At 30.3% G+C, this 115,343-nt stretch carries 89 protein-coding genes, 4 tRNA genes, 3 rRNA genes and 11 pseudogenes (2 of these 107 only partly in view); 42 read left to right on the forward strand and 65 right to left on the reverse strand.

Going from position 1 to position 115,343, the window contains the following annotated elements:
* The 7 genes in view from ACWUD1_RS01705 to ACWUD1_RS01735 are tightly spaced (at most 14 nt apart) and all read right to left on the reverse strand, a layout consistent with a single transcriptional unit that may run on beyond the window.
* Positions 1-637, reverse strand: partial view of a hypothetical protein gene (locus ACWUD1_RS01705; protein ID WP_472756810.1) — the 5' portion only. 149 nt of this gene lie to the left of the window's left edge; the window shows 637 of its 786 coding nt (coding positions 1-637); the start codon lies at positions 635-637; the stop codon falls past the left edge of the window.
* Entirely contained in the window at positions 630-2,087 is a 1,458-nt protein-coding gene (gene gatB, locus ACWUD1_RS01710) for an Asp-tRNA(Asn)/Glu-tRNA(Gln) amidotransferase subunit GatB (protein WP_472756811.1), read from the reverse strand. The genes ACWUD1_RS01705 and gatB overlap by 8 nt, the downstream gene beginning before the upstream one ends.
* On the reverse strand, positions 2,077-3,522 hold the full coding sequence (gatA, locus tag ACWUD1_RS01715) for an Asp-tRNA(Asn)/Glu-tRNA(Gln) amidotransferase subunit GatA (protein WP_472756812.1): 1,446 nt from the start codon (positions 3,520-3,522) through the stop codon (positions 2,077-2,079). Before gatA ends, gatB begins: the two co-directional genes overlap by 11 nt.
* 11 nt (positions 3,523-3,533) lie before the next feature.
* Positions 3,534-3,809 (reverse strand): Asp-tRNA(Asn)/Glu-tRNA(Gln) amidotransferase subunit GatC, encoded by a 276-nt coding sequence (gene gatC / locus ACWUD1_RS01720; RefSeq protein ID WP_472756813.1) that lies wholly within the window; start codon positions 3,807-3,809, stop codon positions 3,534-3,536.
* Between the two features lie 14 nt (positions 3,810-3,823).
* Positions 3,824-5,926, reverse strand: a complete 2,103-nt coding sequence (locus ACWUD1_RS01725) for an ATP-dependent helicase (protein ID WP_472756814.1) — start codon at positions 5,924-5,926, stop codon at positions 3,824-3,826.
* On the reverse strand, positions 5,926-7,128 hold the full coding sequence (locus tag ACWUD1_RS01730) for a helix-turn-helix domain-containing protein (protein ID WP_472756815.1): 1,203 nt from the start codon (positions 7,126-7,128) through the stop codon (positions 5,926-5,928). The genes ACWUD1_RS01725 and ACWUD1_RS01730 overlap by 1 nt, the downstream gene beginning before the upstream one ends.
* A gap of 11 nt (positions 7,129-7,139) precedes the next feature.
* Positions 7,140-7,790, reverse strand: coding sequence for a LolA family protein (locus tag ACWUD1_RS01735; protein ID WP_472756816.1), 651 nt, complete (start codon positions 7,788-7,790; stop codon positions 7,140-7,142).
* 176 nt (positions 7,791-7,966) lie between these two features.
* Here ACWUD1_RS01735 and ACWUD1_RS01740 point away from each other — a divergent pair, with 176 nt between their 5' ends.
* The 3 genes from ACWUD1_RS01740 to amrB all read left to right on the forward strand — a co-directional run bounded on the left by ACWUD1_RS01740 (position 7,967) and on the right by amrB (position 11,714).
* Positions 7,967-9,385 (forward strand): NFACT RNA binding domain-containing protein, encoded by a 1,419-nt coding sequence (locus tag ACWUD1_RS01740; protein WP_472756818.1) that lies wholly within the window; start codon positions 7,967-7,969, stop codon positions 9,383-9,385.
* Positions 9,386-9,525: 140 nt separating this feature from the next.
* A complete protein-coding gene (gene pyk, locus ACWUD1_RS01745; protein ID WP_472756819.1) occupies positions 9,526-10,959 on the forward strand; it encodes a pyruvate kinase in 1,434 nt (477 codons plus the stop codon).
* Positions 10,960-10,964: 5 nt separating this feature from the next.
* Positions 10,965-11,714 (forward strand): AmmeMemoRadiSam system protein B, encoded by a 750-nt coding sequence (gene amrB / locus ACWUD1_RS01750; protein WP_472756914.1) that lies wholly within the window; start codon positions 10,965-10,967, stop codon positions 11,712-11,714.
* A 24-nt stretch (positions 11,715-11,738) separates the two neighbouring features.
* On the opposite strand, the gene rpmB is transcribed toward amrB, so the two are convergent.
* Positions 11,739-12,017 (reverse strand): 50S ribosomal protein L28, encoded by a 279-nt coding sequence (gene rpmB, locus ACWUD1_RS01755; RefSeq protein WP_472756820.1) that lies wholly within the window; start codon positions 12,015-12,017, stop codon positions 11,739-11,741.
* A gap of 9 nt (positions 12,018-12,026) precedes the next feature.
* Positions 12,027-13,586, reverse strand: coding sequence for a hypothetical protein (locus tag ACWUD1_RS01760; protein ID WP_472756821.1), 1,560 nt, complete (start codon positions 13,584-13,586; stop codon positions 12,027-12,029).
* 125 nt (positions 13,587-13,711) lie between these two features.
* On the opposite strand from ACWUD1_RS01760, the gene ACWUD1_RS01765 reads away from it, so the two are divergent.
* Positions 13,712-14,815 (forward strand): hypothetical protein, encoded by a 1,104-nt coding sequence (locus tag ACWUD1_RS01765; RefSeq protein WP_472756822.1) that lies wholly within the window; start codon positions 13,712-13,714, stop codon positions 14,813-14,815.
* Positions 14,816-14,818: 3 nt separating this feature from the next.
* Here the strand turns inward: ACWUD1_RS01765 and ACWUD1_RS01770 are convergent, their stop codons facing one another.
* The 6 genes and pseudogenes from ACWUD1_RS01770 to ACWUD1_RS01795 form a co-directional block, all read right to left on the reverse strand.
* Complete coding sequence (locus tag ACWUD1_RS01770) at positions 14,819-16,624, reverse strand: hypothetical protein (protein WP_472756823.1); 1,806 nt, start codon at positions 16,622-16,624, stop codon at positions 14,819-14,821.
* Positions 16,625-16,639: 15 nt separating this feature from the next.
* Positions 16,640-17,581, reverse strand: coding sequence for a hypothetical protein (locus ACWUD1_RS01775; RefSeq protein WP_472756824.1), 942 nt, complete (start codon positions 17,579-17,581; stop codon positions 16,640-16,642).
* 48 nt (positions 17,582-17,629) lie between these two features.
* Positions 17,630-18,114, reverse strand: a pseudogene (locus ACWUD1_RS01780) (CarD family transcriptional regulator).
* 58 nt (positions 18,115-18,172) lie between these two features.
* Complete coding sequence (locus tag ACWUD1_RS01785; RefSeq protein WP_472756825.1) at positions 18,173-18,766, reverse strand: hypothetical protein; 594 nt, start codon at positions 18,764-18,766, stop codon at positions 18,173-18,175.
* Positions 18,759-19,487, reverse strand: coding sequence for a 16S rRNA (uracil(1498)-N(3))-methyltransferase (locus ACWUD1_RS01790; protein ID WP_472756826.1), 729 nt, complete (start codon positions 19,485-19,487; stop codon positions 18,759-18,761). Before ACWUD1_RS01790 ends, ACWUD1_RS01785 begins: the two co-directional genes overlap by 8 nt.
* Positions 19,488-19,490: 3 nt before the next feature.
* The gene (locus ACWUD1_RS01795) at positions 19,491-20,915 is read right to left on the reverse strand and encodes a S41 family peptidase (RefSeq protein ID WP_472756827.1); all 1,425 of its coding nucleotides are present in this window, start codon (positions 20,913-20,915) and stop codon (positions 19,491-19,493) included.
* 511 nt (positions 20,916-21,426) lie between these two features.
* Here ACWUD1_RS01795 and ACWUD1_RS01800 point away from each other — a divergent pair.
* From ACWUD1_RS01800 to ACWUD1_RS01820, 5 genes and pseudogenes are all read left to right on the forward strand, one after another.
* A pseudogene (locus ACWUD1_RS01800) lies at positions 21,427-22,571 on the forward strand (P-loop NTPase).
* 1 nt (position 22,572) lies between these two features.
* Positions 22,573-23,532, forward strand: coding sequence for a prolipoprotein diacylglyceryl transferase (lgt, locus tag ACWUD1_RS01805; protein ID WP_472756828.1), 960 nt, complete (start codon positions 22,573-22,575; stop codon positions 23,530-23,532).
* A 63-nt stretch (positions 23,533-23,595) separates the two neighbouring features.
* Positions 23,596-25,593, forward strand: a complete 1,998-nt coding sequence (locus ACWUD1_RS01810) for an EAL domain-containing protein (protein ID WP_472756829.1) — start codon at positions 23,596-23,598, stop codon at positions 25,591-25,593.
* Between the two features lie 150 nt (positions 25,594-25,743).
* Positions 25,744-27,123 (forward strand): aminopeptidase, encoded by a 1,380-nt coding sequence (locus tag ACWUD1_RS01815; RefSeq protein ID WP_472756830.1) that lies wholly within the window; start codon positions 25,744-25,746, stop codon positions 27,121-27,123.
* Between the two features lie 2 nt (positions 27,124-27,125).
* On the forward strand, positions 27,126-27,392 hold the full coding sequence (locus ACWUD1_RS01820) for a PTS sugar transporter subunit IIB (protein ID WP_472756831.1): 267 nt from the start codon (positions 27,126-27,128) through the stop codon (positions 27,390-27,392).
* A 27-nt stretch (positions 27,393-27,419) separates the two neighbouring features.
* On the opposite strand, the gene ACWUD1_RS01825 is transcribed toward ACWUD1_RS01820, so the two are convergent.
* The 6 genes and pseudogenes from ACWUD1_RS01825 to ACWUD1_RS01850 all read right to left on the reverse strand — a co-directional run bounded on the left by ACWUD1_RS01825 (position 27,420) and on the right by ACWUD1_RS01850 (position 35,640).
* Positions 27,420-28,475 (reverse strand): NAD(P)H-dependent glycerol-3-phosphate dehydrogenase, encoded by a 1,056-nt coding sequence (locus ACWUD1_RS01825; protein WP_472756832.1) that lies wholly within the window; start codon positions 28,473-28,475, stop codon positions 27,420-27,422.
* Between the two features lie 26 nt (positions 28,476-28,501).
* Positions 28,502-30,786: pseudogene (locus ACWUD1_RS01830) on the reverse strand (AAA family ATPase).
* A 10-nt stretch (positions 30,787-30,796) separates the two neighbouring features.
* Positions 30,797-32,016 (reverse strand): annotated as a pseudogene (gene tyrS / locus ACWUD1_RS01835) (tyrosine--tRNA ligase).
* Positions 32,013-33,350, reverse strand: a complete 1,338-nt coding sequence (locus ACWUD1_RS01840) for a glycine--tRNA ligase (protein ID WP_472756833.1) — start codon at positions 33,348-33,350, stop codon at positions 32,013-32,015. Before ACWUD1_RS01840 ends, tyrS begins: the two are co-directional and overlap by 4 nt.
* Positions 33,351-33,368: 18 nt before the next feature.
* A pseudogene (gltX, locus tag ACWUD1_RS01845) lies at positions 33,369-34,892 on the reverse strand (glutamate--tRNA ligase).
* Positions 34,861-35,640 (reverse strand): hypothetical protein, encoded by a 780-nt coding sequence (locus ACWUD1_RS01850; protein ID WP_472756834.1) that lies wholly within the window; start codon positions 35,638-35,640, stop codon positions 34,861-34,863. The pseudogene gltX and the gene ACWUD1_RS01850 overlap by 32 nt, the downstream one beginning before the upstream one ends.
* A 145-nt stretch (positions 35,641-35,785) precedes the next feature.
* Here ACWUD1_RS01850 and ACWUD1_RS01855 point away from each other — a divergent pair, with 145 nt between their 5' ends.
* From ACWUD1_RS01855 to ACWUD1_RS01870, 4 genes are read left to right on the forward strand one after another with little or no spacing between them, the layout of a single operon-like run.
* Positions 35,786-36,925, forward strand: coding sequence for an HD-GYP domain-containing protein (locus ACWUD1_RS01855; RefSeq protein WP_472756835.1), 1,140 nt, complete (start codon positions 35,786-35,788; stop codon positions 36,923-36,925).
* A 14-nt stretch (positions 36,926-36,939) separates the two neighbouring features.
* Positions 36,940-37,653: a 5'-methylthioadenosine/adenosylhomocysteine nucleosidase gene (locus ACWUD1_RS01860; RefSeq protein ID WP_472756836.1), complete on the forward strand. Its 714-nt coding sequence runs from the start codon at positions 36,940-36,942 to the stop codon at positions 37,651-37,653.
* A gap of 16 nt (positions 37,654-37,669) precedes the next feature.
* Entirely contained in the window at positions 37,670-38,842 is a 1,173-nt protein-coding gene (gene metK, locus ACWUD1_RS01865) for a methionine adenosyltransferase (protein WP_472756837.1), read from the forward strand.
* Positions 38,835-39,308: an S-ribosylhomocysteine lyase gene (locus tag ACWUD1_RS01870; RefSeq protein WP_472756838.1), complete on the forward strand. Its 474-nt coding sequence runs from the start codon at positions 38,835-38,837 to the stop codon at positions 39,306-39,308. Before metK ends, ACWUD1_RS01870 begins: the two co-directional genes overlap by 8 nt.
* A gap of 67 nt (positions 39,309-39,375) precedes the next feature.
* Here ACWUD1_RS01870 and ACWUD1_RS01875 read toward each other — a convergent pair whose 3' ends face one another.
* The 22 genes and pseudogenes from ACWUD1_RS01875 to ACWUD1_RS01980 form a co-directional block, all read right to left on the reverse strand.
* Positions 39,376-39,807 carry an HIT family protein gene (locus ACWUD1_RS01875; protein WP_472756839.1) on the reverse strand — a complete coding sequence of 144 codons (432 nt, stop codon included), beginning with the start codon at positions 39,805-39,807 and terminating at the stop codon, positions 39,376-39,378.
* A gap of 60 nt (positions 39,808-39,867) precedes the next feature.
* A complete protein-coding gene (gene mgtE, locus ACWUD1_RS01880; protein ID WP_472756840.1) occupies positions 39,868-41,229 on the reverse strand; it encodes a magnesium transporter in 1,362 nt (453 codons plus the stop codon).
* A 57-nt stretch (positions 41,230-41,286) separates the two neighbouring features.
* Positions 41,287-42,711, reverse strand: coding sequence for an MGH1-like glycoside hydrolase domain-containing protein (locus tag ACWUD1_RS01885; RefSeq protein WP_472756841.1), 1,425 nt, complete (start codon positions 42,709-42,711; stop codon positions 41,287-41,289).
* Positions 42,712-42,950: 239 nt separating this feature from the next.
* Positions 42,951-43,964 (reverse strand): BMP family ABC transporter substrate-binding protein, encoded by a 1,014-nt coding sequence (locus ACWUD1_RS01890; RefSeq protein ID WP_472756842.1) that lies wholly within the window; start codon positions 43,962-43,964, stop codon positions 42,951-42,953.
* Between the two features lie 35 nt (positions 43,965-43,999).
* On the reverse strand, positions 44,000-45,166 hold the full coding sequence (locus tag ACWUD1_RS01895; protein WP_472756843.1) for a BMP family ABC transporter substrate-binding protein: 1,167 nt from the start codon (positions 45,164-45,166) through the stop codon (positions 44,000-44,002).
* A gap of 85 nt (positions 45,167-45,251) precedes the next feature.
* Complete coding sequence (locus ACWUD1_RS01900; protein ID WP_472756844.1) at positions 45,252-46,283, reverse strand: BMP family ABC transporter substrate-binding protein; 1,032 nt, start codon at positions 46,281-46,283, stop codon at positions 45,252-45,254.
* Positions 46,284-46,307: 24 nt separating this feature from the next.
* Positions 46,308-47,333: pseudogene (locus ACWUD1_RS01905) on the reverse strand (BMP family ABC transporter substrate-binding protein).
* A gap of 99 nt (positions 47,334-47,432) precedes the next feature.
* Positions 47,433-47,906 carry a 30S ribosomal protein S7 gene (gene rpsG / locus ACWUD1_RS01910; RefSeq protein WP_472756846.1) on the reverse strand — a complete coding sequence of 158 codons (474 nt, stop codon included), beginning with the start codon at positions 47,904-47,906 and terminating at the stop codon, positions 47,433-47,435.
* A gap of 14 nt (positions 47,907-47,920) precedes the next feature.
* Positions 47,921-48,295 carry a 30S ribosomal protein S12 gene (rpsL, locus tag ACWUD1_RS01915; protein ID WP_472756847.1) on the reverse strand — a complete coding sequence of 125 codons (375 nt, stop codon included), beginning with the start codon at positions 48,293-48,295 and terminating at the stop codon, positions 47,921-47,923.
* Positions 48,296-48,356: 61 nt separating this feature from the next.
* Positions 48,357-52,492: pseudogene (rpoC, locus tag ACWUD1_RS01920) on the reverse strand (DNA-directed RNA polymerase subunit beta').
* A 14-nt stretch (positions 52,493-52,506) separates the two neighbouring features.
* Positions 52,507-55,974: a DNA-directed RNA polymerase subunit beta gene (gene rpoB / locus ACWUD1_RS01925; RefSeq protein WP_472756848.1), complete on the reverse strand. Its 3,468-nt coding sequence runs from the start codon at positions 55,972-55,974 to the stop codon at positions 52,507-52,509.
* Between the two features lie 83 nt (positions 55,975-56,057).
* Positions 56,058-56,432: a 50S ribosomal protein L7/L12 gene (gene rplL / locus ACWUD1_RS01930; RefSeq protein ID WP_472756849.1), complete on the reverse strand. Its 375-nt coding sequence runs from the start codon at positions 56,430-56,432 to the stop codon at positions 56,058-56,060.
* A gap of 72 nt (positions 56,433-56,504) precedes the next feature.
* Entirely contained in the window at positions 56,505-56,993 is a 489-nt protein-coding gene (gene rplJ, locus ACWUD1_RS01935) for a 50S ribosomal protein L10 (RefSeq protein WP_472756850.1), read from the reverse strand.
* 10 nt (positions 56,994-57,003) lie between these two features.
* Entirely contained in the window at positions 57,004-57,678 is a 675-nt protein-coding gene (gene rplA / locus ACWUD1_RS01940) for a 50S ribosomal protein L1 (RefSeq protein WP_472756851.1), read from the reverse strand.
* Positions 57,678-58,118 carry a 50S ribosomal protein L11 gene (gene rplK, locus ACWUD1_RS01945; protein WP_472756852.1) on the reverse strand — a complete coding sequence of 147 codons (441 nt, stop codon included), beginning with the start codon at positions 58,116-58,118 and terminating at the stop codon, positions 57,678-57,680. The genes rplA and rplK overlap by 1 nt, the downstream gene beginning before the upstream one ends.
* A 55-nt stretch (positions 58,119-58,173) precedes the next feature.
* The gene (gene nusG / locus ACWUD1_RS01950; RefSeq protein ID WP_472756853.1) at positions 58,174-58,728 is read right to left on the reverse strand and encodes a transcription termination/antitermination protein NusG; all 555 of its coding nucleotides are present in this window, start codon (positions 58,726-58,728) and stop codon (positions 58,174-58,176) included.
* Positions 58,729-58,737: 9 nt separating this feature from the next.
* Positions 58,738-58,908 (reverse strand): preprotein translocase subunit SecE, encoded by a 171-nt coding sequence (gene secE, locus ACWUD1_RS01955; RefSeq protein WP_472756854.1) that lies wholly within the window; start codon positions 58,906-58,908, stop codon positions 58,738-58,740.
* A gap of 30 nt (positions 58,909-58,938) precedes the next feature.
* Positions 58,939-59,011 (reverse strand) — tRNA-Trp (locus ACWUD1_RS01960).
* A gap of 11 nt (positions 59,012-59,022) precedes the next feature.
* Positions 59,023-59,202 (reverse strand): 50S ribosomal protein L33, encoded by a 180-nt coding sequence (gene rpmG / locus ACWUD1_RS01965; protein ID WP_472756855.1) that lies wholly within the window; start codon positions 59,200-59,202, stop codon positions 59,023-59,025.
* 21 nt (positions 59,203-59,223) lie between these two features.
* A tRNA-Thr gene (locus ACWUD1_RS01970) sits at positions 59,224-59,295 on the reverse strand.
* A gap of 85 nt (positions 59,296-59,380) precedes the next feature.
* A pseudogene (locus ACWUD1_RS01975) lies at positions 59,381-60,233 on the reverse strand (hypothetical protein).
* A 20-nt stretch (positions 60,234-60,253) separates the two neighbouring features.
* On the reverse strand, positions 60,254-61,276 hold the full coding sequence (locus tag ACWUD1_RS01980; protein WP_472756856.1) for a hypothetical protein: 1,023 nt from the start codon (positions 61,274-61,276) through the stop codon (positions 60,254-60,256).
* Between the two features lie 75 nt (positions 61,277-61,351).
* Between ACWUD1_RS01980 and ACWUD1_RS01985 the strand changes: the two genes are divergently transcribed.
* Together ACWUD1_RS01985 and ACWUD1_RS01990 are read left to right on the forward strand one after the other, a co-directional pair.
* Entirely contained in the window at positions 61,352-62,668 is a 1,317-nt protein-coding gene (locus ACWUD1_RS01985) for a hypothetical protein (RefSeq protein ID WP_472756857.1), read from the forward strand.
* Positions 62,669-62,676: 8 nt separating this feature from the next.
* Positions 62,677-63,336: an ankyrin repeat domain-containing protein gene (locus ACWUD1_RS01990; RefSeq protein WP_472756858.1), complete on the forward strand. Its 660-nt coding sequence runs from the start codon at positions 62,677-62,679 to the stop codon at positions 63,334-63,336.
* Between the two features lie 16 nt (positions 63,337-63,352).
* Here ACWUD1_RS01990 and ACWUD1_RS01995 read toward each other — a convergent pair whose 3' ends face one another.
* Positions 63,353-64,882, reverse strand: a complete 1,530-nt coding sequence (locus ACWUD1_RS01995; RefSeq protein WP_472756859.1) for a hypothetical protein — start codon at positions 64,880-64,882, stop codon at positions 63,353-63,355.
* Positions 64,883-65,019: 137 nt separating this feature from the next.
* Here ACWUD1_RS01995 and ACWUD1_RS02000 point away from each other — a divergent pair, with 137 nt between their 5' ends.
* Complete coding sequence (locus ACWUD1_RS02000; RefSeq protein WP_472756860.1) at positions 65,020-66,216, forward strand: cation:dicarboxylate symporter family transporter; 1,197 nt, start codon at positions 65,020-65,022, stop codon at positions 66,214-66,216.
* 149 nt (positions 66,217-66,365) lie between these two features.
* Here the strand turns inward: ACWUD1_RS02000 and ACWUD1_RS02005 are convergent, their stop codons facing one another.
* Together ACWUD1_RS02005 and proS are read right to left on the reverse strand one after the other, a co-directional pair.
* Positions 66,366-66,512, reverse strand: coding sequence for a hypothetical protein (locus ACWUD1_RS02005; protein ID WP_472756861.1), 147 nt, complete (start codon positions 66,510-66,512; stop codon positions 66,366-66,368).
* Between the two features lie 328 nt (positions 66,513-66,840).
* Entirely contained in the window at positions 66,841-68,307 is a 1,467-nt protein-coding gene (gene proS, locus ACWUD1_RS02010; protein WP_472756862.1) for a proline--tRNA ligase, read from the reverse strand.
* Positions 68,308-68,827: 520 nt separating this feature from the next.
* Between proS and ACWUD1_RS02015 the strand changes: the two genes are divergently transcribed.
* The 3 genes from ACWUD1_RS02015 (at position 68,828) to ACWUD1_RS02025 (ending at position 70,619) form a co-directional block, all read left to right on the forward strand.
* Entirely contained in the window at positions 68,828-68,983 is a 156-nt protein-coding gene (locus ACWUD1_RS02015; protein ID WP_472756863.1) for a hypothetical protein, read from the forward strand.
* Positions 68,984-69,175: 192 nt separating this feature from the next.
* Positions 69,176-69,775: a BAPKO_0422 family outer member beta-barrel protein gene (locus tag ACWUD1_RS02020; protein ID WP_472756864.1), complete on the forward strand. Its 600-nt coding sequence runs from the start codon at positions 69,176-69,178 to the stop codon at positions 69,773-69,775.
* A gap of 40 nt (positions 69,776-69,815) precedes the next feature.
* Positions 69,816-70,619, forward strand: a complete 804-nt coding sequence (locus ACWUD1_RS02025) for a DUF3996 domain-containing protein (RefSeq protein WP_472756865.1) — start codon at positions 69,816-69,818, stop codon at positions 70,617-70,619.
* A gap of 38 nt (positions 70,620-70,657) precedes the next feature.
* Here ACWUD1_RS02025 and manA read toward each other — a convergent pair whose 3' ends face one another.
* Positions 70,658-71,773, reverse strand: a complete 1,116-nt coding sequence (gene manA, locus ACWUD1_RS02030; protein WP_472756866.1) for a mannose-6-phosphate isomerase, class I — start codon at positions 71,771-71,773, stop codon at positions 70,658-70,660.
* Positions 71,770-73,638, reverse strand: a complete 1,869-nt coding sequence (locus ACWUD1_RS02035) for a fructose-specific PTS transporter subunit EIIC (protein ID WP_472756867.1) — start codon at positions 73,636-73,638, stop codon at positions 71,770-71,772. The genes manA and ACWUD1_RS02035 overlap by 4 nt, the downstream gene beginning before the upstream one ends.
* Positions 73,639-73,749: 111 nt before the next feature.
* Between ACWUD1_RS02035 and ACWUD1_RS02040 the strand changes: the two genes are divergently transcribed.
* The 3 genes from ACWUD1_RS02040 to ACWUD1_RS02050 are packed head-to-tail and all read left to right on the forward strand — an operon-like array spanning position 73,750 to position 76,048.
* Positions 73,750-74,409, forward strand: coding sequence for a hypothetical protein (locus ACWUD1_RS02040; protein WP_472756868.1), 660 nt, complete (start codon positions 73,750-73,752; stop codon positions 74,407-74,409).
* A complete protein-coding gene (locus ACWUD1_RS02045; RefSeq protein WP_472756869.1) occupies positions 74,406-75,287 on the forward strand; it encodes a DNA/RNA non-specific endonuclease in 882 nt (293 codons plus the stop codon). Before ACWUD1_RS02040 ends, ACWUD1_RS02045 begins: the two co-directional genes overlap by 4 nt.
* A complete protein-coding gene (locus ACWUD1_RS02050) occupies positions 75,284-76,048 on the forward strand; it encodes a hypothetical protein (protein ID WP_472756870.1) in 765 nt (254 codons plus the stop codon). Before ACWUD1_RS02045 ends, ACWUD1_RS02050 begins: the two co-directional genes overlap by 4 nt.
* A gap of 29 nt (positions 76,049-76,077) precedes the next feature.
* Here the strand turns inward: ACWUD1_RS02050 and ACWUD1_RS02055 are convergent, their stop codons facing one another.
* Positions 76,078-76,674 (reverse strand): diacylglycerol/polyprenol kinase family protein, encoded by a 597-nt coding sequence (locus tag ACWUD1_RS02055; RefSeq protein ID WP_472756871.1) that lies wholly within the window; start codon positions 76,672-76,674, stop codon positions 76,078-76,080.
* Entirely contained in the window at positions 76,674-77,621 is a 948-nt protein-coding gene (locus tag ACWUD1_RS02060) for a peptidylprolyl isomerase (RefSeq protein WP_472756872.1), read from the reverse strand. The genes ACWUD1_RS02055 and ACWUD1_RS02060 overlap by 1 nt, the downstream gene beginning before the upstream one ends.
* Before the next feature lie 220 nt (positions 77,622-77,841).
* On the opposite strand from ACWUD1_RS02060, the gene ACWUD1_RS02065 reads away from it, so the two are divergent.
* From ACWUD1_RS02065 to ACWUD1_RS02085, 5 genes are all read left to right on the forward strand, one after another.
* The gene (locus tag ACWUD1_RS02065; RefSeq protein WP_472756874.1) at positions 77,842-78,702 is read left to right on the forward strand and encodes a CheR family methyltransferase; all 861 of its coding nucleotides are present in this window, start codon (positions 77,842-77,844) and stop codon (positions 78,700-78,702) included.
* A gap of 74 nt (positions 78,703-78,776) precedes the next feature.
* Positions 78,777-79,949 carry a chemotaxis protein CheB gene (locus tag ACWUD1_RS02070; protein WP_472756875.1) on the forward strand — a complete coding sequence of 391 codons (1,173 nt, stop codon included), beginning with the start codon at positions 78,777-78,779 and terminating at the stop codon, positions 79,947-79,949.
* 24 nt (positions 79,950-79,973) lie between these two features.
* A complete protein-coding gene (locus tag ACWUD1_RS02075; RefSeq protein ID WP_472756876.1) occupies positions 79,974-81,182 on the forward strand; it encodes a TraB/GumN family protein in 1,209 nt (402 codons plus the stop codon).
* A 49-nt stretch (positions 81,183-81,231) separates the two neighbouring features.
* A complete protein-coding gene (locus tag ACWUD1_RS02080; RefSeq protein ID WP_472756877.1) occupies positions 81,232-81,861 on the forward strand; it encodes an adenylate kinase in 630 nt (209 codons plus the stop codon).
* A 135-nt stretch (positions 81,862-81,996) separates the two neighbouring features.
* A complete protein-coding gene (locus ACWUD1_RS02085; RefSeq protein ID WP_472756878.1) occupies positions 81,997-83,064 on the forward strand; it encodes a hypothetical protein in 1,068 nt (355 codons plus the stop codon).
* Here the strand turns inward: ACWUD1_RS02085 and ACWUD1_RS02090 are convergent.
* The 5 genes and pseudogenes from ACWUD1_RS02090 to ACWUD1_RS02110 form a co-directional block, all read right to left on the reverse strand.
* Entirely contained in the window at positions 83,061-83,981 is a 921-nt protein-coding gene (locus ACWUD1_RS02090) for a diguanylate cyclase (protein WP_472756915.1), read from the reverse strand. The genes ACWUD1_RS02085 and ACWUD1_RS02090 overlap by 4 nt on opposite strands.
* An 8-nt stretch (positions 83,982-83,989) precedes the next feature.
* Positions 83,990-88,446: pseudogene (locus ACWUD1_RS02095) on the reverse strand (ATP-binding protein).
* A gap of 84 nt (positions 88,447-88,530) precedes the next feature.
* Positions 88,531-88,641 (reverse strand): 5S ribosomal RNA (rrf, locus tag ACWUD1_RS02100).
* Between the two features lie 25 nt (positions 88,642-88,666).
* Positions 88,667-91,599: ribosomal RNA gene (locus ACWUD1_RS02105) — 23S ribosomal RNA — on the reverse strand.
* Between the two features lie 284 nt (positions 91,600-91,883).
* Positions 91,884-92,723 carry a Cof-type HAD-IIB family hydrolase gene (locus ACWUD1_RS02110; RefSeq protein WP_472756879.1) on the reverse strand — a complete coding sequence of 280 codons (840 nt, stop codon included), beginning with the start codon at positions 92,721-92,723 and terminating at the stop codon, positions 91,884-91,886.
* A gap of 146 nt (positions 92,724-92,869) precedes the next feature.
* Here ACWUD1_RS02110 and hpt point away from each other — a divergent pair, with 146 nt between their 5' ends.
* From hpt to purB, 3 genes are read left to right on the forward strand one after another with little or no spacing between them, the layout of a single operon-like run.
* Positions 92,870-93,394 (forward strand): hypoxanthine phosphoribosyltransferase, encoded by a 525-nt coding sequence (gene hpt, locus ACWUD1_RS02115; protein WP_472756880.1) that lies wholly within the window; start codon positions 92,870-92,872, stop codon positions 93,392-93,394.
* A gap of 9 nt (positions 93,395-93,403) precedes the next feature.
* Positions 93,404-94,687 carry an adenylosuccinate synthase gene (locus ACWUD1_RS02120; protein WP_472756881.1) on the forward strand — a complete coding sequence of 428 codons (1,284 nt, stop codon included), beginning with the start codon at positions 93,404-93,406 and terminating at the stop codon, positions 94,685-94,687.
* Positions 94,672-96,075 (forward strand): adenylosuccinate lyase, encoded by a 1,404-nt coding sequence (purB, locus tag ACWUD1_RS02125; RefSeq protein WP_472756882.1) that lies wholly within the window; start codon positions 94,672-94,674, stop codon positions 96,073-96,075. Before ACWUD1_RS02120 ends, purB begins: the two co-directional genes overlap by 16 nt.
* Positions 96,076-96,085: 10 nt before the next feature.
* On the opposite strand, the gene ACWUD1_RS02130 is transcribed toward purB, so the two are convergent.
* Entirely contained in the window at positions 96,086-96,643 is a 558-nt protein-coding gene (locus ACWUD1_RS02130; protein ID WP_472756883.1) for a DNA-3-methyladenine glycosylase, read from the reverse strand.
* A gap of 190 nt (positions 96,644-96,833) precedes the next feature.
* On the opposite strand from ACWUD1_RS02130, the gene ACWUD1_RS02135 reads away from it, so the two are divergent.
* A tRNA-Ile gene (locus ACWUD1_RS02135) sits at positions 96,834-96,907 on the forward strand.
* Between the two features lie 245 nt (positions 96,908-97,152).
* Here ACWUD1_RS02135 and ACWUD1_RS02140 read toward each other — a convergent pair.
* The 5 genes from ACWUD1_RS02140 to rsmI form a co-directional block, all read right to left on the reverse strand.
* A tRNA-Ala gene (locus ACWUD1_RS02140) sits at positions 97,153-97,227 on the reverse strand.
* A 70-nt stretch (positions 97,228-97,297) separates the two neighbouring features.
* Positions 97,298-98,834, reverse strand: a 16S ribosomal RNA gene (locus ACWUD1_RS02145).
* A 143-nt stretch (positions 98,835-98,977) separates the two neighbouring features.
* Entirely contained in the window at positions 98,978-99,541 is a 564-nt protein-coding gene (locus tag ACWUD1_RS02150; RefSeq protein ID WP_472756884.1) for a magnesium chelatase domain-containing protein, read from the reverse strand.
* A complete protein-coding gene (locus ACWUD1_RS02155; RefSeq protein ID WP_472756885.1) occupies positions 99,451-100,377 on the reverse strand; it encodes an ATPase domain-containing protein in 927 nt (308 codons plus the stop codon). The genes ACWUD1_RS02150 and ACWUD1_RS02155 overlap by 91 nt, the downstream gene beginning before the upstream one ends.
* Before the next feature lie 104 nt (positions 100,378-100,481).
* A complete protein-coding gene (gene rsmI / locus ACWUD1_RS02160) occupies positions 100,482-101,165 on the reverse strand; it encodes a 16S rRNA (cytidine(1402)-2'-O)-methyltransferase (protein ID WP_472756886.1) in 684 nt (227 codons plus the stop codon).
* 292 nt (positions 101,166-101,457) lie between these two features.
* On the opposite strand from rsmI, the gene ACWUD1_RS02165 reads away from it, so the two are divergent.
* On the forward strand, positions 101,458-101,778 hold the full coding sequence (locus ACWUD1_RS02165) for a hypothetical protein (RefSeq protein ID WP_472756887.1): 321 nt from the start codon (positions 101,458-101,460) through the stop codon (positions 101,776-101,778).
* A 12-nt stretch (positions 101,779-101,790) separates the two neighbouring features.
* Here ACWUD1_RS02165 and ACWUD1_RS02170 read toward each other — a convergent pair whose 3' ends face one another.
* Complete coding sequence (locus ACWUD1_RS02170) at positions 101,791-102,177, reverse strand: DUF1893 domain-containing protein (RefSeq protein ID WP_472756888.1); 387 nt, start codon at positions 102,175-102,177, stop codon at positions 101,791-101,793.
* Between the two features lie 114 nt (positions 102,178-102,291).
* On the opposite strand from ACWUD1_RS02170, the gene ACWUD1_RS02175 reads away from it, so the two are divergent.
* The 3 genes from ACWUD1_RS02175 to ACWUD1_RS02185 all read left to right on the forward strand — a co-directional run bounded on the left by ACWUD1_RS02175 (position 102,292) and on the right by ACWUD1_RS02185 (position 104,529).
* On the forward strand, positions 102,292-102,870 hold the full coding sequence (locus tag ACWUD1_RS02175) for a YigZ family protein (protein WP_472756889.1): 579 nt from the start codon (positions 102,292-102,294) through the stop codon (positions 102,868-102,870).
* Between the two features lie 179 nt (positions 102,871-103,049).
* Complete coding sequence (locus tag ACWUD1_RS02180; RefSeq protein ID WP_472756890.1) at positions 103,050-103,802, forward strand: ParA family protein; 753 nt, start codon at positions 103,050-103,052, stop codon at positions 103,800-103,802.
* Between the two features lies 1 nt (position 103,803).
* A complete protein-coding gene (locus tag ACWUD1_RS02185; protein WP_472756891.1) occupies positions 103,804-104,529 on the forward strand; it encodes a hypothetical protein in 726 nt (241 codons plus the stop codon).
* On the opposite strand, the gene ACWUD1_RS02190 is transcribed toward ACWUD1_RS02185, so the two are convergent.
* From ACWUD1_RS02190 to gyrB, 3 genes are all read right to left on the reverse strand, one after another.
* A complete protein-coding gene (locus ACWUD1_RS02190; RefSeq protein WP_472756892.1) occupies positions 104,491-105,273 on the reverse strand; it encodes a ParB/RepB/Spo0J family partition protein in 783 nt (260 codons plus the stop codon). The genes ACWUD1_RS02185 and ACWUD1_RS02190 overlap by 39 nt on opposite strands.
* Positions 105,274-105,452: 179 nt before the next feature.
* Positions 105,453-107,885 carry a DNA topoisomerase (ATP-hydrolyzing) subunit A gene (gyrA, locus tag ACWUD1_RS02195; protein WP_472756893.1) on the reverse strand — a complete coding sequence of 811 codons (2,433 nt, stop codon included), beginning with the start codon at positions 107,883-107,885 and terminating at the stop codon, positions 105,453-105,455.
* An 11-nt stretch (positions 107,886-107,896) separates the two neighbouring features.
* Positions 107,897-109,801 (reverse strand): DNA topoisomerase (ATP-hydrolyzing) subunit B, encoded by a 1,905-nt coding sequence (gene gyrB / locus ACWUD1_RS02200; protein WP_472756894.1) that lies wholly within the window; start codon positions 109,799-109,801, stop codon positions 107,897-107,899.
* 250 nt (positions 109,802-110,051) lie between these two features.
* On the opposite strand from gyrB, the pseudogene dnaA reads away from it, so the two are divergent.
* From dnaA to yidC, 7 genes and pseudogenes are all read left to right on the forward strand, one after another.
* A pseudogene (gene dnaA / locus ACWUD1_RS02205) lies at positions 110,052-111,520 on the forward strand (chromosomal replication initiator protein DnaA).
* A 224-nt stretch (positions 111,521-111,744) separates the two neighbouring features.
* Positions 111,745-112,904, forward strand: a pseudogene (dnaN, locus tag ACWUD1_RS02210) (DNA polymerase III subunit beta).
* A gap of 20 nt (positions 112,905-112,924) precedes the next feature.
* A complete protein-coding gene (recF, locus tag ACWUD1_RS02215; protein ID WP_472756895.1) occupies positions 112,925-113,992 on the forward strand; it encodes a DNA replication/repair protein RecF in 1,068 nt (355 codons plus the stop codon).
* Positions 113,973-114,272 carry a hypothetical protein gene (locus ACWUD1_RS02220; RefSeq protein ID WP_472756231.1) on the forward strand — a complete coding sequence of 100 codons (300 nt, stop codon included), beginning with the start codon at positions 113,973-113,975 and terminating at the stop codon, positions 114,270-114,272. Before recF ends, ACWUD1_RS02220 begins: the two co-directional genes overlap by 20 nt.
* Before the next feature lie 91 nt (positions 114,273-114,363).
* Positions 114,364-114,519, forward strand: coding sequence for a 50S ribosomal protein L34 (rpmH, locus tag ACWUD1_RS02225; protein WP_472756232.1), 156 nt, complete (start codon positions 114,364-114,366; stop codon positions 114,517-114,519).
* The gene (gene rnpA, locus ACWUD1_RS02230; protein ID WP_472756233.1) at positions 114,500-114,856 is read left to right on the forward strand and encodes a ribonuclease P protein component; all 357 of its coding nucleotides are present in this window, start codon (positions 114,500-114,502) and stop codon (positions 114,854-114,856) included. The genes rpmH and rnpA overlap by 20 nt, the downstream gene beginning before the upstream one ends.
* Positions 114,843-115,343, forward strand: the 5' end (the start) of a protein-coding gene (gene yidC / locus ACWUD1_RS02235; RefSeq protein ID WP_472756234.1) for a membrane protein insertase YidC. 1,146 nt of this gene lie beyond the right edge of the window; 501 of the gene's 1,647 nt are visible here — the first part of the coding sequence; its start codon is at positions 114,843-114,845; its stop codon lies off the right edge, out of view. Before rnpA ends, yidC begins: the two co-directional genes overlap by 14 nt.

The following is a 115,343-nucleotide window of genomic DNA, read 5'->3' on the forward strand; positions in this document are numbered from 1 at the left end:
CATGATACTCAGCCTTATAAACAGGAAACATATATCTATTAATTAACTTAAACATAGGCGTAGCAAAAACATTAAAATTAATTTGCAAACCCTTTTCATAAGATAAAATCTTGATAAGCATATGTCTAGCTATTGCTAAAGTTAAAGCATCAAAAGCATCTCTAAACTCCATTTTTCTAGATAAATTATCCACTATGACAATACTGATAGAAAAACATCCGGGCATTGGAAGCTTGATAAACATAGGATACCTAAAATTACTAAATCCAACTTTAAATTCATATATACCCTGTTTTTCTTCCCAAGGCTTACTAAAACAGCGTTGACCTGTTAAGGACAATAAAAAATCCTTAGCATCCCTTTCACACTTAAAAATATAAACAGAACCTGCTTCTTTGAAAAAAGAAAAAAAGACATTTTCAAATTGTTTTCTAAAAATGGAAGGATAAGAAGCAGTAAGACCTCTTGAAAAAGTTTGCTTCAAGATTAAATTTAAACCTTGAACTCTATGCCCTAAAAAGCTTAGTCCACCATTTAAGTATAAATCTAAATACCTATTACCATTAACATCATAAAGATAAAAAAACCTTGCTCTTTTAATTATTGGTAAGCAACTCAATAAAGATTTACTATACATCCCTTAATTTGCTCATTAAAATTTCATTTGCAAGAATTGGATTCACCTTTCCAGAGGTTTTACGCATAATCTGACCCATCATAAACTTAATTGCATGATCTTTACCCTTTTTATAGAGTTCAATCGATTTGGGATTTTCATTTAATACCTCAAATACAACTGATTCAATTAAGGATTTATCATTTATCTGTTTTAAATTTTTTTCATTAATAATGATGTCAGAAGATACATTACGATCAATCATTTCTAAAAATATTTCTTTTGCAATTTTACCACTGATCTTACCACTCACAATACAATCAATTAGTCCACCAATATAGGATGGTGGCAATTTAAAATCAAGTATGCTTGTCTCTCTATCATTTAATACGCTTAATACTTCAGACAATATCCAATTCGCCACTCTCTTAGGATCACTTGACCCTATAATTGCTTCTTCAAAATATTTAACCAAATTCTTGTCAGACGTTAAAGTTATAACATCAAAATCACTAAGACCATACTGCTCTTTTAATCTAATACGAGTATCAAAAGGCAATTCTACCATTCTATCAGCCTTTATGCTTGCAATATAAGCATCATCAAGCTTGATCAAAGGTAAATCAGGATCTTTGATATAACGATAATCATCCGCTGTTTCCTTGCTCCTTTGAAGTATAGTAATGCCTTTCTTATCATCAAATCCCACTGTATGCTTACCCACACTATTTAAAGTCTTTCTATGTAAAATCCATTCCTCTTTTTGTCTTGACTCTTCATAATTAATTGCCAACTTTACTGATTTAAAAGAATTTAAATTTTTTATCTCAAAAATAGGAGTCTTATACTCATTGTCACTCTCATTAATAAGTAAATTAACATTAACATCACAACGAAACGATCCGTTTTCCATGTTACATTCAGACAACTCAAGATACCTAAAAATTTCTCTCAAAGCAGTCAAATAAGCTATGGCCTCTTCTCCACTATTAATATCTGGTTTTGAGACAATTTCTAGCAATGGTGCACCTGAACGATTAAAATCAATATAACTTGAGTTATCACTCTCGAGCAAATGTAAACTTTTGCCAGAATCTTCTTCCATATGTATCCTATCAATATTAATTCTCTTTAAACCCGAACTGGTTTCAATTAAGATGAATCCATTCTCACAAATTGGTTCATCATTTTGTGATATTTGATATCCCTTAGGTAAATCGGGATAAGCATAATGCTTTCTATCAAACTTAACAATATTACGAATCTTAGAATTAGTAGCATGCCCAGCTAAAATCGCACTACTAATAAGTTCCTTATTAACACTAGGTAGTGCCCCAGGCAATCCAAGACATGTTGGACACGTACGAGAATTTGGAATGCCTCCAAAGTCATTCTTACATCCGCAAAAAGCTTTACTTTTCAATCCCAATTGTACATGAACTTCCAAACCCACAAGCAATTTATATTCCATTTAATCCCAATTCCTCTATGATATTTTTTGAAAAACTTAAAAGCTCAAAATCTCTTCTCGCCTGCCCAATGATTTGCATACCAATAGGCAATCCCATATTATCCTTAGCAAAGGGAATAGAAATTGCAGGGGCTCCAATAAGATTGGCAATTACAGTACATAAATCAGAATAATACATTTTTGTAGGGTCATCAAAATTTTCACCAATTTTGAAAGGTTTCATAAAACTTGTAGGCATAATAATATATGAACAACTATTAAAAACCTCATTACATTTTGGAATCAATACATTTTCAATAATCTTACAAGCCTTTTCATAATATTGCAAATCATAACCTTTTGTTAATAAATAATTACCAAGCACAATACGCCTCTTTACCTCTTCTTGCAAAAAGCAACTCCTATGCTCACAATAAAAATCATTAAAACTTAAATTATTGTTCAATCGCTTTCCATAGTGAATGCAAGTATATCGTGCAAGATTAGACGCAGCTTCGACTGGGGATACCGAGTAGTAAAGAGAAAGTACAAAATTAACTTCTTCCACTGAAATCTCATGTATTTCAACTCCTCTTTTCAACAACTCAGATTTAAATTTATCAAATTCATTAGCAATCTCGCCCTCCATTAAATCTTCACGAAGCTCCTTAATTACAGCCAATTTGGTCCCTTTCAAAGGCTTACTTAATAATGGATAAGGGTCTGGTATAATATCTATGCTAGTAGCATCCATTTTGTCAATTCCACATGTATATTTCAATATTAAAGCGACATCGTCAATAGAGTTAGCAAAAAATCCTATCTGATCAAGGGATGAAGCATATGATGCAAGCCCATAACGAGACAAACCTCCATAAGAAGGTTTAAAACCAATCAAACCTGCAAAAGACGCAGGAAGCCTAACAGAACCTCCAGTATCGCTACCAAGTGCAAAAGGCGCTTGACTGGCAGCAACAACAGCTCCAGAGCCTCCAGAGCTACCACCCACAACATATTTCTTATTTAGAGGATTGAGAGTAGTACCATAATAAGAAAATTCACATGAAGAGCCCATTGCAAATTCATCCATATTCGTTCTACCAATCAAAATTGCGCCATTATCTTTAAGTCTCTTAATCACAGTTGCATCATAAGGAGAAACATATCCTTGTAAAATTTCAGATGCACAAGTCAAACTTTTATCCTTAATAGAAATATTATCTTTAACAGCAATGGGCATACCAATTAAAGGCAAATCCTGCCCCTTACCTTTCACTAAAAGATCATCGTATTCTTTAGCCAATTCTAATGCGTCATCAAAAAATTCAATATATCCATTAATATCTTTATTCGCTTCATAAAGCTCTTTATAAAAAAAAATAATATCATAAATTTTATACTTACGGGTTAATATTAAATCTCTAATTCTTACTAAACTAAAACCTCTTAAATCCAACCCAATACTCCCTACTCAAATACCTTAGGTGATGAAAAATAACCATCTACAAATACATTACTAAACTTCTTAATAGATTCAATAGCTAAAGAAGGCAAAACCTCATCATTTCTTAAATCAGAAAGATTACATATCTTTCTTTGAAAACCATTATTTACATCACAATCAGAACTTTTATTTAACATAGCAATAATTTTTTCAAATTTTACGACAAATTTTTGCTCTTCACTCTTACTTAATCTCAATAAACTTAACTTCAAAGTATCTTCTAAATGAATATTTTTCAAATCTCACCTCTTTTCTAAATCTTTAAACATCCCCTAATATAACTGGCACTCAAAATAGCTTTCTTTCCATTTTTTAAACTAATCTTAATAAATTGTTCACCATCTTGACACCATTTGTCAATAATGAATCCATCCTCACCATTATAAGTTATATAATCTCCAATGTTAAAGCTTTTAACACAATTTTTTGAAACTAAATACTTAAAATTATTTTTTAAACCTTCCGGAACAAAAACAATATCATAATTTTCTTTTTTAATATCCTGAAAAAATACTGACATGGCTGTATTTCTTAGCATCCCTCCAAAAAACCTATGCAAATTCATTGTGACAATAAGTTCAGATTTAGCCCGCGTAATAGCAACATAAAAAAGTCTTCTCTCTTCCTCAAGTCTATCCGCAGTTAATACCTCAATTTCAGCAGGCAAAAAACCTTTCTCAAGACCAGATATTATCACTCTATCAAACTCAAGTCCTTTAACTCCATGAATCGAAGAGAGTAGTACACTAGACTGAAAATCTCCATGAATTAAGGGCGAAAGAGATGAATTTTCCAAAAATATTACAAGACCATCTAAATTGCCGGAGTACTCAACTCCACTATTAATAAGTTCATCAATATTCCTAGATTTTTCTTCCTTATCAAGTTTTTGATAATAATCCCAAAATCCAAATCTAATTACAACATCGTGAATAAATCTCGATAAACTTACATAAAAATCTTTTTGTATCTCTATTGCTAGTTCGTCATACAAATCTAAGAAAGCCATAAGAGAATCTTTTGACTTACCCTTAAGACTTTTAACAACTCTTTTACTTGCAAGAATCAAATCAAAATCAATATCCCTATCATTTAATATCTCAATTATTTTATCTGTAGTAGTTTTTCCGATTCCTCTAGCGGGCTTATTTATGACTCTTAAAAAAGAAATCTTATCCCTTTTATTCACAAAAAGTCTTAATAAAGAAATTATATCTTTAATCTCTTCCCTTTCATAAAACCTAATTGAACCCAATACTTTATGTGGGATATTATTTTTTAAAAAAGCTCTCTCAAACTGTAAAGATTGATAATTAAACCTATAAAGAATTGCTGTCTCAAGCTCATTTTTTAAAAAATAATTAGCAAAATAATCAGCCTCTTCTGTCGGGTTTTGAAAAACAAAAAATTTTACCTTTCTTCCCATACTATTGTCTGTAGTTATTATCTTCTCATATCGATTCTTATTCTTTGAAATAACATCATTTGCAACATTAATAATACTTAAACTGGAACGGTAATTTTGTACTAGATGATACTTAGATACGTCTTTAAACACTTTTTCAAAGTCAAGAATATTTTCAATCCTGGCTCCTCTAAAGGAATAAATGGACTGATCTTCATCTCCTACTACCATAAAATACATATCTTGACAATAAAGCTCTTTTAAAAATAAAAACTGTAAACAATTAGTATCTTGATACTCATCTACAAGAATGGCTCTAAATCGCCTCTGCACTCTTAGCTTTATATTTTCACATTCTCTTAACATTAAAGTAGCTTTCAGAACAAGATCAGCAAAATCAAAAGCATTGTTTCTGGATTTTGCTTGATCATAAAACTCAATATCCCTACCTTTTTTGACATCAATCGCACAAGAACAACCACAGTCACATAAAACACAACACTCTTTATGCTTAAGTATACAAGACGCCTTAGCCTTTGAAAGTTCAATGGTTGAAGCAAGCCCAATTTGTTTAATAAATCTTACAACGTCATTGTTATCCCAAATTGTAAAATTTGAATCATAATTCCTATCGAATTCTTTAAAATAAACTCTTAAAAGCCAAACACAAAAAGAATGAAAGGTCTGAATATGAAAAGTCCTATTCAAATCAAAAAGATAATTTAATCTTGAATTCATTTCATTTGCGGCTTTATTTGTAAATGTTAAAGCAAGAATTTCATCTGGTCTTAAATTCTTTTCTTTTATTAAATAAGCTATCTTGGCTGTTATAACCCTAGTTTTGCCACTTCCTGGACCTGCTAAAACTAATACAGGTTTTTTAGTATCATCAAAAACAATTTGCCTCTGAACAGAATTTAACCCAAAAAGAAAGTTTTCTATCCTGTCCATTAGTAAATTTCAGAAACTTTAAGATCAAAACCTCCAGGGGTTTTTAACCAAAAAAATTGCACTGCCATTATCTCTCTTCCATAATTTTTCAAAATAGAAGTAATATCTTTACCTTGAAGGACAATATTAACATCTGAGAGTCTCGATAAAAACAAAATTAAAGACTTTCTGAAATTTAAGCGTAAAGGAATACCTTTAGATGCAAGCAAAGATTTGCCATAAAGGCTATCTTCATCAGCATATCTTAAAAATGTATCATTTAAAAAATTAATTTCTAAATTAACAGATGAAATATCCTGAGCAGAATATAAAGTAGGATACTCACTAATTGTCCTACTCTTAGGACCACTGACTTCAAATCCCCAATTTAAAATATTAAACCTACTAGCAAGACTAGTTTCAAGTACATACTCAATATTGAGCATAAAAAATTCTAAACTTACATGAGCCTTCCTAATATCACCTTGAGAATAATTGTCATATACAATTTTAACTTTGATATCATCATTTAAAGCTATTTCTTGAGACTTACCTAATTTAAAAACATAGCCTCCATTCTTCAAATTATTTTTTTTAATAACCAAATCATCATTCACAAAAAAGACCTTATATTTTGCAATAATGTCTCCATATCTTAAAGATAAAAAATCACCATCTCCAAGGGCAACATTCCAAAAATTTTCTCTATCAAACACAATTTCATGTACTTCTGCATCTCTCTTTGTAATATGATTTGTTTTAAAAATTTTACCTACAAATTGTTTAACCCCACTAAAATTCAAAATTAAAATAATCAGTAATACAATAGTCATTATTCCTGCTATTATTTTAATAGTTCTATTAAAATTTATCTTTGTGGCATCTAAGTACTTACTCCCAAGTCTACTTTCATTAATAAAATTTGGACTGGTACTATGATTTTCAATCTTAATTCCAATATAACTACTATTAAGTCTTCTTTTATATTCTTTAAAAAGAGAGGAAACATACCAAATATCAACTCCTAAATACTCACTATAAGTTTTCAAAAATCCCACAGCTAAAACTTCATTTGGAAACACTTCGATATTAGAATCTTCAAGTGCCTTAAGATATTTAACAGAAATCTTAATATCATCAGATATAATATCAAGAGTTAAACCCTTATCAATACGGGTCTTCTTTAAAAAATCGCCAAATCTAATGAAATTATTTCCTTCCATCCTCTAATACCTCAAATTTTTTTAATATCGTATAAAAAATTATCCACCTTATTTGAAGTTTTCGGCAAATCATACTTAAATCTACCATCAGAAATCCCAACATTAAACTTTACAGACAAAAGATCAATGATGATTTCACGACCACCACCTGTAGGATAAGCAATAACTCTTCTCATCGCACCATTTGGCATAAACGCAATCATAAAAGAATCAATCGTAGCAGCACCTTTATAAAGTCGCCTTGAAAAAGTCAATTTCATAACACTCTCTGTACTCCCCCCTGATTCATCAAGAGGTTCTAAATTGGGAGAATTAGTATAAGACACACTATATTCAGTACTTAAAATATTCATAAAACCACCGCCCCCTTTTCCTATAGTCAACTGTTGTCTAAAAGATGTACCAAGGGATGGTACATAAACCGTTAAAACTTCGCCATCACTTACAAACACTTGATTATTTGAATCTAAGTTAACAATAAATTTATCGGGAAATTTATATAATAAGGTTCCTGTTTGCTTTAACCCTTTTATATTAAGACTAATTTTGGCTTGAATATCTTTTATATCTTGATACTTTGAATAAATATCTTCAAAATATTGGTTAGAAGACACTTGAGAAAAAATCAAACAGGGGCATAAAATTAATATTACTCTTTTCATTATAAAAACTCGTATATCATTTAAGTTAAATTAACCCTAAATTGCATAGCAAATAAATTTTAAGTTTTACTTTTATACTTATTAAGTGTAACTTGCTATAATTAAATATTATCTATAATATACCATTTTACAAACTAATAATAAACAATATTTGGTAAAAGACAGAAAGGAAAACAATGTCATTAAACTATAGCGAAATCAATGTACTACTTAAAGAGCTTCCATTAAGAAATTCATTTTTAAGAAAGATAAAACAACCCAATCACAAAATTTTAGTTATGGAATTTTATAATAAAGATATAAAAGATATAAATGAAAAAAAATTTAATGTATTGATTGCTCTAGACTCCAAGAAAACAAGAATGCATAAAACAAGTAAAAAATTTGAAAATATCAAACCCCCTTTAAGATTTTTTGAATTCTTAAAATCAAAAGTCCAAAATGGCAAAATATCTGCAGCATATCAAATAAAAAATGAAAGAATCATTTTAATTGAAGTACTCAAAGATAAAACAACCATTCTGCTCTTCATAAAATTATGGCCATCATCTCCCAATATAATTGCAACAGACACAAATTTTAAAATTCTTGATGCATATTATAGAAGACCAAATTCAAAAGAAATTACAGGTGAAATATTCACAACAATCAAAAAAATTATTGAAAATAATGATATAACTGATAAACAAGAAATCAAACTCAAAGATGAATACAATAATGAACTGTCTTACTCTGAATTCATTGAAAAGTATTACGATAACTTAGCAATAGAAGAAACACAATTACATAACATAGAACTATTTAAGAAAAAATATGAAAAAGAAAAAATAAATTTAGAAAATAAAATAAATTCTCTGAAAAAACAAATAAACTCAACCGAAGAAATTGAGAGTCAAAAAGAAAAAGGAGAAATGATCTTGTTAAATATTAACAAAATAAAAAAAGGAATGAATGAAATTACTTTAAACAATCACAATGGAAAACAAATTAAAATAATGTTAGATCAAACATTGCATCCTCAGGAAAATGCCTTAAAATATTTTAAAGAATATAAAAAAAATAAAAATTCCATAAAAATCATACAAGAACAATTAGAACATGCACAAACACAATACGACATATTACTATCCAAAACAGCTTATATAAACGAAAAAGACTGTATCATCTTAGAAAATGAAACGCATAAAAAACGAAAAACTATAAAAAATATATCTATTGGACTCCATTTTTCCTCTTATGGATTTGAAATTGTAGTAGGCAGAAACGCAAAAGAAAATGATGAACTTCTAAGAAGTTGGGCAAAGGGAAACGATTATTGGTTACACACAAGGGATTATCCTGGTGCTTACGTATTTATCAGAAATAAAAAGGATAAAACACCTCCTTTGGAAGTATTAATAGATGCTGGTAACTTATGTGTATTTCATACAAAACGCGCAAGACAAACAGGTGAAGCCAGCCTTCATTATACTAATGTTAAACACTTAAGAAGAGTCAAAGGTGGTAAAAAAGGACTTGTAATACCTCATAGGGAAAAAAACTTAAATATTAAGTTAGATGCAAAAATATTGAGTAAACTAAAAAATAAGAATTAAGTTTGTAATACTTATTTGCAATAAATGTGGATTTAATCTTAAAATACAATGACTAGTTTTTCAAAAAGATTGTTATTGAAGATTAAAAAGCATAAAATTTAAGTACAATAGTAGATACTGTAGTGTAGGAGACAAATATAATGATACAAAAATTAACAAAAATAGTAGCAACAATATCTGACCTTAGATGTGATCCAGAGCACATAAAAGAGCTATATGAAGCAGGGGTAAATGTAATAAGACTCAACACTGCTCATCAAACTCACGATGATGCAATAAAGGTAATCAATAATGTAAGGCAAGTTTCAAATAAAATAGCCTTAATGATTGATACAAAAGGTCCAGAAGTCAGAACAGCCAATATTGAACAACCTATCATCGTTAAGATAGGAGACAAAATAACAATCTCAACATCTCCTATCAATGATCCTAATACATTTCAAACTAATTATAACGGATTTGTAAATGAAGTTCCAAACGGATCAAAAATCCTTATTGATGATGGAGAACTTGAAATGATTGTTATTGAAAAACTTGCAGACAGATTAATCTGTGAAGTTAAAAATGATGGTCAAATCAAAAATAAAAAATCAATCAATACACCGGGTATTTCACTTAAACTAAAATCCGTTACTGAAAAAGATAAGGGATTTATTGAACTTGCGGCCAAATATAATATTGATTTTATTGCCCACTCATTTGTAAGATATGCAAAAGACATTCAAGACGTTCAAGATGTATTAAACGCTGCTGGAAACCCAGAGGTTAAAATTATTGCCAAAGTTGAAAATCAAGAAGGAATTGATAATATCGAAAACATCGCAAAAGCTGCTCATGGAATCATGGTCGCAAGAGGTGATATGGGAGTTGAAATTCCTGCTGAAGATGTTCCTTTAGCACAAATTAAAATAACAAAAACCTGCATTAAATATGGAATACCTGTTATTACTGCAACACAAATGCTTCACACAATGATTGAAAATCCAAGGCCCACAAGAGCAGAAGTGTCTGATGTTGCTAATGCAATTTTAAATGGTACCGATGCTATTATGTTATCTGGTGAAACGGCTTATGGAAAATACCCAGTCGAAGCTGTTAAGATGATGACTAAAATTGCTATAGAAGTTGAAAAATATAGAGAAAAAACACTATTTCAAGATGAGATTTTCTGCAGTAAAAAACTTATTAGAAACTACATTATTAAATGTGCAATTGATGCAACCAAAATAATGCCAGTTAAAGCTATCATTGTTGATTCACTCAAGGGAAGGAGTGCAAGAATAATGGCGACATACAGAGCAAGTGTGCCTTTATTTATTACAACAAATAACGCAAGAATAGCAAGAGAATTATCACTCTCCTATGGTGTTTATTCCAATCTTGTAGAGCATAACTTCAAGGGAACAAACGAATTTGTAGCAACTTCTATTGAAATGCTTAAAACGCAAGGGATAGTTAAAAATTCAGATATCATAGTAATTATCTCTGGAAATCCAAATAGAGATACCAATAAAGGTACAGAATTTATGGAAATAAATACAGTAGAAGAATCAATTAAAGGACACAAAGTATAGATAAAATAAGGCATAGTTTAGTTGATAACATATTTTATTCAACTAATACTTTTCAAACATTATTAAATCTAAATAAAAGAAAAACTCATAAAGCACTACTGACAAGTTATGGTGACTATGAGTTTTTCTTAAGTAAGATTGATTTATTTCAAAAGCTAATAACACATAATACAAAGAACGTATTTGTATTTTCACAAACAAAAGAAAATTCAAAGATTAATATCTCAGATCATAAAGCTTGGAATTTCTTTAATAAAACAATTGATGTAAATCTAGATATAATTAACCTAATGAAAAATATGGAATTTATAAACATAGAAGACAAAATAATACAAAATGATCATAAAATTGAACTTGTATTAAATTTCGTTAAGGATATAGCACAAGACATAAAAATAATCCCCATTATCTTGGGCAAACCTCACAATCAAGTCTTAATAGAATTTAGTAAATTTTTAAAGCCATTTGTAATAGAAGAACAAAATTCCTTTATATTTTTATCTCATTTTACCGCACGCTCTACGAACTTAAATAAAACCATTCAATTGGCAACAACTTTAAAAAAACTCTTAAACACATTAAATTTAAGCTCATCCACTTTCTTGGAATATCACAATACGCATAAAATATTGCCTGAAAATATAAGCGCAATAACAATAATACATAAACTTTTTCAAAGTTTTGAATTTATAGACTACAAGCTTATTAAGAACGATAATGAATACTTCATAATAGAAAACATATTAATAAACTGAAAATTCACAATAGAAAACATATTCTTAAACAAAATCTTTTAATCTTTTGCAATTTTTCCTCAAAAAAACACTAAGACCTACCTTTGCAATACTTCTTAAAGCACTTGCAGAAACCTTAATATTAACATTTTTACCAAGTTCAGGAACAAAAAATTTCTTATTTATTAAATTCACTTTAAAAGTCCTCTTGGTCTTTACGCCAATATGTTGTCCTCCCCCACCCTTCCGCTTAGCGAGTCCTTTTCTTGGAACATTGTTTCCAAACATCGTCTTCTTGCCTGTTATTTCACATTCTCTTCCCATATAAATCTCCTAAACTGTATTTTTCTTTTCTAGATATAAATCCATTAGCTTCAAAAATAAATTCAAACTATCAATTATATTTTTAATTATATTACCAAAATTCGTATTATTACCACAACTTTTTATAAGATCAATATCAAGTTCTTTCCAATTATAAATAAGTTCCTTTTCTGAAGAAGGTTTAACATAATCTTCTAAACAATCCTTTAGACGTCGCTTTAAGGAATTTATTTTTAAATAATACGAATCTAATAAAGCCAAAGCTTTCTTATTAACGTCTGATATGATATTAAGCAGCAATTTTTCTGATGATTTGTCGCCAACAGAAACTCTATGCAAAAGAGCATTTATTCTCTTTCCATAAGTACCCTGTTCTCCGAGATTATTATCAAAATCAGTAAGACCCGTATAAATACTAACTAAAGAATGAATATCATTGGAAATATCCCTAGATACTTCCATATCTTTCCATTGTCCCTTAATAATAAGAATATTAATAATATCACTTAAATCTTTTTTCAAAAAATTAACTGCATGAGTTTTTAAATAACTTAAAATATCAGAATAAACATATCCAGTAGTACTAACAATTCTAGATGTAATCTTAGAATTCATATGCTCATTATAATTATCTAAAATTGAAAAAGTAACTCCAGGAAATAATTTTCCTGCCAAAATCCTAGATTTGCTATTTTTTTGGAAAAGTTCAATTTTTGATATCTCATTTGAAACATGCTTAGAAAGCTCACTAAAAAATAATTTTGCCTTAGCTTTAGATTTCTTGATACCAGACATAGGCAAATAATCAGGATCACCACTAACATACCTTATAAGATATAAAATTTCTTTAGTTTTATTTATCTCAATTATAGAAGTTATCATTTTAAGCCAAATATTTGGCTTAAGAGGAAAATTATCCCTATCTCCATATACCTCTAAAAGAATATCGTATAGATTCCTCCAAACAGAAATATCCCTAATAGAATAGATACACTCCAAAAAATCTTTAATATCATCAAGAATAACACCACAACTAACCGCATTAAACCTTGGTTTATATATAAAATCACCTTCTGGAAACAAACTATCAAAATTTTTTATAATCGAATAATATTGATATGAAGCCAAATCAAAAAAAAGATCCAAAGCTCCACAAGTTTCATCTATTAACCTAACTTGTTCTTGGCTTATTCCTTTTAATAAGTAGTTCAAATTTTTCTCTAAATTATTAGACATATCAGGTGTAAAATTGACTGCATCATTAGCTGAAAAAGAATAAATACATTCCAAAGCTTGTCTTTGAGGATCACTTAAATACTTTTCAACAACAAAATGAATTATTTTATTTGAGTTACGATACCTTTGTATAAAAAACTTAAAAGGAAAGAAAGATCTATAAAAATTATAGATAAACTTAGCAAATTGAGGCAAGGCCTGAATTTTTGAAGCATTAAAAAAATTACCTGATTTACTTAAAGTACTTTTCACTTCTTTCAATCTCCTTTGCTTAATTTGCTCAGGAGTAAGTTCCCTTCCGAAAATAGAAACTAAAAAATCAACTAAACCCAACCTTAGCCACTCTCCCTTTTAGAATAAAATACACAACTTTTAAGTAGACCTAAAATTATAAAATAACTATAAAAATTATACATAATTTATTGTAAAATGGAAGGAAATAAAAGAAATAATTTTATATGTGCATAAAAAATTCAACGTTAATCATAATTTTCACTTTAATTTTTAGTTGCTCTCAAAATAATACCATAACTGTATTAACTGATAATAAAATTATTCCATTATACATAAATCAATTCAATATCCAAAACCAAGCAAGTTTCATAATTAAATATAAAAAACACATTAACATGCAAATGATTAATGAAGAGGGTGCACAAATAATTATCTCAAAAAATATAGACAATATAAACATAACCAAAAACTTAAAAAATATTCAAAAGTATTATTATTCAGACTATCCAATATTAAATAATATAGCCGAAAAATTTGCATACAGGATTGCTCCATTAAGCTTTGATATTCCGATATTAATATATAAAAATGAATATGACATACAAAAATATATCAATGCACAAAATATCAAGGAAATATACAAAAACTTCCAAAAGAATAAAAAAATTTTTATCTCTCCTGATATTTCTGAAAACTTATTTTACATATTGTCTGAAATCAATGGTGTAAATTTTCATTTTAGCAACAACAAACCATCATATGATGAAAAAAAGATGTCAGACATGATCAATTATTTTCAATCTTTCATAGATGCAAATGAATTTGCATTACACAAAAGTTTCTCAGAAAAATACAAATATTTAAATTTAGAAAAAATATTACTTCAAGATAAAACTATCTTAGTTGCAGGATTAACCAACTTAGCCTATTACCATAGCTTAAATGCAGATATTAAAGATAAAATCAATTTTTCATACCTGATCAATAATGAAAAAAAATCATTGATATGTAACATAAATTTTATTGGGGTTAAAGAAATATCACAACCTATAAAAAAATTCATTCAATGGATACTAGACAAAGAAACACAAAAATCTCTAATTAAACTTAAAGGGAAAGCAAGATTTAATGAATATTTTGGCTTTGTAAATGGATTTACACCATATAAAGATTTGAACTTAAAATTAAAACATACATTAAAAGAAATGCCTTTGTTCATTATAGATGAAAACCACATAAATCAAACTTCATACATCTTAAATACAGAACAAATAAACATAGAAAATCGCATAATCAATGAATTATTTCTTACCCACACACACAAATAAATCTTAAGTAAATTGGACTTTTTTATAATTAATATTCACGATATACAATACAATAAAAAATAAAATAAAAAAAATCAGAATAGACGCAATATATATATTAGTAAATATATGAATTAAAAGAGCTATTAAAACCAATAGCAAATAATTTATGAAAAGCGAAATAATACCTGAAAAAACAGCTATTATTAAAGCTATAATAAATACCACAAATTTTGAATCAAATTCAAAATTTATCTTAGAAGCCACAGCAATAAACAAAACGCCTAAAAAAACTAATAAAATAGGACTTATCATTAAAAAGAGCCCTGATGAAAAAATATTGATCAATCTTAAAGTAAAGATTTGAATTTGATTAAAAGCAGTTGGAAGAACTTGAATGGGTAAAAAAATATCACCCTTATCAGAATTAGCAAATAATCGCAAATTATCAACATCTTTATCAATGTCAACAATACTTGGACCTCTTAAATCAAAATCTGTAAGTGATACAATCACTTTAGTAGAAGTAATAGCACTATTTTCATCCCTTTTATCTAAAACATTTTGATAAACTCTGTTTCCTCTAAGAGTAGCAAACGGTACCTTAATATGTAATACAATATTACCTAAGCTATTAAATCTAATAAGTTCAAAATTTTTAATCATTTTAACATAAGAAGAAACACTATCTATAACCTTTTGCATATAGATATAATCATAATTTTCATTACTAGCATCACGTTGAAATAAAAACACATCATTAATACCATAATGTTCATAATATTTTTCAATCTCATCAAAGAAAAAATACTTAGTCTTAAGCTTTTGTAAAGACTTGTTTTTATAACTTAAGATCTCATTATCATTTGGAAATAAATTATGCAGCCTTGAAAAACCATAATATGCGGTTTTAAATTTCTCTGTATTAAGATACAAAAAATTTCTTTGTTTTTCTTCAAAAACTGAAGATTTTCTTTCAATTTCAACATTTTTATGTTCATTAATGGCCTTGAAAGTTAAATCTAAAAGTGTAACAAATTCATTATCTTTAGTTGAAACAAATCCCACATAAGCAAAATAATTGGCTGTAGAATAATCACCTTTATCAATTAATTCATCAACAATATTCTGAAGATCTCTTTTTGTTAAACTTTTAATCGGATACATTGTAATGATTTTTTTAACTTTTTCTAAATCAATATCATAAATAGGCATTCTATCATATTCAGACTTGGTTAAGTAATAATTAATTGAAAGTTCATCATTGTCAGAAATAAGTCTCATCTTCTCATACATCCTAAGCAACTCTTCAAGATGTTTTCTTTTCTGTTTCAATATTTCCATGAACCCATCTATATCTAATATCTTATTTGCAGATGATAAATTTGTATCTATACCCTTAAGTGCATTATCTATCACACTTGCTTGGCCCGCAAGGAAATTATATCTCTCATAGTTATACTTATATTCACTTCTCTGGGCAACAATATAAGACATAACAAAGTTGAAAATAAGCATAAAAACAATACCCATTATAAAAAACAAAAAGATAAATGGGTAAAGTCTTTTAAAGAGATATCCCCTATATTCTCTTAAGTAGACTCGTGTCTCATTTTTAGCTAAAAAAATAAAATAAACTAAAATAAAAAAAATAAAAAACCCATTAAAATAATGATAAACATTTACAATGGTATCGAAAAATGTAGCTATTAATATATGTTTGTCTAAATAATTTGCTCCAAAAAAATATGTATAACAAAAAGTCAATCCAATAAATAAAAATAAAAAAATAACAAAATTACTTAAAAATGTATATACTTCTTGTTTCATATTTAACAAATCAATTTAATTAAACCTATTATCAAAATCTTCATTCATTTTGACATACCCAAAAATAAAATTAACCAAATAAGTAGAAAAGAAAGTCAACAAGCAAAAAACAAAAGGAATATAAGCAGAAAGCATAGTCTCTCCAATAATTAAATTCAAACTCTCAGGAAATTCAATTGAATAAGTATTATAAACTTTAAAAAATAGCATAATAAAAATAGGATAAAGAAATAAAGATACACTATCTAAAAATATAAGATTAAAAATATAAGAAAATGAAAATAAAAGCAAAACAAATCCCAATATGTTAAAAATCAAACCAAAAGGTTCTAAAGAAAACAAAAAATTATTTAAAGCATCTAAATCATTAAAAACATATCTAACTATATCATTATATAATTTTTGAGTAAAAAATATATTTTTATTAAAATGAATGATATCCGATTCAGAAAGATCTGAATTATATGAAAAATTTTTGAAATCTCCGTTATCAAAATCATTATATTCAACTTTTAAAACACCTTTAAACCCAAGTAAGTTAACATCATCACTATAAAGAAATATCTTATCATCAAAAAAATGCACTACCCCATCTTTCATATCCCTCTCATATCCGCTATAAGAGTTCAAAAATATAGAATTAAAATTAACAGATGCCAAAAATCCAACATAAGATAATAACAATATAAAAACCAAAACAACGCCATAAAGATGCTTAGACACGCGTAATGTCTCTATACTAAAAGGGCAAGCTATTCTCATAAAAGTTGCAACTAGAGAGAGAGGAAAGGCATAAAGATAAGACTCATAACAAAGTTCAAAATTCATAATAGAAAGGTTTACATATAAAAACTTATATCTTAAGTAAAAGGTACAAAGAAAAATCAAAGCAAAAACAACAAATATAACAATGAATCTACAAGATATTAAGAAAATAAACCTCAAAATGGGCAACATAATAAATTCCTACAAATACAGACGATCCTAAATATAAGAATAAACAGTCTAAGATTTTTCCATAGACAAAACTTCCTTAATTTTTTGCTTAGCTTCTTCAAAACTAATCTGCAAAGCCAAACTAATTTCATGTTGTAAAATTACTTCAAAATCATTTAAAATCCTTTTCTCATAGAAGGGTAATTCTTTCTGCATAGACTTTGTATATAAGAATTTATATAACTTAGCAGTATTTAATATATCACTTTGTTTATAAAAATCATGACTGCCATCTTTGATTTCTTTTGATCTATTTGACCCTCAAAATCTTTAATAACATCAAAAACTTCTTCTATCTTTTCCTTGCTAACTAAAGCCCTAATGCCAAGATCATCCGCTCTAGAAACTGGAACCATAAAGGTCATTTCACTAAATGGGAAATATATCTCATAATAATCGATAAATTCACCATTAAACTCCTTATTTTGAATATTCTTTATTTTTCCCACGCCCTGCATTGGATAAACTACAGCTTGATCTAATACAAACGCCATCGCCTTACCTCATATAAATTCACCAATATATGTTATTATATATATAAGTCAAAAGAAATCATAAAAATACGCTTAAATTAGTCCTAATACCAAATTTATTTATATAAAATAAATTTTCAAGATAATTACTACCACAAAAACTTATTATCATACTAGGAGTAAGTTTATTGATATTGGCGAAAAACATCTCCTTATTCCTTTTAACAGCTTTCAAATCATAATAACCAATAAAGTTAATCTCTTTATGAGATTCTTTTAATCTTAAAAAATTCCTCTTAGAAATTACCTTATCTTTATCAATAATATAACACGTTTTATATGTATTTTCCAGTACACTCATTAAAACAAGTAAAATAGAATTCGAATCATAAAAACCAACATCTACTCTTTTAAAAAATTTACAAAAAATTCGTAACAACCCAGAATTTGAAAAAACAAGTGAAGCACTCCTCACAAGATTTCTGAATTTTTTGAAAATAAAAAATTTTATCACAGATTTACAATCAATGAAAATAACCATTGAATGGTATGGATGGGACACAAGATATTCGCATCGATTAATCAATTTCTCGTTGCTTTTAAATACATCTATTGGAACCCCAAAAAAATAAATCCTATCCGGTTTTGAATATATGTCTTTTAGATTAGCCACTATTACCCTCTAATAATAATTTAAAATGAGCAAGCGAATAAACAATAGCCGTGTCTGCTCGTAAGACTGGGGTATTAAACCTTACAAATCTAAAATTTAATTTTTTAAAAAAATCCATCTCTGACTTTGAAAAACAACCTTCAGGGCCTATTAAAATCCCAACTTTACCAAAATCACTAATACCATCGCCACAACCTAGTAGTGTACCTTCACTATGGGCAACATAATAATTTACAGATGGAGAATAAGGAATGCTAAAAAAATTCTTATAAAAATTAATAATAGGTACTTGAGTATTGCCACTTTGCTTCAAAGCTTCATCAATCACTTTTGAAAACCTTGAACTTTTAAATTCTAAATCATTCATATCTATTCTCGCAACAGAATGCTCAGCATTAACAATATTTATCTGATCTACTCCTATTTCAACGATTTGTCTTAAACTTAAATCCAATTTTCTACCCTTAAGACTAGATATAAACATACTTATTTCAAAATCACGTTTATTAAGCTTATCCACTCTAAGCGTAGAAAGCCTAATAAGATTATCACTTATGCTATAAATCTCAGCAAGTCTAACTTCTTTTCCCTTTAAGAGAACATTCAATGTATCTCCTACCCTAAGTCTTCTTACATCAATAAGATAATGATAGATCTTAACATCATCAATAATGATATCATTGCCAAACAAACAACTAGCATCTAAAACTATTTGCTTCACAAATTAATTACGTGTCCTATTTAAAAGATATTCATAAGCGACTCTTAAAGGCTCGTCATAACGCAAACTATAAATTGGCATTTCATTATGCGTATCTTGATAAAATTGTCCAAACACATAACGTTCTAAAATATATTTATCTAAACGATATGATGGATTATTTTTAATAAGATTATCAACAAAAGCTTCTATTTCATCTTCAGAAATTGATTTCTTATTTTTTCTGCTATTTAAGAAGTTTTCTACTAATTTTTGATCAATAATTTGCCTATATATCAAGATCTCCGCATCAGTTAGTTCTTTATCTTTAATTTCTAAATCAGGCTTAATCCCAATATTATGAATACTCTGTCCAGAAGGGGTATAATATTTTGCATTTGTAATCTTAAATCCTCCCGTATAGAAAGGTACTATACGTTGAATTAGTCCTTTACCATAAGACTTTTCGCCTATAACATAAACCCTATTATTATCCTTTAAAGCTCCTACCAGAACTTCTGATGCTGATGCTGAGTGTCTATCAATTAAAACAACAATTGGCATGTTCAACGGTACTATATGTGAAGAAGTAGACTTATGTTCTATAGGGAACTTAGAATCTCTTGCTCTTGTTGTCACAATAACACCCTCAGTTAAAATATCATCCGCTATTTCTATTGCATCTTGTAGATACCCCCCAGTATTAAACCTTAAATCTAAGATCAAAGACTTGATATTCTGAGAATTCAGTTTTTCAAACGCTTTTTTAAAATAAATGTTAGTATTTGGATTAAAACTTAATATCTTGATATACCCAACATCTTCATTAATAACATCATACTTAACAGTTTGTATATCTACTTTTTCTCTAACAAGTTCAAGTTCAAAATTTAAATCTTTACCTCTCAAAATAGAAACTTTAACCTTTGTGCCTGCTTGCCCTCTTAAAAGATTGCCCACTTGTTCCATTGTCATTAAAGCAGTACTCTTTCCATCAATAGCCGTAATCTGATCACCTGACTTAACTCCGGACTTATAAGCAGGACCTTCCTCAAAAGCAGTAACAATTATGACATAAGGAGAATCAGAATTATCAGACTTAACAGAAGGATTTTTTTTAACGATAGATACACCAATCCCAACATAATTTCCTTCCGTAGTTTTTGAAATCTCAAACAAATCTTCCTTTGTTAAATATTGGGAATAAGAATCATTTAATGCCTTAAACATACCCTGCAAGGCCCCTTCAAAAATAACCTCATCATTAACAGGTTCAACATAATTTTTCTTGATAAAATTAAAAGCTTCCATCATCATCTGACCATAATTCGATACAGAAATCTTTCCTTTAGAAAAATTTTCTTGCGCAAATACGGATTCTACAATAACTGCAGAGCTAATGCTTAAAACTAATACAAAGTATACAAATATTAAAGATTTTTTTTTCATTGAATAATTCCTACAAAAATAAAACTTGATTTTATCTTCATAATATAATATTTTAAGATTATGTTAAAGACAAGTAATCCAAAAACAAAAAGAATAATTACATGCCTTATTCTTATTTTGCAAACAATTTCAAGTATCTCCATATTAACAGCCCTATCTATACTTATTGAGAAAACAATAATTATGCACAATTATTCCATCAAGTTCATGATAGCATTTATAATCTTTTCTCCTGAATTATGCATATCAATGCTTACAATGCATTATCTGCTCTATGAACGATTCAAAATTCTTAACAATTTAATCAACATAACAAAAACTTTTCAAATAATAATGAATGTTTTGCTTATTATGTTAGGATTTGGTTTGAACGTACTCGATGTATATCAATTATGGGCATATCAATCATGGTTTCTTGTCTTTTTAGGAATAATAACAATAAATTGCACTATACTGAACACAATAATTTTAATTTTAATCAGAGCAAAAGACAAAATAACGGGGTAAAGATTTGATTATCATTCCTGTAGCCAGCGGAAAGGGGGGTGTTGGGAAATCTCTTTTTTCAACAAACATTGCAATTTGTCTTGCAAATGAAAAGAAAAAAGTATTACTTGTAGATTTGATCTTGGTGGTTCAAACCTACACTCCATGTTAAATATCGCACCCAAAAAGAGCATTGGGACTTTTCTTAAAACAAAACTTTCTTTTAAAGATGTAATAATTGAATCGGGGATAAAAAATTTAAGTTTTATTGCAGGTGATTCAGATATCCCAGAACTTGCAAACATAGCCATCTTCCAAAAAAAACAAATAATAAATAACTTAAAAAATTTAAATTATGATTATCTAATAATTGATCTTGGTGCTGGAACGACATATAACACAATAGATTTTTTTCTCATGTCAAATCGAGGAGTAATAGTAACAATTCCAACAGTAACAGCAACAATGAACGCCTATTTATTTTTAAAAAACACAATCTTCAGACTTATGTCAAAAGTATTTACAAAAGAAACAAAAGCATACAAACTAATATCTGAAATAAAAAAAGATTCGAGTGATTTGCAAAAAATATATATACCCAATTTATTACTTAAGATAGAAACTTATGATCCTGAAACTTATGAAAAATTTATGAAAATATTTGCTAAATATAGTCCTTTCATAATATTTAACATGTTAAGTACACCTGATGACATTAAGAAGACTGAAAGAATAATAAAATCTGCTAAAAATTATCTAAACATCAATTTACAAAGCATAGGTTCAATTTATACAGATGAACTTATTGATAAGGCATTAAACTATAAAATACCAATAACAATTTACAAACCAACAAGTTTAGCTTCTAAAAGCATTAAAAAGATCGCAAAAAAACTAATTGAACTTGAAACTGTAATAAATGATGTAGACTTTTTAAGTGAAGATGATCTAAACGAAAGTTATTATTGCGTAATCAAAGAGGCACAAAATGAATATTTAGAAAAACATTCATATCTTAAGTCACTATTAATGAATAAAACAATAGATAATAATGCAATTATTGATATAATCAAATCGCAACAAGAGGAAATTACAACACTTAAGAAACAAAATATGTTATTTAAAAAAAAATTATTTGCACAATTACAAAAAGACTATAGGGAGGGGTAAAATGCCAAATTACATAAATTATCCTAGTTGGGTGCATCCTGAAATAATTCAAGGTATCCCAATTTCATGGTATAGTCTATCTTACATTATAATAATAACCATTTGCTGGAAATTTATTTGGTATCAAATACAAACCGATAAACTTGATATAGAAAGAAATGATTATGAAAAATTAATGATTTCAATTGTCTTAGGGGCATTAATTGGGGGACGGCTAGCATCTACCTTAATTTATGATAAAAGTGGAATTTATTATACACATCCATGGCTAATTTTCTTACCATTTGATCAAAACTGGAATTTCAGGGGATTTAGAGGAATGGCAATACACGGGGGATTTTTCGGAGTAATTATTGCACCAGTAATAATGATCAATACTAAACTTAGAAATACAAATGTAAAAAAATATTTCAGAAAGATAACAGACTATGGCTCAATAGCCTTTTCTTCAGGATACATGCTTGGACGGCTGGCCAACTTTGCAAATGCAGAACTTTATGGAAGACCGATGAAAGGAGGAATAATATTTCCCAATGCAGAACCTTTTCAAATAAGTCAAAAAGGAGTAAAAGAATTCGCAGCATCAGTTGGTCTAGAAATATCACCTCATAACATATTTATCAACCTACCAAGAATTCCATCACAACTTATTGAAGGATTATTTGAAGGGCCTGTAATCTTCTTACTATTATGGTTTGTTTTTAGGAAAATAAAAAAATATGATGGTTTTATATTTGGAGTATACATTATTCTTTATGGGATATTCAGGTTCCTCATTGAGTACCTAAGAGAACCAGATAAAGAAATAGGATTTGTTATAACTTATAAAAAGCCTGAAAGCATATTAGACTTTTCATTTTTAAACATATCAATGGGACAAATATTTTCATTAATTTTAATCGCATCAGGAATCGTTTGGCTCTTATGGCTTAAAACAAGACCAGAAAGAATAAAAAAATAAATCATAAAACATAGAATAAAATATAGATTTATATCAAAATTAATATAAATTTATTTAAATAAGATGAAAGACACAAATACTATCATAATATCTGAAGAACCTATCATCGGTCATGATGTTACAAAGATCAAATCTATTTTTAAAATATCAAAGATAATAAAGTCCAGAAAAGATATCTCGAGTGCACACATCAAAAAAAATAAAATTAAATTTGCCATTATTTATAATCCTATTAAGAGACCAATAGATTTTTCAATCAATATTGCAAATGACTTAAAAAGTATTAATAACATTCACTCTATTATCATAAGCAATAATCCCATAGATAATAACGTAATATATAAGCCGAATTACATAGAAATATTAAATAATATAATCGAATTAAACGATAAACATAAATTAATACAACAGAAAAAAACTTATTATGACAATACTAATGCTAATCTTGATTTTTTCTTAAATCTATCTGAGCTTATCCAAGAAATCGTGATCATTACAAATACTGATAATGATATTATCTACATTAATGAAAAAGGTAGTCAAGAACTCGAGTTACCAATAAAAACCAAGGGAAAAACAAATAAAATAAGTGATATTAATATCATAGACTTAAACAGGGAAATAAAAATAGATTTAGATTATAATATAAACAATATTCCTGAATTCAAAAACATACTAATAACCAACTGCCTTTTAAAGGCTAAAAATAACAAGAAATTAATGGTAGATTTATTTATTACTACAATTGCTCAAAATAACATTGATAAATTAATTACAATAAAAGATGTATCAAATTTAAAATCCAAAAATACTACTCAAGATATTGACACCACCTACCAACAAACAGAAATATATAATATTAACGAACTTGAAAAGTTATTCATAAACCAGATTGAATTTTCTTACAAAAAAACATATCTATTTGACTTAGACCTACACATCAACACAGAATGCGAAATAACGGGCAATAGAGGAAATGTAGACCTAAAAATACTTAAAAAAATTACTTCCAGAATAATGTCATTCTACTCAGAATATATATTTAGATTAAAAGATAATAATCTAATAGTCATTATATCCACAAGCGGAGATGAACAAAGACTAATTGCAATCGCAGAAGAAATCAAAAAAACTATCTCCAAAGAACTTGGTAAAGAAGGTTTTATAATATTTAAATTTAATATAGGAATAATAGAAATAAACTTAAAAGATGACATAGAAAAAAAGCTTGCAAAACTAAAAATAGCAACAAAAATATCTGATGAATACAGAGATTCTACACCTATTTTATACAAAGATGAATTACCAGAAATAATACTCATAAAAAACCAAAATAAAATATTTGAATATATAGTAAAAGCAATAAAAAATGATTTCTTTAGTCTCTACTATCAAAAAATTACCCCTCTTAAACAAAACCTAAAACCTAAAATCGAAATCCTAACAAGACTTTTTGATCACACAGGAACTCCTATCCCAAACAGCGATGTCTTTAATTTAATAGATAAGTATAACTTAACCGTCGAAGTGGATAAATTAATAATTACTAAAGCTTTAAAAGAATATACAAATTTTGTAGCAAAAAATGGTACTCATATTTTTTCAATCAACATTTCACCATATTCGCTCAAATCTAAAAACTTCAGAATGTTCTTAAAAGAAACACTTCTTAAAAGCCATATTCCTCTTCAAAATATATGTTTAGAAATAACAGAAACTGGAATCTTAGAAAATTTTGAATTGATCAACACATATCTCAAAGAACTTAAAAGTTTTGGTATAAAACTTGCGCTTGATGACTTTGGCAGTGGATATACATCACTCTCATACATTAAAATCTTGCCAATAGATATCATCAAAATAGATGGCTCTTTCATTCAAGTAATAAATTCTAGTCAAATAGATCTTGTAATAATAAAATCAATAAAAGATATTGCCGATACAAAAGGAATAAAAATCATCGCTGAATTTGTATCGAGTGAAGATATACTGAAAAAAATAAATGAAATAGGAATAGATTATGGGCAAGGTTTTTTGTGGCATAAACCAGAGCCAATCTAGATTATAACAAACTAAACTATAATAAAACTAAATTTATTTATGTTAAAAACAATTCAAAATCTTAACCTCATATATACAATGCATCATTCGCTCATAAAGTATATCTTCAAAAGCACAGAATGATATAATAAGTTCAGGAGGAAGAATTTAATGACAAAACAAAATCCTTGGATTTTTTTAAATGAAAAAGAAAAGAATAATATCTTAGAATTTGCCCAAAAATACAAGCAATTTTTAAGCACAGTTAAAACTGAACGAGAAGCTACCGACTATGCTATACAAAAAGCAAAAGAAAAAGGATTTATTAATTCTTATGAAAAGCAAAAACTTAAATCTGGAGACAAAATTTTTTATACGTGTCGTAATAAAAATGTTGCTCTTGCATTTATTGGAAAGGAACCTATTGAAAATGGAATGAATTTCATAGTATCACATACGGATTCACCAAGACTTGACGCCAAACCATCACCAATTACTGAAGAAAATGAATTAGCACTGATGAAAACAAATTATTACGGTGGAATTAAAAAATACCAATGGCTTTCTCTTCCTCTATCAATACGTGGCATAGTATTTTTGCAGAACGGAGAAAAAGTAAAGATTAACATCGGTGACGATAAAAACGATCCAGTGTTTGTAATTCCTGATATCTTGCCACATCTTAACATAAAGGTACAAAGAGACAAAAAAACTGAAGATATTATTGAAGGCGAAAATTTAAAACTTATAATCGGAAGCCTGCCCATTGAAACTCATACAAAAGAAAAAGTAAAATTTGCCACTCTTAAACTAATAAAGGAAAAATACAAAATAGATGAAGAAGACTTCATCTCAGCAGAAATAGAAATAGTTCCAGCAGGAGACGCAAAAGACGTAGGACTTGACAGGGCATTAATTGGTGCTTATGGTCAAGACGACAGAGTGTGTGTTTATACTTCACTAGAATCTATATTAAACTTAGAAGAGATTCCAAACAAAACTGCCATATGTTTTTTAGTAGACAAGGAAGAAATTGGCTCAACTGGTTCAACTGGACTGCAATCAAGATATCTTGAATATTTTGTATCAGATATGTTATTCAAACTTGAACAAAATAAATATAATAATCTCTTTGTTCAAAAAGTATTATGGAACTCTAAAAGTATATCTGCTGATGTTTGCGGTGCAATAAATCCCCTATTTAAATCAGTTCACGATGAACAAAATGCACCTAAATTGGGATATGGAATACCTATAATAAAATATACAGGCCATGGGGGCAAAATAATGGCTAGTGACGCTGATGCAGAACTTGTTTCTTACATTAGAAATTTACTAAATAAAAATAATATAGCGTGGCAAATAGCCACACTTGGAAAAGTAGATGAGGGCGGCGGAGGCACTGTCGCAAAATTCTTAGCACATTATGGCATAAGAACGATCGATATGGGTCCTGGTATCATTAGCATGCATTCACCATTCGAAATAACTTCTAAATTTGATGTATACACTTCTTATATGGCTTATAAAGCATTCTTTAGGGGATTATAAATATGGATAATAAAAAGCCAAATAAAACGTCAAAACATATCTTAGAATGCTTTGGGGGAATTGCAAACATTAAACAAGTAGTTAAAGATTTGACTAGGATAAAAATACTAGTTGACAGTAATTCTTTAGTGAAGCGAGCAAATTTAACAAATGATAAAAATATCATAGGTGCAATTAAGTCAAATGAACTTACAGAAGTTGTAATGAATTCTGAAATAATTGATGACGTTTATAAGGATATCATGTACATGTTAAATGAAAAAAATTAAAAGGACCCGTTCGGGTCCTAATAAATTCTAGTAAATTTTAGAACCTTTAATATAATCAATAATAATCTCAGGCTTCAATTCTTTATTTAAAATCTTATATACTATATGTGCTAAGCTATGCTCATGCGCATCATTACCTAATGATTTAAAAAGCAATGAAACTTCCTTAGCAGCAACAACTCCCTCTGGCAAATAACCAATCTTATGAATATTGTTTATCAGATCATCTATATCTACTAAATTTTTTAATATATCCTTACTAACAATTTCACGTCCAAATCGCCTATTCCTTCCAAAAATACTCCTACATGTAACATCCAAATCTCCAGAACCAGCCAAAAATAAAAATGTTTCAGCATCGCAAGCACCCAATTTAAATGCAATATTTTTCATATCACTTAAAGCAATTGAAAATAAAAAAGACTCTGTATTATTTCCTATTAAATTTGAATTTACAATTCTACATTCATCTAAAATTCCAAATGCAATTGCAAATATATTTTTCAAAGCTGCTGCTATCTGAACACCAAGAATATCCTCGCTATAAAACATAGCAATAGACGTATTACTAAATAAATTAATAAATTCAGAAGCATTTGCTCTACTTTTACTAGCAGCCACAAGTCCTGTAATGACTCCAAGTCCAACCTCTTCAGCATGACTTGGTCCTGCAATATAGGTAATTTCATCTTTGTAGCCATCTAAAACACTCTCAACAACCTCGACAATCGTAGATGGTTTGCCTTCAATTGTTATAAAACCCTTTGTAAGTATTGCTAATTTGAACCTTTTAGTAGAATGCATACCTTTTAATTCTCTTAAAATATTCAAAGTATAAAGTGAAGGTGTTGCAAGAAAAACATAATCAGACTGATTTATAACCTCAAACAAATCAGAACTTGCAACCAAATTATCTGGTAGTTTAATATCTTTTAAATACTTGAAATTTTCATGAGCATTATTAATGCTATCTCTAACATCTCCTTCAAAGGACCATATTAAAACATTGTCCTTAAATTTACTTGCTAAAACTCTGGCAACAGCTGTTCCCCAGGCTCCTGCTCCCACTATAGCTATTTTCATATGAATACCTCCTTTACAACACGAATTTATAATAATTCATATTTCATAGTATCATCTAGGTAAACTCTAATCTTATCATTCTCTTTAAATTTTTTTGAAATCAAATCATTAATAAGCAAACTTCCAATTTCTTTAACCAAAATTTTACGCACACTTTTAATACCAAGTCCATTTTTATAAGTCTTATTCTTAAAATAATCGATAATATTCTCTTCAAAAAAAAGATTAACCTTTTCATTTTTTAGGATTTAATAAAATAATTCATCTCTTCAATAATAACCTTTTCAAAATCACTCTCACCTATAGGTCTAAAGAAAAAAATATGATCTACAAGCTCTAAAAACTGATTAGAAAAACGCTTTTCTAGTAAACTCCTACCATTTGCTGCTTCATTTTTAAATCCAATACTATCAAGCTCTCTACATTCTATGTTAACATCTATTATTATGATACTATCTGATAAGCTTATACTTCTACCAAAACTGTCAAAAAGTCGGCCGGTATTAAATCCTTCAAAAAAAAAATCTATAACTCTCTTAGAAGATTTATCAAAATCAGATAGAAAAATAATTGAACTTGAAGCTCTACTCAAAAATTTAAAAAATTTGGTGGACTCATCATAAGATTCACCATATACAGGTCCTATTAGTCTATTAATACCATCAAAATCACCATATTCACTCATACCTAAAGTCAATTTAGATATCTTAAGTTCTTCTGATAAAATACACGCAATTTTATTTTTATCTATATCAGAAGAACCAATAAAAATGAAAATACCAAGAGTATTATTCTGTAAGAGAAATTTAATACTTAAAAGTTTAATGTTTAAGAGCAAATCAGATAGAATACCCTCATCTATCATAATGTTTTTTCTTAAACTATTCTCTAAACTAATTAATAAATTATTGTCATAATTATCAAAAGTAAAAATATTAGTGCCAATCATAGATTTAACAAAATTCTTAATATCATCCCCCGTTATAACTTTCCTCTTGCCCTCAAACTTAAACTTAGAGCCAATACCATCCAATAAATCAAAAGCTTTATCAGGGAGAAATTTGTCTTTAATGCGCTTAGACATAGTAATTGCTGTCCATATGGCCTCATCTGTGTATTCCACATTATGATGATTCTCATATCGCTCTTTAGCTCCTTTTAAAATCAAATAAGTATCCTCAAAACTTGGCTCTTTAAGCTCTATGCTATGAAATCTTCTTATCAAAGCTTTATCTTTTAAAAAAAATTTTTGGTATTCATATTTGGTAGTAGCACCAATAAACTTTACTTTGCCTAAAGTTAATATAGGCTTTAACAAATTCGAAACATCTATACTACTAAAAGACGTAGCACCAGCCCCAACTATCATGTGGATTTCATCTATAAAAAGAATTACTTTTTTTTTAAAAAATAAGAAATCTAAAAGTTTATTTACTCTGTCTTCAAGATCACCCCTATACCGAGTCCCAGATATAAGTCTTCCAATATCAAGTGAATAAACCTCATATCCCACCAATTCTCGCGGAACTTGGTGCATCTTGATCATATAAGCAAGTCCTTGAAGCAATATCGTCTTGCCAACCCCAGGTTCACCAAAGACAATTGGATTACTCTTATATTTACGCAACATAACTTGAATTAATTTACATAATTCGTACTTTCGACCAATCAAAGGATTTTTATCTAAATTTGGATCTAGGCTATCAATAACATTAACTAAAAAATCTTCAACCAAATTACTATTATCTAATGATTCATCATTCTGATCTAATTTAAAATAATCTTCTTCAAAAATACTTGAACCTCCATCCATACCTACTTCCATATCTAAAGACTCACTTGTAAGCAATCTTTTATTTTCAAAAGAGCTTAAATCTAAATCTGAACCTAAGTAATCATAAACTTCAATTATCTTGTCAAAGACAGTTAAATTAAAACCTGACTTTAATAAAGCACCTAAGATTGTATTTTGCCTTTTCCTAACTAATACCCATAGCAAATCTTTCTCTTGCAATTTACACGGTTTCTTATAACAAAAAATTGTATTGATTATTTCTTGATATAAATCATTCATCTTCAAAATATAATCGGAAGTATCAGAATCCCGTAAAGGCAACTGTTTAAAAAATGATTCCAAAATTTTATCAAAAGTATAAAAATCAAGTGTGCATAAGCTAAGCAACTCTCTGATTTTTTCGTTACTAATTAAACTGTGAAAAATATGCTCTTCAGTAAAAACAAGATGCTTATGTTTCATGTATAACAAAAATGATTTAAAAAATAAATTATTTAAAGCTCTCCTGTCATACATGAAATACCAACTATAAAATAATTCTCATAACCTTTTTCTTACCAATTCTAAGCTCAACCTCACCATTGATAAAAGCATCCTTGTCAAGATAATAGTCTTGCCCTTTTACCCTTACTCTATCTACATAAACCCCACTAGAATTAATAAGTCGTCGGGCTTCTGACTTGCTAGGTACAACTTTTGAAAGAAGCATTAAATCCACTAATAAAATACCTCCTTCTAAATCAGTTGGCTCCAATTTAAAGAAAGGCACACAAGTTCTATCACCTTCACCTCCTTTAAATGCCACCTTGGCCCCTGCAGCTGCCTTTAAAGCTGCATCTTTCCCATGAACAATCTTTGTTATTTCAAACGCCAAAATCTCTTTTGCATCATTGAGCAAATGCCCTTGAACACTTGCAATACGTTCTATCTCATCATCTTCCAAAAAAGTAAATAAATATAAAAAGTTCCTGACATCCAAATCTGGAACATTTCTAAAATATTGATAAAAATCATAAACACTGTAAAGTCTGGAATCGAGATAACTGCACCCTTCTCTGATTTGCCCATCTTTTTACCATCGCTCCTTGTAATAAGAGGTAATGTAAGTCCAAATACCTCTGTTCCTGATTTTTTTCTAACCAAATCAACCCCTGAGACAATGTTTCCCCATTGATCATCACCACCGATTTGAAGTTTACAATTCTTCATTTGATTTAACATATAAAAATCATATGATTGCAAAAGTTGATAATTAAACTCAATAAACGAAAGACCCTCCTTTACCCTTCTCTTATATGTTTCAAAACTTAACATACGATTAACAGAAAAATAGATACCAATATCTCTTAAAAACTCAATATAATTAATATCATTAATCCACTCTGCATTATCAAGAATATATCCATAACTAAAATCTATTATTTTAACCAACTGTTCTCTTATTGCCTTAACATTCTCCTCTACATCCTCTTTTGACAGAATCTTTCTCATTGTATCCTTGCCTGAAGGATCCCCTATCTTTGTAGTACCACCACCAATTAAAGCAATCGGAATATGACCTTGCCTTTGAAGATGTACCATTGCCATAAAGGGAATTAAATGTCCAATATGCAAAGAAGTAGAAGTAGCATCAACGCCAACATAAAAAGTTATCTTTTCCCTATCCATCAATGTGCTTAAGGATTCAAAATTTGTACATTGCTTTAAAAATCCCCTCTTCTGTAAAATGCCCAAGGCAATATTCATGTATTTACAACTCCCTTATAATTTAACATTTCAGTTCTAATATATGAATACAAATCATCAATAGGAATCCTAATTTGAGTCATAGCATCTCTATCTCTTAAAGTAACCGTTTTATCTTTAACAGTATCATAATCTATTGTTACACAATAAGGAGTGCCAATCTCATCTTGACGTCTGTAACGCTTGCCTATTGTGCCATTCTCATCATAAAACATATAGAAATCATCGCTAAACTGCATGAATATTTTCCTAGCAATCTCGGGTAATCCATCTTTCTTGACAAGAGGTAATATTGCCGCCTTATAAGGAGAAAGTTTAGGATGTAAACGTAGAACTATACGCTTATCCCCTCCTTCAAGCTCTTCACAAGAATAGGCATCACATAAAGTCATTAAAACACTTCTTGTAAGTCCAAGAGATGTTTCAATAACATATGGAACATACTTCTCACCGCTTATTAAGTCATGATACTCAAATAATTTAGGTTTACCACAAAATTTAGCATGCTGAGACAAATCATAATCACCCCTATTATGAATTCCTTCAATTTCTTGAAAACCAAATGGAAATTTATATTCAATATCAACTGCGGCTTTTGCATAATGCGCAAGTTCATTCTCATCATGTTCTTTAAATTTAAGATTATCAACTTTTATTCCAAGAGTTTCAATAAAAAAATTCATCCTTTTTTGCTTCCAATAATAATACCAATCATTCATCTGTAAGGGGTGCACAAAAAATTGCATTTCCATCTGTTCAAATTCGCAAGTCCTAAATATAAAATTTTTTGCTACTATTTCATTTCTAAATGCCTTACCAACCTGAGCTATTCCAAAAGGAACTTTAAGTCTTGTGGAATCCAACACATTACGAAAATTAACAAAAATACCTTGAGCAGTCTCTGGCCTTAAATAAACTTCACTAGCACTATCTTCAACAGCTCCAATACTAGTCTTAAACATTAAATTAAAACTTCTAGGTGTTGTCAATGTACCTACAGAATTACAATTAAGACAACCCTTAGATAAATCAATAGAATCTGTTCTAAATCTACTCTTACAGTTTTTGCAATCAACCAACAAATCTAAAAAATTATCAACATGCCCTGAGGCAGTCCAAACTTCAGGCCTCATTAAAATAGAACTATCTAAACCTACTACACTTTCATGCAAGTAAACCATATTTTTCCACCATTCTTTTTCTATATTCTTCTTAAGCTCAATGCCCAAAGGTCCATAATCCCACACACCTGAAAGTCCCCCATAAATCTCTGAAGATTGAAATACAAAACCTTTCCTCTTAGCAAGCGAAATAATATCTTCTATTCTAATCATATTAAACACCTTACAAACTTATTTATCATACATATTTTTCAAAAATTGCTGCGCTAAATTTATTCTATCAAAAACCTTAACCTTACCAAGTAACTGCAAAGAATCAAAAAGAGGGGGTGACACCTTACTCCCAAGAGCTGCAATTCTAATGGGCAAAAGCACTTCTCCTACTTTTAAGTTATTCGCTTTAGCAAAATCATAAAAAATTTTTTCATTCTCATGCAACATCCTTGTCTCGAATCCTTCTAACACTGGTTTAATTTTTTCTAAAAGTAAATAGATATCACCTGCTGTTTTTTTCTTATCCAAAAATTCATTTAAGTTCCAAGTTTTAATATCCTCATAAAAAAACTTAAGCATAGCTACAGCTTCGCTAAGTTTTCTAATTCTTGGTTTTATTAGGGGAATTAAAAGCATTAATTTCTGCTCATCATAAGAACTAATATCCCCTTTAATGTAGCCTGCCTTTTGCAAGAATGGAATTAAAAGCTTGGCTAATTCATCATCCCTCTTAGCCCTGATATAATGGCTATTAAAAAAATCTAATTTATTATAGTCAAAAATCGCATGAGATTTATTAATTCTCTTAATAGAAAATAATCTCTGAAGTTCATTTTTTGTAAAAAATTCACTTTTATCATCATAAGACCAACCAAGCAAGGTAATATAATTAATAATAGCTTCCGGCAGATATCCATCATCAATAAATTGTTTTAAAGCCGTAGCACCATGTCTCTTGCTGAGCTTCTGCCCATCACTTCCCATTACCATCGGAAGATGACAATAAACAGGGGGATCCCATCCAAAAGCATTATAAAGAAGCACATGCAAAGGCCCTGAGGAAACCCATTCTTGAGCTCTTAATACATGTGAAACTTCCATTAAATGATCATCAATAACATTTGCAAGGTGATAAGTTGGCAGTCCATCCGATTTAAGAATAATAGGATCAGGATTAATATCCTTATTTGCCCATGTAACTTTGTCAAGTAAGATATCATTAAAACAAGTCTCCCCATCAAGAGGTATCTTAAACCTAATAACAGGCTTGATTCCTAAATTTAAAGCTACTGAAATCTCATTTTCACTCAAATTTCTGCAATGTCTATCATAACCTGTGGCCATCTTATTAACAGCTTGAATTTTTCTAATCCTCTCTAGTCTCTCAGGTGTACAATAACAATAATAAGCATTCCCCAACTCAATTAACTTTTTAGCATATTTCTGATATATTTCTGTTCTTTGTGACTGAACATACGGTGCATAAGGACCGCCACAAGTAGGTCCTTCATCAAAATCAATACCAAGCCAATTTAAGCTTTGATAGAGATCCTCTTCTGCTTCTTTAAAATATCTAGTCTAATCCGTATCTTCTATTCTAAGCAAAAATTTACCGCCACAAGACCGGGCAAAAAAATAATTAAATAAAGCTGTTCTAATGCCTCCAATATGCTGTAGACCAGTAGGAGAAGGCGCATACCTAACTCTTATATTCAAAAATATAACCCCTCTAATAAAAAATATCTTTTTTTGAAATATCATAAATGTAGTAAAACACTACAAAAAATAAGTTTGTATTTAGTAACCTTGTGTGCTTAACATTAAGCCGGTTTCTATATTTAAAATATTTATCTCTAATCTTAAGTCTATTATCTTCAACAAAGCGATACTCTAGATTCGATTTTTTTAAAATATAATAGAAATAAATTGTAAAAATCGAATCTCTTTTTAAAAAATACTTTTCTAAAAATTTTACTTCGTTATATAAGTTTTCATCTCCTCTATTGGCAATATCATTAAGTGCCACACAATATCTTATCCATTTATTTTTACTATCCCCATGATTCACAATCAAATCAGAAGCTTTTTCTTTTTCTCTAAAACTAATACATATAGAATAAAGTTCTATAATTGTCTTATTACTCATTTTAGTATCTTTCAAATAAAAATAAATCTCATTAAGACTTTTCTTATCTTGTTTAATTAAAATTATCTTCAAAAGAATAGAAATATCAAATACATTTTTAAGCGTCTTGCGGATCATCTTAAGCTTTAAAAAAGTATAAGTATCTTCTATACCATTAAATATAAAATATAATCTTGAATATAGAAACCTATAATAAATAAAATTAAAAATAAATACAAATATAATAAAAAATAAAATAATATAGAAATTTAAAACAATAAATTCTAAAAAATTCGAAAATTTTAAAATTTCTAATAAATACAAAAAGTATAAAAAAACGCCCAAAAATATGATATTAAAGATCAAAAGTATTCTATCAATCATCAAAAATCTCTTATAATAAAGTTTAATTTTGAATTGGTATATATACGTTTAATATATACATGTAGTATTATACTATAATAGATATACAATTAATAAAATAAATAATACTACATGCTTATTATTAAGTCTGAAGTCAAGGAGGAAAATGCAAAATTTTGATAATCTAAATAAAGATATAAAAAATTTTTCATACGTAATAGACAAAGACTTCCTAGTATGGCCCGTAAACTCACTTCTACAATCTGCAAATTTTGATCTCATTGAAAAATGGGGACTTACAAATGAACTCAAAAAAGAACAAACCTTTTTCAATGAGATGTTAACACAAGAAACAAATAAATTTATCCAAGTAGAATACGATGAAGAATCAATTGCTCACTACCATATACTAATAAGCAACCTAGAAGAAATATATGAAACTTGCAAAAAGAACAAAAAAATTTATTACCAGGATGTTCTACCAACTGTCAAAAAGGTAATGGAATTTTACAAAAAAAATCAACAAACATTTATTAAATACACAAAACTACCTAAGCTTTTATCTGACTATCATATTGTCCATTCAATAAACACCGCAATACTAACCGTAGCACTTGGACATGAAATGAACTTAAACAACCATAAAACGGTTGAACTTTGTACAACAGCACTTCTGCACAAAATCGGTTTCCTATTTATTCCTTTGCAGATAAGTGAAAAAAAAGAAAAATTAAGCGATGAAGAATTTGAAGTAATAAAGAAATATCCAATCCTTAGCCACAAAATAATCTCAAGTACTAATTTCTCACATTCTATTTGTTTGGCAATACTAACTCACAAAGAAAATTTAGATGGATCAGGATATCCTAACAAACTTAAAAGTGAAAAGATAAATATTGAAGCCAATATAATAGGTGCGACTAGCTCATACAGTGCAATACTCTTAGATCGAACATACAAAGGGGCCTTAAACTCTGGGGCATCTCTTATTGAGCTTATAAAAGATGCTGATAAGAAATTTGATAAAAGAGTTTTAAAATTGATAATTAAAGTACTATCTCAATGCCCCATAGGTTTTATTGTTGAACTTAACGATAATTCAATTGCTAAAATCATGAAAACTAATATAATGAACATTAATGTTCCATATGTAAAATACATAATAAAAGATGGTAAAATTATACCTCCTAGCGAAGAACAAACTTATGTCAAGTCTATACCTAACACAGCAACAGGAATAAAAAAAATATTAAGACAAGATGAAATAGAATTCATATTAAATAAATATGGATTAAAAGAAATATAAAATAGGAGCAAAATATGATTTTAATAACATCGGCAATGAATGAAGAGGCAATAGAAATAAACAAAATTATAGAAAACAAAGAAGAAATCATATTAGATGATTACTCGGGTGAAAAAAAAATTTATAGAGGAAAAATCGCAAACCATGAAGTCATATCTTTAACCACTGGTATTGGTAAAGTAAATGCTGCTATGTGGAATAGCTATATTATATCAAGATATAAAATCAGTCTTATAATCAATTCAGGAACCGCAGGTGGAATTAGTGAATTCGCAAATCTTAAAATAAAAGATATCATAGTATCATCACAAACAGCATTTCATGATTTTAATTTAACTAAATTTGGACATAAAATAGGACAAATACCAGGTTTTCCACAAAAATTTAACGCAGATGAAACTTTATTGACAAAAATTGTCAATATCATAAAAGATAACCTTCAAAATGTTAATGTTCATATTGGCCTAATACTGACAGGTGATCAATTTATTGAAAATGATAAACAACTAGAAAACATAAGAAACAATTTTACAGATGCTTTAGCCGTAGAAATGGAGAGTGCCGCTATTGCCCAAGTAGCATATACATTTAAAATACCTTTTATAATTACTCGTTCTATATCTGATCTACCAAGCATCAAAGACAACCACATAGACTTCAATACATTCTTACAAGATGCCTCAATAAATTCAGCCAAAATGGTAAAAGAACTCATTAAACTCATATAATATAAAGGTAATAAATATGCTCAATAATAATCTAACATCAACATCTGAAGCTGTATCAGAAGGACATCCTGATAAAATAGCGGATCAAATCTCTGATGCTATACTTGATGAAATACTCAAAAGAGATAAAACGGCAAAGGTAGCATGTGAAACCTTAGTAGCGCAAAACTTAATAATAATAGCAGGAGAAATAACCAGCAAGGCAAAAAAAGATATAGACCTAAAGGAAATTGCAAAACAAACAATTAAAAATATTGGATACACAAATATCGAGTATGGGCTTGATTATAAATCTGCCACAATAATTGATACTACTGGTACTCAATCAATTGACATTACAAATGCAGTTGAGAAAAAAAATACAAATAATATAGGGGCGGGTGATCAAGGAATAATCTTTGGTTATGCATGCAATGAAACTGACAATTTTTTACCCATTGCATACGAATTATCTAACTTGATTCTGCAAAAAGCTAGCAAGCTCAGAAAATCAGGGGAACTTCAATGGTTACGACCCGATGCGAAATCCCAAGTCACCATTGAATATGACTCTAATAAAAACCCTCTTAAAGTCAATACCATTGTTGTATCTCATCAACATGACCCTGGTATATCTCAAGAATTCCTAAAGCAAACAATTATTGAAAAAATTATTAAACCTACTCTTAAGAGCAAATCAATGCTTGAACAAGATATTAAATACTATATTAATCCCTCAGGTAACTTTGTAATTGGGGGGCCGGCTGGGGACACAGGTCTTACAGGAAGAAAAATAATTGCTGACAGCTATGGTGGATTTGCAAGGCATGGTGGTGGAGCTTATAGTGGCAAAGATGCTACTAAGGTAGACAGATCAGCTGCTTACATGGCAAGATACATTGCTAAAAATATGGTAGCTGCAGGAATTTCTAAAGAATTTGAAATGCAACTTGCATATGCCATTGGAATCCCTGAGCCAATATCTATTAAGATAACTACAGGGATAAATGACAATGAGTATGAAAAAAAAATATTAAACTTTATTCTCAATAACTTTGATCTAACTCCCAATGGAATAATTAAAAAATTAAAGTTAAGAGACCCCATTTACTCAAAGACATGTACATACGGGCATTTTGGAAAAAATGAATTGGAATGGGAAAAATTAGATTTTGTAGATAAAATAAAAAAGGAGTTTAAGCATGCATAAAATACCAAGCTTTACAATTGATCACACAAAATTAAGACCTGGAATATATATTTCAAGGAAAGATACATTTGATCATGTAACACTTACTACTGTGGATATTAGGATGAAAGCCCCTGGCAAAGAACCAGTAATTAATAATGCAGAAATACATACAATTGAACATATAGGAGCATCGCTTTTGAGAAATAATAAGGTCTGGGGCGATAAAGTATTGTATTTTGGACCAATGGGATGCAGAACTGGATTTTATTTAATTCTTGTTGGAAATTATGATAGCAAAGATCTCATTGATTTAATATCATGGGTTTTTCATGAACTTGAAAATTTCCAAGGAGATGTCATAGGAGCAACTGAAAAAGAATGTGGTAATTACCAAGATCACAATCTAACCATGGCAAAATATGAATCTAATAATTATTTAAAAATACTAGCAAACATAAAAGAAGAAAACTTAATATATCCTTAAACCTTTAAAAAGGGTAAAAATCTGTTTATACAAAAATTTTTCTTAAAAACTCATTTCAAGACTTCTCTTAAGAAAAATTCTTCATATTTTGAATTATCTTTTTAGATAAATCTAAAAATTCATCTCCTGAAAGCTCAATGTTACTACCTCGCTTAAATCCAAAATTATCTCCCTGAAACCTTGGCACTATATGAAAATGAGTATGAAAAATAACCTGCCCGGCATCAGGACCAATTGCACTATAAATATTAATTCCACTGCAAATATTTAAGTCCAATTTTCTCAAAGAAAGAGCTACTCTCTTGCAAACTTTCAATATTTGTCCATTAAATTCATCACTCATATCTAAAGCATCAATACTATGTTGTTTTGGAATAACAAGTGTATGACCAACATTCAAAGGATTAATATCAAGAAAAGCAAACACTAAATCATCCTCATAAATTTTATAACACGACACCTCATGGTTAACTATTTTGCAAAAAATACAATCACTCATAATCTCCCTCCTCCAGTCTAATTTTATTTGAAATTCACTTAAAATCACTAAAAATTAAATTTAAAAATAATTAGTTAATACCAGTTTCGCTATATTAAAATAAGCAACTAAAGTAACAACATCAGCTATAGTAGTAATTAACGGTCCGGCCATTAATGCAGGATCGATTTTTATAAACTTAGCCAAAATGGGCAAAAGACCTCCCAATATTTTCGCAACCATTAATCCTATCATCAAACACGCAGAAACAACAAAAGCTATTTTTAACCTATCACTATGCTCAGGTATTACAAAAAATATAATTCTTAAAAAATTAATACTAGCAAGAATTAAGCCAACTAAAATACTCACACATACTTCTTTAAGTAACACCTTAAAAAAATCTCTTACTTTAAGAGTTCCAAGAGCAAGTTCTCGAATGATTAATGCAGATGCTTGTGAACCGGCATTACCCGAAGTATCCATTAAAAGTGGAATAAAACTCGTTAGAATGACTAAAGATAACACCAAATTCTGATACTTAGTAATTATTGTAGCAGTCAATGTAGAAGATATCATGAGCACTAAAAGCCAAATGATTCTATTCTTTGTCATGTCAAAAATAGAAGTATCAAGATAAGACCTACCCAAAGGAGTAACCGCTGCCGTTATCTGAAAATCTTCAGTATTTAAATTTTGAATAACTTCAAGAATATCATCAATAATAATGACCCCTATCATTCGACCTTCATTGTCAACAACAGGAACACTGGAGATATCATGATTTTGAAAGAGTAGCGCAACATCTTCTTTTTCATCGCTAACTTTTACAATATAAAATCCACTACTCTTCATTATTGCAGAAATAATAACATCATCACTAGATAACATTAAATCTTCAATCTTGATAACGCCTTTTAACCGCTTTTCTTCATCTGTAATATAATAGGTATAAATGTCCTCTTTTGTTTTTGCAAATTTTCTAATATAATCAAGGGCTTCTCCAACACTAAAATAATCTTTAAGTTCAATATATTCTATTGTTACAATTGAACCAGCAGAGGCATCACTATAAGATAAAAATTTATTAATGATCTCTCTATTTTCCTCAGTAGAACTTGCTAAAAATCTTTGCACGACATTTGCTGGAACTTCTTCTAAAAGATCAATAACATCATCAAGATTTAATTCATCTACCATTTCTCTTATTTCTTTGTTTGTAAAAGAATTAGCTAATTTATTTTTTGTAACTTGATCAAAATTAGAAAAAGCTTCAACAGCAACTTTCTTAGGTAAAAATCTATAAATCAAAATCAAATCAGAACCACTAAGTTTCTTTAAAGCTTCACTAATATCAAAGGCATCGTATTTTAAAAGCTCTTCCTTTATATCAGAATATCTCTTCTCTTTAAGCAAGGTTTTTAAAAACACAACATCTATCATAATACCAATATCTCCACGATTTTAATTTTGAATAAATGTTTATAGCCAACCTATTAATCAAAGCTTATCTAAAAGCATTGAACATCTACCTGAAGGTATAGGCAGAGTCTTTTCTTTCTTATTTAATATATTTATTGTAAAATAATAGAGTTTTTCGGATTCCATTTTGATCTCCCAGCCTCTCTTACCCTTATTGCATATAATTGTAGTTTGGTTCTTCTTAAGTGATAGACTCTCTATTCCCATAATCTCAAGCGCAGGAATATTCCAATAAACCGTTTTATCTGGCAAACTAATTGTAAGGCCGATAATATTTTCTATCATCAGACTAATACTGAAAAGTGAAAGATAACAAATAACATCTTTTTCTGGAAGAATTTTTTTCTCGACATTTAAATATGCAGGTCCCTCTTTCATTGGCTTATAAGCTTCCCAAACATGTCCCTTAACCTTACCATCAGGCAATAGAGTATCTAATATATAATACAAATGTCTGATAGTAAATTCTCTTGCAATATTTGCACGTCTACAATATTCCAGTCCTTTGATAACAAAAAAATTCATATAAGTATAAACAGAACCATAATATCCATTACCATCCATATTAAATTCAGGCTCATTAACCGAAAGAGTGGGAAAAGGATTTGGTGTGCCAAAATGTTCATGGCTCTTTAAATAAAAAACCATTCTCTCTATTCTGTCCTCACTTGGAATTTCAGAGAGAAGTGGTAAAAATCCTACTATGGTCTTACAATTAATAATGTTTTCATTAATATCAAGATCATAATAAAATCCATCTTTTTCATCCCACATTAATGCATTAATTTTAGCTTTAAGAGAAAAAAACCTTTTTTTATATTCAAGGGATAAACTTTTATCATTTAATATGTCTGCTAATTTTGCAATACAATATGCACTATGCACCTGAAATGAATTAAAATCTATAGGATAATAAACATTTTTTCTGGGGGAATCTTTATAAAACACCTTATTCATATCAATTGAATAGAGGCCATTTGGTTTTAAAAATTTCCCCTCTATCCATTTATAATACTTGTCAAGAACTGGTAAAATATCACCAATACGCCTCTTATTGCCTGTTTTATGATATAAATTATATTCAACCCAAGCAAAAATTGGCAACCCAATATTATCGTCATTCCCTTCTATATAAATAACGTTATTATCATGGTCATAACGCGATCTAATTGCACCAGATGCCTCTTGAAGTTCATAAAACTTATCTATAGTAGATGTGGGAGAATACTCCCCATTACTATAAACAAGAAAAAAACTTGAAAGACAAGCTTGCAACTGATTTATAAACCCAAGATTTTCAGAGTAATAGTTCTTATCTTTTCTACCCTTCTCTAAAGCTTGAGAAAAAACAATTTTATCCTGAATCCAAGAAAGACTCTTATTATAAATATCAATAAAATCTTGATCATAATAGTAAATTTTGGGAAATATACTCTTATTCAATGCTTAAACCTCTGAAAAACAAATATCTAATCGACTCCTATTTATTATACATTATAATAACAACAAAATAAGATTTACAACTAAAAATTTTGATATTAAAAATAATTTAAAAGTTAAGCAAAATATCAACTATTACAAAAATAGACTAATAACTCAAAACTAAAAAGCTCAAATATAAAACCCAAGCATGACAATATTTAAAAGATATGCAAATATTTTTCAAAAATTATTCACATTAATCAAAAAATATTCTTTAAAAACTTATTATAAGCCTTCTCATTATTTGGAATAATAAGTTTTCCATTAATTATCTTTTCATAAATTTCTTCCAATTCTTTTTCAAGTTTAAAAGAAATCATTTTAGGGTTTTTAACAAAATCTAAAAAGCTTTCCCTTAATCCATAATTCAATATCTCTCCACCTTCAAAAATATTTGTTTTTAAATAATTAGAAATTATAATATGCAAAACACGTCCGATATCTTTAACTGAAGATGTAATAACATTATCAGGTGCAAGATGTGATTGATCCCTATCAACTCCAATAACATAATATCCATCTCCAAGATCCTTGGCAGCCTCAATAACTCCAATCCCAGACAAACCCGCAACATGATAAATAACGTCTACACCATTTGCGTACATTTCATTTGCCATATTCCTTCCAGAATCGGTATCAAAAAAACTACCGATATATTTGTTATCAATACTAGTGAACATATTAGCATAAATAGCACCTGCTTTATATCCATAATTAAATGTATTAATAGTAACATTATCAATTCCACCCAAAAATCCAATTTTACCCGTCTTAGATAGCTTAGCTGCAATATAGCCTACCAAAAATGCTACTTCTTCAGCTCTAAAAGTTATGGCTGATAAGTTTCTAGGAATAACTAAATCACTATCATAAACAGGATCAATAATTGCATATTTAATATTCGGATTTTTCAAAGCAGTAGCCATAGCAAGATCACTAAATGTATATCCAATGAACCAAATAAAATTGAAACCATCGTTATTTAATGACTCAAGATCGGTTAAATGAAATTTTTCATTAGATTCCTTCATAAATATTTTCAATCCGAATTCTTTTTCTATTCTTTGAGCACCACTCCACACACTCTTATGAAAAGATTCATCCTCAAATACTCCATCAACTAGAACAGCAACTCTAACAGACACACCATCAACTTTAGAAGAATCAGAACATGAAAAACAAAAAATACATAAAATTAAAAATAAATTTTTCACATATATCTCTCTTCAAACCACTCTAATACATAAGTTTATAACCTTGCCTTAAATAAATCAAATTCATGATTTGTAGAAGGTACAATGAGCGTTCCATTAACTATTTCAGTCTGAATCTTTGTAATTTCATCAACTAGCTCATTACCAATAATGCTAGGATCTTTAACAATATCTATGGTTCCGTCTTTTAATCCTTTCTCTATAATTTTAGCACCATCAAACTTGTGTTTATCTATAACGTCCGATGAAAGCTCATATATTACTTTACCAACATCTTTAATCACAGAAGTCAGAACCCTCCCAGGTGCAAGATGTGCCTGATTTTTATTAACCCCAATGACATAATGACCTACACCAAGCTCCTTTACAGCATCAAACACACCAAAAGCAGTATGACCCACTAATACAGGAAAAATAATATCGACACCATCATTAACATACATATACTCAGCACAAGATTTACCAACATCGGCACCACTTCCATCTAAAACTCTCTTAACAATTACTTTCGTCTTAGGATTCGCATAAAAAGCACCTGCTCTAAATCCAACTAGAAATCTCTCAATATATTTAAGATAATGACCAGACATAAATCCAAGTTTATTACTCTTACTCATCTTAGCGGCCATATATCCAACTAAAAATGCTCCTTCCTCAGATCTAAAATTAATAGCTATAAAATTTTTAGGAAGCGAAACGTTATTATAATTAAAAGGATCTATAATTCCATAATAAACATTTGGATTTGTATGCGCCAATGTTATTGCAATATCTGAAAGAGCAGCGCTAATAAACCAAATAAAATTCACGCCTTCTTTTTGCAAAGATTTAACATCTTCTGTCCATACTTCATTAATCGTTTTAAGTCTATTTTCTTCAGTAGGCTTAAGTGTTAAAACTTTTGAAATAAGTTTGATTCCAAATTTATCTCTTATATCTGCAACACCCTCAATAGCGTTTTGCAGATATCCTTTATCATCAAAACTACCCGGGGCCATAATCCCCATAATAATTTGATTATTAAGACCAATAGAAGAAACTTTTTTTGAAGATACACAAGACATAAATAACAAAACAAAAAAAATTACAAAATATAAATTTTTTAACACAGCAATATCCTCTCCACCATAAATGAATTTAAACGTTTTTAAATGATAAGACCAAAATACTGTGGAACATACATCAATCAAAATAAAATTCATTATGAACATCAAAATTTACCTTGTCTAAATTAAAGGTAAATCTAAAAAATAAATGTTAACGAATTGCCTCTCCTTAAATCAGTATTTAATCTAATAAATTATGAGTATCTAAAAATTTATTATATTCATCAAGATTACTTGGAATTGAAATATTTCCATTAACTATCTCATCTTCTATAGTCTCAAGTTTAATTCTCATGTCATCATCAATTTTAACACCATTCTTAACAACACTCACAGCAGCTTCTTTAAGTCCAAATTCTAATACTTTACCGCCATCAAAATTATTTGTATTCAAATAGTTCTTTGTTATTTCATAAATAGAACTACTAACATTTTTAATAACTGATGTTAAAACATTATCAGGTGCAAGATATGATTGATCCTGATCAACTCCAATAATATAATGTCCTGCTCCAAGTTCTTTTGCAACCTCAATAACCCCAAGGCCTGCAAGTCCTGCTGCTACAAATATAATGTCAACCCCATCTGAATACATCTTCAAAGACATAGTCCTTGCCAAAGAGATATCCATAAATGAACCCATATATTGAGAATTAAGTTTAATATCTTTCTTTGCATATTTAGCACCTGCCTCATACCCATATTTGAATGCATTAATCACTACACTTTCCATTCCACCTAAAAATCCAATCTTACCAGTCTTAGATAACTTGGCAGCTATATACCCAGCTAAAAATGAAGCCTCTTCAACTTTAAATGAGAGGCCAAGCAAATTATCAGGGAGACTTACGTTATCTTCATAAGTAACATCAACGGCTCCATAATTGATATTTTTATTAAGAATAGCCGCCTGCTCAGTGGCCTCTTGCAGTTTAAAACCAATTCCCCAGATAATGCCAGAACCTTTATCTTTCAGATCTTCTAAATCACTTATATAAGCAGCACTTGTTGAAGCTTTTCCAACAATCTCAACTCCAAAATCTTCGCCCAACATTTGAGCACCACGCCAAGCATCCTCGCCAAATGACTTGTCATCAAAAGTTCCATCCACTATTAAAGAAACTATGGGTTTTTTTAAAGACTCAGAGGCAGACTCTTTATTGCATTCTAAAAAAGTTAACATAACGAAAAAAAATAACATAAACTTCTTCATATATATAAATCCTCCTCAACTATACTAGCTTTTATGTAACAGATTAACAATAAAGATATCATAAGATTTTTTATCTTTGGGAATACTAATCTCATTATTAATGATTTTACCTTTAATTTCTGATAAGAAATCAGAGTCTTTTATTAAATCTAAATTTAAATTCTCGTTAAAAATAAAATCAAATGCTCCTTCTTTAAGTCCAAATTCTAATACTTTACCGCCATCAAAATTATTTGTATTCAAATAGTTCTTTGTTATTTCATAAATAGAACTACTAACATTTTTAATAACTGATGTTAAAACATTATCAGGTGCAAGATATGATTAATCCTGATCAACTCCAATAATATAATGTCCTGCTCCAAGTTCTTTTGCAACCTCAATAACCCCAAGGCCTGCAAGTCCTGCTGCTACAAATATAATGTCAACCCCAGAAGCATACATATTCCTTGCCATTGAACGCCCAAGTGCAAGATCGGCAAATGAGCCTATATATTGAGAATTAAGTTTAATATCTTTCTTTGCATATTTAGCACCTGCCTCATACCCATATTTGAATGCATTAATCACTACACTTTCCATTCCACCTAAAAATCCAATCTTACCAGTCTTAGATAACTTGGCAGCTATATATCCAGCTAAAAATGCTCCTTCTTCCGATCTAAAATTTACATTCAATAAATTTTGGGGAAATTTAGCATCTTCTGCATAAGAACCCTCAATAATTGCATAATTAATATTAGGATTTTCAAGGGATTTTCGTAAGAAAATATCTGTGAATTTAAAACCAATTCCCCAAATTACACTAGAACCACCTTCTTCCAAACTCCCAATATTGGCCAGATAATTAAAAACCGTGGATTCTTTCTGAATAACATTGACTTTGAACTCTTCTTTAATCTGAGTCATTGCCTTAGAAGCACCCTCATTAAAACTTCTATCATCAAAAACCCCATCGACAATGACGGAAATAGTCTTAGATACTGGAACCTGCTCCTGAGAATCCTCACAACTAAGAATACAAATACATAAAATAATTCCCCATAACATAACACAAATCCCCCATTTGTCATCTTCAAATTGTACTTAATTAATTTAATTCAATGCGTATAAAACATCAAGAAGATATTAAAACAGATTTTTAATATCTTACCATCTGTAATGCGTAAAAGCTCTGTTTGCCTCTGCCATCCTATGAGTATCTTCCTTTTTTTTAAAAGCAGCACCTGTTGAATTATAAGAATTAGCAAGCTCATTGGCTAATTTTTCCTTCATTGACTTTCCACTTGCCTTTCTGGCAGCCGCAATAATCCATTTCATTGCCAAAGCTTCACGTCGCTCTTCTCTAACCTCAACTGGAACCTGATAAGTAGCACCACCAACCCTTCTACTTCTAACCTCTACAAGTGGCTTAACATTATCTAAAGCTTTACTGAAAGCAGCAACCTTATCAACTTCTTCAAGTTTTTCTGCAAGCATATCGATTGAATTATAAACTATAGCTTCACTGATAGATTTCTTGCCATCATACATCATTCTATTTACAAATTTAGCAATTACTTTAGAATCATATTTAGAATCTTTAGAGACTTTTTTTTTAATTTTTCTACGCTTTCTTGACATATAATTTATACCCCTTAAACTTTTGGTTTCTTAGTCCCATACTTAGAACGACCTTGCTTACGATTATTAACACCAAGAGTATCCTTAGCTCCTCTGATAATATGGTATCTAACACCTGGCAAATCTTTCACTCGCCCACCTCTAATTAACACCACTGAGTGCTCTTGTAAATTATGACCAATCCCTGGAATGTAAGCTGTTACTTCAAATCCATTTGAAAGCCTAACACGAGCTACCTTTCTTAAAGCTGAATTAGGCTTCTTAGGTGTAACTGTCATTACACGGGTACAAATTCCTCTTCTTTGAGGACAATTTTGAAGCGCAGGAGATGCTGTCTTTTCCTTTTGACTCTTTCTTGGCTTCCTAATTAGTTGATTGATTGTAGGCATCTATGCTCCCTTTTCCTAATTTTACCAATAAATGGTATCAAATATATAATTTATTTTCAAGTTACGCTTCCAAGCTTGCCTTCTCTCTTACCTTAACCCTCTTGTATAAATTCATACCTGTTCCGGTAGGAATCAAATGCCCAATTACGACATTTTCCTTAAGGCCTTTCAGATCATCAACACTGCCTGCAATTGAAGCATCAGTTAATACCTTGGTTGTTTCTTGGAAAGAAGCAGCTGAAATAAATGAATCAATATTAAGAGATGCCTTTGTGATTCCAATAAGAATTGGACTTGCTACTGCAGGTTCACCACCTTGCTCAATGACCCTTTTATTTTGTTCATAAAAAGTATGTTTATCAACTTTTTGATTGTAAACAAAATTAGTATCACCTACAGATACAATCTTAACTTTTTTCATCATCTGTTTAATGATCACACCAATATGTTTATCATTAATACTTACACCTTGCTTACGATAAACATCTTGAATCTCTGCTAATAAAAACTCTTGTAAGCTAATCCCACCAAGAATCTCAAGAACATCATGAGGATTAATTCTTCCATCGCAAAGCATATCTCCAGCTTTCACAATATCTCCATCTCTAACCAAAAGGTGCTTCCCGGCAGGAATATAATGCTTATGTTCAACTCCATACTCATCTAAAATATTGATAAGTCTCTTACCCTTTTGAATTGCTTTAAACTGAACAACTCCACTTACTTTAGCCATCTCAGTCAAATTCTTTGGAATTCTTGTTTCAAATAAATCGTTAACCCTTGGAAGGCCTCCTGTAATATCTTGTGTTTTTTCAGACCCTTTAGAAAGCTTGGCAATAACATCTCCTATATTAATATCTTGTCCATCTTCAACTTGAAGATAGGCATCTCCAGGAAGAACATAAGATGAAATTTCAACTCCCCTGTCATTGATAATTAAAATCCTAGGATCAAGAGACTCAAAAACTTAATCCGTAATTCTTTTTTCAATATTTCCCGTTTCAAGATTGATTTCCTCTTTAAGCGTTGTTCCCAAAATGATATCTTTAAATTTAACTTTTCCATTCACTTCAGCAATAATTGGTTCTGCAAACGAATCAAATGTCCCAATTACACGTCCAGTCTCGACATAATCACCCACATTTATCTCAAGTCTCGTACCAGCTTTTAAAGGTATTTCTTGCTCTTCAGAAACAATCATCAGATTGTCATCTTTAATTCTAATATAACCAATATGAGATGATACTACGTCAATGCCCTTGTTATTTACAAATAAAGGCATTCCCTTAATTACCTTTTGTGAATCTGAAACCTTAAGTTCTTTGATTTCTTTAATATCTCTCTTATAAATAACATTAATTATTTTTAAAATTCCTTTTCTTGTAAACAGTAATCCACCATCATTCATCTGGACATTAAATCCTTCTATTCCATTAAGAATAAAAGCATTCTTAAAAGTAATTCTATCATCCTCACTTCCAGCTTGTGCAACTCCACCAATGTGGAAAGTTCTCATGGTAAGCTGGGTTCCTGGCTGACCTATTGACTGGGCCGCTATTATTCCAACAGCCTCTCCAATATTAACAGGTTTATTATTTGAAAAATCTCGCCCATAACATTTCTGACAAACTCCATGTTCAGCCTCACAAGTTAAAACAGATCTAATCACAAGCTTGTCGATACCAACAGTTTCCAATAACTTTATCTTATTTTCTGTAATTTCTTCATTTACATCCAGAATAATCTCACCCGTAATAGGACTTTTTATCCTTTCAATTGAATAACTTCCAACCGCTTTTTCTCTTAAAGGCTCAACTATTTCTTCACCATTCTTTAAAGCCTCAACTTTAATACCATTAATAGTTCCACAATCTTCTATTCTAACAACCACATCTTGGGCAATATCTACTAGTCGTCGAGTTAAATAACCGGCATCTGCCGTTTTAAGTGCTGTATCTGCAAGTCCTTTTCTTGCACCATTTGTAGAAATAAAGAATTCTATAACAGATAACCCTTCCTTAAAATTAGAAATAATTGGAAGCTCGATAATATCTCCAGAGGTCTTAGCCATAAGCCCTCTCATTCCTGCAAGCTGCCTGATCTGATTTCTGCTCCCACGCGCACCAGAATCAGCCATCATATAAATCACATTAAAGCCATCTTTATCCTGTTTAAGAATTTGCATCATCTTATTGGTAAGTTCTTCATTTGTTTTAGACCAAACTGATACAACGTTATTGTATCTCTCTTCTCCAGTAATAACACCCTTAGTATAATCATTTTGAATTTTTGCAATTTCCCTATTGGCCTTGTCTACATACATCTTCTTTTCTTCAGGAACAATAATATCACTCATACTTATTGTACATCCAAACTTAGTAGCATATTTAAATCCAAGCTCTTTAATAATATCTAACATCTCAATTACAATTGAAGAACCATACACAACATAAACTTCAGAAATCAAACTTTGCAACTCATGATCGCTCAAAGTTTTATTTACAAATGCAATCTTTCCTGGTAAAGCCTCATTAAATACAACACGTCCCGCAGTAGTTTCTATATATTCAGCACCAACTTTCACATAAATTCGTGCATTATAATCTAAACTTTTATTATTAATTGCAAGAATAACGTGATTAAAACTAACAAACTTACGCCCTTCTCCAACTACATTTTTCCTTTTCATAGTTAGATAATAAAGACCCAACACTATATCTTGAGATGGAAATACAATAGGGTGTCCATTTGCAGGATTTAATAAATTATTAGTTGATAACATTAAAGTCCAACTCTCAGCCTGTGCTGCAGGTGTTAAAGGAACATGCACAGCCATTTGATCTCCATCAAAGTCAGCATTATATGCATGACAAACAAGAGGATGAAGTTTAATTGCCTTTCCTTCAACCAGTACTGGTTCAAAAGCTTGTATTCCCAATCTGTGAAGTGTTGGGGCTCGGTTTAAAAGCACAGGATGCTCTTTAATAACATTATCTAAAATTTGCCATACTTCATCCACTTCTTGCTCAATTAAACCTTTTGCTCTTTTAATATTAAATACAGACTCACTCTCAATCAATTTTCTAATCACAAATGGCTTAAAAAGTTCAAGTGCCATCTTTGCAGGAATGCCACATTGATGTAGTTTAAGTTCAGGACCAACAACAATTACAGAACGACCTGAATAATCAACTCTCTTCCCAAGAAGATTTTGTCTAAATCTACCTTGTTTGCCCTTTAATGCATCAGAAAGAGATTTGAGTGGCCTATTGGATGTACCCTTAACAACTTTTCTCTTATGTGAATTATCAAAAAGAGAATCAACTGATTCTTGTAACATACGCTTTTCATTTCTAACAATGATTTCAGGTGCATTAAGAAGTAAAAGTTTCCTTAATCGATTATTTCTATTTATTACTCTTCTATAAAGATCATTAAATCCGAAGTTGCAAATCTTCCGCCATCAAGCTGTACCATTGGTCTAATTTCTGGAGGAATGACAGGAAGAACATCCATAATCATCCATTCTGGCTTATTCCCAGAAACTTTAAAATTCTCAATAATTTCAAGCCGTCTTAAGAGTTTTTTATCAGTTTTATCATCTTTGTCAATCATTTGAAGTCTAAGCTTAGAAGAAAGCTCATCAAGATCAAGATTTTCAAGTAAAGTTTTAATAGCCTCGGCACCCATGGAAGCACTAAAAGACATACCATATCTCTCTTTTGCTTCAGAATATTCATCTTCATTTAAAAGTTGCATCCTCTTAAGATCGGTATCGCCTGGCTCAATTACAATATATTTTTCATAATAAAGAATAGAATTCAAATTGGAAGCCGTAATATCAAGCAAAAGACCAATCCTAGAAGGGATATACTTATAATACCAAATATGTGCAACAGGGGCTGAAAGCTCAATATGCCCCATCCTTTCACGTCTAACTTTAAAATGAGTTACCTCAACATTACAACGATCACAGATAATGCCTTTATACCTTATAGACTTAAATTTTCCACAATAACATTCCCATTCTTTAGTTGTTCCAAAAATTCTTTCACAGAAAAGACCATCTTTCTCAGGCCTTAAAGTTCTATAGTTAATAGTTTCAGATTTTTTAACTTCTCCATAAGACCAACTCCTAATTTGATCAGGAGATGCTATCTTTATTCTTATCTTCTCAAAATCTTTTATCTCTTTCATAAAACCCTCAAAACCTAAGTTTTATTAATTAATTCTTCTTCCTTTTCCGTTAAAGGAATTTGATTGCCTTGATCATCATAAATTGATAAATCAAACCCAAGACCTCTTAACTCTTGCATCAAAACATTGAAAGATTCGGGAATTCCAGATACATTGGTAGGAATGCCTTTGACAATATTTTCATATATCTTAACCCTACCTGACATATCATCAGATTTTACTGTTAATAGCTCTTGAAGAGTATGAGCAGCTCCATAGGCTTCAAGCGCCCAAACCTCCATCTCTCCAAGTCTCTGACCACCAAATTGCGCCTTTCCGCCTAAAGGTTGTTGAGACACAAGTGAATAAGGCCCTGTAGACCTTGCATGCATCTTATCGTCAACAAGGTGATGAAGTTTAAGCATATATATAATTCCAACCATTACCTCATTTTCAAATGGTTCTCCTGTATATCCATCATATAAAATGGCTTTTGATGTTTCATTAAATCCAGCTTTTTTTAACCTTTCTTGAATGCATTCATTTGTGGCAGACTCAAACACAGGAACATCATAATATTCACCAAGGTATTTACCAGCAAGCCCAAGCTGAGACTCCATTAATTGCCCAATATTCATACGAGAAGGAACACCTAGAGGATTTAAACATATATCAAGGGGAGTTCCATCTGCAAGATATGGCATGTCTTCAACAGGAAGAATTTTTGCAACGACACCCTTATTTCCATGTCTTCCTGCCATTTTATCACCTTCTTTAAGCTTCCGTTTCTTGGCAATATAAACTTTTAATATCTCATCAACACCAGGTGGAAGATTACCAACATCATCCTTAGTAATTCTTTGAACATCAATTACAGTTCCTTCTGTACCATGTGGCACTTTGAGTGAATTATTCTTAACATCCTTTGCTTTCTCACCAAAAATGGATGTTAAAAGCTTAAATTCAGGTGTAATGTCCCCTTCTGATTTTGGAGTAACTTTACCAATCAAAATATCACCCGGCTTTACATAGGTTCCTATTCGTACAATTCCATGCTCATCAAGTTTATTTAATATCTTGCTACTAACATTGGGAATATCAGCCGTAACTTTCTCAGGCCCAAGTTTAGTTTCTCTTACCTCAATACTAAATTCTTTAATATGAATTGAAGTGTAAAGATCTTCTTTTACAATTCTCTCAGAAATTAAGATAGCATCTTCATAATTAAATCCATTCCAAGGAATAAAGCCAACCAATAAATTATTTCCAAGCGCCAACTCTCCATACCTAGTAGCAGGGCCATCAGCTATTATTTCATCTTTATTAACTATCTGCCCCTCTTTAACTAAAACTGAGTGATTAAAAGAAGTATCCTGATTTGTTCTCTCATATTTCGCAAGCTCATATTTATCTAAATCATTTTCATCAATAGCATCATCCGGTCTGATAATTATTTGTTGATTAGTTGCAAGTACAACTGTACCTGTTCTTTTTGCCTTAACAACAACACCAGAATCTTTAGCCACTATTCTTTCCATACCAGTACCAACAATAGGTGGCTGAGGAAATAATAAAGGTACTGCCTGACGTTGCATATTTGAACCCATAAGAGCACGGTTCGCATCATTATGTTCAAGAAAAGGTATTAATGCCGAAGAAACGGAAATCAACTGCCTAGGCGAAACATCCATGTAATCGATATTCTTAGGGGCCATTGTGGTATAATCACCAGATACTCTAACAGAAATTAAATCATCAATATAATTACCTTCAGCATGAACAGCAGCATTCGCCTGAGCAATGCATTTCCTCTCCTCATCAATTGCAGATAAATATTCAATTTCATCAGTAACCTTGCCATCAATCACCTTTCTATAAGGAGTTTCTAAGAAACCATAAGCATTTACCTTTGCATAAGTAGCTAGGGAAACAATAAGACCAATATTTGGACCTTCGGGGGTCTCAATAGGGCACATCCTACCATAATGAGTATAATGAACATCCCTTACTTCAAAACCTGCACGATCCCTTGAAAGTCCCCCAGGACCCAAAGCATTAAGACGTCTCTTATGAGTCAATTCAGCTAAAGGATTAACCTGATCCATGAATTGGGAAAGCTGGCTGGTTGCAAAAAATTCTTTAACAGCAGAAACAATAGGCTTAACACTTATTAATTCTTGGGGCTTAAGATTAAACACTTCTTTATTAGACATTCTATCCTTTGCTATTTTTTCTACCCTTGACATCGCCCCTTTATATATATTAGTAAGTAACTCACCAACAGAACGCACTCTTCTATTTCCAAGATGATCAATATCATCAAGAACATCATGACCATCATATATTCTTAAAAGATGTGATATCGTATTAACTATATCTACGATAGTAAGAACTGAAGTCGTCAAATCATTAAGACCAAACTTTTTAGAAAGCTTATATCGTCCTACATGACCTAAGTCGTATCTTTTTTCTGAAAAAAATACCGTCCTTAAGTCATTCTCAGCACTATCAATAGATATCGGCTCGCCAGGTAAAAGTACATTATAAACTGCAAGCATCACGGATTCTCTTGAAAGCTCCTTAAAGCCATCCTTTAGAGAGAAATAGGCGTCCTCTCTTTCGAAACAATTTAAAATAACATCAGAACTAATGAAATGTTTACCAGGAACACTATCATATCCATCAAAATCAATAAGATTGATCTCTTTTACTCCATTTTGCAAGAAATCTTCAATATCTTGTAAAGTTATCTTATCGCCTGCCCGATAAGTCATGTTTTCTTTTATAACAATATTTACTGCTAAATATTGCCCTGTAATTTCTCTTTTAGTATCCTCATTTACCTCAATTTTTTTAATTTTATAAAAAGTTTCAATAATTTTTTCTCTAGTACCAAGACCTAAAGCCCTCAAAAAGAGAGTAACGAGTATACGCTTTTTTCTGTCTATCTTAACATAAAGGTGTTCTTTCTTTGAATCGATCTCAAATTCCAACCAAGAACCACGGTAAGGAATAATACGAGCATAATATAAATCTTTTTCCTTGTAAAAAACAACCCCAGGGGATCTGTGAATCTGAGATACAATTACTCTCTCAGCACCATTAACGATAAAAGTTCCTCTATCAGTCATTAAGGGAATAGTTCCCATATAGACATCCTTCTGTCTTATCTCTCCTGTTGTCAAAAACTGCAAATTCAATCGTATCTTTAAAACAGCTTCGTAACTTTGCCCTTTTCTTTTGCATTCTTTTTCAGTAAAACTAAGAGAATCATACTCAATATAATATTTTTCATATTCAAGCATAACCTCACCATTACTGCTTTTTATAGGAAAAACATCTCTAAAAACAGATTCAAGGCCTTCATTAAGCAAAGGTTCATTATTTCTTAATCTCTCAAGTTGCAAAAATTTCTCATAAGAATTCAATTGTATTTCTATTAGGTTAGGTAAATCTAAGATTTCTCCTGACTTTCCTTGACCCAGATGAACTCTTTTTATCATTGAAAGACTCCTTTTAAGACATAATAAACCACATGCCCATAAAATGACATGTGGAATAATAAATCTGGCTTATTTCTAATGTTTTATTTAATTTCAACTTTTGCACCAACTGCTTCCAGTTTCTTCTTTATTTCCTCAGCATCTGCCTTTGAAATACCTTCCTTAATTGCCTTAGGAGCAGCTTCAACTAAGGCCTTAGCTTCCCCTAGCCCAAGTCCAGTAATAGCTCTTACTTCTTTAATGACATTTATCTTACTGTCTCCAAAAGATATAAGCATTATATCAAATTCTGTCTGCTCTTCAACACCACCTGCAGAAGGACCGCCAGGCCCAGCAGCAACAGCAACTGTAGCAGCAGTAACTCCAAATTTTTCTTCAATAGCTGTTATAAGCTCAACAATTTCGGTTGTTTTGGCCCCTTCAAGCCATGTTAAAATATCCTCTTTATTTAGTGCCATATTAACTTAACTCCTTTATATTATTCTAAACAGTGATAGCATGCACTTTATTTAAGACTAACACTGTTTTGATTAAATTTTAGAATCAGACAAAGCCTTTAAAGTTCTTACAAGTTTTGAAATTGGTGCTTTCAGAACACTCATAAATAAAGAAATAGCTTCTTTCTTAGTAGGAAGCTTACTATATGCATTAAGTCTGGCTTCATCATAAACCTCCCCTAAAACAAAGCCTCCCTTAACCTTTAAAGTACTAGTTTTAACAAATTCATAAAAAATTTTTGCAATTACGTTAGCCTCATCAACAGCAGTCACAACAGCTGTCGGGCCTAAAAGATAAGAATCAAGCCCATCCATATGCTTACCTTTTAAAACTCGTTTCATTATGTTGTTCTTCACAACCTTTAATTCACCCTTTTCATTTTCAACTCTATTTCTCAATTCAGTAAGTTCTGCGACTGTTAATCCTCTGTAATCTAGGAAAAAAATGTTATCTTTGCCATCCAAAAACTCTGCCAAAGAATTAAACATTTCAACCTTTTTAGGACTTATCTTTGCATGCATAATTCAACTCCTAAACAAAATCAATCTTTACAGAAGGCCCCATGGTAGATGAAACATAAACACTATCCACAAAAGTACCTTTTAAATCACTTGGCCGTCTTTTAAGAAGTTCTTTAATAAATTCATCATAATTTTCTTTTATCTTCTTGTTATCCATAGAAGATTTGCCAACAGAAAAATTAATCACACCATTTTTATTTGCCCGAAACTCTGTACGACCTTTCTTAAGACTAGCTAATGTGCCTTTTAAATCATTCGTAATCGTTTGTGTCTTAGGATTTGGCATTAAACCTCGCTTACCTAAAATGGGACCAAGCTTTCCCACATCCTTCATCATATCAGGCGTAGCAACAACAACATCAAAATCACCAAAACCACCTTTGACCTTATTAATAAGATCATCATCTCCAACATAAGAAGCACCAGCTTCCTTTGCTTCCTCAGCCTTATCACCCTTTGCAAAAACAAGTATTCGCTTTTCTTTCATAAACTGATTTGGCAAAACAACCGTATCTCTAACTGTATGATTCTTCTTTAAATTAAGATTAATAGATACATCTATAGTCTCATCAAACTTAACAAATTTGATCTCTTTTAATAAAGCTAGAGCATCATCTATACTGTAAGATTTAAGCTTATCTATCTTAGATAAAGCCTGAATATATTTTTTTCCACTCTTAGCCATTATTTCTCCACCTCAACACCCATAGAACGCGCACTTCCTGCAATGATTTTAAATGCTGCCAGATCAGTTTTTGCATTCAAATCAGGCATCTTGAGCCTTGCGATCTCCATTACCTTTTCTTTTGAGATAGTCCCAACCTTTTCCGTATTTGATTTTTTAGAACCTGCCTCTATTCCAACAGCTTTCTTAATTAACACTGAAGCTGGGGGAGTCTTTACGATAAATGAAAAACTCTTATCACTATAAACAGTAATAACAACAGGAACAACAATCCCAGGCTCCATCGTAGCCGTTCTTTCATTAAATTCCTTAACAAACTGAGGACCACTAACACCGTGGGGTCCAAGTGCTTGGCCTATTTTAGCTCCTGGGGCAGCTTGAGCAGCTGGAACTTGAAGTTTAACCCAAGCAATTTCCTTCTTTTTTTTAGACTTAGACATAAATAACTCCTTATGGTACTAACGCCTTTAAGCTCCCATTAATCATATATAACTATTAAATTTTCTCTATGTGCTGAAAATCAACTTCAACAGGAGTTGACCTCCCAAAAATTTGAACTGCAACTTTCAACTTCTTTTTCTCATAATCAATAGAGCCAATAACACCTTCAAAGGAATCAAAAGGTCCTCCCTTAATTCTCACTCTCTCCCCTTCTTCAAAATCATAAAGTATAAAAATGGATTTATCTGCCTTAATTTCACCAGCAAGCATAAAAACACTTTTAACTTCTTCATCACTAATTGGAAGAGGTTTTTGCTCCTTGTTAGTACCAACGAAACTCACAACACCTGGAATCTTAATAATATTAGCTACCGTGCTTTTCCACTCTTGCTCAGGGAGATCTAACTCAATAAGAATATACCCCGGCCAAATCTTCCTTTCCCTTATCCGTTTTTTACCATTTCTGATCTCTTCTACCCTTTCAATAGGCGCCTTAACGTCTAAAACATTGCTCCCAAAAACACCTTCGCCAATCAAAAGTTTTATCTCTTGTTCTATTTTTTTTTCATACTGAGAAAAAGTCTGTAATACATACCAGGCCCTGGACATAATTCTTCCTTAAAATATATGAGTTATAGCAAGATACATAATATAATCTACTATACCCAAAAAGGTGGAAATAAAAATAACTAACCAAAAAACTTGCCTTCCGCTGCCTATCACCTCATTGTGCTTAGGCCATGTTATCTTTTTAAGCTCTAAAATACTTTCTTTAATAAACTTAAACACTTAAAAGCCTCTCTTTAACAATACAAACAACAGGTCAGGAGGGACTCGAACCCCCAGCATACGGTTTTGGAGACCGCAGTTCTACCATTGGAACTACTGACCTATTACTTTCAGTTATTTTATTTTACCTTCTTTATGAAGAGTATGCTTTCTGAGGACTGGACAATATTTCATTAATTCTAATTTTTCTTGTTTATTACGTCTGTTCTTAGTAGTTGTATAATTTCTAAGTCCTGTCTCCTCACATACTAAAGCTATAAGCTCAACAGCACTTTTACCCTTTTTCTTGCCCATAATAATACTCCCGACTATAAAAGCCCTCAATCGGATTTGAACCGACGACCGCCACCTTACCATGGTGGTGCTCTACCCCTGAGCTATAAGGGCATTATTTCCCCTTACAATAAACTCTTATATCATGTTAATTTATTATTTAAAAAAAGACAAGTCTTAATATTATATTTCCAAATTATTATTTAATAATAACAAGTTTGCCTTCTTTCAAAAGATTAATATTATTCTTATTTGAAAACAACTTATAAATAGAATGTTCATCAAGCACGATATCTGAATGGTTTTTACCATAAATTCCTTTAGCAACTATCTTTAAAGGAAAACTCCCAACTCTGTCCTTACTTTTATAAAAAATATCATCTGTATATTCAAACATTCCCCACTTCTTAAGTGCGTCTGGCATAACCATTCTTCTATCAAAATAAAGCTTAATATTTTCATCATAAATCTTAATAAAAAAAGCATCTTTTAGTTTGACAAAATCGCCTGTAGGTGATTTATAATCATCACCCACATAAATAATAACTCCAGTATAAGTCAATTGATCAACATTTGTATTCATTAATGGATAAAAAGTCTTATAAGGCTTATTATGAGATAAAAACAACTTCATGAAATCAGGAAAAAGGGCAAGCTCATATCTAACTGTTATATTTTTCAAATCCTCTGAATATTTCGTATATCCCCTTTTCAAAATATTATCAAGTCCTGAAAAATGAAGCATTAAATGGGGAATCGGAATCAAAATAATCTTTAAAAACATTATCAGAGTCAATAACCATGTCAAAAAGCGATTGTCTTATTAAAGTATCTTTAAAATCATTAACGCTAAACACTAATCTAGCTGTAGAATCAACTCCAACCCTACCAAATCTCTCCTCATCTACTGGTTTAATAATATCAAAATAAACAATCTTAGAATCCCAATCAATCGTTCTCTTAATACTAGACTTAGATAAAGAATCATTTATAATAGAGACATTAGAATAAAATAAAAATAAAAAACCCAAAAAATTATTAAGCAAACTCAGTAAAGTCATATTAAGTCTCCCTATTTTTTCCCTAAATAAACCCCTATCCAAGCCCAACCATTATTAATTTCTGGATCTTTTGGATAAGAAATTCTTTTAAAAACAAAATACCATTCCCAAATATGTTCCCAACCACTAAATCCAAGATAAGATATATCATCACTAGAATCAGCCTCAAAACTACTTGCAAATTGTATTCCATTTTTTCGTCTACTACTAAGCTTAATCATTGTTGTTAAAAAACTGTTTGTATTAATTGAATTACTTCTACCGCCTCTTTGATCCCAGCTTTGAATAAAGAAATTATGTTTATTCCTTATACTTAATAATTTCGTAGTATTTCCAGAATGGATATATTTCTTAATATCCTGAATCAGATCATTTAAATTTCTATAAATTACAAAATTTGGATTATTATAATAATTAATCTTAGTAACAATACTAGAATAATCTATTGAATCTATTCTTAAATCTGATCTTGGTATTGAAAGCAGCTTTTTATAATAAAAATAAGCCTCATCATAACTTTGAACATGCTCTAAACTTAAGCCAAGGTTGTAATAATAATTGCCTCTATCTGCATCAGTAAGACTCAAACCATCATCATTAAGCAATAATTTATAATAACGTATTTTATATTCAGATTCAATATTTAAATTGACAACCCTTTTTGCAATATCTAATTTTATAGAACTATTTTCATAAATATAGTCATCGAAATTATCAACAACATATCTATAATAAGTAAAAGCCACTAAGTCTTCTTTCATAAAAGAATATATATTACCCATTAAGTAAAAATATAAAGGATAATATTCCCTACTTTCATCATTAACAATTGCTTGATTAACAACTTGTAAAGCATCCTCATAATCTTTATTGTGCACATGAATATCAACTATTCTATCAACAATAAGAAACCTATCTAAACCCTTTTCGTTTGATTCTTCTAAAAGACCTACAAGACTTTGCATTTCACTCTGCTTAATCTTACAACAGCTAAAAATCAGCATTAGTATAAATGCTTGAATTAATAACTTCATTATTTTTATTATATAATAAAGGTCATGTATAACAAAACATATATGAAAGTCAACAAAAACTATCAGAATTTTAACATGTTCAAAACATTAATTTATATAATTTATATACTTTTAATATTATTTCTTTCTTGTCCTAGCAAGAACAACAAATACGGTATTGTTTTAGATTCAAACCATAGAGAAGCACTTCCAAATGGTTCGCTTGTAAAAATAGAAGATATTAACTTTAAAAAAAACACACTAACAATAAACTATAATGGGACAAAATTTATAGTAAATAAATTCACAATAGAAGAGTTTCAAACAAAAACAGAAGCAGAAAAATTTCAAACTAATATTCAACCCTATGTAAATAAATACGCATTAAGCAAAAAAGACCTTTTACCACTTAGAACTTCTCCTGATAACTATAGAGAAAACATAATATATAGAATACCAAAAGAAACCACAATAAAAATAATACAAATTGGAGATGAAACAGAAGCGGGTTCCCTTAAAGGAAGATGGCTACAAGTTTTAACAAAAGATGGATATAAAGGTCATGTTTTTGACTATTCGCTTGAAGTATTTGATAATATTCCAGGGAAAATATTCTCAAATCCATTAGATCAAGATTCACAAAATAATATCATCAATACATTTAAAAATATTAAATATTTAAGACCGTTCTATTACGAACAAATGATAGTCAACAATCATTATGACACCAACTTATTCAAAGAAGACTATGGATTATTTTTCACCCACAAAAATGAAATAAAAATCAATATACCTGAATTAAATTTAAATTTCAAATTCGATATTGTTGAAGAAGTCAAACCTAATGGATTCCTATTTAAATCCAAAACTGCAAAGGAAGATTTGATTCTCCTAATCAAAGAGCCTCAAAACTATTACAAGTCAATCATAAAAGTCAAAGAACATAACCTTGAATCAAAATTCGTTATTATTGAACAAAACATTACAACAATTATTCTTGAAGCAGAAAAACAAAATCAAAATCTAATAAACAAATTAGCATCTTATGGAAAATTAATAAATACACAATACGGAAATATTCAATTTAAAAGCGATCAGACTTTTGTTTGGGAAATAGATGAAAAAATTTATAATCTTCCAAATTCTGGTTCATTCACAATCATAGGACTTAGTCCAAAGTTACAGATCTCATATAAAAGTGCTATTAAATTAACAAATAATCGGGACGGGAAAGAATATTTTTGTCTGTTAGACTATACAAATAACGCCTTACAACTCATATTCCTATCTTCCAACAATATTGAAAATGGCCTAATAATAACTGACGATCGGGACAAAATTGCAGTCATATTATTTAATAATGCCCATCTCGATCAAGATATATTTACAAATCAATTACATAAAACCACTTAAAGGTTAAAATGATAAAAATAATGCTTATACTACTATTGGTACTATTTGTTACATCTTTAAATGCAAATGAAGACATAAAAATAATAAAAGAATTATCACAAACAACTTGTAATCTTAGCCATAAAGAATATGAAATAAATAAAGACAAACTAAATAATTTTATAGAATCAATAAACCCAAACAACAAAGGTCTATTAAAAAAGTTGCAACAGATAAAAAATGACTTATTAATAACATCTGTATGTTTTCAAAATATAAAGGGTACTTTAATAGCTCTAACCCTCTCAGCAGAAGTAAATTACCAATATAAAATATCCCCACTATCAATTTCAATTATTAATAACGATTTTAAAATTACAAAAATATTAATAGACTATGGGGCACAAATCAATCAAATAGACGATACCGGGTATCCACCAATATTTTGGGCAATATATCTAAACAATGAAGTAATATTCAATCTTTTAAAAGATAATGGTGCCGATTTAAGCCTGGCCCTTAAAAATGGAAAAACACCTATACAAGCTGCAATAGAAGTTGAAAATATAAATTTAATAAAACTTCTACTTGAACAAAATGTTTACATTCAAGATAAATATAAACAAGAAATTCAAAATTTAAAAGATAAGAATATAAGAAATATTCTCAAAAAATACAAGATAATATAGACAATTAAGTAGACAATCAATATCCATCTGACATCTCAATATTTTTATCTTTTTCAAAAAGTTCCTTATATACAAAAGATTTTTTATTAAGCTCTTCCCTTAAATTTTTAGGAAAAGGGGCATTTCGCCACATTATTCCACGTACTATTTTTTCAAGCTTTTGAACCCCTCTGCTTTCCTTATCTAACCAAAGCAAATAGTCATCAAGAAAAAAATTTTTAATATTACCTTTCTTAATAAATTTAGAATAGTATTCATAATACTGCCCAGTTATTCCTGTCTCCATCCACCTAAATGAAGCTTGATCTTTTGCAAGCTCCCAAAAAAAATCTCCAATGCCAAAAATAATAGCCTTTCTTAAGTCTTTGGCATACATAGGTATTAATATTTTACCCCGCCCATTGGCCCGATTTTTAATATCAACAGGCTCCCAACAAATTCCCCTATCACCATAAGATGGTACTAATATAAAATAAGGAACAATTCTAAGCAAATCGCCCCTATAAGTCTTACAAAAAATTTTAGGTTGAATATTTTCAATCTCTCTTACAAGTTGCATAACTCGTTCTCTACTACCAAAAGTTTTAGGACTCGCAACTACATTACTCTTAAGTAATATTGGAAAATAATTACCCCTAGGTCCAATAGTAAGCTTATTAGCCTCCATTAAGGTCTCAACTTCTTCAACTGCCATGGTGGAAGAATTAGGCATATCAATTTCTTGAATCTTATCTTTAATTGCAGCAAGCTCTCTCTTTGCGTCTTCAATCTGAGAAGAAAAAGCCATAATTTCTCTATTAGTTTTTATAAAACTATCAACATAATGAGATGCAAAATTTAAAGGTTTTAAAATATTATCAGAATAAATTTTTTCCATCTTAAGTTTATATGTAAGCATCTCGTAATCAGATATTTCTTCAGTAAATAAAAATCTAAACATACTCCTTAGATTACCAATAGCCTCACTTCTTATCTTATCGCTTTTTTTAATATTGCTCTTTGCAAAATCAATATTAGCTAAAAGCTTTTCTCGTTTATTAAACAAGATCCTCTTAATATCTTCATCTTTGATAATTGTCATTGACTCATCAGTTGCAAGCTTTCTTAGTTTCAATTTATTAACGCCATAAATCCATTCATCAAAATAAATAAATGGTTCATTATAGTTATTATCCCAAATGGTCTTAGAAATTAAAGATTTAAGCTCATTACTAAGAGCATTTGGAAGCAAAGCAGCAAATCTCAATAAAACTTTCTGTTCAATTGTTAAATTTAAAACATTTCTAGCTATTGATTTCAAAAATTCCCAATAAATGCTGATTATCTGTCTATATCTGACAACTTTAGTACCTTCTTCTTGTGTTGATTGTGGGCTTAAATAAGCCAACAATACTTTGTGAAGTCTAAAACCAATGTCTTTATCACTTGAGATAAGATTTTTATAATAATCATTCGTAAAAAAATTCTTGTCATGTTCTTCTAAAACACTAATTTCAGGCAATCTTAAATTTAAATCTGTATTAACCAAGTCAGGATACTTATACAAAAACTTCTCTCCAATTAGTTCACATATAATATATTAACAATTAAATATTATTATTAAAAGTTTATTTTTACTAAAAAATCTAGTAAGATTTATTATGCTATAAATATTACTTTTCAAACTCAAATAAGGAATCGTTTATGAATACAAAAGTAAAATTCTTGTTAAGTACGCCCACTGGAATATTGCTTGGATTTTTTTTCCCCTCTGAAGCTTATAACACATTGTCTCATATTTTCATAAGATTAGCCTATTTCTCATTAATTCCTTTTTTAGTATTCTCAATTCCACTTGGAATAGAAAATATTATTGAGAATAAAAAATTCAAAAAATTGTTTGGAAAAACAGTCTATTATGGAATTTTAATTAATATTATAGGAGTTATCATATCCATTGCGGTTGCAACAATCCATCTACCACAAAGAATACCAATATTAGATAAAAATACCCAAAACATATATACATTTGATAAAACAACATTTATTGAAACATTCTTCCCAAAAAATATCTTCACAATACTCACAAGCAGTAATCCAAATCTCTTAAATATTTACATTATTTCAATAATTATTGGTATCAGCTTTTACTATGCAAAACAAAAGGGAAGGATTGCAAGAGAACTTATTTTAAGTATTTCAAATCTTTTTTATAATGCAAACGGAATAGTTGTCAAAATATTATACTTTGGTATTATTTTTATTACAGCTGCATACACTACAAATTTAAAAAACTTTAACAACTATCAATACTACACTGACAGCATAATTTTTTTATCATTATGGACAATTATTATTATCCTAATAATAATTCCAATGATTAGTTATCAATTAACAAAAAATTTTAAATTATCATACAAAAATATCTTGCTATCTATTCAAAATATAATATTTGTAGGCCTGACAATGGATACTTATACTCCCTATGCCATTTTAATAGAAGATATTAAAAATGAAAAAATAAATATAAAAAAATTAATGATTACAAATATACCCATAGTTAATTTCATTTCCAAATTTGGAACAATCTTTATCTCAATAATTTCATTTTTTATTATTTTAAAATCTTACTCTAGCTTGCCTATATCAATTTATGAAATAAGCTACATGAGCATATTGGCATTTCTATTCATTTTTGCATTCCCACACATACCAAACAGTCTGATTTACATAATTACAATGCTATGTTCAACTTATACAAAGGGAATTGATCTTAGTTATTCTAACATAATACCCATACTTCCAATCTTAACATCTCTAGCTTTAATGATTGATTTTACAGCCAATATCGCAATAATGCAAATAGTAGATTTAAATGACTTAACAGATACTGCAAATTAAGAACATCAATATTAGCTGATAATAAAATCTTACAAAATTAAAATACAATTAAAAAAGCAATAAAAATACCAGATTAGTATTCAATCTAAACTGGCTACCTACATATCCTATTTCTTTCTCCTGAATCTTACTACTATCCTATTATTTCCCTAGGAATCGAGATCATTACCATCTGGATAGACTATCTGGAAAAGCCAATCGCATAATTCATTTATGCTTTCATAATTTTTCCATCTGTAAGAGAATAATATATCTTTCGCTCTTTTATCAATACTCAAATGCCTAATCACGCGCATCTTTAAGATACTGTTTATATCTCTCTTTATCTTACCTTATTATATTTTTCAGAATATCTATCATATCCCTCATCATCATTCTAGTATCCCTTATAGTCAGTTACTCAGCTCCTTAAAGTATTATAAACTCGGTCCAATTCTTTCTATTTGCCCTCATTATATCCCTGCTCTAATTTCCTTTTTTTGACTTACGTCTCATATATTCTCCTTTTTCATACACATGCTTAGTGATTATAACATCCTACAAATTATGCCTATCATGCTACAACATGTTTATCATGAAATACAACATGATAAATATTAATAAAATAAATTCGATATATTAATACTAGTAAGCTCTTGCAAATAAGACAAGATATTTGGCTGCCTTATTGCAATAAATACAGAACAAATCATTTAAAAGTCTATCTTTAAAATCATCAGGAATACATCTTATTGTGGCCTTTGTATCATTCTTAATATTCTCTTCACAAACCCCATTTCCACACCATGAAGAGAGCACAAACCCTAAAGATTCATTCATATAAGTCTTAAAAGTATTATAGTCATTCTTTTTAAATCCAATAATTTCTTTAGTATGTAAATTTCTAAATTCTAATGCCCTATTAAACAAATTGCATTGCATAGCCTCAAGTTCATCTCTCATTCTAGATGATAACTCTTTAAGTGATACTTGATACTTAGAATTTTTATCCTTATCTCTTCTTGCAATAGTCACGCAATCCATCAAAATATCATTAGAACCTATTTCAATTCGTATTGGAATTCCCTTAAGCTCCGCATCAGCAAACTTAAATCCTGGAGAATTTTTAACATCTTGATCAAGTTCAACTCTAAATTTTTCTTTTTTTAACAAATTAAAAATGATCATTCCATACTCAAGAATTTTTTTATTAGTCTCATCATCCCTTTTAAAAATAGGAACAATAATAATTTCAATTGGTGCTATTTTTGGTGGCAATATCAAGCCCCTGTTATCAGAATGAACCATAATCAATGCTCCGATTAACCTGGTTGATACTCCCCAACTTGTTGCAAAGACATATTCCATATCACCTTTATTATTTTGAAACTTAACATCAAAAGCCTTAGCAAAATTTAATCCTAAATAATGAGATGTTCCTGCTTGTAAAGCTTTTTTATCTTGCATCAATGCTTCAATTGTGTAAGTGGATACCGCACCTGCAAATTTTTCACTCTCTGTCTTTTGGCCACAAAATACAGGAACAGCTAAATAATCCTCAATAAATCTTTTATAAAGATTTAAAATTAATAAAGTTTCCTCTTTTGCTTCCTCAGCTGTCTCATGTGCCGTATGTCCCTCTTGCCATAAAAACTCAGTGGTGCGAAGAAATGGTCTTGTTCGCTTTTCCCAACGAATAATATTTGCCCACTGATTTATTTTAATAGGCAAATCTCTATAAGATTTCACCCATTTGCTATACATATTCCAAACAATTGTCTCAGAAGTGGGCCTTAATACCAAAGGTTCTGCCAAATCTTCACCGCCAGCAATCGTCACAACAGCAAGTTCGGGTGAAAAACCCTTAATATGTTCTTTTTCTTTTTCTAAAAATTCATAAGGAATAAGCAATGGAAAATACGCATTCTCATGCCCTGTCTCTTTAAACTTACAATCAAGTATGCTTTTAATTCTCTCCCAAATAGCATATCCGTAAGGCATAATAACCATGCAACCCTTAACAGGACTATAATCAATAAGTTTTGCCTTTTGTACTATATCCAAATACCATTTAGAAAAGTCTTTATCCTTTGAGGAAATAAAATTACTCATAAATCCTATCCTTTTTAAAAAATCTTATAAATCCTAATCTTAAAAAATTATTTAATTCATTTTGTCAAAACACAAATATAATAACTTTTAAATTTACAAAATAGACCTTTATATTCAAACAAATGCGTTTTATTGGGCATTAAAACTATTCAAACATATAACTTTGAATAGTTTTAAGTTAAATATCTTTAATATCTACTTTAGAGTTTGTTTTAGACATTATCGATCTCAATTCAAAAAACAAAAAGCTATCTTACCACCTTATAAGCTAAATATATATTTATATTTATAATATATCAAATAAATTAACTCAAACTTTTAATTCAAAATTTACACTTAAAATGCTTTTCTAAATTCATACATTACATACAAATAAACATAAAAATATACACAATCTTTTGCAATCAAGAACTTTATTGGCATCTTTTTTATTGATATTGAAATATATATAAAAACATAATTACAACTTTAATAATTAAATGAATGAAAAAAATCAACTTTAGAAAAGTTGATGAATTCCATGAATAAATGGTTACTTGCTAGTTCTACAAACTTAAATTTACATATCGCAAATACTACTAACATACGAAATTACTATATTAGAAAGCTTCAACAAGAGCTAACATCGCCTAATAAAATACTAACAAACAAAACTAATTTAAAAAAATTAAAATGATAAAAATATATGATAAATAAAATTTTAATGCTAAAAATACGTAAGATAAAAGTTACATATGTATTACATATTCACTACTAAAATTTTCTATATTCCTATATATTAAATTTTCTATATTCCTATATATTAAATTTTATGAAATATAATTTTAAGAATTATATGCAAGATGAGACATAATGTGGAGGAATATTCATGAAAATATTACTAAAACTAATTATAATTTTTTTAGCAAGTCTATCTGGAGCAACGACAATTAATGCATCGGCACTTAATAAAATATTAAGTGAAAAACAAATCCAATCGAAGACATTTGGAATAGGATTTGGTATTGGAAATCCTATCACCAATATCATACTTAATTTCCCATATGTACAAATAGATCTTGGATATGGAGGCTTTAACGGATTACACCCTAATAATTTCTTACCTTACATTGTTGCTGGACTTGATGTTCTATTTAAAGAAGAAATTTATCAAAATACAACTCTCACAGGTGGACTTGGAGTGGGGTTTGATTTATCACAAATCAAAATAAAAGAACCTGATGCTGCAAACATACCTCAAGGAAATATTCAAGTTCAAGAGGAAGAATTTTCAATAACCTCATCTAATAATAGATTGGGGATTGTGCTTAGACTTCCTATTGTGCTTGAATATAGCTTCTTAACGAATGTAGTAATAGGGTTTAAGGTCGTGACAACAATTGGGGGAACAATAAAATTTAAACCAGCATCAATGGAAGGGATAAGATTTGGATTTTTCGGTTTTGGATTCATAAAAATATATATATAAGAGATAAGAGCATGCAAAGGAAAATAAATGGAGAAGATAAATGGAAAAAAATACCAAAAAAATGCTTATATTATTATTAATATTCAACTCACATCTTTTAGCATTCTCTCAATCCAATAAGGCTTATTCCATCAAATGCACAAAAAACAGAGATGAAATCACCTGCACTACAAATGCTAAACCTTCTCTTGAGGCACAACCTCCTATTGAAAAAATTAAACCTTCTCTTGAAGAGCCTAAACCTCCCATTAAAACAATTCAACCTTCTCTTGAAGAACCTAAACCTCCCATTGAAACAATTCAACCTTCTCTTGAAGAACCCAAACCTCCCATTGAAAAACCTAAACCACGCATTCTAGCAAATCCCCATACAAAGAAAGAGCAAGGCAAACCCTTTTCATTTGCAGTAGGGACAGGAGTGGGAAATCCACTTATTAACTTTTTAATCTCATTCCCGTATGTAGACATAGATCTAGGATATGGTGGTTTCTTATACTTTAACCCCAAAAACTTTAAACCTTACAATTTAATTGCTATTGATTTAATTTTTAGAAGACAGGTAGGAAAATCTGTAATAGTCGGGGGGGGATTTGGTATTGGAGCAGACTGGTCTCAAGCAGGTCTAACTCCTCTGGGCGCTAAACAACCATCTCCTTATGAAAGGATAGGAATAGTAACCAGACTACCCTTATCACTTGAATATAAAATTGTAAAAAATGTATCAGTAGGATTTAAGATCTATCCTACGCTTGGTCCAACGATATTCCTTACAAAGCCAAAAATAGCATTTGAAGGTATGCGATTTAAGTTTTTTACAATTGGATTTATAAGAGTTTTCACATAAATAATCAATCCTGACAAAATTAAAAAACCAAAGTTTGGCTATACAGAAATGGCAACAAAGATCTCACCATCACCACAAATTAATAGTGCTCCACCGCAGTTTCCTATAAATATGCTTTCTCCTCTCTTAAGACAAAATCTATTATTAATCTGAATCTTTCCATCCATAACTAATAATATCATTACACCATCTTGTTTAAACAACATTTTTCCGCTTATATCTCTTTGAAACAAACTTAAATTAGTACCTGGAAGCTTAAATACATTAAAACCATCAATATTTTTACTCCTTAATAAAGAAAAATGTCCCTCCTCAAATTTACCAACATTAAGCATTTCATTTGTATCAATATATTTAGCAGTAAGACCTGCCCTAATAACATTATCAGAATTAGTCATAAGCTCAAGACACTCACCCTTAAGATAAGCATGCAACTGTTGACTTTCTGTATAGAATGCCTCACCTGGATTCAATTTAACAATATGCATCCCTAAAAAGATCAAAAGACCAATATCTGCTCCATAAATCTTATAGATCTCATTAAACCAATAAGCTCTAAAACTATCTATTAATCCTAAATTTTCTTTTACTTTGTTAATAGTATTCTCAATTTCATTTCCTTGCAAACTAAATATATGTTTCATAAACTCCTTATGAGTTGTAAAATGAAAATCTAATTTTAACTTTTCATATATATTAATAATCTCAAAAAAAGGCAAAAAACCCTTAAGAGCGTAAAAATCACTTAATGCATAAACAAGTTCTATCTTTGGATTTTTATCCTTATAAATTCTTCTAAAATCATCAATATCTATTCCCTTATCATTTTCTACTTTAAAACCCTTTAAAGCTGCTTCTTTTGAAGGATGTATTTGAATTGATAGGGGCCTTTGGGCTGAAAGAATCTTAAATAAAAATGATAATTCGTTCTTACATCTGAACAGATCCCCATTATTCTCCAAAAAATCATAAAGAGAGATATATTGACCGGCAACCAATATCTTACTAGAAAATGTTTTATGTGCCCCAAGCCACATCTCGGCTTTAGGTAAACCATCTTCTCTTTGCTCCAAAAGAGCAGGGATGAAACTAGTTCCACCCCAATCATATTCTTTAATTGCATTTTTCATCAAAAAAATATCATTACCTATCATTTAGTTCCCCTCATTCTTAGTGATTTCAGCAAAATAACTAAGCCTGTTGCAACAGCGACCCCAGCAGCCATTGCAATAATAAATCCTAACTTATTATCAACTACAGGAAACACTATTGGCCCCCCATGAGGAGCATGATCTGCAACTCCCAAAAAAGCCGCAATAATGCTTGCAACAGCACCCCCAACCACTATTGAAGGCAACACTCTTGTAGGATCACTTGCAGCAAAAGGAATCGCACCTTCACTAATACCAATAAATGAAATTAAAAAAGAAATCTTGCCAGATTCGCGCTCTTCCTCTTCAAATAATCTAGGCATAATCAAAGTAGCAAGTCCCATAGCCATAGGGGGAACAGGTATTGCTGATGCAACCATACCCATTATTTGTGGAACTTGAGGAATCATACCAACACCAAAAAGGAACGCTACTTTATTAAAAGGCCCCCCCATATCAACCGCTACCATTGCACCAAGCACCAATCCAAGCAAGAGCTTTCCTACAATACCATAAGCTTCTGAATTATTTTGAAGGGCTCTAAGACCATTTTCAAGTAATTCCATAAATTGAGCAATATAAATACCCCCATAAATCATGAAGAGACCAATAATAACAGTACTTATTAATGGAATTACAAAGATAGGCATCACAGGTCTAAACCACTCAGGAACTTTCCTTTTGGCTACCCATCTAGCAATACAACCTGCCATAAACCCTACAAGTATGGCTCCTAAAAATCCTGCTTTAACATCCCTAGCAAGAACTCCTCCAACAAGGCCTGGCGCAAGACCTGGTTTATCAGCAATTGCCATTGCAATAAACCCTGAGAGTACTGGCAACATCATACCAAAAGATACAGCACCAATATCTGTAATTGTTTTATAAAAAGGATATTTATCAAAATTTGGACCCTCCGGACCAATGCCTGCAAGAGATATCCCAAGAGCTATCAAAATACCTCCACTTGCCACAATTGGAACCATAGGAGATACACCACTCATTAAGTACTTATAAACACTAGATTTACTTTCGCTAAACTTACCTTTCAAAGACTTAGCATTCTTAGAATTAAATATTGGAGCACTCAATGATTCTTTAATCACATTTTCCACGTCATTGATGACCTTTGCAGTTGAAACTTTATAAACCCGCTTTCCATTAAATCTCGTTTCATCAATCTCTTTATCCACCGCAAGTATCACAATCTCAGCAGCTTCAATATCAGTATCTGTTAAAGGATTATCAATCCCAATAGACCCTTGTGTTTCAATTTTCATGTTGTATCCTTGCCTCTTAGCCTCAGTATCAAGCTTTTTAGCAGCAATATATGTATGAGCAACTCCTACAGGACAAGCGCACACAGCTATTATTTTCTCCGATTTAGAATAAATTTTAACAGCAGGTGTCTTTGTATCTTCAAGGCTAACTATATAAGAATAAATTTCATCAGGCTTATTTACAGATATTAAAAAATTCTTAAAATCATTGCTTTCAAACAATCTGGCTATAAAAGCTATAGACTTAATATGATCATTGCCTTGATGATTTTTAGACATACAAATTAAAAATATTAAATTAACAGAAGAATTATCTTTAGACCACTTTATACCATTACCTTTTATGTAAAGCAATGAAATAAAACTTGATTTAATAACATCTCCTATAAAATGTGGAATAGCAACTCCATTATCCCAAGATGTTTCCCCAATGTCTTCTCTCTTCAACAATCCCTGCAACAACTCAGTCTTATCCTGCGTATATCCCTTTTCACTTGATTGATCAACTAAAAAATTAATCGCCTCATTTTTAGAATTTATTTTATCGGAAATAAAAATAAGATCTTTTTTAAAAAATTTTAAAAACATAATATTAAACCTCCTAAGTACCTAACTTAATTTTACTATAGTACAAACAACAAACTCCTTTTACCCTTTTTTATTTTCAAATTATTTTATATTATTTAAATTAATTTAATTATGAAAAAAATGATCAAATTTTCTTTTTTACTAATATGTATTAATCTACATTCTTCAAATAATGAAATACAAAATAACGAAGTACAAAAAGAAAATGAAACAAATAAAAAAGAAAATTTATTTAAAAAACTCCCAAATAAACACAAAAGTAAGTTCTACTCAATCCAAAGAGGCTTTGTCTATTCAACAGGAACAGGATTTGGAACAGGTTTTTTTTTAAATTCAGCAATCAGTCACATAATATTTAGACCCTATTATGTATTTGCAATTAATAATTTTGATTTCATGGCTGTTTTCATGATCATCATGATCGAAGACTATAACATATCAAAAAAAACGCAATACTCAAGCTCGCACATTGGTATAGGAATAAACTGGCATATTATAGATTTTACCAAAAAAATGCAATATTTATCTTCTACTACCGGCGTTGGGGCACGACTTTATCTTTCTACAAGCTTAATAGACGATTTCAAATTTTATAACAGATTACCTTATACATTAGAGCCATACGTATTTATTGAATTTTCTACAAAAAAAGCCATGTCTTGCTTAAACATATACTCAAAAATTGAATGTTTGGTTCTCGATACATTTAATATTTCCTTTGATTTTGGCATTAAATATAATATTAAAAATAGCAAAGAGGTAAACTTGTGAAAAAAAGACTAAAAATCTTATTATGTTTTTACATATCAATTTTATTAGTGGCTCTGATCTTATATAGAAATCCTACAGCCTTTAATAACATAAAAAGAATAGCTGCCGTCTATCTAGAAAAACTTAAAGATAAAATTTATGGTCCCCAAATCCCATATGAACTACAAGAACAATATCTCTTACCAAAAGGATATCTTACAACTCAAGTATTGCATAAAAAATACTACTCCTTAGGTTATGCTGAGAGTGCAAGACAAGCAGAATGGGTAGCCTACCAACTAAAAAGAGAAATGGTTGAACTAGCTTTAACTTTGCTTAGAGAAAAAAAAATAAAGAGAAGCAGAACATTTTTTGAAGATAAAGATATTAAAGGGATTGCTCCCAAGCTAACTGATTATCTAAGGAGTGGTTATGACAGAGGACATATCGTCAGCTCTGCTGACATGTCTTTTTCCAAAGATGCAATGTTAGATACATATTTCCTTTCAAACATATCCCCTCAAGTGGGAGAATTCAATTCAGGAATCTGGCTCAAACTTGAAAAACTAGTCAGGAAATGGGCTATTTTAAAAGAAAAGATTTATATTATTAGCGCAGGAATACTAACAGAAAATAAAGGATTTATTGGAAAAAATAAGATTCTAGTTCCAAAAAATTTTTATAAAATAGTGCTATCATTAAACAATGATAACTCTTATGATATAGTGGCTTTTGTAATTCCAAATGAGAAAGCTGAGGATTTAGAATTACGAAATTACATTGTAAATGTTAATCTAATTGAGACAAAGACTAAAATAGATTTCTTTGAAAAACTTGATGCTAAAATAAAAAAAATAATTAAAATGAAAAAAGACATATTCTCTTGGGAATTTAAATGAAAAAACTCTTTACTAAACTAAATTTTTTTTTACTTATAACCGTTGTTTTAGGAATAGTCATTATATCAATAATAATATATCATATAAACTTTAATATCGATTTTTATAATTATCTAATTAAAACCTATAATACAAACTTATTAACCTTAGTTAATAAGTTTTTTATCTTTAGTATTGGGATTATAGGTTCTCTCTGGGCATACATTAACTATAAAAGAACAAATAACATACAATTTGTATTTTTTTATTGCTTCATCTGCTCATACATACTTTCCCCCATTTCACTTTTTAAATATTATTTTTTAAAGAATATATTAAGTTCAGAACTTTATTCTTTCATAAAATTTTATCATTTAATATCTGTATTTGCATTACTAAACTTATTTTTTCTAAGCCTATACATATGTGATTTCAAAATAAAGTCAATAACTTATACCATTTATTTAATTTTTACTTTTTCAATGATTTATACATCTTTAATTCCTATTAATGCTTATGAAAACACACATAATTTCTTATCCTCAACATCAAACAATAATTTTTACACTTATTTATTCTTGTTGTTAATACCAATAAACTTTTTAGTAGCATGCCATAGAAAAAAAAATTTAAGCTACTCATTACTCTTTATATCAATGTCATTAATAATATTAGGGGCTTATCTTAATTTAATTGAAATACCTTATGCATTTATTCCAACCCTAATAGGGGTACCAATATACTTAAAAGAATCTGGCAAACTGTTCTTCTATTGGTTATAAATAAATCTAATGATGTGTTAAACAATAAATCAAGTAACAAGTAAAAAAGATAGAGTAGCTACACCTACAGGCAAAAACAAGTTATCATATTTTGCAAAATCAAAAAGCTCAACAAGTACCGCCCCCATTCCAACAATTGATGCTAATATAAAGTTTGGAAAAAAATAATAATAAACAATAAAAGCAACACAAAAAACAACAACACTACCTGAAAATGTTTTATTATTGACAAGTCTAAAAGATGGTATTAATTTGCCAAAAAGACTTGCGAGTCCATCTCCAAGACATGCAGAAAATATTCCAATATAATTAAAAGGTTCAGCTATAAAAAAATAAGTACAAAATATACTAACTATTAAAAATATTGGTGAAAAAGATATCTTGCCCGGGGATATTTCTCTACTCTTTACTATTATTTCCGATATTTTTTGAAAAAAAAATAAATTTATTCCCATGATTCTAAATATTTCTAAAGTCAAATATGCAAAGATAAAAAATAGACTAGATGCAAGACCTACCCAAAAACTTACTCTATAAAACAACAAAAATATCAAAGTAACAATATGAAAAAATTTTCTATAAATCTCATATTTAATACTTTCATCAAATAAAACTTGATTAAACACTAATTAATTTTCCTTAAAATAATATTAAATTTTAAAAATGAATTTGCTTTTATAATCTCACCAATACTTCTATCTCTGTAAGCAAGATTCGGTGGAATTATGACTACCCTCTCCTCTCTCTCACTCATATCTAATAACATTATGTCCCAACCCTCAATTACTTGACCATTGCCAACCATAAATTCTATTGGATCTCCTCTGTCAATTGAACTATCAAATTTTACTCCACTTAGTAAAAACCCTTCATAATCCACTTTTACAACATTACCACTCTTAACATTTTTGCCATTTCCTTGCTTATTTATCTTATAGAGAATACCACTTTTATCTTTCTTAAAATCCTTATAATCTCTATCAATTATTTCAATCTGGGATGCCATATATTTTTTAGACTCCGCAAGCTTTGTTTCCTCATAACTTGTTTTTAGCTTTAAAAACGCTTCATTGTTAACTTCAAAAGCCTCTGCCTCCTTACCAATACGAGTAATCCTTATTTTTTCTATCTTATCTCCTTGAGTTATACTGCGAACTGTATCCATTCCTGCAACTACTTGACCAAAAATCGAATGTTTAAAATCAAGGTAAGTAAGATTATCTGCAAGGGTAATAAAAAATTGACTGCCATTTGTGTCAGGACCTGAATTGGCCATAGAAACAATCCCTGGCTCATTATGACTCAACTCCTTACTAAATTCATCGGGAAAAACATAGCCAGGTCCGCCAGTACCCGTCCCAGTAGGATCTCCTGTTTGAATAACAAATCCATCAACAACCCTATGAAAAACAATATTATCAAAATAAGACTGCTCTGTAACAGAATTTTTAATAGTACCTTCACTAAGACCAATAAAGTTCATAGCTGTTAAAGGTGCAATCTTATAATAAAGTTCAACTTCTATAATACCTTTATTTGTATTAATTGAGGCAAATATTCCATCTTTTTTCACTAAATCTTTCCTTTTGCTGTTACAAGCTACTAAACTCAAAATCAACAAAAAATATAATAAACACTTATTCACAAGTCTATTCCTTAAAATCAACATTTAAATTAAACGATTAGTCATAATTGTACTATTTATTGAAAAAATAATACAATTAACTAGCAATTTATAAGCACTTAAGTGATACTATTTACTAAAGAAATTTATAAAATGTGGATTCATGTAAATGTTGAATATTAATAATGAACTTCTTATGAAATTTTCTGATTTTATATACGAAAATAGTGGAATTCGATTTGATGAAAAAAACATCATTGTATTAAAAGGACGAATCAATGATGCAATACGTGAACTTGAAGATATCAATACTCCTAAACAATTATACAACTTAATCACTTCTAACAAACTTCAAAAAGAATACTTTTTAGATCTAGTTACTACTAATCTAACACGATTCTTTAGAAACGAAGCCCATTTTGCAACCTTCGAAAAATTCATAATCCCAAATTTAATCAACATTAAAACTGAAGAAGGCAAAAACAAAATTGTCATATGGTCTGCAGGATGCTCAACGGGGGAAGAACCATATTCACTAGCATTTGTTCTTAAATATCATCTCCCAAGAAATTTTGAATTTATTATCATAGCTTCAGACTTAAGTCTAAAATCGCTCATGATAGCAAGAGAAGGATATTACTCTGTACAAAAATGCGAAAATATTCCCATACAGTATAAACAATACATCAAGTCTTACATGAACGGTTATAAGGTAACAGAGGATATTAAGAAACACATACGATTTGACTATCATAACTTACATTTTGAAAGCGAATTTTCAAACATGGATGTTGTTTTTTGTCGAAATGTGTTAATATATTTTGATGAAAAATCGCAAATAAAGGTCTTGAAAAGATTTTACTCTTCCATGTCTACCAAAAGTTATCTATTTATTGGATACTCAGAATCGCTTTTTGGTCTCAATCTTCCTTTCAAATTTTTAAAAACACCTTGGGCAATAATATATGAAAAGAATGAAAGTAGTTATTCTAAAAAAAATTTACAATTCAAAAACAAATACAAATTATAGTTTTTAAGTTATTATAAATTACAATTTAAAAACTATAATTTGATACAAACAGGCACACTGGGAGCAAGACAAAAATGCGAGAAAAAATTTATGTGCTCGTTATTGAAGTTTCTTCTATTAACAGAAAGATTATATCAGATATTATAAACTCATCTTCAAGACTTGAAGTTATTGCAACTGCAGCCAATACAGATTTTGCTCTTAGAAAACTTAACAAACATCCTGATGTAATATTACTTAGTTTAGAAGTAGAAACATTTAAAGAAATCTATTTTATAAAAAAAAAGCAAAGCATTAACGATAAATTACCTGTCATTATTCTCTCATCAAATCAAGACATAGCGCAAAATGCCATATTAAAAGGTGCTGATGACTTCATAATAAAACCTAAAAACAAATTAGATGTCGTAAAAAATCAAATAATAGATTTACTTTTAATTTATGGAAAAAAAACAATAAAAAATAATATCATAACTAACATTAATGCTAAAGTTGCAACAAACGCTAATCCTTTAAGCAATAACAAAATAAAAAAAGAAAACCTAAACATAACAGAAATGTTATATAGTTCAGAAGTTAAACTGAATGCATTTAAGATTACAAATCTAAATCAAAACAAAATACAAGACAAAATAATAGATGAAAAAGATTTAAAAAAGCTTAAAAACAGAAAATTTGAAATAGTTGTTATTGGAATATCTACAGGGGGCCCTGTAGCATTAAAGACAATGCTACCAGAAATACCTAAAAACTTTCTTGTACCAATAATAATTGTTCAACACATGCCAAAAGACTTTACCAAAGAATTTGCAAGAAATCTTAATAATATATGCAATTTAACAGTCAAGGAAGTAAGCAATAAAGAAGTACTTCAAAAAGGCTTCATATACATAAGCCCTGGAGGATACCATACTAGAGTTAATAGAATAGATGAAAATTATCAAACAGAAATCTTTGATGCTGAAAATGTAAATGGACATAAACCGTCCATAGGTGTACTCTTTAAATCAATAGCAGAAAATGTAAGGGAAAAAGCAATAGCTTTAATAATGACTGGCATGGGAAATGATGGTTCTAGAGAAATCGGAGACATTAAAAAAGCTGGTGGTTTGACTATTGCACAAGACGAGCAAAGTTCAGTTGTGTTCGGGATGCCAAAAATCGCAATAGAAGAAAATAATGTAGACTATATAGTTTCAATAAGTCATATGGTAAAATTATTAAAAGCCATCCTTATTGATGGTTAAATTTTTTAAAGGCAAGGACAAATTTTGAATATCACAGAAGAGAATACTGAAGATCATTTTTCACATGTCAGCACTCTAGACATAGGTCATAACAAAATATACGTACTAGGAACAGCTCATGTATCAAAAAAAAGTTCACAAGAAACAGCTACTTTAATTGAAAAATTAAAGCCAGATTTTATTGCTGTTGAACTTGATGAATCTCGATATCATGCAATCTTAGAAACAGATGAAAACGAAAAATGGCGCAATTTAGACATATATAAAGCAATAAAGCAAGGCAAAGCATTTTTATTAATAGTACAAATCATTTTAAGCAATTTTCAAAAAAAATTGGCGAAAGAACAAGGCATTAGTCCTGGCGAAGAAATGAAAACGGCTATTTTAAAAGCCAAAGAACATAATATACCGTTACTGCTTGTTGACAGAAAAGTTGAAACAACTCTTAAAAGAGCATGGAATTGTGTCCCAATATTTGAAAAAGCTAAAATAATAACAAGTCTGTTTTCATTTTCAGACGTAAAAATTACACAAGATGAGATTGAAAAACTAAAAGAAAAAGATGTGCTTTCAAATATGATGGAAGAACTTGCAAAAGAAATCCCTACTGTAAAGAAAGTTTTAATTGATGAAAGGGATGAATTCATAGCAAGTAAAATACTTGAAAGCTCAGGAACAATTCTTGCAGTAGTAGGGGCGGGTCATGTAGAGGGAATAATGACAAATTTAAAAGAAATTCAAGAAAATAAAAAAACTATTAATATCAATACACTAAACAGCATACCTAAAAATAAATTCTCAATGAATAAGTTGATATCATACTTTATAACAATTTCAATTGTTGCACTAATAGTAAGTTCATTCTACTTTAAAGGATTTGATTTCGCCTATAAAAATTTAGAGCTTTGGATAATATGTAATGCTTTATGTGCAGGTCTTGCTGCTATCTTACTAAGATCAAATATCATAACAATATTAATAGCATCAATTGGCGCTCCAATATTTTCACTAATTCCGTTTATTGGAACAGGTATGGTTGCAGGTCTTGTTGAAGCTTATATCAATAAACCAAAAATAAAAGATTTTGAAAAATTACAAGAAGACTTGGATAACATAAAAGGATATTTTAAGAATAAAGTTACAAGGATTTTATTAATAGTATTCTTCGTAAACATTGGATTTGCAATTGGCACAATTGTCGGTTTTAAATTTTTATTAAATATATTTAGCTAATATTAGCTAAATACCAAAAAGAAAAACAAGAATATACGGGAGTTAAATTATGAAACTTATTTTTTTAGGACTTCCAGGTTCTGGAAAAGGTACAATTGCAAAAATCCTTGCAAATAAGCTAAACTATTATCATATCTCAACAGGTGATCTATTTAGAGAAAATATATCTAAGTCTACACCTCTTGGCAAGGAAATCAAACAAATAGTTGAAAATGGACAATTAGTACCCGACTCAATAACAATAAAAGTTGTTGAAGATAAAATTAATACCCTTGAAAATAAGGATAATTTTATTCTTGATGGATTTCCCAGAAATATCAATCAAGCCAAAGCGTTAGATACATTCTTGACAAATATTAAAATAATTAATTTTTCACTTGATGAAGAACTACTAATAAAAAGACTATCTGGAAGAAGAATATGCAAGTCATGCGGAGGAATATTTAACATATACACATTCCCCTCAAAAGAAAAGGAAGTATGTGATCTCTGCCATGGTACACTTTATCAACGAAAAGATGATACAACAGAGTCACTCAAAATAAGACTGCAAGAATATCACTTACAAACAAAACCACTAATAGATTTTTACTTAAAAAGTAACCGACTTAATCATATAAACACGTCAAAAGATATAAAAACTGTGGAAAAAAACTTAATGGAAATATTGTTAAATTAATATTATTAATTTAAAATAATAGTTATTAATTTAAAACAATAGTTATTAATTTAAAATAATAGTTATTAATTTATATTTATTAAAAAACTATAATGCAAAAAAGTATAAAAAATATTTCATAGGGGTAAAATCTATATGTTAAAAAAATTAATTATGCTATTACTCTTTTTACAAACTCTAACAATCTACTCACAGGAAAAACAACAAGAAAATTTAGAAAAACAACAAGGAAACACAGAAAAACAACAAGAAAATCTAAATGAATATTTTTACAATAGCTTTCAAATGGCATATTATCCACCGCATGCACTTGGCACAAGAGGGGGTAAATTTTCTCCAAGTTTTATAACTCCTCAATTTCAATCAGTAACACCAAATGAACAAGTTTCGCCTAGTTCTTGGGGAAGTATTAAATTAATAGCATTTCTAGGATACTATCAATTTTTTAAACTATTAGATCACCCCGACTCAGCCTTATTTCAAAATAATGGAATAGATGTCAACATTAATGCTGGGCTTTCACCTGTTATTGCATTATTTAAAGGGGAAACAAGTTTTACCCCTATTGCATTCGTTAATCTATATGCAGGAATTGAACTTGGAATAGGGTGGCAAGGATTTGGCTTTAAAGGTGTTGGAGTACACCTTGGCAATGGCAAATATTCAGAGAAGATGGAATTTTATTCTGAAATAACAATAGGAGGAAGACTGCAATTTGATCTAAACGCTGTACTTACAGGAAACTGGACTCACATTATTACAGTAGTTGGAAATAATATTTTGTATACAAACAATCCACATGCCAACAATAATCAGCTTTGGAAATATAAAGCCGATGAGGGCAAAAATGTAAATGGTTTTACAATCAATCCTTATGCGCTCTTAGCCTATAAAATGCCTTTACCACTTAGTATAATTGGATTTTTATACGAAGGTCAAACATATATTGGACACGCAAGATATGTAAGTACAGCTCAAGATAAAGGATGGGGAAGTGATTTCTTTTATCATAATTTTTCCCTTATCTCGAAAATTGAAATTAATCAAAATTTAACACTAGATATGCAATTTAAATTTTCAACAGCGCCTCTTTATACAGAAAATACAGCAGGAATGGCTGACATTTCTAAAAGAATAAGCACAAATAATACATATATCTACTATGATTCTATTGGATTGTCATTAACCTATAAGATTTATTAATATTTAAACTGATTACGACCAGAAATCTTAGCCTCATATAATTTCTCATCAGCAAGTTTAATAATGTTAGTAAAGTTGGAATCATAAGGAATCTGAGCAGCTAATCCAATTGAAACTGTTACAAAATTAGAAACACTACTGTACTCATGCACTATTCCTAAACTTCTAATATCTTCAATTAAAATACTAACAACCTTAAATATCTCCTCTAAACTCTTACCCACAGAAAACAAAATAAATTCTTCCCCGCCATAACGGGCAATATCTACCTTATATTTAATGGCAACTTTATTTAAGCTCTTTGCAATTAACTTAAGACATTCATCACCATTGGTATGTCCATAGTTATCATTATATTTTTTAAAATAATCAATATCTAACATTCCAACAATGACGTTCTGTTTATTTTCCAAAGCTTTCATCCAAGACTGTGCAAACTTATCAGTAAAAAATCTTCGATTAGGAATTTGAGTCAATCCATCAATTCTTGCAAGATTTTTAAAATAATCTCTAAGTCTTTTAAGTTCAAGATGAGTCTTAATTCTCGCATTAATGATCCTGCTATTAAAAGGTTTTAGAATATAGTCCACTCCACCAACATTAAACCCTTCAAGTTGTGCATCGGTAGAATCTCTTGAACTAATAAAGATGATGGGAATATCTCTCGTCTCAGGATCGCTCTTAAGTCTCTTACAGACTTCATAACCATTAACATCTGGAAGTACCACATCAAGCAAGATCAAATCAGGTTTTGCAAGTTCAACTTGTTTTAAAGCATCAACTCCATTTAATGCAACCCTAATATCATAATCAGACTGCAATATATCTACTAATAAATCTAAATTCGTAGGGGTATCATCTACAAGTAGCAATCTCTGGGGCTCAACTGAAATTTCCTCAGAATTATCCCAAATCATACCCTTCATTATGACTTCCCTATTTTACCAGAATTCATCATAAGCTTAATAATTTTAATGCTTTCTTCAAAATTGTATGCTCTTATACACTTAACAAGAGATTCAAATAACAAAATATGATTATCATCCAAACTATATTGTTGAAGAATATCAAAGACCCTCTTATACTCTTTAGGATTCCTATTTTCTATACCGTTTAAAAGCTTTTGCATAAGACCCAAAAATTCATCATGGCTTTTAAATTTCAATTTTTCACGATAGTCATTCTTAATAACATTTAAAATCCGCTCTCTTATGTTCTTAACAAGAACGATCAAATCTTTACGTACTTTAGAATATAATACTTTTAATTCATTTATTGAATCTGTACTTGTTTCAATGTGCTTAAAATCCTCAAATAAGTCGCTACGCATGTTGCAAAGTGTTCCAACAATTGAATGTGCCAGCTCTTTTACTAATTTGATATTGTTTGAATTAAAAGCTTCATCCAAATCAAGTATAAGATAATCCATCATATCAACAAACCCTCTGCATAAGTCAACATACATATCATAGGAAATGTTTAAATCTTTTAAAGCATTAGTAATATCTAAATTGGGCAAATCAAAAAATTCATATAATTTCTTGTTCTCTATAATATTATTATCTTCAACCTCAATATATAAATATTTTTTTAACATATATTTAATTGAATTAATGTGTATTGGTTTAGCAAGATAATCATTCATTCCATTTTCTAAACACCTATCTTTATATTCTCTTAATGCATGTGCAGTAACAGCTATTAATACACATGGTGTCAAATTATTTTGACTTTCAAATTTACGTACTTCTCTAGATACCGTAAATCCATCACAAATTGGCATCCTTATATCAATAAAAGCCATAGCATATCTTTTAGTTTTTAAAACTTCAATAGCCCTAACGCCACTTCCTACAATATCAATAGAACTCTCTTTAATACCTATGACAATCAAAATATTTTTTAAAATTTTTTGATTAATTGCATTATCTTCAGCTATTAGAATTCTAACATTACCCCCAAGCTTAAAAGTGCTAGATTCACTTACTATTGGGACATCTACAATTGGGCCATTTTTAATCCAATCAGAATAAAAATTCCACCTTTTAAAAGGTTTTTGCATGTATTCATATTTAAAATTAATGATCTCCTCACTATTTAAATAATAGAACACAAATACTATTCTTGTATTACGATTTAAATTTTCAATCTTATCAGCAAACTCAAGCCCTGCTTGCAAACCAGAAGAATCATCAACATTTATAAAAATAAGATCATAATGAGCCCTATAATAGGCCTTATAAGCATCTTCATAAGAATAAAAATAATTCATGTTGTTATAATCAAATAATTTACTTATCTTATTTAAAATCTCAACTGTTTTTTTATTTAAAAATAAGCTTAAAATCCTTTTGTTCCTTACCAATTCCAGCTTATTTAATTCTTTACTCTCAAGTTTATTACCTAAAACAAAAGGCAAAATGAATGAAAAAGTTGTTCCCTTTCCTATCTCGCTTTCAACTTTAATACCAGGTCCACCCATTAAATTAACAAGCTTTTTAGATATTGCAAGTCCAAGACCGGTCCCTTCATGCTTTCTTGCATCAGAATTATCTCCTTGTCTAAACAATTCAAATATTATCGGTATATTGCTCTCTTTAATTCCCTCCCCAGTATCAGTTACCTTAAATTCCACAGCAACTATCTTATTTCCATTATTATCTTCTGTATTGTTTACAACTTCATAATTTACAACTACTATTCCGTCTTCAGTAAATTTAAAAGCATTTCCTATTAAATTAATAAGTACCTTTTTAAGTCTAGAACTATCTCCTATTAAATAATTCTCTAAATCTGACTTTGAATAAAAAATTAAATCAAGATTTTGCTTAGCACTATGAGACTGAAAACTCCTTATAACACCTTCAATTTCATGCTCTAAATTTATTTCGCTATTTTCAATACATATCTCATTCATATCTATTTTAGAGATATATAATATTTCATCGATCAAAGAAAGTAATGAAATAGATGAATAATTGATCATTTGTACATACTCTTTTTGAACACCTACGAGATCAGTATTTTCCAAAAGCTCAGTGGCTGCCATTATGCCATTAATGGGAGTGCGAATATCATGACTCATACTTGCTAAAAAAATAGTCTTGGCATCAAGCGCCTCCTCAATAACTTTTTTTTCACTGATTGCAAAAGAGTACATTTTTTTCCTAAATCCTATCTCTTTCCACAAACTAGATAAAAAAAATATAAAGATAGTACAAACAAACGCACCAATGGTTAATAGTGCCAGACTGTTTTTTTTAAATCTTATATCCTTTGAGCTCTCATAAACATTAAACACCCAGTCATCAAAGTATAACTTATTATTATGATTTGCAGGAAATAAAACTTTTTGTATAATCCTTCTTAAAATATGATCTTGATTATGAACTGCAATATTTAAATTAAATGTTAAGTCTGAGAAAGTAAGAACTTTTTTAATATCCCTAATGTTTAAATCTTCGAAATTTATAGTAGCAGTGTATTCATCACTAACAATTCCCGTGACCTTGCCTCTATAGAGAAATCCAAAGCTTCTTTAAAGTTATCAACCTGTACTAGTTGTGCGTTTATTTGAGATTCCAATTTTTTGGAATATAAAAATTTCAACACTGCAAGATGATCAGAAAACTTTGAACTAAATACTCTAGTGCGATTTGAAAAAAGATATAATGGTACTCCTGAAATCACTTTAATATTAAAAACATGATCTAAATTGGCATCGTCTAAATTAGAAGACAATACATCTATTTTCCCAAGTTTAATTACTTCTTCAATCTCTCTTTCCTGCACACTTATAATATTAAAACTCAAATTCGTAAATCGTCTTATTTTCTTAATTAGCCATTCATTAACTCCTTTATAACGACCAGAATCAAAATAATCAATAGGATACCAATCTTTAACAGCAAGATTTAATTGCTTATTATTTTGTAACCAAATTTTTTCTTCTATATTAAAATTATTAACATTTATATGCCTATGCCCATAAAAATTATCTCGATAATTATCAACCTCATCTTGCCCAAGCCAATTTTTATATATCTGTAACAAAGTATCAAAAAAAATGTTGGATGTTAACGCATTAAGCATATAAGCAAATAACTTCAAGTTTTTACTATTATTAACAGCTAATATTAAAAGCTTTTCTTTACGTAAACTTGAATCTTGCGACCTTGCTATATGATTATAGCCATACACTCTAGTTAAATAATTTGTGGTAACTACATTTTCTACAAATCCATATGAATTATTTACTATATCTGAAAAATTATTTACTATGTCTGTATTCTTGTCTAATGAAGCACCATTAAAATCAAGATCAATCATTTGTGAATTGATAATTTCATTACTATTTTTAGCCTTTGTCAAATATAAATTAAAAGTTAATGCACATATTGCATTGAGCGCCCTATATTTTTTAGAGTTCAAAATACTATCGCCTTCAATAATTCCACCCCAAACACATACATCTTTGTCATCCAAACCATTCTTAATACTTTCCTTTGGAAATCCTATAAACTTCACTGAAAAACCATATTCTCTGGAGAGAGTATTCCATAAGTCAACTAAAATGCCTGAAAATTTACCCTTAGAATCAATAAAACTAAAAGGGGGATAATCGTCATATAGTCCAACATCAAGATTAAACGAAAAATCTAATTCCTTAAAGGGAACATATTCCTCTTTGGAAAGAAATTGTACATAACTTAAAAAATCAAGTTCTAAGCCTCTTAAATTCATAGTAGCATTCTTACTAATAGCGGCCCTTATGCTGAAACTGTAAAAATACTCAGAATTAGCAATTTCAGCAAAAGATGGGTAAAAAGAACTATGCCATACATAAAATAATGACTTATAACCTCCATACGCCAAATCAATCTTATTCTCTCTTAATGCTAAAAGTAATGTTGTAGTATCTGGAAATAAAGAAACATTATTGGTATAACCATGAAACTTTAAAATATCTTCATATATAGTATTCTTCACAACACCTACATTTAACTCATTTGAGAGAAATAAATAGGGGGGGGCTTTCCCTTTTGCTGAATTATAAATCAGTGCAGTTACACATTTTCCAATTTCATTTTTAAAATATAAATAATCGTTTAAGTACTCATTATAAGTTAATCCTAAATAAACTACATCATCTTCAATTTTATTCTTATCAAGATAATCGATTGCCTCTATGCTAATGTCATAATTATGATCTTCTGCCCATTTATTTAAAAGAGAAAAAATCATACCAACCATCTTGCCTTCTCGATTTTTATAATAAAGAGGATAATGTTGATCTATAAGCTTAAATTTTAAAGTTTGATTAGCTGGCAAACTGATATGAGAGAAAAAAAATATAAATACAAAAATACTTAAAACGCGCATAATTAATACTATTCATGATATATGCTTTATATATGTAATAACTATTATATATATAATATATTCATGCATACAAAATATAAAAAACCCTGGCAACAACCTACTCTCCCGCGAACTCGCAGTACCATCAGCGAATAAGAGCTTAACTTCTGTGTTCGGAATGATAACAGGTGTTTCCTCTTTTCTTTAATCACCAGGGTTATTTTATAAGGAAGATAAAAATATGGCCAAAGATTGGGGTAATTAGTATTAGTCAGCTTAATATATTACTATACTTACACTTCTAACCTATCAACCTGGTATTCTTCCAGGACCCTCATAGGATATCTCATCTTGAGGAAGGCTTCCCACTTAGATGCTTTCAGCGGTTATCCCTTCCGAACGTAGCTACCCAGCACTTACCCTTGGCAGGATAACTGGTACACTAGAGGTTCGTCCATCTCGGTCCTCTCGTACTAGAGATAGCACCTCTCAAATATCCAACGCTTGTGGCAGATAGGGACCAAACTGTCTCACGACGTTCTGAACCCAGCTCGCGTACCGCTTTAAATGGCGAACAGCCATACCCTTAGGACCTGCTCCAGCCCTAGGATGCGATGAGCCGACATCGAGGTGCCAAACCCTTCCGTCGATGTGAACTCTTGGGAAGGATAAGCCTGTTATCCCCGGAGTACCTTTTATTCGTTAAGTGACGGCGCTTCCACTCGCTACCGCCAAATCACTAAGACCTACTTTCGTATCTGCTCGACTTGTCAGTCTCACAGTTAAGCTACCTTATGCCTTTACACTTACAGAGTGATTTCCAACCACTCTAAGGTAACCTTTGCGCACCTCCGTTACTCTTTGGGAGGCGACCGCCCCAGTCAAACTACCCACCTGGCACTGTCCTCATAAGAACATGAGTTAGAAACTTAATTAAACAAGGGTGGTATTTCAAGTGCGACTCCACTACCCCTAACGAGATAGCTTCAAAGTCTCCCACCTATCCTACACATATTTAACCAAATCTCAATACCAAGATATAGTAAAGGTTCACGGGGTCTTTCCGTCTAACCACAAGTAATCGGCATCTTCACCGATACTTCAATTTCACCGAGCTCCACGTTGAGACAGCGTCCAAATCGTTACACCATTCGTGCGGGTCGGAACTTACCCGACAAGGAATTTCGCTACCTTAGGACCGTTATAGTTACGGCCGCCGTTTACTGGGGCTTGAATTCAATGCGTCGCTTTTACACTAACATCTCCTCTTAACCTTCCAGCACCGGGCAGGTGTCAGTCCCTATACTTCTCTTTGCAGATTTGCAGAGACCTGTGTTTTTGGTAAACAGTCGTTTGGACCATTTTTATGCTACCTAATCTCTTAGGTCATACTTATCCCGAAGTTACGTATGTATTTTGCAGAGTTCCTTAACGTGGATTTCTCGCGCGCCTTAGAATTTTCATCCCACCTACCTGTGTCGGTTTGCGGTACGGTCCCTTATAGCCTAACCTTAGAAGTTATTTCTTGGCACCTTGACTACCTACATTTCATGCTGCCTAAACAGCACTCATCATCACATCTCAGCTCTCTTAGCGGATTTACCTGCTAAAATCAACACCTTAATGCTTAAACTAGGACTACCATCGCCTAGCAGTAGTTAACCTCATGCGTCACTCCAATCGAAACTATAAGAGGTACGGGAATATTAACCCGTTTCCCATCGACTTCACTTTTCAGCTTTGCCTTAGGGGCCGACTAACCCTGGGAAGACGACCTTCACCCAGGAAACCTTAGGTTTTCGGCGAATGGGGATCTCACCCATTTTTTCGTTACTCATACCTGCATTCTCACTTCTGATACCTCCATCAAACTTCTCAGTTTAACTTCTCAGGCTTACAGAACGCTCCTCTACCATTCTAACTAAGTTAGAATCCAAAGCTTCGGTAATGTATTTAGCCCCGTTACATTGTCGGCGCTTAAGTACTCGACCAGTGAGCTATTACGCACTCTTTAAAGGTATGGCTGCTTCTAAGCCAACCTCCTGGCTGTTTACGTACCTAAACCTCCTTTTCCACTTAATACATTTTTGAGACCTTAGCTGTTGGTCTGGGTTGTTTCCCTCTCGACCATGGACCTTATCGCCCATAGTCTCACTCCTATTCATTATGCAATAGCATTCGGAGTTTAACTGAGTTTGGTACCCTTTGACAGGCCCTAGCTCAATTAGTGCTCTACCTCTATTGCACTAAAATAAGGCTGAACTTAAATCCATTTCGAGGAGAACCAGCTATCTCCGAGTTTGTTTAGCCTTTCACTCCTATTCACAGCTCATCCCTGCCTTTTTAAACAGACTAGAGTTCGGCCCTCCACTTGGTTTCACCCAAGCTTCAGCCTGGCCATAAATAGATCACTCGGCTTCGGGTCTATCACATCTAACTAAATCGCCCGTTTAAGACTCGCTTTCGCTGAGGCTCCAGCACTACTATGCTTTAACCTTGCTAGACATGATAACTCGCAGGTTCATTATGCAAAAGGCACGCCATCACCATGAATAGTCATGGCTTTGACTGCTTGTAAGTCTACGGTTTCAGTTCTATTTCACTCCCCTCCCGGGGTTCTTTTCACCTTTCCCTCACGGTACTCTTCACTATCGGTAGCTTTATAGTATTTAGCCTTGGAGAGTGGTCTCCCCAGATTCAGACAGGGTTTCTCGTGTCCCGTCCTACTTAGGAACATCTTTAAGAAGATATTTACATTTAAATTACAGGGCTATCACCTTCTTTGGCTAACTTTTCCAAGTTATTCTTCTATATAAATATTTTGTAACTTCTCAGCTTATTACAGACTAAGCTTCAAGCGTCCTACAACCCTCTAAATGCAACGCTCTGCAGCTTGACACATTTAAAGTTTAGGCTATTCCCCTTTCGCTCGCCACTACTTAGGGAATCTCTTTGATTTCTTTTCCTCAGGGTACTTAGATGGTTCACTTCCCCTGGTATAGCCTTTACTACATAAGTAGTAAATAATTAGCATCTAGCTAATTGGATTACTCCATTCGGTAATCTTGGGATCATAAAATGTTTGCTTTTCCCCCAAGCTTTTCGCAGCTTACCACGACCTTCTTCGCCTTAAAGCTCCTAGGCATCCACCATAGACTCTTTATTACTTTGACCATATTTTTATCTTCCATCTCTAATTTGCCAATCGTTTATACAACATAAAATAATATATACTTTTAGTTTTACTATGTCAATACCATTGACATACTTTTTATCAAATAATTTTTCAAAGCCAAACGGCCATATAAGAAACATTAAATCAAATTGTAATTTTTCACAAAAATTCCATAACCTAAACACAAAACAACACTTAATATTCATCAGTATCTACATAAATGACTTTTACCCAAATAAATCAAATTTAAAACGTTTAAATAAATAAACCTAACTAAACATGCCTAATGAGTAATATCAAGGTCAAAAAACTCAATTAAAAATTTTGCAACCCCATCTTCATCATTATCAAACTTTGTAAACTCATTATTTGGTAAATTATTCTTAACACAATCATTTGCATTTTTCATCAGAACACCTTTTCCCACATTCTTTAACATATCATAATCATTGCCATTGTCTCCAAACGCTAAAATATCATCAATATCAATGCATTCAAACAAGGCAATATTTTTAATAGCATTATACTTGCTAGCTTCAATACTTGTAATTTCTAAGAGATCATTAGCAGAATAAAATATGCTTATATCTTTAAAATTTTTTTCTCTGATTTTATCTTCAAACACTTCAAGCTTCAAACAATCCTCAGAATAATAAACTATCTTCGAACACGAATCTATATCAAGTTCAAATAAGTTAGTAATAATAGGTTTTAATCCTAAATTTTCAATAAAATAACCCATAATTGGACTTTTAATTTCTCTATCAGAATACCAATCATTAAGAGTATAGAGATTGACATCAATGTTCCCTCTATCTAATTTAAGAATTTCCTTCACTAAGTCATAACTTAGTTTATATCTCAAAATCAGATTATTTCTCAAAAATACTTCAGCCCCATTTGCCGTTACAATATAACGTTTGTCAATTTGCACCTCTCTGAGTTGCACTAAAACATCCTTAATTTCATATAATCTCCTACCAGTAGCAATAATTATATGAAAATCTTCTTTTAATTTTAAAAGAACTTTAAAGGTCAACGACGTAATTTCATGATTACTATTCAGCAGAGTACCATCAAGATCAAAAACCAACATCTTATACTTAGCATAATTGGAATTCATTATTATACCCTCTTGTTCAATAAATAATATCACATTCAAACAATAACTTATAGCTGACAATTCGCAAAAGACTTGAATTAAATTGACAAAAAAAATATAATGATGAAAGCAAAAAGTTGAAGATAGAGAGTTAAATACAAAGCTGAATGAATGATGAAATTTCAACTTTATTCACAGAAGAAAAAATAAAAGACAAAATTAAAGAGCTAGCTCGAGAAATTAGACATTATTATGAAGGTAAAAAAAATGTAGTTTTTATATCACTTCTTAAAGGCTCTTTTATGTTTTTTGCAGATATTACAAGAGAAATCGGGCTGAATGTAAAAATAGATTTTTTACACGCATCAAGTTATGGAGATAAAACTCATTCTTCATTAAATGTAATAATAAAGAAAGATATCGATATCAATATAGAAAATAGTTATGTGATAATTTTTGATGATATTATAGACACCGGGCTAACATATAAAACAATTATCGCACACTTGAACACCAAAAATCCCAAAGAGATTAGAATCTGCACTCTTTTTAATAAAAAATCCAGAAGGCTTGCGGAATTAAAAATAGACTACTCTGGATTTGAAATTGAAAATGATTTTATAGTCGGTTATGGTATCGATTTTAATGAAAAACATAGAACTTTAAAGAATGTATCAAAAATAAATAAATAGGAGATATTTATGTCAATCTATGCAATTGTCGGGACTCAATGGGGAGACGAGGGTAAAGGAAAAATTATAGACTTCCTCTCATCAAAAGCAGATTATGTTGTAAGGTTTAACGGAGGAAATAATGCTGGACATACAATTGTTGTTAATAATCAAAAATTTATCTTCAATATATTACCATCAGGTGTCTTACAAGGAGCAAAAGGCATACTTGGACCTGGAATAGTAATTGATCCAGCAATTCTAATCAAAGAACTTGAAACGCTTAAACTCAATAATATAAAAACAGAACTATCTATAAGTGATAAGGCTCACATAATAATGCCCTACCACATTAAACTGGATGAACTTAGTGAGCAAAAAAAAGGTGTTTATAAAATCGGAACTACAAAGCGAGGTATTGGGCCTTGTTATGCAGATAAAATCAACAGAATTGGCATAAGGGCTATTGATCTACTTGACATAGAAATTTTTAAAAAAAAACTCAAGACAAATCTAGATGAAAAAAATGAAATTATAGAAAAAATATACAATGATAAACCATTTAATTATGACGACATCTTAAATAGATATAAAGAATATATAGCAATACTTAAACCTGCAATCACAAATACAGATAAAATATTAAATCACTCCATCGAGTCAAAAAAAATAATCGTCATAGAAGGGGCTCAGGGTACAATGCTTGATATTGAACATGGAACATTTCCATTCGTAACATCCAGCAACACATTAATTACAGCAGCAGTAGGATGTGGTATCCCCATCTCAAAAATCAAACATAAAGTCGGCATAGTTAAGGCCTTTGCCTCAAGAGTTGGAGCAGGTCCTTTTGTAACCGAAATTTTAGATCCCATTGGTGACCAGATTAGAGAAAAGGGACAGGAATATGGCTCAACAACAAAAAGACCTAGAAGAATTGGTTGGCTTGATCTTTTAACGATTAAAAAATCAATAGAACTCAATGAATTAAACTATTTAGCATTAACTAAACTAGACATATTAAACCAAATTGAAAACCTTAAGATTTGTACAGCTTACGAATTTCAAGACAAAATATATGACTATATACCTTCTTCTTGCGAAATACTTGAAAAGGTTAAACCTATATACAAAGTCTTTAAAGGATTTACACAAGACATAAGAAATATAAAACACTACGAAGACTTGCCCATTGAAGCCAAAGAGTACATTGAATTTATAGAAGAAGAAGTGGGAATTCCAATTGCAATTCTATCTATTGGAGAAGAGAGAGAAAAAACTATTTTTAGGGATAAAAAATGGATCAATATATAAACCCATTAAAGTCACGATACTCAAGCAAAGAAATGCTTTATATTTTCTCACCCAAATTTAAGTACACCACGTGGAGGAAATTATGGTACAACTTAGCTCTAACACAAAAAGAATTGGGAATAGATATCGATAACAAACAACTCGATGAATTATCTAAGCACATTGAAGACATTGATTTCAACATTGTAGAAAAATACGAGCAAAAATTTCAACATGAAGTCATGGCACATCTTTACGCTTATGCTGACTTAGCTGGCAAGGACGCCAGAAAGATTTTACATCTAGGTGTTACAAGCGCATATTTAATTGACAACACAGACTTAATTCAAATCAAAGAAGCTTTACTGATCATTGAAAATAAATTGATAAGGCTTATAAAGACTTTAAAAGAATTTTCAATAAAACATAAAAATTTGTCAACACTCAGCTTTACACATCTACAAGAGGCTCAATTAACAACTCTTGGCAAAAGAAGTAGTTTATGGCTTCAAAGTCTAATTTTTGACTTTAAAGAACTTGAATTTCTACTGTCTAATATGTGCTTCAGGGGAGTAAAGGGAACGGTTGGGAATCAAAATAGTTTTAAAGAATTATTTTCATCCAACTTTGAAAAGGTAAAAAATTTAGATACAAGTCTTGCAAAAAAAATGGGATTTGACAAAGTTTATAAAATAACTAGTCAGATTTATGATCGCAAATTTGATTCATTAATATTAAATTTTTTGAGTAATCTAGCCCAAAGTTCACATAAAATCACTAATGACATCAGATTCATGCAACATCTTAAAGAAATTGAAGAACATTTTGAAACATATCAAATAGGTTCATCAGCAATGCCTTATAAAAAAAATCCTATTTATAGTGAAAGGGTAGCATCTCTTGCCAAGTTTATAATGAGTCTACAATCAAGTGGTGGGCTCATAGCAGCAACTCAATGGCTTGAGAGAACTTTGGATGATTCAGCATGCAAAAGACTAAATATTGCCCAAGCATTTTTAGCCAGTGATGCTATCCTGATACTGTTAAATAAAATAATTAGTGGTATGAAGATAAATAACAAAATTATTGAAAAACACGTAAAAACAGAAATGCCATTTATATTAACAGAAGACATATTAATGAAAGCAACAAAAAATGGTGGAGATAGACAAGTTTTACATGAAAAAATAAGAATTTATTCGATGCAAGTAAGGGAAAGCCTTTATGAAAACACCTCTGAAAATGATCTAATCAAATTAATCCTCAACGATAAAAGTTTCAGATTATCATCTAAAGATATAGATGAAATCTTAAACCCAAGCGAAAATATAGGTTTTGCCCCGCATCAAGTTGAAGAATTCATTAAACAAATAGTAGATCCTATTCTTGAAAAAAACAAAGAATATTAAGATACACATACTAATATTTAGACACAAATTTATTTCCACTTATATAAAACCGCCAAGGTTTATTCGCATACTCTTTACCTGCATAATCAACATTTATTCTTTTTGAAGATGATATTTCAAAATCAAAAGACAAACCTTCCCTTAGAAAAAGCTCACAATTATTAGTAAGATCAACTTTATTAAAATTTAAACCTATATCTAAAAATTTCGTAAGCTTGCCAGGTCCATTAGTAAATACTCCATTAAATTTTGGTGAAATCGGTTCAACACCTCTTATTAAAACAGCCTGGGGATTATTCTCATTAGATGTCACGACATTTAACATATAATACATGCCATAAATCATATAAACATACGCATATCCCCCTATATTATACATGGCACTAATACGAATTGTTCGCTTTCCCCCATAAGAATGGCAAGCCCTATCTATTACACCCATATAAGCTTCCGTCTCAACTATTCTTGAAATAATTTCTCTGCCATCACTCATTTTCCTAACCAGTAAGTGACCAAGCAAAAATTTGGCTACAGTAACAGCATCGTGCATAAAAAATTCTCTATTCATCTATATAATTTTAAAGTAAAATAAACCCCAAATTCAAAACTTTTTGTAAACGTACTTATACTTGAAACTAAAAATCAACTTCTAAAAACAAATATCCGACAAATACCATAAAAACTGTCTCGGAAAAATAAACCATATATTGACAAACATCATAAAGTTAAATAGAATCTTAAAGGGTAATAAAATTTTAGGGATCATAGCTCAGGTGGTAAGAGCGCAGGTCTGATAAACCTGAGGTCGGAGGTTCAACTCCTCCTGGTCCCAATTGATTTAAACTTTAAGGTCCTTTTAAGTACTAAATCAACAAAATTATGTCCAAAAGTGTCAAATTACATACCATGTCTATTACTAAAAAATATCATGAAATCTTTCTTTAAGATATAAAAAAAATATTTTATCTGAATATCAAAATTTTAATTAAACTATCTTAATTCTTGAAAAGAAATCTAATCAATACACCTCAAATATTCTATAAATAACTTAAATTACACTGACTTCTTGGTAGACGATGGAGGTTAAGGGATTCGAACCCTTGACCCCCGGCTTGCAAAGCCGATGCTCTAAACCAACTGAGCTAAACCCCCCAAAAAATTAAAAAAAAAGACAAGGGAAGAGTTAAAATTAAGTATTCAGCTTAAATTTTCTTTCTCTTAGAAAGGAGGTGATCCAGCCACACTTTCCAGTACGGCTACCTTGTTACGACTTCACCCCCCTCACTAAACATACCTTAGATACCTTCCTCCCTTGCGGGTTAGAATAATAGCTTCGGGTATCCTCAACTCGGGTGGTGTGACGGGCGGTGTGTACAAGGCCCGAGAACGTATTCACCGTATCATTCTGATATACGATTACTAGCGATTCCAACTTCATGAAGTCGAGTTTCAGACTTCAATCTGGACTGAGACCTGCTTTATGCGTTTTGCTTCACATCACTGCTTCGCGTCGCTTTGTACAGGCCATTGTAGCACGTGTGTAGCCCAGGACATAAGGGCCATGATGATTTGACGTCATCCTCACCTTCCTCCGGCTTATCACCGGCAGTCTCGTCTGAGTCCCCATCTTTACATGCTGGTAACAGACAATAAGGGTTGCGCTCGTTGCGGGACTTAACCCAACACCTCACAGCACGAGCTGACGACAACCATGCAGCACCTGTATACAGACCCCAAACGGGGAATAGTTATCTCTAACTACATCCTGTATATGTCAAGCCCTGGTAAGGTTCCTCGCGTATCATCGAATTAAACCACATGCTCCACCGCTTGTGCGGGCCCCCGTCAATTCCTTTGAGTTTCACTCTTGCGAGCATACTCCCCAGGCGGCACACTTAACACGTTAGCTTCGGTACTAACCTTTCGATTAACACCAAGTGTGCATCGTTTACAGCGTAGACTACCAGGGTATCTAATCCTGTTTGCTCCCTACGCTTTCGTGACTCAGCGTCAGTCTTGACCTAGAAGTTCGCCTTCGCCTCTGGTATTCTTCCTGATATCAACAGATTCCACCCTTACACCAGGAATTCTAACTTCCCCTATCAGACTCTAGTCATGCAGTTTCTAGCATAGCTCCACAGTTGAGCTGTGGTATTTTACGCATAGACTTACATATCCGCCTACTCACCCTTTACGCCCAATAATCCCGAACAACGCTCGCCCCTTACGTATTACCGCGGCTGCTGGCACGTAATTAGCCGGGGCTTATTCATAAATTAACGTCATCACTCTGTCATTTCCTACAAAGCTTATTCCTCATTTATAAAAGAACTTTACAATCTTTCGACCTTCTTCGTTCACGCAGTGTCGCTCCGTCAGGCTTGCGCCCATTGCGGAAGATTCTTAGCTGCTGCCTCCCGTAGGAGTCTGGACCGTATCTCAGTTCCAGTGTGACCGTTCACCCTCTCAGGCCGGTTACTTATCATAGCCTTGGTAGGCCTTTACCCCACCAACTAGCTAATAAGACGCAGACTCATCCACAAGCGAAGCTTTAAAGGCTTCCTTTCATCAATTAACAACTTAATTGACCTTATTCGGTATTAGCTACTATTTCTAATAGTTATCCCCATCTCATGGGCAGATTATCCACGCGTTACTCACCCGTTCGCCACTGAATGTATTGCTACATTCCGTCTGACTTGCATGCTTAAGACGCACTGCCAGCGTTAGTTCTAAGCCAGGATCAAACTCTTCGTTATTTTTATTTTGTCAAATTTAAAAATTAACAGGTTATTTATTTTATTTGGCTTTTAAACCTTACTTAACTCTTCCCTTCTCTTCTCTTCCAACTTTTAACATCAACTCTTACTACTTTATAATATAAAATATGATTTGTCAACATTTAATATTTATTTTTTATATTAATATTTTTTATCTGATTACTCTTTTGTGTTGCACTATTTCTCATTAGCCTCTTAGCAACACCGAAAACATTACCCATACCTTCATATCCATTATAACGACCATCCCTTAAATTAGCACCTAAAACCCTTTTAAATCCAGCTTTCCGGGCTGCCAAAACTTTACTTTCAATATTAGAAGATGCCTTAATTTCTCCTGAAAGAGAAATTTCACCTGTAAAGATTAATTCTTGATTTACAATGATATTTGTCTTAGAAGAAAGCAGTGCGATTAAAACAGCAAGCTCAATTTCTCTATCATCTACTCTAAGTCCCCCAGAAACATTAACATATACATCATCATTACTAAAATTAAGATTCAAATATTTATTAAGAACAGCTAAAATTCTTGATATCTTTCTAGAATCTATTTTCTCAGAAAAAATTCTGGGAACATTCATATTAGTCCTTGTAACTAGAGCCTGTATCTCAACAAATAAAACTCTGCTACCCTCATTAATAATGCCAATAGCAATACCTGATGATACTTCTTCCTTTTTTTCCAAAAAAATAGAAGATGGATTTTAACCTCAACAAGTCCCAAACTCGTCATTTCAAAAATACCTATTTCATTAATAGCACCAAACCTATTCTTAGTAGCTCTAAGCATACGCAAAGACCCCTCTGCCTCCTCAAAATAAAAAACAGAATCTACCATATGTTCTATCATTTTGGGTCCGGCCAAGACACCTTCTTTTGTCATATGTCCCACTAAACATAAAGCTATATTCTTACTCTTTGACCACTCTACAAGTTTATAAACACAATGTTTTAATTGCGCCACCCCTCCAAGACTACCTTGCACTTCTCTTGAATGCAAGGTTTGAATAGAATCAACAACCATAAAGTCAAGTTCAACATTTGAAAGCATGTCCATTAAAGAATCAACATCCGTTTCATTAGTCATAAATATGTCAGCAAAAATCTTAAGTCTATTTGCTCTTAGTTTAATTTGTGGAATTGATTCTTCACCTGCAATATAAAAAACATTCTTGCCAGCAAATGACAAAATATTAGAAATTTGAAGCAAAAAAGTTGATTTTCCAATCCCAGGGTCCCCTGATATCAAAATTGCACTACCAATTACAATTCCAGCACCAAGAACTCTATCAAATTCCTCAATACCTGTTAAATGCCTAACATTATCAATTTGCTTAAAATCTTTTAAAGATACAATCTCATTCTTAAATTCAATTAAATTGCTCGAATAGCTAGATTTAAACTCAGTATAACTCTCTAAACTTTCCCAACTAAAACACTCAGGACACTTCCCTAACCATTTTAAAGATTTATATCCACAATTTAAACATTTGTACATTACCTTGTCTTTATTTTTTGCCATAAGTAATTAATCAATAAAATTTTTTCACTTAAAATCAATGATAAAGCTATTTTTCATTTTTAAACTCATTTTGCAACTTAAACTTCTAACTTAAACAGAATATACTAATTATATAATCTTTTAGATTTCCTACTAACCAAAACAGTAAATTCTCCTTTATTTTTATTATTCTCTTCAAAATACTTTCTTAATTCTAAAGGTTTGCCAATTTTGTATTCCTCATATAATTTCGTCATTTCACGTCCAACAAGAACATTAGCATCTAAATTGACCAAAGAAATTTCAGACAACAACTTCAAAATCCTATGACTAGATTCAAGAATAATAAATGCGTCTCCTCTATTGTAAAGCTCCTCTATTCTCTTTAACCTCTTTACTCCCTTGTTTGGCAAAAATCCCTCAAAGACTATAACTTTATCTTTAAAAGGATTTACACTAATAATCACATTAAAAGAACTAATGCCTGGAATAGGACAAACTTTATACCCATTTTTAAATACCGCATCAACAAGCAACCCACCAGGATCACTAAGACAAGGTGTACCCGCATCACTAACAAAAGCTACACTTTTACCAATAGATAAGTATTCCAACAACAAATTAATTCTCTTGTGTTCTGTTATTGCATTACAAGAAACCAACTTCTTAACAATACCATAGTGCGATAAAAGTCTCTTAGTAATTCTTGTATCCTCAGCAAATATAATATCAACCGACTTCAAAACATCAATTGCACGATACGTAATATCATCTAAATTGCCTATAGGTGTTCCTACAACGTATAACACACAATCTCCTTAAAACTTTAAAATACAACTTATTAAACTGCAAAAACTTAACTAGCTTGCACAAAATAATATTTAATCCTAGTCATCAAAAATTAAGTTCATAAAAAATTTTCCACAAATTAATCATCTCGCAATATATTATAATTTAATAAAAATACTTATTTTTTATGTGATCACACTAATAAAATATTTATTTTTTATGTGATCACACTAATAAAATATTTATTTTTTATGTTATATTTATATTGTTATTTAATTTTAACAAGTGAAAACTAAAAGGCGGTAAAGTTTTATGTTTAAACTCATTAAAAAGATATTCGTAATTTACTTTCTATGCATTACACTTACTGGGCTTGTTATGGTTTTCATCGACAGCAAATTCTCTGCAACAGAAACTGCTCAAAACAATAAAAATCAAGTTGTCAAACATACAATCAATCCAAATTTAATGCTCCTTACCTCTGCAGTTGGGGGTTTTTTAGGAATTTATTCTGGAATATGGCTTTTTGATTATGGGAAAGATAATTTTTACTTAAGTTGGGGAAGCTTGATAATATTAATATATAATATAGGATTAATTCTTTCTGTATATTCCAAAGCAAAAAATAAATAAACTAAAGTTTTATTAGCTGGTGACAATAATTCCTCTCTTAATCATATATTTATACACCTCCTCTGGGTTTTCTAAGCTTTCAATTAAATTCTCAGTTTTATCATTTATCCTCTCTACCAATTTTTTAAAAGTCACTTTTATGCCTCTACTTTCTAAAAAATCCTTTGCCGGTTGCACAATAATACCTGCTTGAACATTCTGAAGTCCAATATTGTAAATAATGACAGCAGCGGCTTTCCCTACAACCTTATCATAAACTTCTAAACCTTCTTTATTTTGAATATATTTATTGATAAAATTATCAACTTCTAAGAGAGGTTTTAACCCTCTTTCCATATTAGAGTAAAGTATTCTATGCTCCTTAAACAATCTTAACGTAGGATTTAATCCTGATATCATTTCTAACCCCTCTTAAACACTTACACCTAGAACCTATACAAAAGCAATCATTATTATGATATACATAAATTAAAAATACTTCAACATAAAAAATATGATATATTATTAAATTAAATGATATTAATTCCTAAAGAAAATACTTATATAAAAATTGAAGTCAAAAAATCAATTTTTTTATCATATCTCTTCTATGTAGAACAAAGAGAAGAAATAAACAAAATATTAAAAAAATACAAATTAAAATTTAAAAGCGCAACGCATGTAGTCTACGGATTTAGAATTGGTAGTTCAAATTCATTTATAAACGGAATGAGTGATGCCGGAGAACCAAAGCTAACAGCCGGAAAACCCACTCTGGATGCCATATTAAATAAAAATTTAACAGATACTTTAATTATTACAATACGTTATTTTGGGGGAACTTTGCTTGGAAAAGGGGGGCTTATTAAAGCATATTTCAAAGCAGCACAAGAAGTAATTATAAAATCAAAGCTTATAGAAAAGGAAGAAAATGAAACATTACATCTCAATCTAAATTATAACCAGTATAATTTGCTTACACGAATGAAAAACAAAATGAGAATTAAAATTACAGATGCAAGTTTCTTAAATAAAATAACTACTACAATACAATTTAGCATTAAAGACAAGCAAAATATTATAGCATTTTTGCAAGAAAATTCCCTAATTTAATTTAATTTAATTATCTTATTGCAATAATTTACAATTTATAGACATATAATTAAATTAAATGTCTATTTATAAAAATAGTTTTTATTTTTTAAGAAAATTTTACATGTTACTATTATCATTTTTGCTATTTATGTTTTACAATAAAGTATTATTAATATACACAACAAGAGAAAATTTTTATGAAAATAATATCCATTATTAATCAAAAAGGCGGTGTTGGCAAAACAACTAGTTCTATAAACATTGCCTATTCAATGACACTTTGCAATAAAAAAATACTCCTAATAGACATTGATTCACAAGGAAATACAAGTAGTGGAGTTAACATTTTAAAAAAAGAAAATACAAATTCAAGTTATGAACTTATACATAAAAAGAAAAAAATCAAGCCTACTAAAAATTTCAATATAGATATCATTCCTTCAAGCCTCAAATTAGCACTACTTGAAAAAGAATTGATACACAAACTTGCAAGAGAAAATTTCTTAAAAGATGCTTTAAAACAATATAAACAAGATAGGTATGATTTTATTATTCTTGACTGTCCTCCTACCCTATCAATACTTACAATAAATGCTCTTGTCGCAAGTCAATATCTTTTAATACCAATAGAAACAGAATTCTTTGCTCTTGAAGGTATCAATCAACTATTAGATACAATAACTGCTGTTAAACAAATAAACAAATCCCTAGAAATTGCTGGTGTGTTTATAAATAAATATGACATTAGAAACAAAAGCAAAGAAAAATATATTAGTTATCTAAAAAAAGTATTTAAAGAAAAATTTTTAAATACAAAAATAAGAAAAAACATCAGCATTTCCAAATCTCAAGAAGAAAATATACCAGTATATATGTATAACAAAGAAAGCAATGCTGCTAAAGACTTTCTAAAGCTTACAAAAGAAATAATGGAGAAAATTAACAACTAAAATGTCAGATAACTTAGACACCCTAATGACCCTCATGGGTCAAAAATTACAAAAAAATGCAAAAGAAGAAATCACCTTAGAAAAACAAGAATTAATTGTCATTCAAAACAAAAATTTTAAATATGAAAAATTAGATAAAGAAATAGCCGATTTCTTAAAAACGAAACAATATGAAATCTTTAATATATTCAACAATGCCTATACAGAAATTGGAAGGATATTAAAAGAAGCTCAAGAAAAACTACGTGGAAATAATCAATATGATGGACTTTTTTACAAATGGTTTACAAGTATGGGCTTTAAGAAAGATAAGGTTTACTCATTAATATCAAGATATGAGCTGCTTGTCGAAAATTCCGACAAGCAGCTCATAATAAAAAACCTACCTCTATCACTATCTTATGAAATTTCCAAAAAATCGTGTCCTATCCATTTAAAAATGGAAGTCCTTAATGGCAAGATAAAATCTTTAAAAGAATTTAAATCACATTACAAAAAAAATGAACTAAATCAATCAAAACTTAAGATCAATTTAGATAAAAAACATATCAAAAAAGAAGATATTATAAAATTAACAGAACTATTATTGCAAGAATTAAAAAATATCAAACTAGACAATATAGAAAATAAAAAAGAAATTTTAATTATTTTAAAAGAAATACGACAAAAAATAAATTATATAAAAAAATCACTTCATACTGTCAAAGATGGAAATAATTCTTTTTAAATCAGATGATGTGAAATAGCTTATCTCGATTTTACCCTTTTCTTTATTTCCCTTAATACTTATTTTAGTTTGCATTCTACTTATTAAAAATTCCTTAACACTATTTAAAAAAGGATCTCTTAAAATTTCTGAATTATCATTAACGGATTTGTAAAAATTTTTAACATAATTTTCTGCATCTCTAACAGATAATTTCTTTTTTATCATTAAAAGATACAGTCCATATCTATCCTGATTATCTTTCAATGATAACAAAACTTTAGCATGCCCCAATGATATTTCTCTCTTATGTAAAGAATTTAATATTTCCTGTTCAAGTTCTAAAATTCTAACTAAATTAGCAATATGAGATCTATTTTTACCAATTTTTTCAGATAAAACTTTTTGAGTCAAAGAATGCTTATCCATAAGGTTCTTATAAGCATAAGCCTCTTCAACAGGGGTTAAATTTTCCCTTTGAATATTTTCAATCAAAGACATAAAATCTTTATTTTTTCTAGTAGGTTCTATTTCTATAATAGGAATTTGCTCCATACCGATTAATTTAGCGGCTCTAAATCTTCGTTCACCTATAACTATGTTATACCTACCGTTTTCATGAAAAACAACAATAGGTTGCAATATTCCATGCTCTCTTATAGAAATACTAAGTTCTTCAAGCTCAATAAGATTAATAGACTTTCTAGGTTGTGCCTTATCTACATCTAAAAGATTAATATCTACCATTTTAAAAGTCTCTTTCATTTTATCAAAACCCTCCTTGTAATAATACAAAATTTCATAAAGTTGTTCTATGTTAATTTCGAATAAAGAAATAGCAATAAAAAAGAATGTTCCACGTAGAACATTCAAACAATACAACAAAACAATAAAAAAGAATGTTCCACGTAGAACATTCAAACAATATACATAAAATTAATTTATTATTTAATAAATTTTGCAACAGATATTAATTTATCTCCCTCAAGAGATAATACTTGCATTCCTCTAGCATCCTTACCTTGCTCAGATATTTTATCAGCCAATGTGCGTAAAACTTTAGAGCCTTTACTTATAAACAATATTTCATCGTCATTGGCAACCGTAATGGCATCAACAACCTCGCCCGCTTTCTCATCAGATTTCTTGTAACAGGTATAACCAGTAGCTCCTCTTTTAAGCTCAGTCACTTTAGCTATTTCTAATCTTTTTCCATATCCATTTTCAGAAACAATTAAAAGATGAGATCCCTGCTTTACGGCTAGTGCCTTAATCAGTGTATCACCCTCTCTTACTTTCATACCAGATACACCTTGAGTTCCCCTATGTGTGAGCCTCACATCATTTGCATTAAATGCAAACGCATTACCCTTCTTAGAAATACAAATAATTTTTTCATCTTTAGATACAACCTCAGCAGCTGTAACAAAATCTTTGTCATCAAGTTTAACAACAATAACACCTCTTGATTTAACAGTTTTAAAATTTTCTGTTTCAATACGAGCTATTTTCCCATTTGCAGTTGTTATTAACAAGTAATTCTCCGATGATAATTTATCGCAACTTGCAATAGTCAATATTTCTTCTTTTTCCCCCAAATTAATAAGCTCACGAATATTTTGTCCTTTTGAAGTTCTCGAAATATCTTTAATTCCATACACATTAATCACATAAAGCTTCCCTTCATTCGAAACCATTAATAAAAAATCATGAGTATTTACACATAAAGCAATATTAACTTGGTCTTTGTCTTGCAAGTCAAAAGAACTAAGGCCCTTACCGCCTATACCTTGAAGCTTATACTCATCTTGTAAGATTCGTTTAATGAAACCTTGCTTTGTAAGAATAACAATAACATTTTCCCTCTGCATTAAATCTGACATACTGGTTTTTAAAACCTCCTCATCATAAATTATTTTTGTTCGGCGCTCATCGCCAAATTTAAAACTTAAATTAATAACTTCTTCTCTCACAATACTTATAATCCTTTCCGGACTCGTAAGAATATCCTCATAATCTTTTATTAAAGCTAAAATAACTTTAAATTCGTCTTCAAGTTTCTCAACCTCAAGAGAGGTCAATTTATGTAATTTCATATCCAGTATAGAATTAGCTTGGATTTCTGATAAATTAAATTCTTTAATAATACATTCTTTAGCATCTCTTACAAGCCTAGAAAATCTTATTATCTCTATTATTCTATCAATATTTCTTAAGGCAACATTTAATCCTTCAAAAATGTGAGCCTTCTCTCTTGCTTTCTTTAAGTCGAACTCCACCCGCCTTCTAATAATTTCTTTTCTATGCTCAATAAATGCAGATACAAGTTCCTTTAAATTTAACTGTCTTGGGATCCCATTAACGAGAGCCAAGTTATTTATGCTAAAATTTTTTCTAAGCTCAGTATACTCATAAAGTAAATTCATAACAACATGAGGATCGAAACCCTTTTTAATTTCAAGGACAATTCTAATACCTTCACGATCAGACTCATCCCTTATATCAGACATACCCTCAAGTTTTTCTTCTTTTACCAACAACGCAATTTTCATAAGCAAAGAGGACTTATTAATAGCATAAGGTATTTGCGTAATTACAATGGCAATCTGATCTTCAAACTTCTTTTCAATATGATATCGAGCGCGAATAACAACACTACCTCTTCCTGTAGTATAAGCTTTGACTAAACTATCATTATAAATGATTTCAGCATAAGTAGGAAAATCCGGGCCTTTCACTATTTCAATTAAATCATAAACAGAAACATCATCGTGATCTAACATATAAACTATGGCATCACAAATTTCCTTCAAATTATGTGGAGCCATGTTAGTTGCCATTCCAACAGCAATTCCACTAGAACCATTAACTAATAGAAAAGGAAAAGCAGCTGGCAAAACTTCAGGCTCAAATAAAGAATCATCATAATTGGCTTTAAAATCAACAGTGTGCTTATCTATATCTCTAACAAGCTCTTCGGCGATTTTTGCCATACGAGCCTCAGTGTACCGCATAGCAGCGGGAGGATCTCCATCAATAGAACCAAAATTACCCTGTCCACTTACTATAGGATATCTTAAAGAAAAATCCTGAGCAAGCCTTACAAGTGCTTCATAAATAGACTGATCGCCATGAGGATGATATTTACCAAGAACATCTCCAACAATCCTTCCGGCTTTTTTAAATGCCTTCTCAGCTTTAAGACCCATTTCATGCATTGAGTAAAGGATCCTTCTATGAACCGGCTTAAGTCCATCCCTCACATCAGGAAGGGCTCTTGAAACAATAACAGACATTGCATAATTTAAATATGAAGTCTTAACCTCATCTTCTATTTTTATATTTAATAGTTGTTCTTTATCTTCTTCGGTTACCATTAATGCTCCAATTACACATCTAGATTTACTACATCCAGCGCATGCTGTTCAATAAATTCTCTTCTAGGTTCAACATCATCTCCCATAAGAGTAACAAAAATTTTCTCAGCCTGCATAGCATCATCTATTTCTATTAATTTCATCTTTCTAGTAGCAGGATTCATAGTAGTTTCCCAGAGTTGTGTAGGATTCATCTCTCCAAGTCCTTTATATCTTTGAAGACTAACTTTATCTCTCTTGTCCGTCTCAATTGAAGCTAAGAAAATTTCCTTTGTTAAGTCATCATAAAAATAATGAACTTTATTTTCATATTTAATCTTGTAAAGAGGTGGCATAGCTATATACACGTGTCCATTATCAATCAACTCTCTCATATACCGAAAGAAAAAAGTAAGTAGCAATGTGCGAATATGGGATCCATCAACATCAGCATCCGCCATAATAATAATCTTATGATAACGAAGTTTTTCAATAAAAAAACTCTTTCCAACACCAGCTCCAAGAGATGCAATTATTGGAATAAGTTTATCGTTCGTAATAACCTTATCCTCTCGCGTCTTTTCAACATTAAGCATTTTGCCCCACAATGGCAAAATAGCCTGAGAAAACCTATCCCTTCCCATCTTTGCACTTCCCCCCGCAGAATCACCCTCTACAATATAAATCTCTCTTTCAGCCGGATTCTTAGATGCGCAATCTGCCAATTTGCCAGGCAATGCTAAACTTTCAAACGCACTTTTTTTTCTCTCAGATTCCCTTGCTTTCCTTGCTGCCTCTCGAGCACGAGCAGCTCTTATTGCCTTACCAAGAATAACATCTACTTCTAAAAGATTAGCACCAATAACTCTTAAAAGTCCATCATATACAATATTTTCAACAATCTTTTTTATATAAGAATTTCCCAATTTTCCCTTAGTCTGACCTTCAAATTGAGGTTCTGGCACCTTAATAGAAATTACCGCTGTTAAACCTTCTTTAAAATCATCTAATGTAAGAGTTGGAACATCCTTCTTGCTTATCTTTGATTCCTTAAACACTTCATTCATAGCCTTAAAAAACCCACTCTTAAAGCCAGCAACATGAGTTCCCCCTTCTCTAGTATTAATATTGTTTACAAACGATAAAATATTATCCGAATATCCTTCAGTCCATTTAAGACCAACACTAACAACAACATCATCAAAAGTCCCTTCAATAAAATAAGGTTCACTTTGAATATTTTTGCTATTATTTGTTATATAATTTACAAAAGCTTTTATTCCCCCTTCAAAATAAAATTCTAAAAACCTCTCTCTTTCTAATCTTTTATCTTCAATTGAAATTCGTATCTTATCATTTAAAAACGCAAGTTCCCGCAGCCTTTTTGACAAGGTTTCAAAATCATATTCTAAAGTTTCAAAAATCTCAGAGTCAGCTAAAAAAGTAACTTTAGTACCTCTAGAAGAACTTACGCCAACAATCTCAACTTCAGATGTTGGAATACCTTTTGCATAAGTCTGCTTAAAAACCTTCTCATCTCTACTAACAATCACTTCTAAAAAAGATGATAAAGCATTAACAACCGAAATTCCAACCCCATGAAGTCCACCAGACACTTTATAGGTACCTTTATTAAATTTTCCTCCAGAATGTAGCTTAGTTAAAACAAGTTCAAGTGCACTAATTCCTTCCTCTTCATGAATATCTGTAGGAATACCTCTACCATTATCACTTACTGTTATAGAATTATCCAAATTTATAACAATCTCTATCTTATCACAAAACCCTGCCAAGGCCTCGTCAATGCTATTATCAACCACCTCATAAACCAAGTGATGTAATCCATTAATTGAAACGGAGCCAATATACATACCAGGTCTTCTTCTAACAGCTTCAAGGCCCTTGAGCACTTGAATATTACTAGCAACATAATTCATAAACCTTCCACGCAATTAATCATAATATAGATATAAGCAAATTCTACATTAAAAATGATTTAATATCCATTAAATCATACAAATTACAAGACATATTTAACTTTGTCCTACACAAACAATAAAATTTCAATATCCACAAACAGTTAAGATAATGTGTTCCAGTTCATTATTATACTATATACTTATGTATACATATACTAATAATCAAAAAGATATAATAATAAAGTGCCAAAATAAATGGGGATAAGATATGCAAGAAGGAAAAAATATATGGAGCTTAATTTTAGCAGCAATAAGAAAAGAGCTTTCTGAGGAAGAATTTTACATATGGTTTGAAAATTTATATTTCACAGATGCAACTAACACTAATATAACAATATCTGCTCCAAATTCTTTTCATAAGAATCAAGTAGAAAAAAGATTTTCTAAAAGAATAAGAGAAATTCTCATTGAAAAAGGCCATAATACAATCAATGTTGAGTTTATAAATCCACAAAATGAAACCGCAATCCATAATACAGAATCTAACATAATATCACAAAATACCTCACTAAAAGATTCTCCTGCACACCCTCCAGCTCTGTCTGAAAATAATTCAACCCTTAAAATGCACAATCAACATATACTAGCAAACACAAAAAAATATACTATAAAAGAAGAAATCCATACAAAGTATAAAAATCCATTTCTTAAGAAAAAGTATACATTTGAAAATTTTATTACAGGTCCAAATAATAAACTTGCATATAATGCGAGTGTATCAATTGCAAAAAATCCTGGTAAAAAATATAACCCCTGTCTCATTTATGGTGGCGTTGGTCTTGGTAAGACACATTTGCTTCAAAGCATAGGAAACAAAACAGAAGAATTACACAGAGAACTTAAAATACTCTATGTAACTGCTGAAAATTTTTTGAATGAATTCGTAGAAAGCATAAAAACAAATGAAACAAAAAGATTTAAAAAGAAATATCGACATCTAGACATGTTACTACTAGATGATATTCATGACTTACAAAAAAAAGAAGGCATACAAGAAGAGCTATTTCATACCTTTAATGCTCTTTATGAAGATAATAAACAAATGGTATTTACATGTGATAGACAGCCTTCAGAACTCATCAATTTCACAGACAGACTAAAGAGCAGATTTACAAGGGGATTAAATGTAGACATATCAAAACCAAATTTTGAACTAAGAGTAGCCATTATAGAAAAAAAAGCAGAAGAAGATGGAATTAAAGTTCCAAAAAACATTCTTAACTTAGTTGCCAAAAAAGTTACAACAAATATAAGAGATCTGAAGCTGCTGTAACAAAATTAAAAGCACACATAGACCTTGACAATATAGAAATTGATACCAATATAGTAGAAAAAATAATTAAAGAAATTATAGCCTATGAAGGCGATAACACAAATACACATAACAAAATAAATATTGATAGCATAAAAAAAGTCATCTTAAGGGAACTAAAACTCACCAATAAAGATATTGAAGGTAACAGTAAAAAACCTGAAATCACAAAAGCAAGACATATTTATGCTTATCTTCTTAGGAATTTTACAGAGCTTTCAACAATTGAAATAGGTAAAATTATTGGGGGCAAAACCCATTCAACGGTCATTTATTCAATAAATAAGATAGATAAAGAGAGAAACAATGACCTAGAAATTAACAATTTAATCATAGAACTTATGAACAAAATAAACAAAAAATAATAAAATTCATAAAACTTAAAATACTTTTGAACAAGTTGAACAGAAAATTCATCAAAAAATACAAATAATTAGACATATCTATTTGATTATAATATAATCAAATAGATAGAATTCGACAATTAAACAGCCTTCTACTAATACTACTATTTAAATATAATAAATAAAAAAATTTAAGTTCATCCAATTTAATGAACAATAATTAATACAAGAGGGGAGTAAAAACATTGAATGAAAAATTTATACTATGCGATACAGAACAAATCTCGAATGAGATTGAAAAAGCTAAAAGCATAATTTTAAACAGAAATATAAATGATATATGGAGTGCTATACTGCTTGAAGTAAAAGACTCTAATTTAACTATAAAGGCAACAGACAGAAACATTTTTTTTGAAAGCACAATCCCAATTGTCTCAACTGCAAATTTTAATGTACTAGTTAATGCTTCCAACTTTTCAGATGCTGTAAAAGCATTAAATCTGTATAATGAAATAAAAATAAAATTTATCGAGAATGAAAATAGACTAAGCATTACCGGAGAATCAGAAAATAAAGATACCAACTATACAAACGATTACTTAAATGAACCGACTTTTTCTAACGAAGAAATTGAAAATTATAATTATGATATTAATGGGGAAACTTACAATTTCACAATTGAATTAGATCAAAAAGATTTAAAAAAAATTATAAATAAAGTTTCGTTTTCAGCGGGATTTAATAATCCTAAGGATGTTTTAAATGGAATTTATTTCACAAAAGACAAAAACTCTTTATTAACGCTTGTTTCTACTGATACGCATAGATTGTCTGTTTATAGATCAGAATTAATCTTAGAAGAGGAATTTGGCTTTATTGTGCCTAGCAAGATGTTTAGTCTTTTAAAACAAATGATGATAGGGAAAGGTGTAATAAAGATCAAGGTTTCTAGTAGAAAATTTTATGTTGAATTTAATAACTATAAAATTGCTTGCAGTCTGATAAGCGGTAACTATCCTGATTATGAATCTGTTATTCCAACTGAACAGCAGAATAGAGTACTGTTTGATGCCAATATTTTAAAAGACAGGCTTTCAAGAATAAATTATTACGCAGACAAAAGGTCTAGAAAAGTGATTTTTAATTTTCAAGGAGATCGACTAAGCCTTAAGGCAGAAATCCAATTACAGGTAGAAAGGGAGAATTTATTGTACAAGATCCCAGTTATAATTATAATGGAGTTGATGCAGTTGTAGCTATGAATAGTGCTTATCTTGTGGAAGCAATGGGTATATTTGATACTTCAAAATTAGAGATAAAATTTAGTGCAGAAGCTATATTAAAATTAAGTGATCCAGATAATTCTGACTTTATTCATTTAATTATGCCCTTGACATTAGACTAAAATTTATTTTTATTGGCAAGATGATAAAGAAAATTGAGTTTTTTAATTTCAAGAATATAGAAAATCAGGTAGTTAATTTTGATTTTGATCATATTTATTTTTGTGGAGAGAATGGTTCAGGCAAGACCAATATCCTTGATGCTATTTATTGTCTTGCTTTTGCATCTTCATTTTTAGTTAATACTGATAGAGAGCTTATTACATATGGCAAGACTGAATTTTATTTAAAGTGTTTTTATGAAACCAAAGGAACGTATGGAGAGATTAATTTATTGCTTAGAAATGGACGCAAAGAAGTAAAGGTGAATAATAATCTTATAAAAGATAGAAAAGATTTGATATTAAATATTCCATCAATTGTTTTTTCAAGCTATGATACAGACTTTATCATTGGATCTCCAGTTAAAAAGAGATGGTTTTTTGATCAGGCTATAAGTTTTGTTTCGTTAAGTTATTTGGATTCTTTAAGGAGATATCGAAAGATTTTGAAACAAAGAAATTTAATATTAAAAGAAGGCAATAGAGATTTACTTAAAGTTTACAATGAAATTTTTGTCGATTGTGCTCTTGAGATAACAAAAATGAGGGAAAATTTTGTAAAATATTTTTATGAGTTCTTTAAATATTATTACTCTTTTGTTTTTGATGCGTCTTATAATTTGGAAGTTAAATATTTACCTTCTGTTAAATGTGGCGGAAGGGATGAGTTCTTGCAGGTTTTACGTTTAAAAGAAAAAGATGAACTTTTAAATGAAAGTACTTTAATAGGTCCGCACAGGGATTTATATGAGATATCAAGTGGAGAGAGGGTATTGACCCATCATTTGTCAACAGGGCAAATTAGAGCACTTGCTTTAATTTATAGACTTGCTCAAGTCATGATTCTTAATAAGCGACTTGGCATAGCTCCTATTTTGCTTTTTGACGATGTGTTTTTAGAATTGGATAGTATAAGGCGCAAGAAGGTTTTTGAAGTCTTGCCAAAAGATTCCCAATGTTTCTTTACTTTTTTGGATGATTGTTATGATATTAAAAGAAACAATAATTTTATAATATACAGGGTTAAAAATGGAAAAATTGAGCTTTAAGAAAGCTTCTGATGTACTTAAAGAATATTTAAATTTAAATATTCATGCTAATAAAAATTTGAATACTAGTTTGATGTTATCTCAAAATTGGCAAATTCTATTTAAAGACCTTTCTAGTAACGTAAAATTATTACATGTGAGAGATAATAAGATATTATTTGTTTCTGTTAAGAATTCAAGTGTTTTGTATAATATTACTCTTAATAAATCAAGAATAATAAAATTAATAAAGGAATCTACAGGTCTTGAAATTGTAGATATAAAGGTTTTGATAAGATAATTTGATTGACAATTGTAATTGTATAATATAATATTGTAGTGTTTAACTTATATCTTATGATTGAAGATGTGTTTTTAATGGGAGGGTGTTTTTGAAGAGAACTTATCAGCCGAGTCGGGTTAAGAGAAACAGAAAATTTGGATTTAGAGCTAGGATGAAAACTAAGACCGGAAGACTTATTCTGGCAAGAAGAAGGGCCAAGGGACGCACAAAATTAACTGTTTCTGATGAGAAAAAGAAATATTAATATAAAATCGAAAGTAGAAATTCAGGAACTTTTTAAGAGCGGTAAATTTATTAAAATAGAAGGAATTAGTGTGTTTTATAAATTTACAAGCTTGGCGTTTTCTAGAATACTGATCACCTTCCCCAAAATTTTTAAAGGTGCTGTTAAGAGAAATCGTGTTAGAAGAATTTTTAAGGAATGTTTTAGGAAACAGGTTGTTTTATTTAAAGATAAGTGTGTTGATTTTATTTTCGTAATTTATCCTCAAAGAGCAGATTTGAATTATTATGAAGCTGAAATGGTACTAAAGGGTATAAGTATGTATGTGTTACGAAGAGGAAGATGTGAGTCAAAGTAAAAGGATTTTCAGAGCTATTTATTTGTCCTTGTTTTTTATTGGTATTTTTATGATTATTGATGATCTCTTTTTCTATCAAAAATCTTCTTATGTCATGGATAAGGAGATTGGGTTTGACTTGAATAAAGATTTTGATATTGATACTTATTTACTTGATGAGGGTCATTCTTTGAATTTGCTTGCCGATTCTAAAGATATTGGTGTTGAGACTGACATATATTATGCGGTCTTTTCTACATTTGGCGGGAATTTGATTTCGCTCAAGCTTAAAAACCATTTAAATTTAGATAAAGAACCAACAGAAATAGTTAAAATTGGTATGCCCGCTAAGGAAAGTCTTTTTTATATCACGTTTGATTATTTAACTAAAAGCTTATTTACCTATGATAGGGTAGATGACTATACACATGATTTTAAGACCAATTTTGAATATAAGGGTAAACATTATAAGTACGTAAAGAGATATACATTTTCAAGTAAAAATGAG

The organism is Borrelia tillae, from assembly GCF_055693965.1.

Excerpts from the sequence above, each read along its gene's own strand:
- gatB (WP_472756811.1), bottom strand. The coding sequence starts at position 2,087 with ATGGAATATAAATTGCTTGTGGGTTTGGAAGTTCATGTACAATTGGGA.
- ACWUD1_RS01725 (WP_472756814.1), bottom strand. The coding sequence starts at position 5,926 with ATGGACAGGATAGAAAACTTTCTTTTTGGGTTAAATTCTGTTCAGAGG.
- ACWUD1_RS01730 (WP_472756815.1), bottom strand. The coding sequence starts at position 7,128 with ATGGAAGGAAATAATTTCATTAGATTTGGCGATTTTTTAAAGAAGACC.
- ACWUD1_RS01735 (WP_472756816.1), bottom strand. The coding sequence starts at position 7,790 with ATGAAAAGAGTAATATTAATTTTATGCCCCTGTTTGATTTTTTCTCAA.
- ACWUD1_RS01740 (WP_472756818.1), top strand. The coding sequence starts at position 7,967 with ATGTCATTAAACTATAGCGAAATCAATGTACTACTTAAAGAGCTTCCA.
- pyk (WP_472756819.1), top strand. The coding sequence starts at position 9,526 with ATGATACAAAAATTAACAAAAATAGTAGCAACAATATCTGACCTTAGA.
- rpmB (WP_472756820.1), bottom strand. The coding sequence starts at position 12,017 with ATGGGAAGAGAATGTGAAATAACAGGCAAGAAGACGATGTTTGGAAAC.
- ACWUD1_RS01765 (WP_472756822.1), top strand. The coding sequence starts at position 13,712 with ATGTGCATAAAAAATTCAACGTTAATCATAATTTTCACTTTAATTTTT.
- ACWUD1_RS01770 (WP_472756823.1), bottom strand. The coding sequence starts at position 16,624 with ATGAAACAAGAAGTATATACATTTTTAAGTAATTTTGTTATTTTTTTA.
- ACWUD1_RS01775 (WP_472756824.1), bottom strand. The coding sequence starts at position 17,581 with ATGTTGCCCATTTTGAGGTTTATTTTCTTAATATCTTGTAGATTCATT.
- ACWUD1_RS01795 (WP_472756827.1), bottom strand. The coding sequence starts at position 20,915 with ATGAAAAAAAAATCTTTAATATTTGTATACTTTGTATTAGTTTTAAGC.
- lgt (WP_472756828.1), top strand. The coding sequence starts at position 22,573 with ATGCCAAATTACATAAATTATCCTAGTTGGGTGCATCCTGAAATAATT.
- ACWUD1_RS01810 (WP_472756829.1), top strand. The coding sequence starts at position 23,596 with ATGAAAGACACAAATACTATCATAATATCTGAAGAACCTATCATCGGT.
- ACWUD1_RS01815 (WP_472756830.1), top strand. The coding sequence starts at position 25,744 with ATGACAAAACAAAATCCTTGGATTTTTTTAAATGAAAAAGAAAAGAAT.
- ACWUD1_RS01820 (WP_472756831.1), top strand. The coding sequence starts at position 27,126 with ATGGATAATAAAAAGCCAAATAAAACGTCAAAACATATCTTAGAATGC.
- ACWUD1_RS01825 (WP_472756832.1), bottom strand. The coding sequence starts at position 28,475 with ATGAAAATAGCTATAGTGGGAGCAGGAGCCTGGGGAACAGCTGTTGCC.
- ACWUD1_RS01840 (WP_472756833.1), bottom strand. The coding sequence starts at position 33,350 with ATGATTAGAATAGAAGATATTATTTCGCTTGCTAAGAGGAAAGGTTTT.
- ACWUD1_RS01850 (WP_472756834.1), bottom strand. The coding sequence starts at position 35,640 with ATGATTGATAGAATACTTTTGATCTTTAATATCATATTTTTGGGCGTT.
- ACWUD1_RS01855 (WP_472756835.1), top strand. The coding sequence starts at position 35,786 with ATGCAAAATTTTGATAATCTAAATAAAGATATAAAAAATTTTTCATAC.
- ACWUD1_RS01860 (WP_472756836.1), top strand. The coding sequence starts at position 36,940 with ATGATTTTAATAACATCGGCAATGAATGAAGAGGCAATAGAAATAAAC.
- metK (WP_472756837.1), top strand. The coding sequence starts at position 37,670 with ATGCTCAATAATAATCTAACATCAACATCTGAAGCTGTATCAGAAGGA.
- ACWUD1_RS01870 (WP_472756838.1), top strand. The coding sequence starts at position 38,835 with ATGCATAAAATACCAAGCTTTACAATTGATCACACAAAATTAAGACCT.
- ACWUD1_RS01875 (WP_472756839.1), bottom strand. The coding sequence starts at position 39,807 with ATGAGTGATTGTATTTTTTGCAAAATAGTTAACCATGAGGTGTCGTGT.
- mgtE (WP_472756840.1), bottom strand. The coding sequence starts at position 41,229 with ATGATAGATGTTGTGTTTTTAAAAACCTTGCTTAAAGAGAAGAGATAT.
- ACWUD1_RS01895 (WP_472756843.1), bottom strand. The coding sequence starts at position 45,166 with ATGAATTTTATTTTGATTGATGTATGTTCCACAGTATTTTGGTCTTAT.
- ACWUD1_RS01900 (WP_472756844.1), bottom strand. The coding sequence starts at position 46,283 with ATGAAGAAGTTTATGTTATTTTTTTTCGTTATGTTAACTTTTTTAGAA.
- rpsG (WP_472756846.1), bottom strand. The coding sequence starts at position 47,906 with ATGTCAAGAAAGCGTAGAAAAATTAAAAAAAAAGTCTCTAAAGATTCT.
- rpsL (WP_472756847.1), bottom strand. The coding sequence starts at position 48,295 with ATGCCTACAATCAATCAACTAATTAGGAAGCCAAGAAAGAGTCAAAAG.
- rpoB (WP_472756848.1), bottom strand. The coding sequence starts at position 55,974 with ATGATAAAAAGAGTTCATCTGGGTCAAGGAAAGTCAGGAGAAATCTTA.
- rplL (WP_472756849.1), bottom strand. The coding sequence starts at position 56,432 with ATGGCACTAAATAAAGAGGATATTTTAACATGGCTTGAAGGGGCCAAA.
- rplJ (WP_472756850.1), bottom strand. The coding sequence starts at position 56,993 with ATGCATGCAAAGATAAGTCCTAAAAAGGTTGAAATGTTTAATTCTTTG.
- rplA (WP_472756851.1), bottom strand. The coding sequence starts at position 57,678 with ATGGCTAAGAGTGGAAAAAAATATATTCAGGCTTTATCTAAGATAGAT.
- rplK (WP_472756852.1), bottom strand. The coding sequence starts at position 58,118 with ATGTCTAAGTCTAAAAAAAAGAAGGAAATTGCTTGGGTTAAACTTCAA.
- nusG (WP_472756853.1), bottom strand. The coding sequence starts at position 58,728 with ATGTCCAGGGCCTGGTATGTATTACAGACTTTTTCTCAGTATGAAAAA.
- rpmG (WP_472756855.1), bottom strand. The coding sequence starts at position 59,202 with ATGGGCAAGAAAAAGGGTAAAAGTGCTGTTGAGCTTATAGCTTTAGTA.
- ACWUD1_RS01980 (WP_472756856.1), bottom strand. The coding sequence starts at position 61,276 with ATGAAGTTATTAATTCAAGCATTTATACTAATGCTGATTTTTAGCTGT.
- ACWUD1_RS01985 (WP_472756857.1), top strand. The coding sequence starts at position 61,352 with ATGTTCAAAACATTAATTTATATAATTTATATACTTTTAATATTATTT.
- ACWUD1_RS01990 (WP_472756858.1), top strand. The coding sequence starts at position 62,677 with ATGATAAAAATAATGCTTATACTACTATTGGTACTATTTGTTACATCT.
- ACWUD1_RS02000 (WP_472756860.1), top strand. The coding sequence starts at position 65,020 with ATGAATACAAAAGTAAAATTCTTGTTAAGTACGCCCACTGGAATATTG.
- ACWUD1_RS02005 (WP_472756861.1), bottom strand. The coding sequence starts at position 66,512 with ATGCGCGTGATTAGGCATTTGAGTATTGATAAAAGAGCGAAAGATATA.
- proS (WP_472756862.1), bottom strand. The coding sequence starts at position 68,307 with ATGAGTAATTTTATTTCCTCAAAGGATAAAGACTTTTCTAAATGGTAT.
- ACWUD1_RS02015 (WP_472756863.1), top strand. The coding sequence starts at position 68,828 with ATGAATAAATGGTTACTTGCTAGTTCTACAAACTTAAATTTACATATC.
- ACWUD1_RS02020 (WP_472756864.1), top strand. The coding sequence starts at position 69,176 with ATGAAAATATTACTAAAACTAATTATAATTTTTTTAGCAAGTCTATCT.
- ACWUD1_RS02025 (WP_472756865.1), top strand. The coding sequence starts at position 69,816 with ATGGAAAAAAATACCAAAAAAATGCTTATATTATTATTAATATTCAAC.
- manA (WP_472756866.1), bottom strand. The coding sequence starts at position 71,773 with ATGATAGGTAATGATATTTTTTTGATGAAAAATGCAATTAAAGAATAT.
- ACWUD1_RS02035 (WP_472756867.1), bottom strand. The coding sequence starts at position 73,638 with ATGTTTTTAAAATTTTTTAAAAAAGATCTTATTTTTATTTCCGATAAA.
- ACWUD1_RS02040 (WP_472756868.1), top strand. The coding sequence starts at position 73,750 with ATGAAAAAAATGATCAAATTTTCTTTTTTACTAATATGTATTAATCTA.
- ACWUD1_RS02050 (WP_472756870.1), top strand. The coding sequence starts at position 75,284 with ATGAAAAAACTCTTTACTAAACTAAATTTTTTTTTACTTATAACCGTT.
- ACWUD1_RS02065 (WP_472756874.1), top strand. The coding sequence starts at position 77,842 with ATGTTGAATATTAATAATGAACTTCTTATGAAATTTTCTGATTTTATA.
- ACWUD1_RS02070 (WP_472756875.1), top strand. The coding sequence starts at position 78,777 with ATGCGAGAAAAAATTTATGTGCTCGTTATTGAAGTTTCTTCTATTAAC.
- ACWUD1_RS02080 (WP_472756877.1), top strand. The coding sequence starts at position 81,232 with ATGAAACTTATTTTTTTAGGACTTCCAGGTTCTGGAAAAGGTACAATT.
- ACWUD1_RS02085 (WP_472756878.1), top strand. The coding sequence starts at position 81,997 with ATGTTAAAAAAATTAATTATGCTATTACTCTTTTTACAAACTCTAACA.
- ACWUD1_RS02090 (WP_472756915.1), bottom strand. The coding sequence starts at position 83,981 with ATGATTTGGGATAATTCTGAGGAAATTTCAGTTGAGCCCCAGAGATTG.
- ACWUD1_RS02110 (WP_472756879.1), bottom strand. The coding sequence starts at position 92,723 with ATGAATTCCAATTATGCTAAGTATAAGATGTTGGTTTTTGATCTTGAT.
- hpt (WP_472756880.1), top strand. The coding sequence starts at position 92,870 with ATGAATGATGAAATTTCAACTTTATTCACAGAAGAAAAAATAAAAGAC.
- ACWUD1_RS02120 (WP_472756881.1), top strand. The coding sequence starts at position 93,404 with ATGTCAATCTATGCAATTGTCGGGACTCAATGGGGAGACGAGGGTAAA.
- purB (WP_472756882.1), top strand. The coding sequence starts at position 94,672 with ATGGATCAATATATAAACCCATTAAAGTCACGATACTCAAGCAAAGAA.
- ACWUD1_RS02130 (WP_472756883.1), bottom strand. The coding sequence starts at position 96,643 with ATGAATAGAGAATTTTTTATGCACGATGCTGTTACTGTAGCCAAATTT.
- ACWUD1_RS02155 (WP_472756885.1), bottom strand. The coding sequence starts at position 100,377 with ATGGCAAAAAATAAAGACAAGGTAATGTACAAATGTTTAAATTGTGGA.
- ACWUD1_RS02165 (WP_472756887.1), top strand. The coding sequence starts at position 101,458 with ATGTTTAAACTCATTAAAAAGATATTCGTAATTTACTTTCTATGCATT.
- ACWUD1_RS02170 (WP_472756888.1), bottom strand. The coding sequence starts at position 102,177 with ATGATATCAGGATTAAATCCTACGTTAAGATTGTTTAAGGAGCATAGA.
- ACWUD1_RS02175 (WP_472756889.1), top strand. The coding sequence starts at position 102,292 with ATGATATTAATTCCTAAAGAAAATACTTATATAAAAATTGAAGTCAAA.
- ACWUD1_RS02180 (WP_472756890.1), top strand. The coding sequence starts at position 103,050 with ATGAAAATAATATCCATTATTAATCAAAAAGGCGGTGTTGGCAAAACA.
- ACWUD1_RS02185 (WP_472756891.1), top strand. The coding sequence starts at position 103,804 with ATGTCAGATAACTTAGACACCCTAATGACCCTCATGGGTCAAAAATTA.
- ACWUD1_RS02190 (WP_472756892.1), bottom strand. The coding sequence starts at position 105,273 with ATGAAAGAGACTTTTAAAATGGTAGATATTAATCTTTTAGATGTAGAT.
- gyrA (WP_472756893.1), bottom strand. The coding sequence starts at position 107,885 with ATGGTAACCGAAGAAGATAAAGAACAACTATTAAATATAAAAATAGAA.
- gyrB (WP_472756894.1), bottom strand. The coding sequence starts at position 109,801 with ATGAATTATGTTGCTAGTAATATTCAAGTGCTCAAGGGCCTTGAAGCT.
- recF (WP_472756895.1), top strand. The coding sequence starts at position 112,925 with ATGATAAAGAAAATTGAGTTTTTTAATTTCAAGAATATAGAAAATCAG.
- ACWUD1_RS02220 (WP_472756231.1), top strand. The coding sequence starts at position 113,973 with ATGGAAAAATTGAGCTTTAAGAAAGCTTCTGATGTACTTAAAGAATAT.
- rnpA (WP_472756233.1), top strand. The coding sequence starts at position 114,500 with ATGAGAAAAAGAAATATTAATATAAAATCGAAAGTAGAAATTCAGGAA.